At 65.9% G+C, this 113,686-nt stretch carries 108 protein-coding genes, 1 tRNA gene and 1 pseudogene (2 of these 110 only partly in view); 34 read left to right on the forward strand and 76 right to left on the reverse strand.

The features are described 5' to 3' along the window. Window positions 1–500, forward strand: partial view of a PfkB family carbohydrate kinase gene (locus ACVZTU_RS09540; protein WP_167196378.1) — the 3' portion only. 325 nt of this gene lie to the left of the window's left edge; the window shows 500 of its 825 coding nt (coding positions 326–825); its start codon lies off the left edge, out of view; its stop codon occupies window positions 498–500. A 118-nt stretch (window positions 501–618) separates the two neighbouring features. On the opposite strand, the gene ACVZTU_RS09545 is transcribed toward ACVZTU_RS09540, so the two are convergent. Further along, complete coding sequence (locus ACVZTU_RS09545; protein ID WP_009375892.1) at window positions 619–873, reverse strand: type B 50S ribosomal protein L31; 255 nt, start codon at window positions 871–873, stop codon at window positions 619–621. Window positions 874–1,050: 177 nt separating this feature from the next. Between ACVZTU_RS09545 and ACVZTU_RS09550 the strand changes: the two genes are divergently transcribed. Beyond that, window positions 1,051–1,602 (forward strand): YbaK/EbsC family protein, encoded by a 552-nt coding sequence (locus tag ACVZTU_RS09550; RefSeq protein ID WP_482400272.1) that lies wholly within the window; start codon window positions 1,051–1,053, stop codon window positions 1,600–1,602. 63 nt (window positions 1,603–1,665) lie between these two features. On the opposite strand, the gene ACVZTU_RS09555 is transcribed toward ACVZTU_RS09550, so the two are convergent. From ACVZTU_RS09555 to ACVZTU_RS09570, 4 genes and pseudogenes are all read right to left on the reverse strand, one after another. Continuing rightward, window positions 1,666–2,436, reverse strand: coding sequence for a phosphatase (locus tag ACVZTU_RS09555; RefSeq protein WP_482400273.1), 771 nt, complete (start codon window positions 2,434–2,436; stop codon window positions 1,666–1,668). Between the two features lie 209 nt (window positions 2,437–2,645). Next, window positions 2,646–3,221 carry a RhuM family protein gene (gene rhuM, locus ACVZTU_RS09560; RefSeq protein ID WP_482400274.1) on the reverse strand — a complete coding sequence of 192 codons (576 nt, stop codon included), beginning with the start codon at window positions 3,219–3,221 and terminating at the stop codon, window positions 2,646–2,648. A 33-nt stretch (window positions 3,222–3,254) separates the two neighbouring features. After that, window positions 3,255–3,671 (reverse strand): annotated as a pseudogene (locus ACVZTU_RS09565) (TrmH family RNA methyltransferase); the annotation flags it as partial. A gap of 53 nt (window positions 3,672–3,724) precedes the next feature. Further along, window positions 3,725–4,180: a GNAT family N-acetyltransferase gene (locus ACVZTU_RS09570; protein ID WP_482400275.1), complete on the reverse strand. Its 456-nt coding sequence runs from the start codon at window positions 4,178–4,180 to the stop codon at window positions 3,725–3,727. Window positions 4,181–4,451: 271 nt separating this feature from the next. Here ACVZTU_RS09570 and ACVZTU_RS09575 point away from each other — a divergent pair, with 271 nt between their 5' ends. Both ACVZTU_RS09575 and ACVZTU_RS09580 read left to right on the forward strand, forming a co-directional pair. Further along, a complete protein-coding gene (locus ACVZTU_RS09575) occupies window positions 4,452–4,853 on the forward strand; it encodes an excisionase family DNA-binding protein (protein ID WP_482400276.1) in 402 nt (133 codons plus the stop codon). Continuing rightward, window positions 4,850–5,869, forward strand: a complete 1,020-nt coding sequence (locus tag ACVZTU_RS09580; protein WP_482400277.1) for a PIN domain-containing protein — start codon at window positions 4,850–4,852, stop codon at window positions 5,867–5,869. Before ACVZTU_RS09575 ends, ACVZTU_RS09580 begins: the two co-directional genes overlap by 4 nt. Window positions 5,870–6,409: 540 nt before the next feature. Here the strand turns inward: ACVZTU_RS09580 and ACVZTU_RS09585 are convergent. The 3 genes from ACVZTU_RS09585 to ACVZTU_RS09595 form a co-directional block, all read right to left on the reverse strand. Further along, window positions 6,410–8,290, reverse strand: coding sequence for a heavy metal translocating P-type ATPase (locus tag ACVZTU_RS09585; protein WP_482400278.1), 1,881 nt, complete (start codon window positions 8,288–8,290; stop codon window positions 6,410–6,412). Then, window positions 8,287–8,682, reverse strand: coding sequence for an ArsR/SmtB family transcription factor (locus tag ACVZTU_RS09590; protein ID WP_482400279.1), 396 nt, complete (start codon window positions 8,680–8,682; stop codon window positions 8,287–8,289). The genes ACVZTU_RS09585 and ACVZTU_RS09590 overlap by 4 nt, the downstream gene beginning before the upstream one ends. A 202-nt stretch (window positions 8,683–8,884) precedes the next feature. Beyond that, window positions 8,885–9,517: a TetR/AcrR family transcriptional regulator gene (locus ACVZTU_RS09595; protein WP_482400280.1), complete on the reverse strand. Its 633-nt coding sequence runs from the start codon at window positions 9,515–9,517 to the stop codon at window positions 8,885–8,887. A 165-nt stretch (window positions 9,518–9,682) separates the two neighbouring features. On the opposite strand from ACVZTU_RS09595, the gene ACVZTU_RS09600 reads away from it, so the two are divergent. Next, a complete protein-coding gene (locus tag ACVZTU_RS09600) occupies window positions 9,683–11,248 on the forward strand; it encodes an MFS transporter (protein WP_482400281.1) in 1,566 nt (521 codons plus the stop codon). Between the two features lie 323 nt (window positions 11,249–11,571). On the opposite strand, the gene ACVZTU_RS09605 is transcribed toward ACVZTU_RS09600, so the two are convergent. Further along, entirely contained in the window at window positions 11,572–13,095 is a 1,524-nt protein-coding gene (locus ACVZTU_RS09605; protein WP_482400282.1) for a multicopper oxidase family protein, read from the reverse strand. A 202-nt stretch (window positions 13,096–13,297) separates the two neighbouring features. Continuing rightward, window positions 13,298–13,726, reverse strand: coding sequence for a DUF6153 family protein (locus ACVZTU_RS09610; RefSeq protein ID WP_482400283.1), 429 nt, complete (start codon window positions 13,724–13,726; stop codon window positions 13,298–13,300). A gap of 148 nt (window positions 13,727–13,874) precedes the next feature. Here ACVZTU_RS09610 and ACVZTU_RS09615 point away from each other — a divergent pair, with 148 nt between their 5' ends. The 12 genes from ACVZTU_RS09615 to ACVZTU_RS09670 all read left to right on the forward strand — a co-directional run bounded on the left by ACVZTU_RS09615 (window position 13,875) and on the right by ACVZTU_RS09670 (window position 25,606). Beyond that, on the forward strand, window positions 13,875–14,084 hold the full coding sequence (locus ACVZTU_RS09615; RefSeq protein ID WP_482400284.1) for a heavy-metal-associated domain-containing protein: 210 nt from the start codon (window positions 13,875–13,877) through the stop codon (window positions 14,082–14,084). A 70-nt stretch (window positions 14,085–14,154) separates the two neighbouring features. Further along, window positions 14,155–16,425: a heavy metal translocating P-type ATPase gene (locus ACVZTU_RS09620; RefSeq protein WP_482400285.1), complete on the forward strand. Its 2,271-nt coding sequence runs from the start codon at window positions 14,155–14,157 to the stop codon at window positions 16,423–16,425. Between the two features lie 60 nt (window positions 16,426–16,485). Then, the gene (locus ACVZTU_RS09625) at window positions 16,486–16,827 is read left to right on the forward strand and encodes a hypothetical protein (RefSeq protein WP_349678118.1); all 342 of its coding nucleotides are present in this window, start codon (window positions 16,486–16,488) and stop codon (window positions 16,825–16,827) included. A 151-nt stretch (window positions 16,828–16,978) separates the two neighbouring features. Then, on the forward strand, window positions 16,979–17,572 hold the full coding sequence (locus ACVZTU_RS09630; RefSeq protein WP_290499756.1) for a YdhK family protein: 594 nt from the start codon (window positions 16,979–16,981) through the stop codon (window positions 17,570–17,572). Window positions 17,573–17,598: 26 nt separating this feature from the next. Next, window positions 17,599–19,764, forward strand: coding sequence for a heavy metal translocating P-type ATPase (locus ACVZTU_RS09635; RefSeq protein ID WP_482400286.1), 2,166 nt, complete (start codon window positions 17,599–17,601; stop codon window positions 19,762–19,764). An 11-nt stretch (window positions 19,765–19,775) separates the two neighbouring features. After that, a complete protein-coding gene (locus ACVZTU_RS09640; protein ID WP_230744252.1) occupies window positions 19,776–20,099 on the forward strand; it encodes a metal-sensitive transcriptional regulator in 324 nt (107 codons plus the stop codon). Between the two features lie 183 nt (window positions 20,100–20,282). Beyond that, entirely contained in the window at window positions 20,283–20,906 is a 624-nt protein-coding gene (locus ACVZTU_RS09645) for a CueP family metal-binding protein (protein ID WP_482400287.1), read from the forward strand. Window positions 20,907–21,022: 116 nt separating this feature from the next. After that, the gene (gene arsB, locus ACVZTU_RS09650; RefSeq protein ID WP_482400288.1) at window positions 21,023–22,120 is read left to right on the forward strand and encodes an ACR3 family arsenite efflux transporter; all 1,098 of its coding nucleotides are present in this window, start codon (window positions 21,023–21,025) and stop codon (window positions 22,118–22,120) included. Next, the gene (locus ACVZTU_RS09655) at window positions 22,117–23,133 is read left to right on the forward strand and encodes a metalloregulator ArsR/SmtB family transcription factor (RefSeq protein ID WP_482400289.1); all 1,017 of its coding nucleotides are present in this window, start codon (window positions 22,117–22,119) and stop codon (window positions 23,131–23,133) included. Before arsB ends, ACVZTU_RS09655 begins: the two co-directional genes overlap by 4 nt. A 17-nt stretch (window positions 23,134–23,150) precedes the next feature. Further along, window positions 23,151–23,573: an arsenate reductase ArsC gene (locus ACVZTU_RS09660; protein WP_482400290.1), complete on the forward strand. Its 423-nt coding sequence runs from the start codon at window positions 23,151–23,153 to the stop codon at window positions 23,571–23,573. Further along, entirely contained in the window at window positions 23,570–24,625 is a 1,056-nt protein-coding gene (locus ACVZTU_RS09665; RefSeq protein ID WP_482400291.1) for an ArsO family NAD(P)H-dependent flavin-containing monooxygenase, read from the forward strand. The genes ACVZTU_RS09660 and ACVZTU_RS09665 overlap by 4 nt, the downstream gene beginning before the upstream one ends. 549 nt (window positions 24,626–25,174) lie before the next feature. Further along, window positions 25,175–25,606, forward strand: a complete 432-nt coding sequence (locus ACVZTU_RS09670; protein ID WP_482400292.1) for an arsenate-mycothiol transferase ArsC — start codon at window positions 25,175–25,177, stop codon at window positions 25,604–25,606. On the opposite strand, the gene ACVZTU_RS09675 is transcribed toward ACVZTU_RS09670, so the two are convergent. The 7 genes from ACVZTU_RS09675 to ACVZTU_RS09705 all read right to left on the reverse strand — a co-directional run bounded on the left by ACVZTU_RS09675 (window position 25,595) and on the right by ACVZTU_RS09705 (window position 32,258). Continuing rightward, window positions 25,595–25,750 (reverse strand): hypothetical protein, encoded by a 156-nt coding sequence (locus tag ACVZTU_RS09675; RefSeq protein WP_482400293.1) that lies wholly within the window; start codon window positions 25,748–25,750, stop codon window positions 25,595–25,597. The two genes, ACVZTU_RS09670 and ACVZTU_RS09675, sit on opposite strands and share 12 nt — an antisense overlap. A gap of 206 nt (window positions 25,751–25,956) precedes the next feature. Next, complete coding sequence (locus ACVZTU_RS09680; protein WP_482400294.1) at window positions 25,957–26,265, reverse strand: hypothetical protein; 309 nt, start codon at window positions 26,263–26,265, stop codon at window positions 25,957–25,959. Further along, complete coding sequence (locus ACVZTU_RS09685) at window positions 26,262–28,172, reverse strand: heavy metal translocating P-type ATPase (RefSeq protein ID WP_482400295.1); 1,911 nt, start codon at window positions 28,170–28,172, stop codon at window positions 26,262–26,264. Before ACVZTU_RS09685 ends, ACVZTU_RS09680 begins: the two co-directional genes overlap by 4 nt. Next, window positions 28,169–28,528, reverse strand: a complete 360-nt coding sequence (cmtR, locus tag ACVZTU_RS09690) for a Cd(II)/Pb(II)-sensing metalloregulatory transcriptional regulator CmtR (RefSeq protein ID WP_482400296.1) — start codon at window positions 28,526–28,528, stop codon at window positions 28,169–28,171. Before cmtR ends, ACVZTU_RS09685 begins: the two co-directional genes overlap by 4 nt. An 88-nt stretch (window positions 28,529–28,616) precedes the next feature. Beyond that, window positions 28,617–29,876 (reverse strand): MFS transporter, encoded by a 1,260-nt coding sequence (locus ACVZTU_RS09695; protein WP_482400297.1) that lies wholly within the window; start codon window positions 29,874–29,876, stop codon window positions 28,617–28,619. After that, window positions 29,869–30,933 (reverse strand): flavin-containing monooxygenase, encoded by a 1,065-nt coding sequence (locus ACVZTU_RS09700; RefSeq protein ID WP_482400298.1) that lies wholly within the window; start codon window positions 30,931–30,933, stop codon window positions 29,869–29,871. The genes ACVZTU_RS09695 and ACVZTU_RS09700 overlap by 8 nt, the downstream gene beginning before the upstream one ends. After that, entirely contained in the window at window positions 30,930–32,258 is a 1,329-nt protein-coding gene (locus tag ACVZTU_RS09705; protein ID WP_482400299.1) for an NAD(P)-binding domain-containing protein, read from the reverse strand. Before ACVZTU_RS09705 ends, ACVZTU_RS09700 begins: the two co-directional genes overlap by 4 nt. A 74-nt stretch (window positions 32,259–32,332) precedes the next feature. On the opposite strand from ACVZTU_RS09705, the gene ACVZTU_RS09710 reads away from it, so the two are divergent. Continuing rightward, entirely contained in the window at window positions 32,333–32,677 is a 345-nt protein-coding gene (locus tag ACVZTU_RS09710) for an ArsR/SmtB family transcription factor (RefSeq protein ID WP_482400300.1), read from the forward strand. A gap of 307 nt (window positions 32,678–32,984) precedes the next feature. Here the strand turns inward: ACVZTU_RS09710 and ACVZTU_RS09715 are convergent, their stop codons facing one another. From ACVZTU_RS09715 to ACVZTU_RS09725, 3 genes are read right to left on the reverse strand one after another with little or no spacing between them, the layout of a single operon-like run. Continuing rightward, window positions 32,985–33,929 (reverse strand): TrmH family RNA methyltransferase, encoded by a 945-nt coding sequence (locus tag ACVZTU_RS09715; protein ID WP_482400301.1) that lies wholly within the window; start codon window positions 33,927–33,929, stop codon window positions 32,985–32,987. Between the two features lie 13 nt (window positions 33,930–33,942). Continuing rightward, on the reverse strand, window positions 33,943–34,779 hold the full coding sequence (locus ACVZTU_RS09720) for a sulfite exporter TauE/SafE family protein (RefSeq protein WP_482400302.1): 837 nt from the start codon (window positions 34,777–34,779) through the stop codon (window positions 33,943–33,945). A gap of 2 nt (window positions 34,780–34,781) precedes the next feature. Beyond that, window positions 34,782–35,567, reverse strand: a complete 786-nt coding sequence (locus ACVZTU_RS09725) for an ABC transporter ATP-binding protein (protein WP_482400303.1) — start codon at window positions 35,565–35,567, stop codon at window positions 34,782–34,784. 44 nt (window positions 35,568–35,611) lie between these two features. Here ACVZTU_RS09725 and ACVZTU_RS09730 point away from each other — a divergent pair, with 44 nt between their 5' ends. Together ACVZTU_RS09730 and serB are read left to right on the forward strand one after the other, a co-directional pair. Beyond that, window positions 35,612–36,346, forward strand: coding sequence for a hypothetical protein (locus tag ACVZTU_RS09730; RefSeq protein WP_482400304.1), 735 nt, complete (start codon window positions 35,612–35,614; stop codon window positions 36,344–36,346). After that, the gene (serB, locus tag ACVZTU_RS09735; protein ID WP_482400305.1) at window positions 36,343–37,026 is read left to right on the forward strand and encodes a phosphoserine phosphatase SerB; all 684 of its coding nucleotides are present in this window, start codon (window positions 36,343–36,345) and stop codon (window positions 37,024–37,026) included. Before ACVZTU_RS09730 ends, serB begins: the two co-directional genes overlap by 4 nt. Window positions 37,027–37,102: 76 nt before the next feature. Here the strand turns inward: serB and ACVZTU_RS09740 are convergent, their stop codons facing one another. From ACVZTU_RS09740 to ACVZTU_RS09750, 3 genes are all read right to left on the reverse strand, one after another. Beyond that, window positions 37,103–37,609 carry a SixA phosphatase family protein gene (locus ACVZTU_RS09740; RefSeq protein ID WP_482400306.1) on the reverse strand — a complete coding sequence of 169 codons (507 nt, stop codon included), beginning with the start codon at window positions 37,607–37,609 and terminating at the stop codon, window positions 37,103–37,105. An 8-nt stretch (window positions 37,610–37,617) separates the two neighbouring features. Further along, the gene (fabI, locus tag ACVZTU_RS09745) at window positions 37,618–38,376 is read right to left on the reverse strand and encodes an enoyl-ACP reductase FabI (RefSeq protein WP_039207537.1); all 759 of its coding nucleotides are present in this window, start codon (window positions 38,374–38,376) and stop codon (window positions 37,618–37,620) included. A 117-nt stretch (window positions 38,377–38,493) separates the two neighbouring features. Beyond that, window positions 38,494–39,204 carry a beta-ketoacyl-ACP reductase gene (locus ACVZTU_RS09750; RefSeq protein ID WP_482400307.1) on the reverse strand — a complete coding sequence of 237 codons (711 nt, stop codon included), beginning with the start codon at window positions 39,202–39,204 and terminating at the stop codon, window positions 38,494–38,496. 130 nt (window positions 39,205–39,334) lie between these two features. On the opposite strand from ACVZTU_RS09750, the gene ACVZTU_RS09755 reads away from it, so the two are divergent. From ACVZTU_RS09755 to ACVZTU_RS09765, 3 genes are read left to right on the forward strand one after another with little or no spacing between them, the layout of a single operon-like run. Then, complete coding sequence (locus tag ACVZTU_RS09755; protein ID WP_482400308.1) at window positions 39,335–39,829, forward strand: DUF3099 domain-containing protein; 495 nt, start codon at window positions 39,335–39,337, stop codon at window positions 39,827–39,829. Next, window positions 39,826–40,038 (forward strand): hypothetical protein, encoded by a 213-nt coding sequence (locus ACVZTU_RS09760; protein WP_482400309.1) that lies wholly within the window; start codon window positions 39,826–39,828, stop codon window positions 40,036–40,038. The genes ACVZTU_RS09755 and ACVZTU_RS09760 overlap by 4 nt, the downstream gene beginning before the upstream one ends. Next, a complete protein-coding gene (locus ACVZTU_RS09765; RefSeq protein WP_482400310.1) occupies window positions 40,035–40,937 on the forward strand; it encodes an SURF1 family cytochrome oxidase biogenesis protein in 903 nt (300 codons plus the stop codon). Before ACVZTU_RS09760 ends, ACVZTU_RS09765 begins: the two co-directional genes overlap by 4 nt. Before the next feature lie 30 nt (window positions 40,938–40,967). On the opposite strand, the gene ACVZTU_RS09770 is transcribed toward ACVZTU_RS09765, so the two are convergent. The 10 genes from ACVZTU_RS09770 to ACVZTU_RS09815 all read right to left on the reverse strand — a co-directional run bounded on the left by ACVZTU_RS09770 (window position 40,968) and on the right by ACVZTU_RS09815 (window position 49,984). Next, window positions 40,968–42,566 carry an ABC-F family ATP-binding cassette domain-containing protein gene (locus ACVZTU_RS09770; RefSeq protein WP_092013696.1) on the reverse strand — a complete coding sequence of 533 codons (1,599 nt, stop codon included), beginning with the start codon at window positions 42,564–42,566 and terminating at the stop codon, window positions 40,968–40,970. Then, a complete protein-coding gene (locus ACVZTU_RS09775; RefSeq protein WP_482400311.1) occupies window positions 42,563–43,264 on the reverse strand; it encodes a ribonuclease H family protein in 702 nt (233 codons plus the stop codon). Before ACVZTU_RS09775 ends, ACVZTU_RS09770 begins: the two co-directional genes overlap by 4 nt. A gap of 177 nt (window positions 43,265–43,441) precedes the next feature. Beyond that, entirely contained in the window at window positions 43,442–43,777 is a 336-nt protein-coding gene (locus tag ACVZTU_RS09780; protein ID WP_025778421.1) for a metal-sulfur cluster assembly factor, read from the reverse strand. Next, the gene (sufU, locus tag ACVZTU_RS09785) at window positions 43,770–44,249 is read right to left on the reverse strand and encodes a Fe-S cluster assembly sulfur transfer protein SufU (protein WP_167196408.1); all 480 of its coding nucleotides are present in this window, start codon (window positions 44,247–44,249) and stop codon (window positions 43,770–43,772) included. The genes ACVZTU_RS09780 and sufU overlap by 8 nt, the downstream gene beginning before the upstream one ends. Before the next feature lie 16 nt (window positions 44,250–44,265). After that, window positions 44,266–45,516: a SufS family cysteine desulfurase gene (locus tag ACVZTU_RS09790; RefSeq protein WP_482400312.1), complete on the reverse strand. Its 1,251-nt coding sequence runs from the start codon at window positions 45,514–45,516 to the stop codon at window positions 44,266–44,268. Continuing rightward, window positions 45,516–46,274 carry a Fe-S cluster assembly ATPase SufC gene (gene sufC / locus ACVZTU_RS09795; RefSeq protein ID WP_482400313.1) on the reverse strand — a complete coding sequence of 253 codons (759 nt, stop codon included), beginning with the start codon at window positions 46,272–46,274 and terminating at the stop codon, window positions 45,516–45,518. Before sufC ends, ACVZTU_RS09790 begins: the two co-directional genes overlap by 1 nt. 27 nt (window positions 46,275–46,301) lie before the next feature. Further along, window positions 46,302–46,625, reverse strand: a complete 324-nt coding sequence (locus ACVZTU_RS09800) for a non-heme iron oxygenase ferredoxin subunit (protein ID WP_407645271.1) — start codon at window positions 46,623–46,625, stop codon at window positions 46,302–46,304. Then, window positions 46,622–47,797, reverse strand: coding sequence for a Fe-S cluster assembly protein SufD (sufD, locus tag ACVZTU_RS09805; protein WP_181270520.1), 1,176 nt, complete (start codon window positions 47,795–47,797; stop codon window positions 46,622–46,624). The genes ACVZTU_RS09800 and sufD overlap by 4 nt, the downstream gene beginning before the upstream one ends. 40 nt (window positions 47,798–47,837) lie before the next feature. Next, on the reverse strand, window positions 47,838–49,268 hold the full coding sequence (sufB, locus tag ACVZTU_RS09810) for a Fe-S cluster assembly protein SufB (protein ID WP_039207512.1): 1,431 nt from the start codon (window positions 49,266–49,268) through the stop codon (window positions 47,838–47,840). Further along, a complete protein-coding gene (locus ACVZTU_RS09815; protein WP_139467280.1) occupies window positions 49,265–49,984 on the reverse strand; it encodes a helix-turn-helix transcriptional regulator in 720 nt (239 codons plus the stop codon). The genes sufB and ACVZTU_RS09815 overlap by 4 nt, the downstream gene beginning before the upstream one ends. 137 nt (window positions 49,985–50,121) lie before the next feature. Here ACVZTU_RS09815 and ACVZTU_RS09820 point away from each other — a divergent pair, with 137 nt between their 5' ends. From ACVZTU_RS09820 to ACVZTU_RS09835, 4 genes are read left to right on the forward strand one after another with little or no spacing between them, the layout of a single operon-like run. Further along, entirely contained in the window at window positions 50,122–51,039 is a 918-nt protein-coding gene (locus ACVZTU_RS09820; protein WP_434589570.1) for an ABC transporter ATP-binding protein, read from the forward strand. Beyond that, entirely contained in the window at window positions 51,036–51,767 is a 732-nt protein-coding gene (locus tag ACVZTU_RS09825) for an ABC transporter permease (RefSeq protein ID WP_181270522.1), read from the forward strand. The genes ACVZTU_RS09820 and ACVZTU_RS09825 overlap by 4 nt, the downstream gene beginning before the upstream one ends. 8 nt (window positions 51,768–51,775) lie before the next feature. Further along, window positions 51,776–52,678, forward strand: a complete 903-nt coding sequence (locus ACVZTU_RS09830; RefSeq protein WP_229663932.1) for a COX15/CtaA family protein — start codon at window positions 51,776–51,778, stop codon at window positions 52,676–52,678. Then, window positions 52,641–53,105: a VOC family protein gene (locus tag ACVZTU_RS09835; RefSeq protein ID WP_181270523.1), complete on the forward strand. Its 465-nt coding sequence runs from the start codon at window positions 52,641–52,643 to the stop codon at window positions 53,103–53,105. Before ACVZTU_RS09830 ends, ACVZTU_RS09835 begins: the two co-directional genes overlap by 38 nt. 130 nt (window positions 53,106–53,235) lie before the next feature. Here the strand turns inward: ACVZTU_RS09835 and ACVZTU_RS09840 are convergent, their stop codons facing one another. Beyond that, window positions 53,236–54,222 (reverse strand): heme o synthase, encoded by a 987-nt coding sequence (locus ACVZTU_RS09840; protein ID WP_101544292.1) that lies wholly within the window; start codon window positions 54,220–54,222, stop codon window positions 53,236–53,238. A 10-nt stretch (window positions 54,223–54,232) separates the two neighbouring features. Beyond that, a complete protein-coding gene (locus tag ACVZTU_RS09845; protein ID WP_376905646.1) occupies window positions 54,233–54,790 on the reverse strand; it encodes a hypothetical protein in 558 nt (185 codons plus the stop codon). A 226-nt stretch (window positions 54,791–55,016) separates the two neighbouring features. On the opposite strand from ACVZTU_RS09845, the gene tkt reads away from it, so the two are divergent. Genes tkt through ACVZTU_RS09860 form a run of 3 tightly spaced genes read left to right on the forward strand, consistent with a single transcriptional unit; the run spans window position 55,017 to window position 59,826 of the window. Next, window positions 55,017–57,098 (forward strand): transketolase, encoded by a 2,082-nt coding sequence (gene tkt, locus ACVZTU_RS09850; protein WP_139467286.1) that lies wholly within the window; start codon window positions 55,017–55,019, stop codon window positions 57,096–57,098. Then, window positions 57,095–58,198 (forward strand): transaldolase, encoded by a 1,104-nt coding sequence (gene tal, locus ACVZTU_RS09855; RefSeq protein ID WP_482400314.1) that lies wholly within the window; start codon window positions 57,095–57,097, stop codon window positions 58,196–58,198. Before tkt ends, tal begins: the two co-directional genes overlap by 4 nt. After that, a complete protein-coding gene (locus ACVZTU_RS09860) occupies window positions 58,195–59,826 on the forward strand; it encodes a glucose-6-phosphate isomerase (protein WP_181270524.1) in 1,632 nt (543 codons plus the stop codon). The genes tal and ACVZTU_RS09860 overlap by 4 nt, the downstream gene beginning before the upstream one ends. A gap of 155 nt (window positions 59,827–59,981) precedes the next feature. On the opposite strand, the gene secG is transcribed toward ACVZTU_RS09860, so the two are convergent. From secG to ACVZTU_RS09910, 10 genes are all read right to left on the reverse strand, one after another. Then, window positions 59,982–60,227, reverse strand: coding sequence for a preprotein translocase subunit SecG (gene secG, locus ACVZTU_RS09865; RefSeq protein ID WP_101544300.1), 246 nt, complete (start codon window positions 60,225–60,227; stop codon window positions 59,982–59,984). Between the two features lie 55 nt (window positions 60,228–60,282). Next, on the reverse strand, window positions 60,283–61,068 hold the full coding sequence (gene tpiA, locus ACVZTU_RS09870; RefSeq protein WP_139467289.1) for a triose-phosphate isomerase: 786 nt from the start codon (window positions 61,066–61,068) through the stop codon (window positions 60,283–60,285). A gap of 14 nt (window positions 61,069–61,082) precedes the next feature. Beyond that, window positions 61,083–62,300: a phosphoglycerate kinase gene (locus tag ACVZTU_RS09875; RefSeq protein ID WP_482400315.1), complete on the reverse strand. Its 1,218-nt coding sequence runs from the start codon at window positions 62,298–62,300 to the stop codon at window positions 61,083–61,085. Continuing rightward, window positions 62,297–63,298, reverse strand: coding sequence for a type I glyceraldehyde-3-phosphate dehydrogenase (gene gap, locus ACVZTU_RS09880; RefSeq protein ID WP_139467291.1), 1,002 nt, complete (start codon window positions 63,296–63,298; stop codon window positions 62,297–62,299). Before gap ends, ACVZTU_RS09875 begins: the two co-directional genes overlap by 4 nt. 9 nt (window positions 63,299–63,307) lie before the next feature. Continuing rightward, entirely contained in the window at window positions 63,308–64,291 is a 984-nt protein-coding gene (whiA, locus tag ACVZTU_RS09885) for a DNA-binding protein WhiA (protein WP_139467292.1), read from the reverse strand. Between the two features lie 25 nt (window positions 64,292–64,316). After that, window positions 64,317–65,312 carry a gluconeogenesis factor YvcK family protein gene (locus ACVZTU_RS09890; protein WP_482400316.1) on the reverse strand — a complete coding sequence of 332 codons (996 nt, stop codon included), beginning with the start codon at window positions 65,310–65,312 and terminating at the stop codon, window positions 64,317–64,319. A gap of 1 nt (window position 65,313) precedes the next feature. Further along, a complete protein-coding gene (gene rapZ, locus ACVZTU_RS09895; protein WP_420096181.1) occupies window positions 65,314–66,204 on the reverse strand; it encodes an RNase adapter RapZ in 891 nt (296 codons plus the stop codon). A gap of 84 nt (window positions 66,205–66,288) precedes the next feature. Then, the gene (uvrC, locus tag ACVZTU_RS09900; protein WP_482400317.1) at window positions 66,289–68,148 is read right to left on the reverse strand and encodes an excinuclease ABC subunit UvrC; all 1,860 of its coding nucleotides are present in this window, start codon (window positions 68,146–68,148) and stop codon (window positions 66,289–66,291) included. Window positions 68,149–68,153: 5 nt separating this feature from the next. Next, window positions 68,154–71,024: an excinuclease ABC subunit UvrA gene (uvrA, locus tag ACVZTU_RS09905; RefSeq protein WP_139909772.1), complete on the reverse strand. Its 2,871-nt coding sequence runs from the start codon at window positions 71,022–71,024 to the stop codon at window positions 68,154–68,156. Window positions 71,025–71,081: 57 nt separating this feature from the next. Next, window positions 71,082–73,577 carry a DEAD/DEAH box helicase gene (locus ACVZTU_RS09910; protein ID WP_482400318.1) on the reverse strand — a complete coding sequence of 832 codons (2,496 nt, stop codon included), beginning with the start codon at window positions 73,575–73,577 and terminating at the stop codon, window positions 71,082–71,084. Between the two features lie 65 nt (window positions 73,578–73,642). On the opposite strand from ACVZTU_RS09910, the gene ACVZTU_RS09915 reads away from it, so the two are divergent. Next, complete coding sequence (locus ACVZTU_RS09915; protein ID WP_482400319.1) at window positions 73,643–73,933, forward strand: YciI family protein; 291 nt, start codon at window positions 73,643–73,645, stop codon at window positions 73,931–73,933. Between the two features lie 132 nt (window positions 73,934–74,065). Here ACVZTU_RS09915 and ACVZTU_RS09920 read toward each other — a convergent pair whose 3' ends face one another. From ACVZTU_RS09920 to rpsA, 5 genes are all read right to left on the reverse strand, one after another. After that, entirely contained in the window at window positions 74,066–75,124 is a 1,059-nt protein-coding gene (locus tag ACVZTU_RS09920; protein WP_139908084.1) for a TerC/Alx family metal homeostasis membrane protein, read from the reverse strand. Between the two features lie 186 nt (window positions 75,125–75,310). Further along, window positions 75,311–77,443: an excinuclease ABC subunit UvrB gene (gene uvrB, locus ACVZTU_RS09925; RefSeq protein ID WP_229663933.1), complete on the reverse strand. Its 2,133-nt coding sequence runs from the start codon at window positions 77,441–77,443 to the stop codon at window positions 75,311–75,313. Between the two features lie 90 nt (window positions 77,444–77,533). Beyond that, a complete protein-coding gene (gene coaE / locus ACVZTU_RS09930; RefSeq protein ID WP_482400320.1) occupies window positions 77,534–78,709 on the reverse strand; it encodes a dephospho-CoA kinase in 1,176 nt (391 codons plus the stop codon). Between the two features lie 9 nt (window positions 78,710–78,718). Then, window positions 78,719–80,614, reverse strand: a complete 1,896-nt coding sequence (locus tag ACVZTU_RS09935) for a hypothetical protein (RefSeq protein ID WP_482400321.1) — start codon at window positions 80,612–80,614, stop codon at window positions 78,719–78,721. Further along, window positions 80,592–82,076 carry a 30S ribosomal protein S1 gene (rpsA, locus tag ACVZTU_RS09940; protein ID WP_139467300.1) on the reverse strand — a complete coding sequence of 495 codons (1,485 nt, stop codon included), beginning with the start codon at window positions 82,074–82,076 and terminating at the stop codon, window positions 80,592–80,594. Before rpsA ends, ACVZTU_RS09935 begins: the two co-directional genes overlap by 23 nt. A gap of 206 nt (window positions 82,077–82,282) precedes the next feature. Here rpsA and ACVZTU_RS09945 point away from each other — a divergent pair, with 206 nt between their 5' ends. After that, complete coding sequence (locus tag ACVZTU_RS09945) at window positions 82,283–83,122, forward strand: class I SAM-dependent methyltransferase (protein ID WP_139467301.1); 840 nt, start codon at window positions 82,283–82,285, stop codon at window positions 83,120–83,122. A 23-nt stretch (window positions 83,123–83,145) separates the two neighbouring features. Here the strand turns inward: ACVZTU_RS09945 and ACVZTU_RS09950 are convergent, their stop codons facing one another. Together ACVZTU_RS09950 and polA are read right to left on the reverse strand one after the other, a co-directional pair. Next, a complete protein-coding gene (locus ACVZTU_RS09950; protein ID WP_218973598.1) occupies window positions 83,146–83,385 on the reverse strand; it encodes a DinB family protein in 240 nt (79 codons plus the stop codon). A gap of 178 nt (window positions 83,386–83,563) precedes the next feature. Continuing rightward, complete coding sequence (gene polA, locus ACVZTU_RS09955) at window positions 83,564–86,227, reverse strand: DNA polymerase I (RefSeq protein ID WP_434589614.1); 2,664 nt, start codon at window positions 86,225–86,227, stop codon at window positions 83,564–83,566. Between the two features lie 42 nt (window positions 86,228–86,269). Between polA and ACVZTU_RS09960 the strand changes: the two genes are divergently transcribed. Next, the gene (locus ACVZTU_RS09960; RefSeq protein WP_139467304.1) at window positions 86,270–86,731 is read left to right on the forward strand and encodes a PaaI family thioesterase; all 462 of its coding nucleotides are present in this window, start codon (window positions 86,270–86,272) and stop codon (window positions 86,729–86,731) included. 137 nt (window positions 86,732–86,868) lie between these two features. On the opposite strand, the gene ACVZTU_RS09965 is transcribed toward ACVZTU_RS09960, so the two are convergent. Beyond that, a complete protein-coding gene (locus ACVZTU_RS09965; protein ID WP_373284070.1) occupies window positions 86,869–87,489 on the reverse strand; it encodes an ANTAR domain-containing response regulator in 621 nt (206 codons plus the stop codon). A 192-nt stretch (window positions 87,490–87,681) separates the two neighbouring features. Between ACVZTU_RS09965 and ACVZTU_RS09970 the strand changes: the two genes are divergently transcribed. Continuing rightward, window positions 87,682–87,763, forward strand: a tRNA-Leu gene (locus tag ACVZTU_RS09970). Window positions 87,764–87,837: 74 nt separating this feature from the next. Here the strand turns inward: ACVZTU_RS09970 and ACVZTU_RS09975 are convergent. The 23 genes from ACVZTU_RS09975 to ACVZTU_RS10085 form a co-directional block, all read right to left on the reverse strand. Further along, the gene (locus ACVZTU_RS09975) at window positions 87,838–88,398 is read right to left on the reverse strand and encodes a GNAT family N-acetyltransferase (protein WP_482400322.1); all 561 of its coding nucleotides are present in this window, start codon (window positions 88,396–88,398) and stop codon (window positions 87,838–87,840) included. Next, window positions 88,355–89,728: a dicarboxylate/amino acid:cation symporter gene (locus tag ACVZTU_RS09980; RefSeq protein ID WP_259356794.1), complete on the reverse strand. Its 1,374-nt coding sequence runs from the start codon at window positions 89,726–89,728 to the stop codon at window positions 88,355–88,357. Before ACVZTU_RS09980 ends, ACVZTU_RS09975 begins: the two co-directional genes overlap by 44 nt. Before the next feature lie 218 nt (window positions 89,729–89,946). Further along, window positions 89,947–91,494 (reverse strand): pyruvate kinase, encoded by a 1,548-nt coding sequence (gene pyk / locus ACVZTU_RS09985; protein WP_434589623.1) that lies wholly within the window; start codon window positions 91,492–91,494, stop codon window positions 89,947–89,949. A gap of 126 nt (window positions 91,495–91,620) precedes the next feature. After that, window positions 91,621–93,078, reverse strand: a complete 1,458-nt coding sequence (locus ACVZTU_RS09990) for a glutamate synthase subunit beta (protein ID WP_482400323.1) — start codon at window positions 93,076–93,078, stop codon at window positions 91,621–91,623. After that, window positions 93,071–97,765 carry a glutamate synthase large subunit gene (gltB, locus tag ACVZTU_RS09995; protein ID WP_482400324.1) on the reverse strand — a complete coding sequence of 1,565 codons (4,695 nt, stop codon included), beginning with the start codon at window positions 97,763–97,765 and terminating at the stop codon, window positions 93,071–93,073. Before gltB ends, ACVZTU_RS09990 begins: the two co-directional genes overlap by 8 nt. A gap of 175 nt (window positions 97,766–97,940) precedes the next feature. Beyond that, window positions 97,941–99,116 carry a prolipoprotein diacylglyceryl transferase gene (locus tag ACVZTU_RS10000; RefSeq protein ID WP_172169668.1) on the reverse strand — a complete coding sequence of 392 codons (1,176 nt, stop codon included), beginning with the start codon at window positions 99,114–99,116 and terminating at the stop codon, window positions 97,941–97,943. Then, window positions 99,113–99,904 (reverse strand): tryptophan synthase subunit alpha, encoded by a 792-nt coding sequence (gene trpA, locus ACVZTU_RS10005; protein WP_172169670.1) that lies wholly within the window; start codon window positions 99,902–99,904, stop codon window positions 99,113–99,115. Before trpA ends, ACVZTU_RS10000 begins: the two co-directional genes overlap by 4 nt. Further along, window positions 99,901–101,115 carry a tryptophan synthase subunit beta gene (trpB, locus tag ACVZTU_RS10010; RefSeq protein WP_172169672.1) on the reverse strand — a complete coding sequence of 405 codons (1,215 nt, stop codon included), beginning with the start codon at window positions 101,113–101,115 and terminating at the stop codon, window positions 99,901–99,903. Before trpB ends, trpA begins: the two co-directional genes overlap by 4 nt. 127 nt (window positions 101,116–101,242) lie before the next feature. Then, window positions 101,243–102,040: an indole-3-glycerol phosphate synthase TrpC gene (gene trpC, locus ACVZTU_RS10015; RefSeq protein WP_172169674.1), complete on the reverse strand. Its 798-nt coding sequence runs from the start codon at window positions 102,038–102,040 to the stop codon at window positions 101,243–101,245. Beyond that, window positions 102,037–102,306 (reverse strand): HGxxPAAW family protein, encoded by a 270-nt coding sequence (locus tag ACVZTU_RS10020; RefSeq protein ID WP_139467314.1) that lies wholly within the window; start codon window positions 102,304–102,306, stop codon window positions 102,037–102,039. Before ACVZTU_RS10020 ends, trpC begins: the two co-directional genes overlap by 4 nt. 96 nt (window positions 102,307–102,402) lie before the next feature. Beyond that, window positions 102,403–102,951 (reverse strand): Trp biosynthesis-associated membrane protein, encoded by a 549-nt coding sequence (locus ACVZTU_RS10025; RefSeq protein WP_139467315.1) that lies wholly within the window; start codon window positions 102,949–102,951, stop codon window positions 102,403–102,405. 4 nt (window positions 102,952–102,955) lie between these two features. After that, window positions 102,956–104,596: an anthranilate synthase component I gene (gene trpE, locus ACVZTU_RS10030; RefSeq protein WP_482400325.1), complete on the reverse strand. Its 1,641-nt coding sequence runs from the start codon at window positions 104,594–104,596 to the stop codon at window positions 102,956–102,958. Beyond that, entirely contained in the window at window positions 104,499–104,855 is a 357-nt protein-coding gene (gene hisI / locus ACVZTU_RS10035) for a phosphoribosyl-AMP cyclohydrolase (RefSeq protein ID WP_139467317.1), read from the reverse strand. The genes trpE and hisI overlap by 98 nt, the downstream gene beginning before the upstream one ends. Then, entirely contained in the window at window positions 104,852–105,616 is a 765-nt protein-coding gene (gene hisF / locus ACVZTU_RS10040) for an imidazole glycerol phosphate synthase subunit HisF (RefSeq protein ID WP_139467318.1), read from the reverse strand. The genes hisI and hisF overlap by 4 nt, the downstream gene beginning before the upstream one ends. Window positions 105,617–105,625: 9 nt before the next feature. Continuing rightward, on the reverse strand, window positions 105,626–107,128 hold the full coding sequence (locus tag ACVZTU_RS10045) for a carboxyl transferase domain-containing protein (RefSeq protein ID WP_139467319.1): 1,503 nt from the start codon (window positions 107,126–107,128) through the stop codon (window positions 105,626–105,628). 11 nt (window positions 107,129–107,139) lie between these two features. After that, entirely contained in the window at window positions 107,140–108,339 is a 1,200-nt protein-coding gene (locus tag ACVZTU_RS10050) for a CaiB/BaiF CoA transferase family protein (RefSeq protein ID WP_172169680.1), read from the reverse strand. A gap of 2 nt (window positions 108,340–108,341) precedes the next feature. After that, window positions 108,342–108,776, reverse strand: a complete 435-nt coding sequence (locus ACVZTU_RS10055) for a PH domain-containing protein (protein ID WP_229663936.1) — start codon at window positions 108,774–108,776, stop codon at window positions 108,342–108,344. Window positions 108,777–108,783: 7 nt separating this feature from the next. Next, complete coding sequence (gene hisG, locus ACVZTU_RS10060; protein ID WP_139467322.1) at window positions 108,784–109,623, reverse strand: ATP phosphoribosyltransferase; 840 nt, start codon at window positions 109,621–109,623, stop codon at window positions 108,784–108,786. Window positions 109,624–109,676: 53 nt separating this feature from the next. Beyond that, complete coding sequence (locus ACVZTU_RS10065) at window positions 109,677–109,940, reverse strand: phosphoribosyl-ATP diphosphatase (protein WP_101544371.1); 264 nt, start codon at window positions 109,938–109,940, stop codon at window positions 109,677–109,679. Between the two features lie 98 nt (window positions 109,941–110,038). Next, window positions 110,039–110,704, reverse strand: a complete 666-nt coding sequence (locus ACVZTU_RS10070; protein ID WP_139908102.1) for a nicotinamide mononucleotide transporter family protein — start codon at window positions 110,702–110,704, stop codon at window positions 110,039–110,041. A gap of 50 nt (window positions 110,705–110,754) precedes the next feature. Continuing rightward, window positions 110,755–111,417, reverse strand: a complete 663-nt coding sequence (gene rpe, locus ACVZTU_RS10075) for a ribulose-phosphate 3-epimerase (protein ID WP_482400326.1) — start codon at window positions 111,415–111,417, stop codon at window positions 110,755–110,757. 3 nt (window positions 111,418–111,420) lie between these two features. Beyond that, window positions 111,421–112,974: an RsmB/NOP family class I SAM-dependent RNA methyltransferase gene (locus tag ACVZTU_RS10080; protein WP_482400327.1), complete on the reverse strand. Its 1,554-nt coding sequence runs from the start codon at window positions 112,972–112,974 to the stop codon at window positions 111,421–111,423. 5 nt (window positions 112,975–112,979) lie between these two features. Then, a protein-coding gene (locus tag ACVZTU_RS10085) for a methionyl-tRNA formyltransferase (RefSeq protein ID WP_482400328.1) crosses the window boundary here: on the reverse strand, window positions 112,980–113,686 show its 3' portion. Its footprint extends 226 nt past the window's final position; only the last 707 of its 933 coding nucleotides appear in the window; the start codon falls outside the window, past its right edge; it ends in the stop codon at window positions 112,980–112,982.

Below are 113,686 nucleotides of genomic sequence, written 5' to 3' on the forward strand. Positions count from 1 at the left end.
TGTGCAAGGGCGCAGGCACCATGGTCGACCTCAAGGATCTCTTCGTCGAGAACCTCGTACCTCTGGCCACCGTCGTCACCCCGAACCTCGAAGAGGCCGCGACCCTGGCCGGGGTCGGCCCCATCGACTCCGTCGAAGGCATGGTCGAGGCCGCGAAGATCATCCACGGGCAGGGTGCGAAGAACGTCGTCGTCAAGGGCGGAGCCCGTCTCGCCGGAGACGATGCCATCGACATCCTCTTCGATGGTGAGAACGTGACGACTCTGCGTTCGCGCAAGGTCAACAACAAGCTCGTCAACGGCGCAGGCTGCTCCTTCGCTTCCTCGATCGCGGCGGGCATCGCCACCGGTCTGGACATCAAGGACGCGGTCGTCTCCGCGAAGGAGAAGGTCGCTCACGGAATCGCGAACTGCCTCGACAACGCCACCGGCGTCGCCTCGCTCTACCATCCGGCGGCTCGGGTGAGTCCCTCCCCCGAGGTCTCGGTCACCGTCGACTGATCACTGCTGCCGTAGCTGCGTCCCCGCGGGGACGCAGCCAGTCCGCAGACAGCAGATTGCCCCGCACACCATTCGGTGTACGGGGCAATCTGTATGAAGCTGTTGGGAACGCCAGAGATCAGCGCTTGCCGAAGCCCTTGTAGCGGTCCTTGAACTTCTCCACGCGGCCGGCGGAGTCGAGGATGCGCTGCTTGCCCGTGTAGAACGGGTGCGAAGCGGACGAGATCTCGACGTCGATCACGGGGTAGGTGTTGCCGTCTTCCCACTCGATGGTCTTGTCGCTCTTAGCGGTGGAGCGGGTGAGGAACTTGGTGCCGGAAGCCAGATCGTTGAACACGATCGGCGCGTATTCCGGGTGGATGTCCTTCTTCATTTTCTTACCTCTGCTGAATTCTTTCAGGCGCCTGATATGGGTCCGACCCATCTGCCAGTGCCCGAATTCGTCTGCTGGACACGCTCCGAACCGTAGGAACCGGACACGGAGCGACAGTCAATTCTAACTGATGGTCGTCAGCAAAGCGATTCGACACGGATATCCTACACTGTGGCCATGACCACGAAGGAACGCCTGTCCACTCAGTTCACTCTCCAACCCGCCGCCACCGCTCCGGAGCTCATGGCCGAATCGACGGCCGCCGCTCTGCCGACGGTCACCGGCGATGTCGACGTCTTCGCCATCGATCCGCAGATCGCCGACACCGCTGCTCTCCTCGGGGCCACGGATCTGCCGCCGGCCACCTCGGCGAACTGCGTCCTCGTCGCCGGTTCGCGAGGCGGTGAAGAACGCATCGCCGCATGCATGGTGCTCGCGAACACGCGCGCCGATGTCAACAAACGAGTCAAGAAGCTCCTCGACGTCCGCAAGGCGTCGTTCCTCCCGCTCGAGCGCGCCGTCAGCGAGTCCGGGATGGAGTACGGCGGGATCGGTCCGATCGGTCTGCCGGAGAACTATCGGGTGCTCATCGATTCCCGCGTCGCCGCTGCCGACGAGCTCATCATCGGTTCCGGTATCCGCGGCTCCAAGCTGCTTCTCTCCGGTTCAACGCTGGCGTCCCTGCCCGGCGCCGAGGTGTTCGAGGACCTGGCCAACGACATCGAGTGACCGTGTCGCTCAGTCAAACACCAGCTGTCCGTCCAGCCCCACCGGCCTGCCAGTTGCCCACCGTCAGTTCAGTCCCGCTCGTTCGATGACGAAGTCGATGAGCGGGGCGTAGAGGTTGGGCACGACGTCGTCATCGAGTGGGATGGTCGCCTCGATCTGTCCCTGCGCCTCGGCGACGAAGAGGGCCGGATCGTTGCAGTCGGCGTAGCCGATGGTCCGCAGTCCCCTGCTCGCGGCGGCTCCGGCCCACCCGTGGTCGGCCACGACGAGGTCGGGAGCCGATCCGCCGCGGGCGGCGACATCGTCGAGCAGAGCGTGCATGGGCTCGGCCAGGTGGGTGTGCGGACTGCCGCCGTGGAGATGCCAGGTCCATACGTTGTCGATCTGCCGGACGTCGCCCCCGATCTCCGGGACCGGGATGAAGTGATCGCGGACGTCGATGACCGCGCCGGCGGACTTCGCGGCCCGGGCGATGGCCATGTGCATGGGCAGCAGTCCGGCGGGGTGACCGGTGGCGAAGAGGATCCGGCCACCTGCCCGGGTGACTTCACCGACTGCCTCGGCGAGTCTCTCCAGTGCGTCGATGCAGGCGTCGGTGGAGATCGTGTCCACCCCTTCGACGAAGTCGGGATCCGGTCGCAGTCCGCAGCGTTCGACCATGAGCGCGAACACCGAGTCATAGTCCCAGCCGCGGGTGAGTTCGACGCCGAAGTCGAACTGGCGTTCCTGGTCGAGGAAGCGGTGGATGTGGGAGAGGTTGTTCTCCCTGGGAGTGGCGACCTCCCCGGTGATCCGTCCGGCTTCAAGGGCATGGGCTAGAGTGCTGCGGTTCATCGGCATTCGCTCGCTCTCGACAGTGGTTCTGGTCAATATGTCTCCGGGACGATCATACGAATGATGAGAGCAATCATCAGATCCTTCTCGGTGGGATCGCTCATAGCGACCAGCAGAGTGATGGCTGCCAGAGCATTGTTAGCGATGCGCTGATGTCCGTCGCGGCCGTCACCGTGCTCATTTCCGAAGAGTTGATCGTTGGGAAACCTCTATGCCACACGTCGGATGATGTCGCGCGCACCTTCCAACGTCAGCGACCAGTCCAGCGCAGTATTCGGAGACGCAATGATGCTGCCCTCATCGAAGTCGCGCAGAAGTGAAAAGCTCGGCACATAGGTCGAAAGCACATCGGCCACTCCCGACACCAGTTCGTCATTCGCCCGGGCCAGTACGGACACGATCGTGCCGTTCTCAGACAGCCTCCGTTCATTGAGCGCGGCGCCATCGATCGCATATCGCCGGAGAACGTCGTTAGCCCATTTCCGCAAGCGAACTCCCTCGGCCGATTTCACCCAGTATCCGACTGAGAGCACCAGCTCGAGGTCGTAGTGTTCGACCTGGTAGGTCTTGCCGTCCGAGGCAGTTGTCGCAAATTTTGCGACAACTGGAAGGCCCGCCAGCTCTTCGCGTTGGGCATTCGCGATGTGCTTGCCGATAGTCTTGATATCCCGCCCGAACAGCTCAGCCAGCTGTTTTCGTGTCAGCCACACAGAACCCCGTGCAGTGCGGACATCCAAGCGGACTCCGCCATCTTCAGTTCGAAAGACTTCCACTGACTCGTTCATGATGACACCGTAGCCTGAGGCACTGACTCAGCCTCACCCCTCCTGCAGGGCGAAGCAGGTGACCGCTGAGGCGGCTGCGACGTTGAGGGAGTCCACTCCCCCGCTCATGGGGATCATCACGGTCGAATCGCAGGCGGCGATCGTCGATCTCTTCAGCCCGTCTCCTTCGGTGCCGAAGACGACCGCGGTGCGGTCGGGTGCGGTAGCGGCGAACTCGCGCAGGCTCACCGAATCATCGTCGAGTGCCAGAGCCGCGACATGGAATCCGACCTCCTGGAGCTCGGCGATCCCGCCGGGCCAGGTCTCGATGCGCGTCCACGGCACTTGGAAGACCGTGCCCATCGACACACGGATCGAGCGGCGATAGAGCGGATCGGCGCAGCGCGGGGTCACGAGCACGGCATCGGCGCCGAACGCAGCGGCGGAGCGGAAGATCGCACCGACGTTGGTCGGGTGTTTTAAACTATGCACTCTACCGATGGAGGCACCTGGGGCATTCACCGCTACTCGCTGAGTTCCAGATGGAGGGTCGGATACGGTCGCCCATCCCCATCGAGCTCATCGCGCCCCACCTGCGCGAATCCTCGACTGAGGTAAAATCCGCAGGCTCCGGGATTCTGTTCATTCACGTCGACTCTGGTCACATCGAATTCGGCGATAGCCTGATTGAGCAGCTTTGTCCCGATACCCTCTCCTCGGGCCTCGTCCGTCACGAAAAGCATTTCAAGATTTCCTTCAGCGATTCCGGCGAAGCCGATCGGCTCTCCGGCTCGTTCGGCGACGATCAGACTCACGGCAGGAAAATATGCCGATGCAAGATTGCTCTCGATCCGATCGAAGTCAGACTCTTCGAGGAAGTCGTGCGACGCGCGCACGGCGCTGCGCCAAATTTCAACGAGCGCCGGATACTCGCCGGGACCATATGACGCGCGGATTTCAATAGCTTGTTCCTCCTGCATACCACTATCCTCGCAGGCTGGTGGTTCGCGAACCACCGATGAAGCGCACTCCCCGAATATTCTCTGCCCAAGCCAGGATGAGCAGCGATGACCTGCTCCGCGTGTTCCACCCGCTGCGACCATGCGGAACACTGCGCTAAGACAAGTCGCCCATGCCGCTGCACGCGCTGATGGACCGCCTCGCCGACTGCGGGCTCGATGCTCGCAACCGAGATCGCGCGGGAACATTGTCCCTGTGCGTTTTGAGCGTTTGATGGCGTAGAATGGGGACATGGCTGGAGCAATCACGCATGACAAGGCATCGCAGTTGCGCGATGCGGTGGACGAGGCGCTACGCGCCGCGCCGGAGATCACGGACAGCGCCCGTGCGGCGTTCGCTCGGCTGGTCGACGTGCTCGAGGCCAGCGACGACGCGGTCGTGTTTCCGGCCGAGGCGACGATCTCCACGAGCCAGGCGGCCGCGTTGCTCGGCGTCAGTCGAATGACCGTGGTGCGGTTGGTCGACCGTGGCGAGATGCGAGCGGAGACCAGCGCCGTGCACCGGCGGATCCCGGTGGCAGAGCTGGCCCGTTACCAGGCAGAGACTCGGACACGGAGGCGCTCGGCGATGGCCGAGCTCGCTGGTGACGTCACCGAGGACACGCCCGCCGACCGGGTGATCGAGACCCGGTGAGCGACGCTGCAGCGGGGAGCATCCGAGTCGCCGTCCTTGACGCGTGCGCGTTGGTGCCGATCAGACTGGCGACAACATTGCTGTGGCTATCCGAAGCAGGAATCTTTGAGTTGCTCTGGTCGGACCGTATCCTTGATGAGGTGCAGCGCAACCTCCCGAAGCTCGGCATCAGCGAGGAGAAGGCTGCCCACCGCGTGCGCACGATGCGTGAGGCTTTCGGGGGATCCGCGCTCATCGACGATTTCGATCACCTGATCGCGGACATGACCTGTGACCCGAAGGACTGCCACGTGCTCGCGGCCGCCGTGCGTGCTGAAGCCGACACGCTCGTGACGTTCAACCTCAAGGACTTCCCGCCGGATTCGACGAGCGGCTGGCAGGTTGATGCCCTCCATCCGGACATGTTCCTGACCGGCCTGCTCGCCGACGACCCCATCGGGGTCGTCGAGGCCCTGAGCCGGGGCAGCGCCGACCTGAGAAATCCGGCGCAGACTGCCACTGAGTTCCTCGCCTCGCTGACCGCGACGGTGCCGATCTTCGCCAACCTGGCCGCCGACCAGGTCCGCTCCCGCGCCGAGAGTCCCGACGAGCCAACCTCGCCGATCACCGCGCTCGTGAGCGCCGACCAGGAGGTGGCTGTGGCCGCGTTCGGCGAGACCGGAGACCTGACCGACCCCGCGCAGGTCGCGCTCCGGTGGTGGACCGTGCTCGCTGCAGAACCCGATGTGGCGCGCGGGCTCACGTTCGCACCCCGCGCGTGGGGCGACCACCAGTGGGCCATCGACATGCTCGCCGACAAGTCGCTCGCGTCGAGAGTGATCCACGCCGTCGATGAACCGGACCGGATCGCGTTCATGCGCTTCATCCCCGAGGTTGCCGCCACAGCGCAGGCGTTCGCCGCCTACGCGACGACAGTCACATTCCTCACGCTGGTCAGGCTCGACGACGGTACGTGGCGGGTGTGGGGTCTCGGCCCGGCGCTCATGGCCGCCAAGGACATCGTCGGCGACGCATAGATCAGGGGATGGCGCTGTCGTCGGGCTCGTGCACGAAACGCTAAACGTCGCCGACCGACGATTGTCGGTCTTTCGCAGTTCTGGGATGACCTTCGGCCCGTCCGAGCCCACTTTCGCCGTCAATGGGCAGCCGTCGAGAGCCAGATTCTCCTCGTTTACGACGTCAGCGTCACATTCACACTTAAGGGCGGTGACACGGTGCACGGTGAAGGACCTGGTAATGCATGAGGCTGTGATGTTACCTCCAGCGACAAGGGGAAACGCTGCGGTCGCCACAAGTGCATGAGACCCAGGCTTGGGGGTCGGAGCCAGCGGAATCGAGAAGGTTCAGGAGCAGGAAAGACTCTGCTCGACTACCCTTCGGCATCATCAAGTGTTTCGTCATGTCGTTCCCAGACGACGCAACTCGGGGGACACTGTTTCAAACTTCGATCTCCAGCCAAGAGCCGGGACCAAGTTCCGTCTCGTTCAGAAGATGTTCACGAGACGCACCGCTGCAGGCCGCATGGGGCGGTGGAGAAGGCCCCTGACCGCGCGGTCTTATCGACGTCGCGCCCGTCCCGGAATCAGCCTGGCGGAGTTGAGGATGAACGCGGTCTCGCTGCCGACGTGGATGAACGCCGCCAGCACCGGCGAGAGCAGCCCGACGGCGGCCAGGGTCATGCCGACGAGGTCGACGGCGACGGTGCCGGCGAAGTTGAACATCACGATCCGGCGGGCACGGCGGGCGACGTGCACAGTGTTGACGAGGTCGTCGAGGTCGGAGCTGATGAGCACGACGTCGGAGGACTCCCGGGCGATGTCGGTGCCCGAGCCCATGGCGACGCCAACCTGGGCGCGGGCCAGTGCCGGGGCGTCGTTGACGCCGTCGCCGACCATCGCGAGCCTGCGGCCGGCGGCTCGCTCGGCGTCGATCGCGGCGAGCTTCTCGTCCGGCAGCAGCCCGGCCCGCACGTCGTCGATACCCAGCTCAGCGGCGACGGCCTGGGCGGTCGCCTCCTGGTCGCCGGTGATCATCATCGTCCGCAGGCCACGGTGGCGCAGCTCGGCCACGGCGGCCTGCGCGCTCTCGCGGAGGGTGTCGGCCAGCAGTACCGTGCCCGCATAGCTGCCGTCGATGCCGACGTGGACGGCGGTGGCGGTGCCCTGACCGTCGACCGCCTCCGGGGCGTCGGGGACCAGGGCGCGGTTGCCAGCGGCGACGGCCTTGCCGGCGACCTTGGCGGTGACTCCCCGGCCGGGCAGGTAGACGAAATCGTCGCACGGGCCGACCGGGAGGCCCTGTGCGCGAGCGTGGTCGACGACGGCCTGGCCGAGCGGGTGTTCGGAGTACGCCTCTGCCGCGGCGGCCAGGACCAGCAGGCCGGCCGGGTCGATGCCGTCGGCGGTCCTGACGTCGACGACGGCGGGCTCTCCGGTGGTCAGCGTCCCGGTCTTGTCAAAGACCACCGTGTCCACCGTCGAGAGCGCCTCGAGGTGCGCGCCGGACTTGACGAAGGCCCCGGACCGGGCGATCCGCGCGATCGCAGCCAGCACGGCCAGCGGCGTGCCGGCGGCGATGCCGCAGGCACCAGCGACGACGACCGAGATCGTCGAGGTGAGGTCACGGGTGACCAGGAAGGTGATCGCCGCGCCGGCGAGAGCGATGTAGACCAGCCAGGCGGCCAGCCGGTCGGCCAGGCGCTGCACCGGCGGCTCGCTCGACTCCGCCTCCTTGACCGCGGCAATGATCCGGCCGTAGGAGGAATCGGTGCCGACACGCTCGGCCCGCACCTCGACCGCGCCGACCTGGTTGATCGACCCGGCGAAGACCTCGTCGCCGACCGTGACGTCGACCGGCAGCGGCTCGCCGGTGATCCGCGACTGGTCCGCCGTCGACTGCCCCGCGATCACGGTGCCGTCGACCGGGATCCGGCCGCCCGGGACGACCACGACGGTGTCCCCCTCGGCCACCTCGGCCAGGGACACCTCGACGGTGCCATCGTTCCGGCGGACCTGCACGGTCTCGGGCAGGAACGACATCAGATCGGTCAGGGCATCTCGTCCGCGGTCCATGGAGAGGTCCTCGAGGATCTCCGCGGCGAGGACGAACGCGGTGATCACCAGAGAGGTGGTCCACTCCCCGATCGCGGCCGCCGCGACAATGGCGATGAGCATGGAGGCCTCCATGCTCATCCGCCGGTGCCGGACGTCCTCGAACGCCTCCCGGGCGATCGGCCAGCAGCCCACCACGATCCCGACCACCGCCACGATCGGGACCGCCGGCCATGGCCAGGTCAACCCGAGGGCGACCGCGACAGCGCAGGCGGCCACGAACAGCGTCCGGGCCAGGTCGGCCCGGTCGATGCGCCGCCACAAGCTCGCACCCGACGGTCCCGCGGCTGGCGCGTCGACCGCCTCGAGTTCGGTCTTGCCGATCAACGCCCGGCCTCCTGCGAATCAGTGTCGGCGGTCATGGTCCCGTCGGTCGCCATGTGATGGGCCGGGGCGGAGTTGACGACGTGCTGGGCCTGGAACACCGCGTGCGCGACGAGCTCGCGGGCATGCTCGTCGATCAGGCTGTAGAACGCGCGATTGGCCTCTTGGCGGGCGGCGACGATCTTGCCCCACCGCAGCTTCGCCAGGTGCTGGGAGACCACCGTCGGCGACTTGCCCACCTCTTCGGCCAGCTCGCTCACCGACTTCTCCGACTCGCGCAGCGCCAGGACAATCCGCACCCGAGTCGCGTCGGAGAGCAGTGTAAACACCTCGGCGGCGAAGTCGGCGTACTGGCTGTCCGGGTTGAACGTGCAGTTCTTCGCATCTTCACTCATACTAAGATTCTAAGGTTGCTCTTTCCAGTCAGCAACTCCGCAGCAACCCAGGTGGCCGCAAGGTCAATTCAGGAGGACGTGGGCTGCTGGCGGGGCGGACACCCCGGGGCCAGGCAGGCTTGTCTACGACGACGGCCACGACACCGGCCCCGAACATCACTTTGCGAGGACGACGAGTCGCCCTAACCGTCGCTCCGGCGAGTCAGACGCGATCGTTGGCAGCGAAGGCAGAGTGCAGAGTGGCGACGATGACGCGAGCCGCGTCATCACGGTCGAGTCGACCGGCTGTGACCTCCTCGGCTGCGGCGTTCATCGTGAGGTGGGTGACCGCGAGCAGCCAGCCGACCGGCAGGTCCGCACGGAAGTCCCCTTCGCGCTGGCCGCGCTCGAGAAGGCTCCTCAACCGGGCTTCGGCCTTCTCATGCATCTCGCGGATGCGGGCCGGCTGCAGTTCGCGCTGAGCCACCACGAGCACGGCGCGGATGCGCTCCAAGAGCATCCAGCTCGAGGTGATCAGGGCTTCGAACGCCTCGCCTGGATCACCGTCGAGGGGCACGTCGGCCAGGACGGCCTCCGCCCCTTCCAGGCCGTCGACGAGGGTTGCATCGATGAGCTCGGCCCGGGTTTTGAAGTGCCCGTAGAGGGTCATCCGGCCGACGCCCGCCTCGGCGGCGATGTCTGCGACGGAGGCATCGGGATCCTTCCGGAGCGCGTCCGGCGTCGCCGCGAGGATCTTCGCCCGGTTGCGCTGGGCGTCGGCCCGCTGGTTGGCCGTCTTTCCTCGACGCACCGGCTGCTGTCCACCAGCGCCGGTCGCACCCTTACCGTTCGGCATGCTCCACCTCTAACTCGTACGGGAATATACGAGCTAGTATAGCGGTTGGATGTCGTACACCGATGATTGACTTCGGTTAAGGGCACCTCGCCCGTGACACCCCTGTCGAGAACGAAAGGACCAATGCAGCCATGAGAACGACGATGCAGAACAAGGGGGTGCGCCATGTCTGAGACGAATGCACCCGCACCCAGGACCGGGCCGAAGCAGTGGTGGGGGCTCGCGGTCCTCGTGATTCCGTCGACCCTGCTGTTCATGATGCTGACGATCCTGTTCCTGGCGGCCCCGAACATGGCTGCCGACCTGAACCCGACGAGCGCACAACTGCTGTGGATCCTCGACATCTACGGGTTCGTCATGGCCGGATTCTTGGTCGCTATGGGCGTTCTCGGCGATCGGATAGGCAAGCGGCTGCTCATGGTGATCGGCGCGGTTCTCTTCGGGATCGTGTCCATCGCTGCAGCGTTGACGACCAGTCCCGAGCTGATGATCGCCTGGCGCGCCGTCCTCGGCGTGGGAGGAGCCATGATGCTTCCGTCCACGCTGGGACTGATCTTCGTGCTCTTCGCCGACCCGAAGGCTCGGGGTGTCGCGATCGGTGTGTGGGCCGGCGGGATCTCCGCCGGCGTCGCCCTTGGACCTCTTCTGTCCGGGCTGCTGCTCGAAGCCTTCGGCTGGCAGGCGACGTTCCTCGTCGCGGTGCCCGTGATGGCACTGGTGGCCATCGGCGCGCCGCTTCTGCTGCCCGAGCACAAGGATCCGAGTGCGAAGATCGATCTGTTCAGCGCACTGCTCCTGGTCGCGTCGCTGCTGGCCATCATCTACGGTGTCAAACGCCTCGCGGCCCAGGAGCCGGCCGGTCCGTCAATCGGCCTGTTGATCGCCGGAGCACTGGTCGGGATGTGGTTCGTGATTCGGCAGCTGCGTGCGCAGCAGCCACTACTGGACGTGCGCCTGTTCGCCAATCGCACCGTCAGCGGGGCACTTGCGGTGTTCCTGCTCTCGGCCGCGGCGCTGGGCGGGGTGTACTCGCTGTTCACCCAGTACCTGCAGCAGGTCCAGGGGCTTTCGCCCATGCAGGCTGGGCTGTCGATTCTGCCCGCCGCGGCGGTCCTCATCGTGGTCTCGACCCTCTCGCCCATGCTCGCCCGCAGATTCCGGCCAGGGAACGTGATCGCCGTCGGGTTGCTCACCCAGGTCGTCGGCTACGTCCTGTTCGCTCAGCTCGATGCCGGTACCGGTCTTGCGCTGGTGATCGCGAGCTTCGTCGTCACCTACCCCGGGGTCGCGCCGTCCATGGCGCTGACCACGGACCTGGTGGTGAGTTCGGTCCCGCCGGAGAAGACCGGCGGTGCGTCCGGGCTCGCGACGACCGTCAACGATCTGGGCATCTCCCTGGGTGTCGCGGTCATCGGCAGCGTCGGGATCGCAGCCTACCGCAGCCAGCTCAGCGACTCCTTGCCGAATGGACTGCCACCGGAGGCGGCGGCCGCGGCCGAGACTGGTATCGACGGTGCCATCGCTGCCGCCGGACAACTGCCCGGCGACCTCGGCGAGGCACTGACGACTGCGGCCGAGCAGGCGTTCACCGGCGGACTCAACGCCGCCGGGATCACCTCCGCGGCCATCGCCGCCGTCGCCGCTGTCATCGCCGCCGTCAGGCTGCGCCACATCCGCCCCACCGGGCAGGCCCACGACGACGCCGAGAAGGAGCCCGCTCAGGAGCCCTGATGCACCCCTGCGCTTCGTGTCCGGTGGGGCGAACGTCTCTGCCGGACACGAAGCGCCTACAACCGCCACCCGTACACCGAGGATACGGCAGGTCCGTCCCGCGAAATGGGGTGCCTGAACCACGCCGAAGGAGTGTGATGACGATGATCAATACTTCTATCGACACCGTCGGACACTCACCGACGATCCGGCGTGTGCTGCACTTTCTGCTCCCATGCGCCGCGCCGGAGGCATCGGATCGTTTCTCCCGAGCAGCGCAGACGCCATGTCCGCACAACTGAGTCGCCGGCCACGCACCCGAAGAGGTGCGCGGCCCGGATGTCTCAGTTCACCTGGTAGGCGATCGTCGTCATCATCCCGGCTTCCCCGTGGTAGACGTTGTGGCAATGCGAGAGCCACCGTCCGGGATTGTCAGCATCGAATTCGACCCGCAACGTTGTACCGGGTACAACGATCGAGGTGTCCTTGCGCGGCCCTCCCCCGGAATGCTGGTAGGTGTGTCCGTGCAGGTGCATCGGATGCCACATCTCAGTCGAGTTCTTGAACTCGAGGGCAACCCGCTCCCCTTCGACGATACCGAGGGCATCGCGCATGGGCTTGTCCATGTTCATGCGCTTGCCATTGATCGCCCAGTCGTACTTCTCCATGCCACCGGTCAACTCGAGGCTGAGAGTGCGGTCGACGGCGCGCTTCGGCAGAGCGACAGAACTCGCGGCTTTGAGGCTGTCCGCGGTCGCCGGGCTCTTCTGCTGGGGCAGCTTCACGTCCTTCGCAGGCGCGCTTCCCGAACCCGTGCGCAGAACAGCAAGGGCCTGGTTCTGCTTTCCTAGGGCTTCGGCGATGACTGCGAATGCGCCGTCGCCGGCAGTGACGACTGCGTCGTATCGCTCCCCCATCCCGAGGACGGCGCTTTCTGCCGTGAAGGGTTTGACGGGGAATCCGTCGGAGTGTGTGATCGTCATCTCGTGCTCGGTGACGCCGAAGCGGAAAGCGGTGTCGCCGGCGGCATTGATGATCCTCAGCCTGATCCGCTCTCCGGGCTTGGCGGCGAAGGTCTGTGGGTCGTTGGCGGGTTTGCCGTTGATCAGGTAGAGGGGGTAGTAGACGTCGCCTGCGTCGCCGCCGAGAAGAGGTGAGGTCGCGCCCATGAGGGTGTTGCCCATTCGCATCGGGCCCATGTCCATGTCCCCGTGTCCCCCGCTGTCGTGGTCCATCATTCCCTGGCCGAGCTCCGTCATCACTTCGTCTGGTGTCGCGGTGATGCCGTCGAGCCAGTCGTCGAGGACGATGACCCATTCTTTGTCGTAGTCGCCTTTCTCGTTCGGGTCATCGATGATCAGCGGCGCGTACAGGCCACGGTCTTGCTGCGTGCCGACGTGGGGATGGAACCAGAACGTGCCTGATTCGGGCAGTGTGAACTCGTAGTCAAACGACCCGCCGGGCTTCACGGCATCCTGGGTGAGGCTCGGTACGCCGTCCATGTCGTTGCGCAGCGCCAGTCCGTGCCAGTGGACGCTGGTCGGCTCAGGGAGATCGTTGGTGAAGGCGACTTTCAGGGTGTCGCCGACGTTGCCGCGCAGCGGTTTGGTCGCCGAGGCTCCCCTGTAGGCCCAGGTCTTCGCGGTCTTCCCGCCGAGGTCGAGGGTGACCGGCTCGGCGGTCAGCGCGCGCTGCACGACGGTACCGGTGCTGCGGCGCTTCGCCTCGGCACCGCTGACCGCGGTGCTGCTGGGTCTCACGAATGAAGGGGTCTTGTTGCCAGCGGTGCTGCATCCGGCGAGGCCGGCGGCGGTGAGAGTCATTGCGCTGACGGACAGGAACTGTCGACGGTTCAGGGTGGAATGCATGGGTGATGTCCTTGTGTGTCGGGGTGAGCGGAGCCACGGCATCGCGCTTGTGCGCTCGACGATCACGGATGATCGGAGGCGCAGGGCAACGTGGGCCCAGAAGCGGGCCATCGTTGTGAAGCCCGGCGTCGTGGCAGGCACGGCAGGGTCGTGGACCCGCCAAGGTGGCTGACTGAGGAGCGCACAGTCGGCGCTCTTCTGCTCACGTTCGGTGGATCGACAGCTCCAAATGCGTCAGCGCGAATCTGCGAGGCGTCTCGGACGGCGGCGTCGGCAGGGGTGCAGAGACGGGCGTGAGGACATCCGAGACGGACGGAACGGGAAGGGCTGGAATGCTCTCGGCCGTGGGCGCGGAGACACAGGTAGAGTCGCCGCTGTTCATGGCGTCTGCGCAGCCGCCGGAACCGTGCAGCGCCCCATGCGTTCCGGACATGCTCGACATTGAGGCGGTGGTAATCGTTCCGGTCGGCTGCGAGGACGCGTGAGCCGACGACGCCATGGAGGTCGTCACCGCTGCCGGCCCGCCGACAAGCGCGTGCATGCCGAGGAGACCCACGATCAGCAGTGCCGTGAGGACGACGAGCTGCAGCCAACGCCGACCGCGGCAGGGTTCACAGTTCGCGCTCTTCACAGCCACAGCATACCCCGGTGGTGTATCAGATTGAAGCGCTGGACACATTCTGAAGCGAGCCCGGCCGACCTTGCGGGAATACCCTGTGTGGGTATACGGTTCCTAAAAGGGTACCCACTGGGGGTACCCGATTAGAGAGGGTTATCCGATGACTGCCAACGAGTACCAAGTGACGGGCATGACCTGCGGGCACTGCGAGGCGTCGGTCCGCGAGGAGGTCGGCGAGATCGCCGGTGTCACCGGCATCGAGGTCAGCGCCGAGACGGGCAGGCTCGTGGTCACCACCTCCGGCGAGATCGACGATGCAGAGGTCCTGGCTGCCGTCGACGAGGCCGGCTATTCGGCCGTGCGCGTCTGATGAAGGCCCCAGCCAGCCTCGCGGCCCACGGCGCTGAGCGGCCGCGGCAGAGCAGAGAGAAGGCAACAGCATGAGCGCACCAGCGCCGCTGAGCGCGGATACCGGCATCGAGCTGGAGGTCGGTGGGATGACGTGCGCCTCCTGTGCGAACAGGATCGAGCGCAGGCTCAACAAGCTCGACGGCGTCACCGCGAGCGTCAACTACGCCACCGAAAAGGCCAAGGTCACCCTGCCCGCCGGCTACGACCCGGCCCTGCTGGTCGCCGAGGTCGAGAAGACCGGCTACACCGCGACACTGCCCCGGCCCGAAGCCGCGACGACAGACTCCAAAGGCAACGATCAGGACCAAGCCGATGATCCCGAACTGACCTCGCTCAAGCAGAGGCTGATCGGGTCGATCGTGCTCACGGTCCCGGTGATCGCGATGGCCATGATCCCGGTCTTGCAGTTCACCTACTGGCAGTGGGCTTCGCTGGCTCTGGCCGCGCCGGTGATCGTCTGGGCGGGGTGGCCGTTCCACAAGGCCGCATGGACCAACCTCAAGCACGGCACAGCCACGATGGACACCCTCGTCTCGATGGGCACGAGCGCGGCGTTCCTGTGGTCGCTCTATGCATTGTTCCTCGGCCACGCCGGCATGCCGGGGATGACGCATCCCTTCGAGTTCACCATCGCGCCGTCCGACGGCGCGGGCAACATCTACCTCGAGGCCGCCGCGGGTGTGACGATGTTCATCCTCGCCGGCCGCTACTTCGAGAAGCGCTCCAAGCGACAGGCCGGTGCCGCACTGCGCGCCCTGCTCGACCTCGGGGCGAAAGAGGTCTCCGTCCTGCGCGACGGCGTCGAGACCAAGATCCCGACCGGAGAGTTGGCCGTCGGTGACGAGTTCGTCGTCCGCCCCGGCGAGAAGATCGCCACCGACGGCACTGTCATGACCGGCACCTCGGCCGTGGACGCATCCATGCTCACCGGCGAGTCCGTTCCCGTCGAGGTCGTCGCCGGCGACGCGGTGACTGGGGCCACGGTCAACGCTGGCGGGCGTCTTGTCGTGCGGGCGACCCGGGTCGGTTCGGATACGCAGCTGGCACAGATGGCCAAGCTGGTGGAGGATGCCCAGTCCGGCAAGGCCGCCGCCCAGCGCCTGGCCGACCGGATCTCCGGCATCTTCGTACCGATCGTCATCGCCATCGCCCTCGTCACGCTCGGCGCATGGCTGATCTTCGGACCCGGCATCTCCGCCGCCTTCACCGCAGCCGTGGCAGTCCTCGTCATCGCCTGCCCCTGCGCCCTCGGCCTGGCCACCCCGACAGCACTGCTGGTCGGGACCGGCCGCGGCGCACAGATGGGCGTCCTCATCAAGGGCCCCGAAGTCCTCGAATCCACGCGCAAGGTCGACACCGTCGTCCTCGACAAGACCGGCACCGTCACCACCGGCAAGATGACCCTGGTCGACGCAATCACCGAGCCGGACACTGACCGCACCGAGCTGCTTCGCCTCGCCGGCGCTTTGGAAGACGCCTCCGAGCACCCGATCGCCCAGGCCATCGCCAAGGGCGCGGCGGTGGAGGTCGGGCAGCTGCCGACACCGGAGGACTTCGCCAACATCGAGGGCAAAGGCGTCCAGGGCGTCGTCGACGGCCGCGGCGCGCTCGTCGGCCGAGAGTCCCTGCTGGCCGAATGGTCACAGCACCTCTCCTCCGATGTCGCAGCCGCCAAGGCCGCGGCCGAGGACGAAGGTAAGACCGTCGTCGCCGTCGGCTGGGACGGACAGGCCCGCGGGATCCTCGTCGTCGCCGACACTGTCAAGCCCACCAGCGCCGAGGCGATCCAAGGCCTGAAGGACCTGGGTCTCACTCCGGTCCTGCTCACCGGCGACAACGAGGCCGTGGCCCGTCGGATCGCCGCCGAGGTCGGCATCGAGAAGGTCATCGCCGAGGTCCTGCCCAAGGACAAGGTCGACGTCGTCACCGGACTCCAGGGCGAGGGCAAGGTCGTCGCGATGGTCGGCGACGGCGTCAACGACGCCCCAGCACTGTCCCAGGCCGACCTGGGCCTGGCGATGGGCACCGGCACCGACGTCGCCATCGAGGCCTCCGACATCACCCTCGTGCGCGGGGACCTGCGGGCCGCGGTGGACGCGATCCGGCTCTCCCGCAAAACACTGGGCACAATCAAGTCCAACCTGTTCTGGGCCTTCGCCTACAACGTCGCGGCCATCCCTGTCGCAGCGCTGGGCATGCTCAATCCCATGCTCGCAGGCGCGGCGATGGCGTTCTCATCCGTCTTCGTCGTTGGCAACAGCCTCCGCCTGCGCGGGTTCCGCAGTGTCGCCAAACAGTGACGCCGCAGAACCCATCTCAGCCACACGAACACACGAACACACGAAAGGCATTGACCGAGAATGAGCAACGAACACCAGACACCCACCAGCTGCTGCAGCACCTCCCCTGCACCCGCAGCATCCGCCGACGAGGCAGCTGTCAGCACCGACTCCAGCTGCTGCGGCACGGCCAGCCAGGGAAGCCCCGAGGTCGAGGCCGGCCATCGCGAGAACCTAATCGTCGAAGGCGGCGACGACATGACCACCTGCCCCGTCATGGTCGGCAACCCTGTCAGTAAAAAAGCAGCAGAAGAAAAGGGCCTCTTCCGCGACTACGACGGGCAGCGCTACTGGCTCTGCTGCCCCGGCTGCGGACCGACCTTCGACTCCGACCCCGCCAAGTACGCCGCCAACATGGCTTGATCCACAGGCGCACCGGGACTGCAGCATCACCACTGCCGCCCTGGGTCTCGAGATCGAAGCTAATCGGTTCCACGCCCGTCGATCGACCTCTTGACTTATACCCCTTAGGGGTATGTTCTCGATGGGGTCAGACTAATGAATTGGAGATTTTATGCGTAAACGCCTCATGACCACCGTCGCCGCAGGAGTCCTCGGCGGAGCACTCGTGCTCACCGGCTGCAGCACTGGCGGAGACCAGGAACAGGCGACGCCCTCGTCGACCAGTCAGCACGAGGGCCACGGAAGCAGTGGCAGCAGCGACGGCGGCGGGATGGAGCACCCGATGGACGGTGGTCCCGCCCCCGCCGGCATCGAGAAGGCCGCGTCGCCGAAGTACCCGGTCGGCACCGAGGTCACGCTCACCGCCGACCACATGGAGGGCATGGGCGGCGCAAACGCCACGATCGTCGGCGCGTTCGACACCTACACCTACGCGGTGAACTTCACGCCCACCACTGGCGGGGATCCGATCAAGGACCACAAGTGGGTCGTGCAGGAGGAGATCAAGGACGCTGGTGATCAGCGTCTGGCCGACGGCACTGAGGCCACCTTGGAGGCCGAGCACATGGAAGGCATGAAGGGCGCGAAGGCGACCATCGCCTCCTCCACCGACGAGACCGTCTACATGGTCGACTACGAGTCCGACGGCATGACCATGACGAACCACAAGTGGGTCGTCGAGAGCGAGATCCAGCCGGCCTCCTGAGCCGGCCGCACGAGGGGAGCAAGACGATGACAGATCCGAACGAACATCAGCACCACCGCGTCGACACTGCCGAGAAGGCGCATGGCGACCACCACGCCGCCGCGACGCCGGACCATGCCCACGCGGCCGGTGCACACGCAGAGCATGAGGGACACGGCATGGACCACCGCGATCACGGTGAACATGCTGGTCACGGTGGTCATGCCGGGCATGGGGACCATGTGGGCCAGTTCCGGCGGCTGTTCTGGATCAACCTCGTCATCGCAGTGCCCGTGGTCGCTTTCTCACCGATGTTCGCCATGCTGCTCGGTTACTCGGTGCCCAACTGGGCGGGCTGGGTCGCCGCCGTGCTCGGCACCGTCATGTACGCCTGGGGCGGCACACCGTTCCTCACCGGTGCCGTCAGCGAGCTGAAAACCCGCAAACCCGGGATGATGCTGCTCATCGGACTCGGCATCACCGTCGCTTTCCTCGCCTCCTGGGCCGCCACTCTCGGGCTCGTCCACCACGAGCTCGAGTTCTGGTGGGAGCTGGCACTGCTGATCGTGATCATGCTGCTCGGTCACTGGATCGAGATGCGGTCCCTGGCCCAGACAACCTCGGCGCTGGACTCCCTGGCCGCGTTGCTGCCCGACGAAGCGGAGCGCGTCGAGGGTGACGAAACCGTCAAGGTCGACCCGGCCGAGCTGCGTGTCGACGACGTCGTCATCGTCCGCCCCGGCGGCAGTGTCCCCGCTGACGGTACGATCGTCGACGGCCGCGCCGACATGGACGAGTCGATGATCACCGGCGAGTCCCGCCCCGTCACTCGCGGCGAGGGCGATGCGGTCACCGCCGGCACTGTGGCCACTGACTCCGGATTGCGGGTGGAGATCACCGCCACCGGCGACGACACGGCACTGGCCGGCATCAACAGGCTCGTCGCCGAGGCCCAGGGGTCTTCGTCCCGCGCCCAGCGCATCGCCGACAAGGCGGCTGCCTTGCTGTTCTGGTTCGCCCTCGGGGCCGCTCTGATCACTGCCGTCGCCTGGACCCTCTTCGGGCTGCCCGACGATGCCGTCATCCGCACCATCACCGTGCTCGTCATCGCCTGCCCGCACGCGCTCGGTCTGGCGATCCCTCTGGTCGTGTCCATCGCCACCGAGCGCGCCGCCCGCGGCGGCGTCCTGATCAAGGACCGCCTCGCGCTGGAGTCCATGCGCCAGGTCGATGCGGTGCTCTTCGACAAGACCGGCACCCTGACCAAGGGCGACCCCACCGTCACCGGCGTCGAACCGACCGCAGGCCTGGACTCCGACGAGGTGCTCGCCCTGGCCGCCTCCGCCGAGGCCGACAGCGAGCACCCGCTCGCCCGGTCCATCTTCATCGCCGCCAAGGAGAAGAGCCTCGCCCTCGAACCGGCCAGTGGGTTCTCCTCCTCCCCGGCAGTCGGCGTCACCGCGACCGTGGCCGACCAGGAGATTCGCGTCGGCGGTCCACGGCTGCTCGAGGAGACCGGGCAGGACGAGGTCGACACGGCCCACGCGTGGCGAGCCGAGGGTGCGATCATCCTGCACGTCCTCCGCGACGGCCAAGTGATCGGCGGCCTCAAGCTCGCCGACGAGGTCCGGCCCGAGTCCCGCGACGCCGTCGACGCCCTCCATGAGCTCGGCGTCGAGGTCGTCATGATCACCGGCGACGCCGAGGCCGTGGCGAACGAGGTGGGCCGGGAACTCGGCATCGACCGTGTCTTCGCCGGCGTCCGCCCCGAGGACAAGTCCGCCAAGGTCGCTGCGCTCCAGGACGAGGGCAAGAGGGTCGCGATGGTCGGCGACGGCGTCAACGATGCCCCTGCGCTGGCGCAGTCCGACGTCGGTATCGCCATCGGGGCAGGCACAGACGTCGCCATCGCCTCTGCCGGCGTCATCCTCGCCAGCTCCGACCCGCGCAGCGTCCTGTCGGTCATCCAGCTCTCCCGTGCCGCATACCGTAAAATGAAGCAGAACCTGTGGTGGGCTGCCGGATACAACCTGCTCTCTGTACCGCTCGCGGCGGGCGTGCTCGCACCTGTCGGGTTCGTCCTGCCGATGTCGGTCGGCGCGATCCTGATGTCGATCTCCACTGTCGTCGTCGCGCTCAATGCCCAGCTGCTGCGTCGCATCGACCTCACCCCAGATGCCAGCACTCGCTCCGTCCTGGAGCGCCAGAAGTGAAGGACACACCCATGAACACCGACACTGCAACCGATGAGACCGGGGCGCACCAGCACGGTTACATCAGCGACAAGGACCGTTACCGCAACCGCATGAAGCGCATCGAAGGCCAGGCCCGCGGCATCACCAAGATGATCGACGACGAGAAGTACTGCATCGACATCCTCACCCAGGTCTCGGCGCTCACCCGGGCCCTGCAGGGGGTAGCGACCGGCCTGCTCGATGACCACCTCAAGCACTGCGTGCTCGACGCCGCCAAGCAAGGCGATGAGGACGCGGCCATCGCCAAGATCCAGGAAGCCACCGATGCCATCAATCGCCTCGTCCGCTCCTGATACCATCCGATTTCGCCAATACAGGATGCCTCGGACCGGTTGCGCCCCAGGTCAAGACAAGGCTCTCGATGTCTCCTGGCAGGCGTGCGCTGCGCTTCGTCTTGCCCTTGGCACCGGCGAAATCGGGCTGCTTTAGGTCTTACCTGACGACATGAACACTTTCACCTCAGAAAAGAGTTGGGCATGCCCCTTGCCATTGTTACTCCGATCCAGCCCTCCAGGAGCCGCCTGAGACTCTGCGCGACCATGACCGCGCTGGCGACCAGCGCCGTCCTCCTGCTCAGCGGCTGTGCTGATGCGGAACCGTCCGCTGACGCAGGATCCGATCACTCACTGGTGGTTGAGCATAATCTAGACGGACTGAATGCACGGGAAATCATCAAGCGCCTCGACACAACGAAGGTGGCAGATCGCTCGTCTGAACTCATCGCTTCGATTGAACCCGACCAACTCGTCCTGACCGACGATCAGAACAATCAAACCACTCTGCCGATGCCAAAAGACGAATTCTACGTCTCTATCGCCCCATATCGCGGCCAGACTCACGAATGCTACTTTCACAGCCTCACTACTTGCCGCGGCGAGCTCGCCAATACTGACGTCGACGTCACCGTGGTCGAGGCGACGTCCGGGAAGACCATCCTCGATGAAACACTCACGACTTACGACAACGGATTCGTCGGACTCTGGCTGCCCCGCGGCATTGACGCGACGCTCACGGTCAGAACCGAAGACCGCACCGCGAAACAAGACATCTCGACCCGCCTCGACGACCCCACCTGCTTGACTGGTCTTCAGCTGGCTTGACGCCCGGACGCTGAAAATGGCGAGGAGCTGCAGATCACCGCGATGGGCGAGCCGCGGCTTCGGAGGGTGAGCACGACTGACTTGCTGATTGCATCGATATCCTTCAATATAGAGGCATGTCTAATCAAGCATCTCTCACTGCACCCTCTGTGACGCGACGGCTCTCGACCCTGGACAGGTGGCTGCCGCTGTGGATCGGGCTGGCGATGGTCGCAGGCCTCCTCCTGGGACGATTCATCCCTGGAATCTCCAATCTGTTGTCGCATCTGGAGCTCGGCGGGATCTCCGTGCCGATCGCGCTCGGACTCCTCGTGATGATGTACCCGGTCCTGGCCAAGGTCCGCTACGACAAAGTCGCCGCTGTCACTGGCGACAAGAAACTCCTCATCTCCTCTCTGGTGCTCAATTGGCTCGCTGGCCCAGCGATCATGTTCGCCCTGGCCTGGATTTTCCTGCCCGACCTTCCCGAGTACCGCACCGGACTCATCATCGTCGGCCTTGCCCGTTGCATCGCCATGGTCGTGATCTGGAACGACCTGGCCTGCGGCGACCGAGAGGCGACCGCAGTGCTGGTGGCGATCAACTCGGTCTTCCAAGTCGTCATGTTCTCCGTCCTCGGCTGGTTCTACCTCAGCGTCCTACCGAGCTGGCTCGGTCTGGACACACATGGGCTCGAGGTCTCGATGGGTCAGATCGCTCTCAATGTCCTCGTCTTCCTCGGAGTGCCCCTGATCGCTGGGTTCGCCTCGCGGTGGATCGGTGAGAAGCGCAAGGGGCGAGACTGGTACGAGGAGAAATTCGTCCCAAAGGTCGGACCATGGGCCCTGTACGGGCTGCTGTTCACCGTCGTATTGCTCTTCGCCCTCCAAGGTGAGCAGATCACGAGCCAGCCTCTGGATGTCGTCCGGATCGCGCTGCCGCTGCTGGTGTACTTCACCGTCATGTGGTTCGCAGGTCTGTTGCTGGGCAAGGGCATCGGACTCGGCTATGCACGGTCGACCACTCTGGCATTCACCGCTGCGGGCAACAACTTCGAGCTGGCGATCGCCGTCGCGATCGGCACCTTCGGCGCGGCCTCCGGTCAAGCGCTGGCCGGCGTCGTCGGACCGCTCATCGAGGTGCCTGTCCTCGTCGGCCTCGTCTACGTCTCCCTCTGGGCCGCCAAGGCGTGGTTCCGCACCGATCCCTATAACCAGGAGGTACGAGCATCATGACCGACGAAGTACTGACGCCGTCATCCCCCGGCGGGGATTGCCTGCCCCAGGTACCGCCGGCTTCGGCTGGTCTCGGCCAGGAGATTGCCGCGACCCTTGCTGGCACTCTCAAGGCCCTCGCCGAACCGTTGCGTCTGCGGATGCTCTCGGCAATCGCTGTCGATCCTCGTGGAGAGTCGTGCGTGTGCGATCTCGCCGAGCTCGCCGACGTCTCTCAGCCGACCGTGTCCCACCATCTCAAGGTCCTCCGGACAGTGGGGCTGCTCGATTCCGAGCGCCGTGGGACCTGGGTCTGGTACCGCGTCGCTCCAGAGAAGGAGGCCGCCGTCGCCGCCTTGCTCGAGGGGTTCGCGCCCGCGGTTGTCGCTCCCACGGTGGAAGCGGAGACGACGACCGCCGCAGAGCTGGAGGGCATGGCCCTGCATATCGAACGCCTGGCCGCCGACCTCGCGAATGCGACGCCGCAGGTGCCGCAGGAGACCATCACCAGCATTGTCCGGGACTCGCACACTGCACTGGCTCGGTCGGCGAAGATCACACGCTACCTGGTGCCCCTGACCGAGCGCTTTGCCCGGCAGCGGCTGGCTGACCTCACCCGCGACCCAGCGACCGCCCCGCCACAAGTTCTATTCGTCTGCGTCGCCAACGCAGGTCGATCCCAGCTGGCAGCGGCGCTGACCCACAGTTTGTCCGGGGGCAGGGTTATCGCTCGGTCCGCCGGCTCGACCCCGGCGGTAGGCGTCCACCCGCACGTGCGCGACCTCGTCGCCGAGATCTACCGCGAGGCCGCCGACGAGGCGTTCCCCAAGCCGCTCACCGACGACGCTATTCGCGCAGCCGATGTGGTGGTGACCATGGGGTGCGGCGACGCCTGCCCCATCGTCCCCGGAGTCCGATACGAGGACTGGGCCGTCGGCGACCCGGCCTTGGCCTCGCCGGAGGGACTCGCCGCAATTCGTGACGACATCGCCGCACACGTCAGCCGACTCCTCAACACGCTCACCACCGAATGACTGAGAGAAGCACAGACATGAACGATCAAACACCCTCCGTCCTGTTCGTCTGCGTCCACAACGCCGGCCGCTCCCAGATGGCCGCCGGCTGGCTGCGCCACCTCGCTGGCGACCGCATCGAGGTCCGCTCGGCAGGATCCATGCCCGCCGAGCAGATCAACCCGGTCGCTGTAGAGGCCATGGCCGAGGCGGGGATCGACATCACCGCCGAGGAGCCCAAGGTCCTCACCACCGAGGCCGTGCAGGACTCCGACGTCGTGATCACGATGGGCTGCGGTGACGCTTGCCCGTTCTTCCCCGGCAAGCGCTACGAGGACTGGAAGCTCGACGATCCCGCTGGCCAGGGCATCGAGGCGGTGCGCCCGATCCGCGACGAAATCAGGTCTCGGATCGAGACGCTCATCTCAGAGTTGCTCGGCCAGGACCCGGCGCGGGCGTGAGTGACGTCGTCGTCATCGGAGGAGGCCAGGCCGGTCTCTCCGCCGGATACTTCCTCAGCCGCGCCGGCCTGGACTTCGTCATCCTCGACGAACAGGAACGACCGGGCGGGGCCTGGCAGCACGGCTGGCAATCGCTCAGGATGTTCTCCCCAGCCCAGTACAGTCCTCTGCCCGGATGGCCGATGCCTGCCCAGACCGGCGAGGAGTTCCCCACCGCGAGCCACGTTGTGGACTACCTCGCACGATACGAGGAGCGCTACGAGTTGCCTGTGCGCCGATCGGTCGGTGTCACCAGCGTCCGCCGGGAGAATGATCGTTGGATCGTGGAGACGGACGCAGGCTCTCTGAAAGCCGCTGCGGTGATCAGTGCCACCGGCACGTGGCAGAGCCCCTACCTGCCGTACGTCCCCGGTCAGGGCACGTTCTCCGGCAGGCAGCTGCACACCGTCGACTACGACTCGCCCGGCATGTTCGCCGGCCAACGGGTCGTGGTCGTCGGAGGAGGGAACTCGGCCGCGCAGATTCTCGCCGAGGTCTCCATGGTGGCCGAGACGCTGTGGGTCACCCGGCACCCGCCGCGATTCATGCCAGACGATGTCGACGGCAGAGTGCTCTTTGACGTCGCTACCGCCCGCGAGGCAGCCCGTCGCTCTGGCCGGAACCACGACGGTGTGGCCGGACTTGGAGACATCGTCATGGTGCCTCCCGTACAGGCAGCACGAGATCGCGGTGTCCTGGACCGTTCGCCCATGTTCGACCGCCTCAGCCCGACGGGAGTCTCCTGGAATGACGGCCGCGAGCACGAGTGCGATGCGATCATCTGGTGCACCGGCTTCCGCCCACACCTCAGCCACCTGAGCGGGCTCGGACTGACGCGCGAGAACGGCCATCCCGCCACCGACGGAACTCGAAGCATCGACCACCGTGGGCTGCACTTGCTCGGCTACGGCGACTGGACCGGATTCGCCTCCGCCACCATCATCGGCGCGGCTCGCACCGCCAAGCCCGCCGTCGCCGAGATCGGCGCTCGGATGGCTAGGGCCCAACGCTGATGTCGAGCGTATCGATGGCGCAGATGATATTGACGTCTATCGATGCGTCGCGTAGATTCTATATAGATCATCATCGAATCAAGGAGTTGCAGATGGACTGCTGGGAACACGAAGCGGCCGGGCAGGGTTCTGTCCCCGCCGTCGCCTTCTGCCAGCACTGCGGCGCGGCGCTGTGCCGGGAGCATGCGACAGTCTGCGCGGACGAGCGCGTGCGCCAGAACGCCGTGGGATCGCCCACGCGCCTGCTGCCCGATGGCCGGAAGATCTGCTGCGCGACTTGCCGCGAAGCTTTCGTCGAGTCCGTCTCCGTGCACCGAGCGGAGCAACGTCGGCGCGAACTGGCAGCCACTGGGCCAGAGTCCGCTGCCAAGTCGTGCTGATGCCGCTGGCGCGCCCCTGTTGATGAGTGGTGGACATGAACGCCATCCACTGGTCCCTCGACAATGACGAGCCGCTGGCATGCGGGGACTGCTCGGCCGCGATGACATCGCGGCCCGTGTCCGCGAGCTCCTGGTGGCTCTTCGCGTCGACTGAACAAAGGTAGATATCGTGATCGAGAAGAAGCCGACCGTCCTGTTCGTCTGCGTCAAGAACGCAGGCAAGTCGCAGATGGCCGCCGCACTCATGCGCCAGGTCGCCGGCAACTCCGTCCGGGTGCACTCGGCGGGCACCTCCCCTGGGACAGCGCTCAACGCCCTGTCCGCTGTCTCTGTCGCCGAGGTCGGGGCGAGCATAGACGGCGAGCACCCGAAACCGATTAGTCCCGACCTGCTGCGGACTGTGGACCGCGTCGTCGTGATCGGCGACGAGGCTGTCGTCGAGCCTGTGCCGGGGATGGCCGGGACTATCGAGACATGGACGATCGACGAGCCCTCGGCGCGAGGGATCGAGGGCGAGGAACGAATGCGCCTGGTCCGCGACGAGCTCGCCGAAAAGGTCCGTTGCCTGGCCGCGGAGCTTGTCAAGATGTCAGAGCCCTGAGCCGGTCACGCACCCATCGCCGTCGTCGCCTTCGCCCGCCTGGATGTTCTCTGGCGCGTTGGCGATCCTGAACACCGCCTCAAGGTCAGCGAGGACGGCGAAGCCGCTGACGACGGGGGCGGTCGCTTCGGCCGTCGGATTCACCAGGAGAGACTTGTCACCAGCAGCACTCACGTCACCACACATATGGATGCCAAAGGTCGACTGCGTCCACGATCGCCTCCCACCCGCTCGACTTTCACTCCATCATCAGCCGGTGCGCCGGCGCGCCCATCCGGCTACGGGTTATCCGCGTGTCCCCGTTGAGCTCAGTACCGAATTGAGCAGCTCATGGCACTCACCGCTGGTCGTCAATCCAGTCTTGCGCGCAGCGCCGCTTCGATCTGCTTCTGACCGGGTGCGCCAGCGAGTCCGCTCCCCGAGGCATAGACCCGGCACGCCAGCGAACGAACTCGTGTCGTTGGGAACAGGTCGACGCCGTCGACGAGGATCGTGGGCGAGCCTGCGAACTGCGTGTTCGTTGCATCGACCTCCGTATGAATCGTGACGATTTGGATGGGCACGGCCGTGAGTTCGAGAGCATCCAGCGCTGCGCGTGCGTTGGCTTCGGCGCTGACCGTGTTCGGGCAGTCGACGATGTGGAGCAGTTCGACCTTCACGAGATCCGCTCCTTCCGCGTCCGCGCTGCGCGCAGGCCGTTGAGGATCACGACCACCTCGGCGATCTCGTGCACCAGCACCACGGCGGCGAGTCCCAGGACGCCGAAGAGCGCGAGCGGCAGAAGCGCGGCGATGATCAGCAGCGACAGGATGATGTTCTGGTTGATGATGTGCCGCCCGCGCCGCGCGTGGTCGAACGCGCGCGGGAGTAGGCGCAGGTCGTGGCCGGTGAACGCGACGTCGGCGGACTCGATCGCCGCGTCGGAGCCGGTCGCGCCCATCGCGATCCCGATGTCCGCGGCTGCCAGCGCCGGGGCGTCGTTGATGCCGTCGCCGATCATCGCCACCGACCCGTGCTGGCCGAGTTCGTCGATCGCAGCGGCCTTGTCTTCGGGGCGCAGCTCCGCGCCGACGTCGTCGATCCCGGCCTGCGCAGCGAGGGCACGTGCGGTGCGGGCGTTGTCGCCGGTGAGCATGGTCACGCCGACGCCCTGGGACGCGAGCGTGCCGACGACCTCAGGGACCTCCGGTCGCAGCTCGTCACGGACGCCGATCGCGGCGACCGGCTCGCCGTCGCGGTGGACGATCACGACCGTCATGCCCTGCTCCTCCAGGCCCGCTACCCGGTCGTCGAGCGTCCCGGCGTTCAGCCAGCGGGGACTGCCGACGGTGATCCGCGCGCCGTCGAGCTCGCCTCCGATCCCGTGCCCGGCCTGCTCGGCCACGCCGTCGGCCGCAGGAGCGCCGGGAGAGGCAGCGGTGATCGCGGCCGCGAGGGGGTGGGTGCTGTGCTGCTCCAGTGCGGCCGCCCACGCCAGCGCCTCCGCCTCGCTCACACCGTCAGCGGTGAGGACGGTGGTGACGGTGGGCTCGCCCAGGGTGAGAGTGCCGGTCTTGTCGACGGCGACGTGACGGATCACGCCGAAGCGCTCGAACACGGCACCCGACTTGATGATCACCCCGAACTTGCTCGCCGACCCGATCGCGGCGACCACGGTCAACGGGACCGAGATCGCCAGCGCGCACGGCGACGCCGCCACGAGGACGACGAGGGCGCGAGTGATCCACAGCTCCGGGTCTCCGATCAGCGACCCGATCAGCGCCACCAGTGCAGCGAGGATCAGCACGCCGGGCACTAAAGGCCGGGCGATCCGGTCGGCGAGGCGGGCGCGGTCGCCCTTCTCGGCCTGCGCCTGCTCCACCAGCTCAACGATCGTGGTCAGCGAGTTGTCGGTGCCCGCCGCAGTCGTCTCGACCTCAAGCGCACCCGCGGTGTTGATCGCTCCCGCCGACACGGCGTCGCCGGGATCGACCTCGACCGGGATCGACTCGCCGGTGATCGCGGAGGTGTCCAGGCTGGAGCGTCCCGTGCGGACGATTCCGTCGGTCGCGATCCGCTCGCCCGGCCGCACCAGCATGAGCTGGCCGACGGCGAGGTCTTTCGCGGCGACCTCGACCGATGCGCCGTCGCGCCGGATGGCGGCGGTCTCCGGGACGAACTTGAGCAGCGCCCGGAGCCCGCCGCGGGCGCGGTCCATCGCCTTGTCCTCCAGTGCTTCCGCGATCGAGTAGAGGAACGCAAGGGCGGCGGCTTCCTCGACATAGCCGAGGATCACCGCACCTACCGCGCTGATCGTCATCAGCAAGCCGATCCCCAGCTTGCCCTTGAACAGCTTCCGGATCGCACCCGGCGTGAACGTCGACGCTCCCAGCAGCAGGCCGATCCAGAACAACACCAGCGCCAGGATCTCCGTCCCGGACCACTCCAACGCCAGACCGGTCAGGAAGGCGACGCCGGAGAAGACCGGGACCACGATCCCGCGATCGCGCCACCAGGGGCGCTCCGTCTCCTCGGGTTCTTCGTCGGTCGTGGTCTCGGGCTCGTCGCAGCCGCACGCCGCGCTCACTCGCCCGCCCCCGTCCCGCAGCAGCCGGGCACGGTGCACCGAGAGTCCACACAGGGCGCGTGCTCATCGACGGCCAGCGTCACGTCCACGAGCGCCGTGAGCGCCGCCGCGAGATGAGGGTCGGCGATCTCGTAGCGCGCCTGCCGCCCCTCGGGCTCGGCGACCACGATCCCGCAGTCGCGCAGGCATGTCAGGTGGTTCGACACGTTCGAGCGCGTCAGCTCCAGCTCGCGCGAGAGCACGGCCGGGTAGCTCGGGCCGTCGAGCAGGGTCATCAAGATACGGGATCGCGTCGGGTCCGCCATGGCCCGGCCGAGCCGGTTCATGACGCCGAGGCGTGAAGCAATGGTCAGCATATACTGAATTATACAGTGTACGCTGAACTATTGTCGATCCCTGTGTTGGCTCGACGCTGACCCCACCGCAGGGATCCCCTCGATGACTTCACGATCGGCGGCGAAGATTGCCGACCTGCATGTCCAGCGGGCGCATTTGACCGGCGGTTGCCTCTCTCCCGTGTGTGCTGGCGACCATGAGCACGGTGCCCGTGGCGGCCACCGCGGCCAGGATCGCGAACCCGGTTGCGTAGTTGCCGGTGACCTCGGCGAGGACCGCACCGGCCCCGGGAGCCAAGGCGGTGGCCAGCAGGACCGGGAGGCCGAGGACGCCAGAGAGGCGGCCGTATCCGCGTGCGCCCCACCGGTCGGTGACCGCGGTCGCCTGGAGCAGCGTCGCGATGCCGCGTCCGACTCCGGCGGTCATCGACGCCGCGACGAGCAGACCAACCGGCCCGGGGACCACAGCGAGCACCGCGGTGCTGACGGTGACGAGGCCGAACACGGTCGCAGTGCGCACGGTCAGCGAGGCATGTCGGGCAAGAGCGGTGTAGACGAGCCGACCGGCGACCTGGCCGAGACCGCCGAGGCCGAGCACCCAGGCGGCGGCCTGAGGACTCAGGCCGCGCTCGAGCATGAGCGGTACCAGAGCCAGCAGCGCAGCGTACATGGCCAGGGCGACCAAGGTCAGTCCGGCGGCAAGCAGCCGGAACCGTGCGTCCCGGACGACGCCAGAGGCATAGGCCTTCTCGGCCTCTGGTTCCTCCGCGTCGACGTGCACCGGGTGGGGCCAGGGGCGTCGCAGCACGAGCGAGTGGATCGGGAGCGTGAGGACCGCCAGCACGACCGCCGCCCAGAGGTAGGTGCCTCGCCATCCCACCTGTTCATACGCGGCTGCGGTCAACGGCGCGAAGACCGTGCTCGCCAGTCCTGCCACCAGCGTCAAGGTGGTCAGCGCGCCGAGGCGGCCGGCTGCGAACCAGCCGGTGATCGCGGCGAAGGCCGGCGGGTAGAGCACTCCGGCCATGGCGACTCCGGCCAGCGCCCAGCCGACGATGAACACCAGCAGGTTCGGCGACGCGGCGATCACCACCAGCGTCACGACGCCGAGACCCGAGCCAGCCGTCATGACGAGACGGGGTCCGTGCCGATCGATAAAGCGCCCGACCGGCACCCCGGCCAACGCCGACACAGCCAGGGCCACAGAGAACGCCGAGGTGACGGCCACCGGCGACCACCCGGTGTCCGCGCTGATCCGCGGAGCGAGCACCGGGAAGGCGTAGTAGAGCAGTCCCCAGGAGACGATCTCGGTCACGCACAGCGCCGCCAGCACCGCGCCCAGCGACGGGCGATGGGCGCGCTCAGGCAACGGCCACGCCCCGCGGCTGCCTGATCAGGGCGTCGACCACGTACCGGGCGTCGCGGTGGACCCCGCGCAGCGTGTTCGAGGAGAACGAGCGCTGGAACTCCAGGCCGAGGAATCCCAGCCCCGGCAGCGAAGTCGCCACGCCGCGGTCGTGCCTCGGCGCGCCGGCCCGGTCGAGGACGCCGAGCGAGGCGAGGTAGGGCAGGTGCGGCCGGTAGCCGGTCGCGAAGACCACCGAGTCGACCTCCTCGCAGGATCCGTCGGGCCACACGACCCCGTCCGGGGAGAACGCGGCGAACATCGGCCGCTGGTCGGGCCGGGCAGCCTCCAGCGCCCTCCTGTACTTTCCGGCGTCGATGACCGGTGTGCCTGTGATAATCCTGTTCAGGACCGACGGCGGCAGGAGGTCGGCGCGGGTGAGTTGCAACCACCAGTGCAGGTCACGCCCGGCGATCACCTGCGGCGCGAACCGCAGCCGGTCCCGCACCGCCAGCGACGTCCGGGCGTGCTCAGCCAGTTCGTGGGCGACCTGGACGGCGGAGTTGCCCGCCCCGACGACCACGACCCGCTGACCGGCGAACTCCTCCGGCGATCGGTAGTCGGCCACGTGCAGGACCCGGCCCTGGAATGCCTCCCTGCCGGGGATCGTCGGCACGTAGGGGCTGGCAAACGACCCCGAGGCAGCGACGAGCGCGTCCCCAACCAGGCGGCTCCCGTCGGCCAGCTCCACGGCAAAGCCCGGGCCGTCGGCGGCGACCTCGGTGACGCGGGCACCGGTGCGGACCTCGACGCCCAGCCACGCTGCGTAGCTGCGCAAGTAGTCGGCGACCTCGTCGCGGCCCGGGTACCCGTCGGGGTCGCCGGGGAACGGGTGACCCGGGAAGGCGCTGTACCGGCGAGGGGAGAATAGCCGCAGGCTGTCGTAGTAGCGCGGCCACGACCCGACTGGCTCGTCACCAGCCTCGATCACCACCGGCTCCCAGCCTCGGTCGCGGCCGGCACGGGCCGCGGCGAGGCCGGACTGCCCGCCGCCCACGATCAGCAGGCGACCGCGGCTCATCCGTCGGTCCTCGTGCCGATCTGGACCAGCTGGGGCGCGGGTGTGCAGCATCCGCCCGACGTCGCCTGCTCCGGGGGGTCGAACAGGCCGGACCCGCCGCACACGCCGGTGTCGGGCAGCTCCAGCTCGACTCGGTCAGCCGCCTCGTGATCGCCGGCGAGCTCGGCGGCGACGCTGCGGACCTGCTCGTATCCGGTCATCGCCAGGAACGTCGGCGCGCGGCCGTAGGACTTCGCGCCGACGATGTAGAAGCCCGGCTCCGGGTGGGCGAGGTCGGCTGCTCCCGTGGCGCGCACTGAGCCGCAGGAGTGAAGGTTTGGGTCGACTTCAGTGGCGACCTTCGTCGGAGCCTGCAGGCGCACGTCGAGGTCGAGGCGGACCTCGGAGAGGAACGACAGGTCCGGTCGGAAGCCCGTCGCGACGACCACTCGGTCCGCGGGCTCGAGCCGCCGCCCGTCTTCGCCCACCAAGACTGCCCGACCATCCTCGACGAGGACCCGCTCGACACGGAACCCGGTGACGAGGTCGACGTGGCCGTCTTCGACGGCCTTCTTTGCCCGCAAGCCCAGGGCACCGCGCTCGGGCAACTCGTCAGCCGACCCGCCACCGAAGGCGTTGCCGACGGTACCGCGGCGCAGCGCCCAGGTCACCCGGGTGCCCGGCTCGCGGCGGACCACTGCCGCGAGGTCGCCGATTGCTGTCGCGGCCGAGTGGCCGCTGCCGACCACGACGACGTGCTTGCCAGCCAGTTCGGCGGCCTCGTCGCGGCTCGGCGTGCGGTGATCAAGCAATCCGGCTTCGACGGCGGCGTGCTCGCCGAGAGCAGTCAGTCCCTCCGCGCCCGCCGGGCTCGGGGCCCGCCAGGTGCCTGACGCGTCGACGACGGCCTGGGCTTCGAGCCTCTCTTCTTCGCCGTCGGCGCGGCGGATGTGCACGACGAACGGCTGCTCCGCGCGGCCGGCGTCGACGGAGAGGTCGCGGCCCTTACGGCCCACCCCCACGACGCGCGAGCCGTAACGAACACGGTCGCCCAGCGCCTCGGCCAGCGGGGCCAGGTACTCCTCGACCCACTGAGAGCCGCTCGGGTAGCCGGTCTCGGGCGCGCTCCAGCCGGTCGGCTCGAGCAGCCGGCGCGACGCTGGGTCAATGAGTTCGGACCACGGCGAGAACAGGCGGACGTGGCCCCACTCGACCACGGCCGACGCCGGGCCGTCGCCCGACTCCAGGACCAGAGGCTCCAGGCCTCGCTCGAGCAGATGAGCAGCAGCGGCCAGGCCCTGCGGACCGGCCCCAATAACGACGACAGGATTCACTTCAACCTCCATGTATTGACGTTCTTCGATGGATTGAGCTTGCCTCACGTATCGACAGATGTCAATGCGTCAGGCAGAATGGAAGCATGAGCACTCCCCCAGCCATCGAATCCGCGGCCGACGTCGCGCCCTGCTGCGTCCTCGGTGAGACGATCGACGACACTGTCGCCCAGGATCTCGCCAAGGTGTTCAAGGCCCTCGGCGACCCCACCCGGGTCAAGCTGATGGCGCTTATCGCCGGCAGCACCGAGGGCGAGATGTGCGTCTGCGACCTCACAGAACCGGTGGGCCTGTCACAGCCGACGGTCTCCCACCACATGAAGCTGCTAGTCGATGCCGGCCTCGTCGAACGCGAGCAGCGCGGACGCTGGGCCTACTACCGGCCCACCATCGACACCCTCGCCGCCGCAGCAAAGGCGCTCATCGCCTGATGGGAGGCGCGTCGTCCGGGCCTATGACGCCGACCGACTGGCCCGCCGTCGACACGAACAACAACGCGATCGTCTTCGCCAGGTATGAGGTCGAGTCGCCGGCTCTGCCTCGACCCATGCCATGGTCCGAGGCGTCGTCGAGCACCCGGTGAACGTCGGTCTAGCAGCGGTCGCGATGGCAGCGTCGATCCGCTCGAGAACCTCGACAGCGCGCTTGACCACTGCGACAACATCGTCGACACTGCAGACTTCTACTTATGGGCCCGTCGGCGAGGTCATCTGGTAAGCGCTCCAATGCCCCTGAACTCTAGTGCAACCTCGTCGCATAGAGCGCGAGTGCCGAGGCCGCCGCGACGTTTAACGAGTCAACTCCGCCCATCATCGGGATCGTGACTCTTCTGTCGAGCCGCTGCTCAGTCGCTTGAGTCAGCCCAGGACCCTCGGAGCCGAAGACGAGAGCGAGCTTCTCATAATCTTCAGCGACCAGCTCGTCCAAAGTGATCGCGCCCTCGCCTAGAGTCATGCCCGCAACGACGAACCCTGCATCCTGGAGGGTGTCGATGCTCTCTGGCCAAGGATCGATTCTTGTCCACGGCACTTGGAAGACCGTACCCATCGACACTCGGATCGCTCGCCGGTACAAGGGGTCAGCGCAACGAGGGGTCACGAGGACCGCATCGACGCCCATCGCTGCGGCAGAACGAATTAGAGCACCAACGTTCGTATGGTCGACGATATCTTCGATGATGACGATGCGCCTGGCGTCCTCGACCAGGGAAGCGACCGGGGCCAGGGCGGGTCGGGCCATCGCTGCCAGGGCACCTCGGTGCAGGTGGAATCCGGTCAGTGTTTCGACGGCGGCATCCGTGCCGATGAAGATCGGCACATCGCTCTCAGAAATGATGTCGGCTAAGTCGAACAGCCACTTCGGGCTGGTCAGGAACGACCGAGGAGACAGACCGGCGGCATGAGCGCGGCGGATGATCTTCGAGGACTCGGCGATGAACAGCCCCTCGGCGGGTTCGCGGACGCTGCGCAGGGCGACATCGGTCAACTGCGTGTAGTCGCGCATGCCCTCGAGGCACCCGTGCAGGCCATCACCCGAGCCGACCCCTGTCTTCCCGACCCCCGCGCTGCCGGCTGCCAGGTCCGCTTCGTCGAAGAAGCGCAGACGCTCGACGGCGATCCCAAGTTCAGCGGACCTGGCGATGACCTGCTGACGGGTCAGGGGCGCCTTGGCCGGAGTGTTCACAGCGCAATTCCGTTCACAGTGTGAGGATCCTCCAGATCGCAACGAGACCGAGCGCGACGATGACGGCGCGCAGCAGCACCGGCGAGAACTTCCGACCGATGCGGGCACCGAAGTACCCTCCGATGAGGGAGCCGATGGCAATGCAGACCACGGCGATCCAGTTGATCCGGTCGTGGCCGACGATGATGTACGTGCTCGCCGAGACCGTGTTGACGACGAGGACGAGCACATTCTTCAGACCGTTGAGACGCTGCAGATCGTCGGGCAGCAGCAGACCGAGCAGGGCGATGAGGATGATGCCCTGGGCGGCGGCGAAGTAGCCGCCGTAGATCGCGGTGAGGAAGACGACGAGGAGCACGGCGATGTAGCGGCCCGTGGACAGCCGGTCCCCCGCCTTGGCGGCTCGATGTTCGACGCCGGCAGCCTCGACCCGGCGTAGGGACCGATGCTTCAGATACCGCGAGAGATACGGCTGCCCCACGACCATGATCAAGGCCACGACAAGGAGGACGGGAACAATCGTCTCGAAGGCGTCTTCCGGCAGATGCAGCAGCAGATAGGCCCCGGTCAGCGACCCGAGCAATGAGGCGGGAACGAACCCGAGAATCCGTTTCCACTGCCCGCGCAGCTCTTCGCGGTACCCGAACGAGGAGGCGATGTTGCCGGGGATGAGACCGACCGCATTGCTCATCGTCGAGACCACCGGCGGAACTCCGAAGGCGACAAGTGCCGGGAAGGTGATGAGAGTTCCGGAGCCGACGACGGCATTGATGCCGCCCGCCGCGATTCCGGCGACGATGACGAGGCCGATCTGCCACGGCTCGAGGCTCAGGTGCGCCAGGAACTCCATGCTCAGTTCGCGGAGCGAGCGTGGTAGCGCTGACCGTCCCGGGTGAGCTTGACGTCGATGCCGAAGGTCGCAGCGAGATTCTCCGCAGTCAGGGTCTCCTCGATCGGACCTGCGGCAAGATCGGTGCCCTCGGAGAGCAGCAGCACATGCGTGATGCCCTCAGGGATCTCCTCGACATGATGGGTGACCATGATCGTGGCCGGAGCCCACTTCGACGACAGGATCTCCGAGAGCGCACCGAGCAGCTCCTCACGCCCTCCGAAGTCGAGTCCGGAAGCCGGCTCGTCGAGCAGCAGCAGCTCCGGGTCGGTCATGAGTGCACGCGCGATCTGCACGCGCTTGCGCTCGCCTTCGGACAGCGTGCCGAAGGTGCGATCAGCCAGATGCGTGATGTGGAACGCGGCCAGAAGATCGCGGGCGCGTTCGATGTCGTCCTGCTCGTATTCCTCGACCCAGCGTCCGGTGACGCCGTAGGCGGCGGTGAGGACGGTGTCGAGGACCGCTTCGGAACTCGGAATGCGGTTGGCCAGAATCGTCGAGGCATAGCCGATGCGCGGACGCAGTTCGAACACATCGACGCGCCCGAGCTGCTCCTCGAGGATGGTGGCTGTACCCTTCGTCGGATGCATGCGACCGGCCGCGATTTCGAGCAGGGTCGTCTTGCCCGCACCATTGGGTCCGAGCACCGCCCAGTGCTCGCCTTCGGCGACGGTCAGCGAGAAATCGTCGAGGAGGAAATTGGTCCCCCGGCGCACGGACACAGAATCCAGATTCAGGACTTCACTCATATCCTCAGACTCTATCGCAGACGAGCCGTCTATCCTGGTTCGACATGGACCTCACGACCGACTCACTGCTGCTGACCCTGGCGCTCAATCACCGTCTGCGCTCGACCCTCGCCCCTGACGAGGTCTCCTCTGCCTTCCTCGACGATGATCGTGATGTTCCTCTCATCGTCTCCGATGAGGTCTTCGACTCGGCCGTGCCCACCGGTCTGCTGCTGTTCATCGCCGAGGCGGCAGCCGCCGGAATCACGCATGCGCGCTTGGCGCTGCACCACCCGTCCCTGCCGCATACGACTCCCCCGGTCGATCGCACGGCCCGGACGAAGGTCGGCCGCCACTCGGCCCCCGTCGTCCTTCATCGCGGTGACGAACAGGCAGCGATCGCCCTCATCGGCGCCGAAGCGAACGTCGAGATCCTGGCCTGCCGGCCCACCGTCTTCCGCCCCGTCACGGTCGGAACCGCTGCAGAGGCGCTGCGGCGTCTGCGCCTGCTGGTGATGGAGGGCCTGGGGCTCATCGAGACCATCGACGTCCCCGAGGAATGGCGACAGGGGCCGTGGCGCGACTGGCAGGAGGAGCTGTCGACACTGCACCCGATCTCCCGGCTCATCCCCACCGAGGCGGATTCCCGGGCCATCTACGCCGCACTCGACATCCATCACCGGATGCGCACGGTCTTGGCCCCGGCCACCATCGCCCCACCCCGGTTCGGTGCGCTGCTGTCTCAGCTGCACCCCGCCGCCGCGGACTACATCATGGCTGTGGCTACGATGAAGGGGTGAATGAGACGCCCCAGGCCCATGCCTCCCAGATCCCCGTCCAGCTGCTCGTCATGGACGTCGATTCGACGTTCATCAACGAGGAGGTCATCGACCTCATCGCCGCCCACGCCGGAGTCGGAGACAAGGTCGCCGACATCACCGAACGGGCCATGGCCGGCGAACTCGACTTCGCCGCCTCCCTGGCCGAACGGGTCGCCCTGCTGACCGGACTGCCGGAGACCGTACTCGATGAGGTCCGCGAGCAGATCACCCTCACCGAGGGGGCTGCCGACCTGGTCGCGGCCGTGCACTCCTCCGGTGGCCAGGTGGCGTTGGTCTCAGGTGGCTTCACCGCCATCATCGCTCCCGTGGCCGCAGAATTGGGGATCACCGATGTCTTCGCCAACGGACTCGATGTCGAGGACGGCAAGCTGACCGGGCGGACGAACGGACGCGTCATCGATCCGAGTGCCAAGGCCGAGATCTTCGAGGATCTGCTGGCCGCCGGCGGATACGACCGTGCCGCCTCGGTGGCGGTCGGCGACGGCGCCAATGACATCGGCATGATCGAAGCCGCCGGACTCGGAGTCGCCTTCTGCGCGAAACCGGCCCTCGTCGCCGCCGCGGATGCGTCGGTGGAGACGCGGGATCTGCGTGCCGTGATCGACCTCGTGGCTGCCCGCGCGGACGGGTCTCACTGACTGATGACGACTGTGGCCCTGACGATGCATTCGTCAGGGCCACAGTCGTTCGGCTCGGGCGGAGCTCTACGGGGTCTCAGACCCCGTGGAAGACCCGGATCTGCGGTGCCGGGTACCGGCCCGGTTCCACGTCCCAGCTCTCGAGGTCGAAGACCGCGATCGAGGAGGGACGGAACGTATCGGGAACCCCGCCTTCCGGGTTGAGGTGGCCGACCACCTCGGCGACGGTCGGCTGATGGCCCACGATGTACGCACACTGCGCATCCGAGGGGATCGAGTTGATCGCATCCAGCCAGTCGTCGACGGACCCCGAGTACAGTGAGGGGTCCTCACGCAGGGTCAGGTCACCCGGTTCGTCGAGGGTTCCTCCGTGAGCACGGTTGACGGCTTCGACGACGGCCTGCCCGGTCTGCACGGTGCGCCGGGCCGCCGAGGCGATTGCCACATCGGGTGACCAGCGCTCGGCGATCTCAGCACCGGCTTCGACCGCTTGAGCCAGCCCCTTCGAGTCCAGGGACCGTTCGAAGTCGGTCGGACCGTGGGCTTCCGCCTTCGCATGGCGGGCGAGGATGAGCACAGGCATGAGCTGTCTCAGGCTCCGGTGGAGTGGAATCCGCCGTCGACGTGGATCATCTCGCCGGTGGTGGCGGGGAACCAGTCGGAGAGCAGCGCGACGATGGCCTTTCCGGCAGGGGTGGTGTCCTTCTGATCCCAGCCCAGGGGTGCGCGGTCGCCCCACATGTCTTCGAGGGTCTCGAAGCCGGGGATGGAGGTTGCGGCGGTGGTCTTCAGCGGTCCTGCCGAGACGAGGTTGACGCGCACACCGTCTTCGCCGACGTACTTGGCGAGGTAGCGGGCGGTCGATTCGAACGCGGCCTTGGCCACGCCCATCCAGTCGTAGACCGGCCAGGAGATGGTCGCGTCGAAGGTCAGACCGACGATGCCTGCGCCCTTGTTGAGCACGGGCTTTGCGGCCACGGCAATGGCCTTGAGCGAGTAGGCGGAGACGTGGATGGCAGCGGACACCGAGTCCCACGGGGTGTCGAGGAAGACTCCGCCGAGTGCGTCCTTCGGAGCGAAGGCGATGGCGTGGACGATTCCGTCGATGTTGCCGCCGAGGCGCTCGGGCAGGGCCGCGAGGTCCTCTTCGTTCGTGGCGTCGAGTTCGATGACCTGCGGGGTCTGGGGCAGGCGTTCGGCGATCACCTGAGTGATCTTCATCTGGCGGCCGAAGCTCGAGAGGATGACCTCGGCTCCCTGCTCCTGTGCGATGCGGGCAGCGGCGAAGGCGATCGAGGCCTCGGTGAGCACGCCGGTGACGAGGATGCGCTTTCCGTCAAGAATTCCCATGGTGGTCCTTTCGAAAGGAGGGTGGTTGCGTGTGCATGACGCCGCTTCAGGCGGTGTCTCTGAATCGAAGTCTACGGGCTGTGGCCCGGCGAGGCCGCATCGTCTGCGGCCGCCGGCTCAGTGGCCCATGCCCAGTCCGCCGTCGACGGGGATGACTGCGCCGGAGATGTAGGCGGCTTCGTCCGAAGCCATCCAGCGCACGACCTTGGCGACCTCTGCGGGTTCGGCGAAGCGCTTGGCCGGGATCGTCGACAGGTATTCCTTCTGCTGCTTCTCGCTGAGCTCGTCGGTCATGTCCGTGCGGATGAACCCGGGGGCGACGACATTGGCCGTGATTCCGCGGGAGCCGACCTCACGGGTGATGGAGCGGGCGAAGCCGACGAGTCCGGCCTTCGAGGCCGAATAGTTCGCCTGGCCGGGCACTCCGTAGAGACCCGACACCGAGGAGATGAGGACGATGCGGCCCTTCTTCGCTCGGATCATGCCGGTGATGCCGCGCTTGACGGTGCGGAAGGCGCCGGTGAGATTCGTGTTGATGACGGATTCGAACTCATCATCGTTCATCCGCATGAGCAGGTTGTCGGCGGTGATTCCGGCATTGGCCACGACGACCTCGACGGGGCCGAGCTTCTCCTCGATCTCGGTGAATGCCCGATCGATCGATTCGCTGTCGGTGACATCGGCGGCCACTGCCAGCGCCCCTTCCGGGGCCTGACCGTTGCGGGAGGTGACTGCCACCTTGTCCCCCTGGGCGAGGAATTCCTCGGCGATGGTGCGACCGATTCCGCGGTTGCCGCCGGTGACGAGGACTGTGCGTGGATCTGACACGTTGGTCTCCTGTTGATCGACTGTGTTCTTCAAATCTATCGTGGACAAACCTATCCTGTCCTTTGGTCGATGGATACGACTCTCACAAAGGACGAGTATCATGTTTGGCAGTCATCGATCGAAGAAGGATATGGTCAGGCACTCTCAGCAGATCACAACGGCAGACACCGCCCTTGATGATGATATGAAGTCTCGGATCATCAAGTATTCGATCACCATGGGCATCAGGACGGCCTGCTTCGTGGGCGCCTATTTCGCTTTCGTCGCCGATCTGCACATCCTCATGTGGATCTGCGTGGCCGGAGCTGTCGTCCTCCCCTATCCGGCGGTGATCTTCGCCAATGCGGGTCGCGAACGCACCCGGGATGATCAGTCCGCGCTGCTCGATCAGGCCCCGCTGGCGGAGCTGCCGCCCGCACGGGGTGAGACGATCTCCGGCGACACCCTCGCCGGGGAGACCGTTGATGATGAGCCGGTCGACGACGCAGACTTCACTGCTGCCGCGCCCGGCACAGCGGAATCCGACCAGGACGACCACAGCCCAGACGACGAGAGCGAGACGATTCCGAGTGAGACCGTCCCGGCTGAGACCATAGAAGACGACGACAGGAGTGACCAGGCTTGAGCGAGCAGCTGCAGTGTTCCGCGAAGGAATGCCGGGAGTTCGCGACTCGCGCCCTGCTGTGGAACAACCCTCGCGTCCACAGTCCCGAGCGGAAGAAGACGTGGTTGGCCTGTGATGAGCACCTGGACTATCTGCGTGACTTCCTGACGCTGCGCGACTTCTTCATCACCGACGTCTCCGTCGACGAGATTCCAGAGGACGCAGGTTGAGCCGCTATTCCTTCCTCTTCTCCGCACGTTGGCTCAAATACATCGCCATGGCGATCATCGTCATCATCGCCTGCGTGTTCCTCGCCCTGTGGCAGAAGGACCGCCGCGATCAGCGGGAACAGGAGATCGCCACGATCACCGCGAACTACTCCGCCGACCCCGTCGACATCTCCTCGGTGCTCTCGACACCGAATTCCACGCTGGAGACCACCGACGAGTGGACACAGGTGGAGCTGACCGGTCAGTTCTCCGATGAGAACACCGTCCTCGCACGCAATCGCACCGTCGATGACCAGCCCGGCTTCTATGTGGTGACTCCGTTCGAAGTCGCCGGCGGGTCGACGATCGCCGTCGTCCGCGGCTTCACCGCCGAAGAGGACTCCGTGCCACCGGCACCGCAGGGTGAGCAGACCGTCGTCGCTCACCTGCGTCCCGCTCAGGACGGATCCGAGGACGACAATCCGAAGGGCCTCATCAGAGCCATCGATCCCGCGCGCATCCCCGGAATGGATGACGGCTATGCGCACGTCTACGTCGAGGCCTCACCGGCGGAGACCGGTGGTGCCCCGGAAGAGGGACTGACCCCGCTGCCGATGCCCGAGCTCGATCCGGGCAACCATCTGTCCTATATGCTCCAGTGGTTCGCCTTCGGAATCATGATCATCATCGCCGTGGTCATCTCGGCCCGTCGTGAGCGCAAAGCCGCCGCCGAGGCGGTCGAGCACGGCATTGCCGACGGCGAAATGGTCGTCATCGACAAGGCCGCACTCGATGCAGGCGCGAAGATCAGCCAGCCGGGCAGCCGGTACGGCCGCAATCGCTGGGCCTCACCGACCGTGCGCGGGCAGGCCGAAGCTGATGAGGATGCCCTGTTCGAGGAGCGCTTCCGCTCTCAGTGAGCCGCCTCGGGCGAGTCTCGGCGAGCCTGCTCAGGCGAGCGTGACGAGGTCGAGGTACGTGTCGTTCCACAGATCCTCGTCACCGTCGGGCAGAAGCAGCACTCGGTCGGGATCGAGCGCGGACACCGCACCCTCATCGTGTGTGACGAGCACGATCGCACCCTCGTAGCGGCGGATCGCCGAGAGGATCTCCTCACGCGAGGCCGGATCGAGGTTGTTCGTCGGCTCGTCGAGCAGCAGCACGTTCGCGCTCGAGACCACGAGGGTGGCCAGAGCCAGACGTGTCTTCTCACCGCCGGAGAGCACTCCTGCGGGCTTGTGCACATCGTCACCGCTGAACAGGAACGATCCGAGCACATTGCGCACCGCCGTGTCATCGAGGTGCGGGGAGTTCCGCGACATGTTCTCCAGCACGGTGCGCTCGAGGTCGAGGGTCTCGTGCTCCTGCGCATAGTAGCCGAGCTTGAGACCGTGTCCGGGCACGACTTCACCGGAATCCGGTTCGTCGAGTCCGGCGAGCAGACGCAGCAGAGTCGTCTTGCCCGCGCCGTTGTAGCCGAGCACGACGACGCGTGTGCCCTTGTCGATCGCGAGGTCGACACCCGTGAACACCTCGGTCGAACCGAAGCTGCGTGAGAGTCCTTCGGCCGTCAGCGGTACGCGACCGCAGTCGGCCGGGGCCGGGAAGCGCAGATTCGCGACCTTCTCTGTGGCACGTTCGTCCTCGAGGCCGGCGAGCAGCCGGTCGGCACGTTTGGCCATCTGCTGTGCGGCTACGGTCTTCGTCGCCTTCGCCATCATCTTGTTCGCCTGAGCGTTGAGGGCCGCGGCCTTCTTCTCCGCGTTGGCACGTTCGCGGCGACGACGCCGCTCATCATCCTCACGCTGTTTGAGGTACAGCCGGTAGCCCATCGAATAGATGTCGATGGTCTGACGGGTGGCGTCGAGGAAGAAGACCTTGTTGACCACTTCGTCGATGAGGTCGAGGTCGTGGCTGATGATGATCAGGCCACCGGAATAGGCCTTGAGGTGGTCACGCAGCCACAGCACGGATTCGGCGTCGAGGTGGTTCGTCGGCTCGTCGAGGATCATCGTGTCCGGAGCCGAGAACAGGATCCGGGCGAGCTCGACGCGGCGGCGCTGACCGCCGGAGAGCGTGCCGATCTCCTGACTGATGAGGGCTTCGTCGAGGCCGAGATTCGCAGCGATGGCGAAGGCTTCGGATTCGGCGGCATAACCGCCGGCGGCGATGAATTCGGCTTCGATGCGCGGGTACCGATCGATGGCCTTCGTCGCCACCTTCTCATCCGGCGAAGCCATCTGACGTTCGGCCTTCCGCAGACGTTTGACGAGGACGTCGAGGTCGCGCACCGAGAGAATGCGCTCCATGCCGGTGGCGGTGAGGTCGCCGCTGCGCGGGTCCTGCGGCAGGTAGCCGACGGTGCCGGAGATCGACACGGATCCCGATTGAGCGGGGTGTCCGCCCATGATCACCTTGGTCAGGGTCGTCTTGCCGGCGCCATTGCGCCCGACGAGACCGACACGGTCGCCCTTATCGACGCGGAAGGACACCTCGGACATGAGGGTGCGGGCGCCGACGGCGACTTCGAGGCCGGAGGCCTGAATCATTCTGTCTCCAAACTGCGGCCGATGAGTTCGGCCAGGAATTCTTGGGGGTGGATGCCGCGAGCCTGTGCCCGGGCGACGAGTTCATCTGCGACTGCGGACGGCACCCGACACGACACGACGGTGGTGGCCGGCTCAGCCTCTGCGGTGGCGGGCTCGGTGAGGACATCCTCGTGCAGGGACGTAACTGACGGTTCCTCTGCCGGTGCGTCCTCAGCTGCCGCAGTCGACGTCCCCGCGGGGACGAAGCCGGGGCCCTCCGGCACAGCCGTGCCCTTCTGGAATGCGGTGGCTGCGGCGCGGGCTCGATCATCGGCGGCCTCATTGAGTTCGTGGTTGTTGTGGCCTTTGACCCACTCGAACTCGACCGTCCGCCCGCTCAGCGCCTCATCGAGGGACGCTAAGAGGTCCTTGTTGAGGACTTCTTTTCCATCGGCCTTCTTCCACCCTTTGCGTTTCCACCCCGGCATCCATTTGGTCAGGGCGTTGATCACGTACTGCGAATCACAGTATATCTTCAGACTGTCGTCGCACTCGGCGGTCGACCAGAGCAGGTCGAGGACGGCCATGAGCTCACCGCGGTTGTTCGTCGCATTCTTCCACCCGCCGGCGTGCCAGGAGGTGTCGTCGATGTACCAGGCCCACCCGGCGGGTCCGGGGTTGCCGAGCGCGGATCCGTCGGCGGCAGCGATGATCGTCAATGGTTCTCCTTGGAAAGTCGGATTCCATTCTTTCACGCCGCATGCGAGTTCTCGGTCCGCGGGGCGGTGATCTCCGCGACCCCGGCACCGGTCACGGACACCCCACCCAACGACGATCGCCGAGGCGGGGTGACCTTCTCAGGTCGCCCCGCCTCGGCGATGGTGTTGGGTATCGGATCAGATATTGAAGCCCAGCGCCCGCATCTGTTCGCGGCCGTCCTCGGTGATCTTCTCCGGGCCCCATGGCGGCATCCAGACCCAGTTGATCCGGTAGGCCGGCACGATTCCTTCGAGCGACTGTGCGGTCTGATCTTCGATGACGTCGGTCAGCGGGCAGGCCGCCGAGGTCAGGGTCATCTCGATCACGGCGGTGCCGTCGTCTTCGACCGAGAGTCCGTACACGAGTCCGAGATCGACGATGTTGACACCGAGCTCGGGATCGACGACGTCCATCATCGCTTCGCGCACTTCGTCGACGCTCGCATTCTGCGGTGCGTCAATGACTTCAGGCATTGTGTTTCTCCTCACGAGCTGCTTGTGATTGGTTGAGTGCGTCCTTGAACGCCACCCACGCCAGGAGAGCGCATTTGATCCTGGCCGGGAACTTCGACACTCCGGTGAACGCCGCCGCGTCGCCGAGTATCGACTCATCCGCTTCCATTGTCCCACGAGAATGCATGAGTTCGTGGAACGCTCCTTCGATCTCGAGCATCTGTGCGACGGAGGAATCGGCGGCCAGTTCGGAGAGCACCGAGGCCGAGGCCATCGAGATCGAACAGCCGTCACCGGCCCACCGCACCGCGATCGTGCCGTCCTCACGCAGTTCGGTCTCGAGCTCGATCTCATCGCCGCAGGTGGGGTTCACCTGATGCGAATAACCGTGCGGTGACTCTGCGGCGTCGCGGAGCAGTTCGGTGTTGCCGATACGTGCCCGCGACTGGTCGAGGATGACCTGCTGGTAGAGCTGCTGCATCTGTGTGCTCATCGGTTCGCTCCCCCTCTCATGCGACTCCGAAGAAGGGCCGCACTTCCGCCAGAGCAGAAATGAAGCGGGTGCAGTCTTCGGCATTGTTGTACAGGTACGTGCTCGCCCTCGTCGAGGCGGTGACCCCGAAACGGCGGTGCAGAGGCTGGGCGCAGTGGTGGCCCACTCGCACGGCGATCCCCTGCGAGTCGAGATACTGTCCGACATCGTGGGCGTGCACGCCGTCGACGTCGAAAGCCACGGTCCCGATCCGGTCTTTCGCCTCGCCGAGGATGCGGATCCCGGGGATCTCAGCGATCCCGTCGAGGAGGACTCGGGCGAGCTCCCTCTCATGCTCGAGCACATTGTCCAGCCCCACCTCGGAGAGGTAGCCGATCGCGGTCGCGAAGGCCGCCACCTCGGCGACCGGCTGAGTGCCGGCCTCGAACCGCTGCGGAGCGGGCATGAACTCGGTCTCCTCCATGGTCACCGTGGTGATCATGGATCCGCCGGTGAGCACCGGCGGCAGAGCGTCGAGCAGCTCGGACTTGCCCCACAGCGCACCCAGACCAGTGGGTCCGAGCGCCTTGTGCGCGGAGAACGCAGCGAAGTCGATGTCGAGGTCGACGAAGTCCACGGGCATATGCGGGACGGACTGGCAGGCGTCGAGGACGACGTACGCACCGACGGCGCGAGCCCGATCCACGAGGCGGTCGACCGGGTTGATCGTGCCGAGGACATTGGAGACTTGCGTGAACGCGAGCACCTTCGTCGATTCGTCGACGATCGTGTCGAGATCGGCAAGATCGAGCTCTCCCGAGTCGGTCACGGGCAGCCACCGCAGCTGCGCTCCCGTGGAAGCAGCCAGCTGCTGCCACGGCACGAGATTCGCATGGTGCTCCATCTCGGTGACGACGATCGAATCGCCGGGAACGAGGGCGAAGCGCGCCGCGTCCTCTCCCCCGAAGCCGTGGCTGGCCCGATCCATGCCGAGTGCCACGACGTTGAGCGCCTCGGTGGCGTTCTTCGTCCAGCACACCTGCTCCGGGGACCCGCCGACGAGTCCGGCAGCGGCGATCCGCCCGTTCTCGAACGCGTCCGTGGCCTCGACGGCCAGGGAGTGCGCGCCCCGGTGGACGGCGGCATTGCGCTGGCCGAAGTACTCGACGAAGGTATCGATGACGCACTGCGGCTTCTGGGATGTCGCGCCCGAGTCGAGATACGACAGCGGCGACTCCCCGACCCTCGCATCGAGAATCGGGAAGTCGCCCCTCAGACGTGAGAACATCAGACGCCGGCGGTGAAGAAGCGGTCGTAGCCTTCGTTCTCGAGGCGTTCGGCCAGCTCCGGTCCGCCTTCCTCGGCCACCTTGCCATTGATGATCACGTGGACGTGATCGGGCTTGATGTAGTTGAGGATGCGCGTGTAGTGGGTGATGAGCATGATGCCGACGTCGGTGGCGTCCTTGACGCGGTTGACGCCTTCGGACACGATGCGCAGCGCGTCGACGTCGAGGCCGGAGTCGGTCTCGTCGAGGACGGCGAACTTCGGCTTGAGCATCTCGAGCTGCAGGATCTCGTGACGCTTCTTCTCGCCGCCGGAGAAGCCTTCGTTGACGTTGCGCGAGGCGAACGCGGGATCCACACGCAGGTTCTCCATGGCCTGCTTGAGGTCCTTGGTCCAGTTGCGCAGCTTCGGAGCTTCGCCGTCGATGGCGGTCTTGGCCGAACGGAGGAAGTTCGTCACGGTCACGCCGGGAACCTCGACGGGGTACTGCATGGCCAGGAACAGGCCGGCCTTGGCACGCTCGTCGACGGACATCTCGAGGACGTCCTCACCGTCGAGGGTGACCGAACCGGAGGTCACCTCATACTTGGGGTGGCCGGCCAGGGCGTAGGCCAGGGTCGACTTGCCGGAGCCGTTGGGGCCCATGATGGCGTGGGTCTCGTTCGTGTTGATGACGAGGTTGATGCCGTTGAGGATGGGCTTGAGACCGGTTTCGGTGTTGACACCGACATGCAGGTCTTCGATCTTGAGAGTGGACATAATGATCCTTCTTCTTCGGTCTTGAGGTCAGTTCAGGGTGGTGTTCGGGTCGACGAGGATGCGACCTGCGATCTCTTTGCAGTCATAGACCGCGACGGGTTCGAACGCCGGAGGATTCACCGGCTTGCCCGTCGTCAGGTCGAACTGCGAGCCGTGCAGCCAGCATTCGATGGTGCAGTCCTCGACGTCTCCTTCAGCCAAGGACACCTCACCATGGGTGCACAGGTCGTCGATGGCATGGATCGTTCCGTCGGAGTCGCGAGCGATGCAGATCTCGAACTCGCCGACCTCGATGCGCATGGTGCCGCCGGGGGCCACCTCGTCGGTGGCCGCCACGTCGATCATGGTCACAGCACACTCCGGGACAGTTCGTCTTCGATGCGTTCGTTGAGCACGTCTTCGATCTCGGGCACCTGGATCTTCTGGATCACTTCGTTGAAGAATCCACGGACCACGAGCTGACGAGCGACGTCCTCGGGGATGCCGCGGCTCATGAGGTAGAACAGGTGCTCCTCATCGAAGCGACCCACCGAGGAGGCGTGGCCGGCACCGGCGATGTCGCCGGTCTCGATCTCGAGGTTCGGCACCGAGTCGGCGCGGGCGCCATCGGTGAGGATGAGGTTCCGGTTGAGCTCGTAGGTGTCGATGTCGAGGGCCTCGGGACGGATGAGCACATCGCCGATCCACACGCTGCGCGCGTCCTTGCCCTGCAGTGCGCCCTTGTAATGGACGTTCGACTGGGCCTTCGGCGTGTTGTGGTCGATGTAGGTGCGGTGCTCGAGGTGCTGACCGGCATCGGCGAAGTAGAGTCCGAGCAGTTCGGCCTCTCCCCCGGCTGCCGAGTAGCGCACGTTCGTGTTCAGGCGCACGACGTCACCGCCGAGGGTGATGTGGATGTGCTTGAACTTCGCGTCCTTGCCCACGATCGCGTCGTGCTGACCGAGGTGCAGGGAGCCGTCGTCCCACAGCTGCAGCGATACGAAGGTCACGTCCGCACCATCGCCGATGACGAGGGAGACGAGCTCGGAGTACCGGGCCAGTCCCTCGTGTTCGACGACGATGGTCGCCTTCGAATTCGCACCGACCGTGACGACGACATGGCCGTGGCCGAGCGCCTCACCGGTGCCGTCCGCGTGGATGATCGCGGCCCGCTCGAGTTCGGTGTCCGCGGGGACCGAGTAGTGCGTCACCGCAGAGGCGCGGTTGGCGGCGACGGCCGCGGCGCGGTCCTCGGGCTCGAGGATGCCCAGTTCCTGGGCTGACTCGAGCGAGATCTCCTCGACGGACAGGCCCTCGGGCAGATCCGACTCGAACTTCAGCTTCGCCTCGGTGGCGGTGTCCTCGAAGAATTCGCTGAACTTGCGGACGGGAGAGAAGCGCCATTCCTCCTCCCGGCCGGTGGGCACGGGGAAGTCGGCGACAGCGAAGCTGCGCGTGCGCGCATCGCGCTTCGAATCGGGCACCTGGACCTCGGAACCGTGCGAATGCTCCGAGAGGCCAAGCGGGTTGGTGGTATCAGTCACAGATTTACTCCTTTGAGTGCAGTGGGCGCCGGGTCGGGTCTCAGCCGACCGCGCCTTCCATCTGCAGTTCGATGAGGCGGTTGAGTTCGAGGGCGTACTCCATCGGGAGTTCGCGTGCGATCGGCTCGACGAAGCCGCGCACGATCATCGCCATCGCCTCGGTCTCCTCCATGCCGCGGGACATGAGGTAGAAGAGCTGATCCTCACTGACCTTCGACACGGTGGCCTCATGGCCGAGTGTGACGTCGTCTTCGCGGATGTCGATGTAGGGGTACGTGTCCGAACGGGAGACGTTGTCGACGAGCAGGGCGTCGCAGAGGACGTTGTTCGACGAGCCTTCGGCGCCCGGGTGGACGTGGACGAGTCCGCGGTAGCCGGCGCGGCCGCCGCCGCGGGCCACGGACTTCGACACGATCGACGAATGGGTGTGCGGAGCGGCGTGGACCATCTTCGCACCGGTGTCCTGGTGCTGTCCCTCGCCGGCGAAGGCCACGGACAGCGTCTCGCCGCGGGCGTGCTCACCGGTCAGCCAGATGGCCGGGTACTTCATGGTCACCTTCGAGCCGATGTTGCCGTCGACCCATTCCATGGAGGCGCCCTCTTCGGCGATGGCGCGCTTGGTGACGAGGTTGTACACGTTGTTCGACCAGTTCTGGATCGTCGTGTAGCGGACCTTCGCATCCTTCTTCGCGATGATCTCGACGACGGCCGAGTGCAGGGAGTCGGTCTTGTAGATCGGAGCGGTGCAGCCCTCGACGTAGTGGACCGAGGAACCCTCGTCGGCGATGATGAGCGTGCGCTCGAACTGGCCCATGTTCTCCGTGTTGATGCGGAAGTAGGCCTGCAGCGGGATCTCGACGTGGACGCCCTTGGGGACGTAGACGAAGGAGCCGCCGGACCAGACAGCGGTGTTCAGAGCGGCGAACTTGTTGTCACCGGACGGAATGATCGACCCGAAGTACTCTTCGAAGATCTCCGGGTGCTCGCGCAGGCCGGTGTCGGTGTCCATGAAGATGACACCCTGAGCCTCGAGCTCCTCGTTGATCTGGTGGTAGACGACCTCGGACTCGTACTGAGCGGCGACACCGGCGACGAGGCGCTGCTTCTCGGCCTCTGGGATGCCGAGCTTGTCATAGGTGTTGCGGATGTCCTCGGGCAGGTCCTCCCAGGACGTCGCCTGTCCCTCGGTGGAGCGAACGAAGTACTTGATGTCCGCGAAGTCGATTCCGGTGAGGTCGGCGCCCCAGTTCGGCATCGGCTTCTTGTCGAACAGACGCAGAGCCTTGAGTCGACGCTTGAGCATCCACTCCGGTTCGTCCTTGAGCTTCGAGATGTTGCGGACGACTTCCTCGCTGAGGCCGCGGGTCGCGGTCGCGCCGGCATCGTTCTCGTCGTGCCAACCGTATGCGTACTGCCCGAGGTCTTTGAGCTCGGGATTCGCATCGATGATCCGATTTCCTGTGTCAGTCATCGTGAACCTCCTTGAGGTCGATCATTGCTGTGGATGAGTGGTCTGGTCAGTTCCGAAGTCGGAATGTGGGTGGTGCACACATGGTCGCCCTGGGCCAGCGACGACAGCCGCCGCACGTCGACACCGAGGTAGTCGGAGAACATCGCGAGCTCTGCTTCGCAGATCTCCGGGTACTCCGCCGCCACGGCCTGGATCGGGCAGTGTCCCTGGCACAGCTGCATCGCCTCCAACGGGGTTCCGGCCGCGACCGGGGTCGCCGAGGCGGCGTACCCTTCCCGTGTGAGTGCGGCGGCAAGTGCACGTGAGCGAGACGCCACTGTGGTGCCGCCGCGCTTTTCGAGTTCCGGTCCGAGTCGCTCCCGCAGTCGGCTCACGAGGTCTTCCGTGAAGCCCTCCACTGCCGATCTGCCGTGCTTGTCCTCCATGAAGCGCAGGATGTTCACGGCCAACTCGTCGTAGGAATGACTGACCGAATCGTGTCCGGCCGTCGTGACCACATAGTGCCGGGCCGGTCGGCCCCTGCCCGCCTGTTTGCCGGCGAGTTCACGGACCTCGAGAAGGCCCTCACTCTCCAGCGCGTCCAGGTGACGACGGATCGCCGCGGGAGTCAGCTCGAGGGCTTTGGCCAAAGACGAAGCAGTGATCGGCCCTTCGTCGAGCACCGACTGGAAAACCTTCTGCCGGGTTCGGCGATCTTCCGTGTCGTTTGCAGCCATAATCCACCTCCTTGACTAACACAACAATATTGTTGCGTAATTTGTTTCGTAAAACTAGGTGAGCCTAACCACCGCCCGCGTCGCGCGTGGACACCGGCGGTTTCGACACCCGTTTCGACGCGTCGTAGAATAGCCTGGTGTCATCTCCGGCCCTGACCATTCGCGGTCTCCAGTACTCCTACGGCACCCACCGTGTCGTCGACGGAATCGACCTCACGGCCGAGTCCGGATCCGTCCTCGGCGTTCTCGGACCCAACGGCGCAGGAAAATCCACGACCATCTCCCTGGCTGTGGGCACCCGCCGTCCCGAATCGGGCACGGTCGAGATCTTCGGGCACGACCCCGTCACCGAACACGCGACGACGTCGCAGCTGGCCGGGGTCATGCTCCAGGACGGCGGACTGCCGATGAGCTCGAAGCCCCTGCAGGTGCTGCGGCACCTCTCCACCCTCTATGAGAATCCCGTGCCGGTCGACGAACTCGCCGAACCGCTGGGTCTCCACGACTTCGCCGGACGCACGATGCGCAGGCTCTCCGGAGGACAGAAGCAGCGAGTGGCGCTGGCCGCGGCCCTCATCGGACGGCCCCGCCTCGTCTTCCTCGACGAGCCCTGCGCCGGTCTCGACCCGCAGGCTCGCGAGGTCGTCCACAGCTTCATCCGCGATCTCGCCGACCGCGGAGTCGCCGTCGTCCTCACCACCCACGACCTCGCCGAGGCCGAGGAGCTCTCCGACGAGGTCGTCGTCATCGATCGCGGACGGATCATCGCTCAGGGAGCGCCCGAGGAGCTGCGCAGCGCCTCCGCCGGGTCCCGGTCGCTGACGATACGCCTCGCCTCCCCTGTCCCCGCCGCCCTCGTCGATCGGCTCACCGAGCTCGGTCCCGCCTCGGCGCAGGGTTCGATGATCTCTCTCGACGGAGCACCGACGGCGAGTCAGATCGCGGCCGCGTGCACTGCCGTCGCCGAGGCGGGACTGCAGATCACGGACATCGGCATGCAGAGGCAGTCCCTGTCCGACGTCTTCTTCGAACTGACCGGGAGGCCGCTGCGATGACCTCGACACGCATCGTCTCGCAGGCGAAGTTCGAGACCCTGTCCGTTCTGCGCAACGGCGAACAACTGCTGCTCTCAATCATCTTCCCGCTGGGACTTCTCGTCTTCCTCGCGAAGACTCCCCTGCTCACCGGGCTCGGGGTCATCGAGGCCGGTACCGATCCGCTGTCGATCGCCGTCCCCGGGGCGCTGAGCCTGAGCCTGGCCTCCAGCGCATTCACCGGGCAGGCGATCGCAACCGCCTTCGACCGCCGCTACGGGGTGCTGCGGCAGCTGGCGACGACTCCGCTGGGGACGAACGGACTCATCCTCGGCAAACTCGGCGCCGTCATCGTCGTCGTTCTCATCCAGTACGCACTCGTCTTCGCCGCGGCGGCGATTCTCGGCTTCCGAGGTCCCGTCGACATCCTCGGACTCTTCCTGGCCACGCTGTTCGGCACCGCCGCGCTGCTCTCGCTCGGTCTGCTCATGGCCGGCACAGTCCGCGCCGAGGCGACTCTGGCGGCGACGAACCTCATCTGGGTGCTCATGGCGGGCGTCGGTGGCCTCGTCATCGCACATCCGGGAGAATGGGGAACGGTTGTGGGCTACCTGCCCTCCGGTGCGCTCGGCGACGCCATGCGGTCGGCCATCGGACACGGCGGCACAGACATCAAAGCAATCATCGTGCTCCTGGTATGGGGGCTTGTGGGAACGCTTGCGGCACGCAGGTGGTTCCGTTTCGAATGAGGAGTGAAGTGGTCACGAAGAAGATCCGCATCGCCGCTTGGGCCATGCTCATCGCCCAGGCAGGGATCATCCTGACCGGGGGAATCGTCCGGCTCACCGGCTCTGGGCTCGGCTGTTCGGACTGGCCGAAGTGCACCCCTGATTCGCTCGTGGCCACCAGCGAGATGGGCATCCACGGCGCCATCGAGTTCGGCAACCGCCTGCTGGCTGTGGCGCTGGCGATCCTCGGCGTGTGCATTGCGCTCATGCTGTGGAGGCACCGGAAGCAGCGCCCGGATCTCTTCTGGCTCAATATCGGCCTGCTGGCCATCGTGCCCGTCCAGGCCGTCGTCGGCGGAATCACCGTGTGGACGAAGCTCAATCCCTGGGTCGTCGCCGGGCACTTCGTGCCCTCGGCCGTCGCTGTCGGCGTCGCCGCCTACTTCGTCCGCCGCACCTATGACACCGGCGTGCGGCTGGGCACCAAGGCCCCGGCTCCGCTGCCGACTCTGGGGTGGATCATCCTCGGTCTCACCGCGATCATCGTCGTCTTCGGCGTGCTCACCACGGGGGCCGGGCCCCATTCGGGTTCGACGATCTCGACCCGCAACAACCTCGACAACATCTGGGTCACCCGCTTGCACGCCGCGCCGGTGTGGCTGCTCGTCATCACCACGATCTCCGCTCTCGTCGTCGCCCGGAAGAAGACGCAGACGGCGATGGTCGCCCCGCTGACCGTGCTTCTCGTCGTCGAGGTGGCCCAGGGAATCATCGGCTACGTCCAGTACTTCCTCGGTGTTCCCGAACTGCTCGTGGCCTTACACATGGTCGGCCTGTCGGCTACGATTGCGGCAAGCGTTGCCGTCCTCGACAGCGCATACCCGAGGAGCACCGATGTCAGTCCCGATCGTTCCGTGTCTGTGGTTTCCTGACTGCGCCGAGGAGGCCATGGAGTTCTACTGCTCCGTCTTCCCCGATTCGCGAGTCCTGTCCATCGAACGCTATCCCGACGAATCCCTCGACGAACACTTCAAGGGGATGAGCGGGAAGGTCCTGACCGGCCGGTTCGTCCTCGACGGCACAGAGTTCATCTGCCTCGACGGCGGACCGGTGTTCACATTCAACGAGGCGATCTCGCTGACCGTCGAATGTGCGGACCAGGCCGAGATCGACCACTATTGGTCGAATCTGTCGGCGTCACCCGAGCATGAACAGTGCGGTTGGCTCAAGGACCGCTTCGGAGTCAGCTGGCAGATCGTTCCCGCGAATCTCGGCGAGCTGATGACCGGTCCGGCACAGACTCATGCGCTCATGCAGATGAAGAAGATCGTCATCGACGACCTCGTCAACGCCGGCTGAGAATTTGCGTTCCGACCCGAAGCGCAAGGCACAGACGCACAACGGCCCAGTTTGAGTTGGATAGCACTGTTTCAAATCTGTGCTATCCAGCTCAAACTGGGCCGAATGGATCAGCGGGTTCTTCGGCGAGTCACCAGATACCGGGGATCAGGGTGGGCACGAACGGGTCGATGGCCACTGCCAGGAAGAGCAGTGACAGGTAGGTGATCGAACCGTGGAAGACCTTCATCGCCTTGAGCGAGGTGCCGTCCTTACCCTGCTTGGCACGGGAGACCAGCGAGTAGCACGACCACAGGAACCAGACTCCGGCGCCGACGGCCACGATCGTGTAGACAGGACCCATCGGAGCGACGGGAATGAGCGCGAGTGAGCAGGCGATCATCGCCCAGGTGTAGAGGATCATCTGACGGCCGACGGATGTCGGCGGAACCTTCGACGGCAGCATGGGCACGTCGGCGGCGTCGTAGTCGGCCTTGTACTTGATCGCCAGCGGCCAGTAGTGCGGCGGGGTCCAGAAGAAGACGACGAGGAAGAGCAGCACGGGCTCCCACGCGATTCCTCCGGTCACGGCCGACCAGCCGATGAGCACGGGCATGCAGCCTGCAGCGCCGCCCCAGACGATGTTCTGTGAGGTGCGGCGCTTGAGGACGAGGGTGTAGAAGACTGCGTAGAGCAGAATCGCCGAGGCGGTGAGTCCCGCCGTGACCCAGTTCGTGAATCCGCCGAGCCAGAAGATCGAACCGATGCCGAGCACGAAAGCGAAGATGAGTGCAGAACGGGGGCTGATCTCACCGGTGACGAGGGGACGGTCCTTCGTCCGTTCCATCTTCGCGTCGATGTCACGGTCGACGTAGCAGTTGAAGACCGAGGCCGACGCCGCAGCAGCGGCTCCGCCGATGAGGGTGTTGATGACCAGCCAGATGTTCGGCAGTCCCTGAGCGGCCAGGAACATCACGGGCGCGGTCGTGACGAGGAGCAGCTCGATGACGCGCGGCTTGGTCAGCGCGATATAGGCGCTGATGATCGAACGCGGTCGGGTAGCGAGGCTCTGCTCGTCGATGGCCCTCTGCAGAGGTCGTTCACTCTGCTCTTCCCGGTTCTGACGAAGTTTGCTCACGCCCTAGATTCTACCTGTTGTCGAAGTTTTTGCCAGTCGCGCGCAGGCGAGTCGAGTCACTGACGATGCGGACGAGGAAGGCCACCGCCGCACACACCGGAGCAAGCACGACGACCTGCACGATGAGCACTGAGATGAAGCTCAGCGAGGCCGACTGCGGATCCGTCCGGAGGAGATTCGCATCGACGCACAGACCGATGAATCCGGTGATGACGGAGTAGACGAGGGCGGTCGTCCACACCAGTCCGCCGCGCCGTGCATTGAGCATCACGGCCAGCGCTGCCGCGAAGGGGATGAGCAGAAGGAGTGTGCCCAACGTCCACAGGCCGAGCTCCCCGATGTCGACGGTGCCGCGGAGCGGCTGGGCGATCGCCGACGACACGGCGACGGTAGCCACGGCGAAGAACACCGGGCACGCCGTGCCGATCCGGGAGATCAGCCGACGGAGCCCCCTCGTCTGTTCGGCCACCTCGGCGAAGTCGGGGCGCCTGCCCGCCGGCCGATCGGATCGCTGGTCCCCGCTGTCTGCGACGGCGGCATCGATCACGGGATCAGCACCTTTGCTCACCCTGTCATCCCTCCAGTCAGGCACAGTCCATTTTCGGTCTCCGCAGCACACAGCAGCTATTGGATGTCGAACCCGCAGCTGTGCGCGAGACCACACTTTACCCGTCGGTAGCCTAAATGTCTCGCTCCCTCTCAGCACGGCGGGTGAACAGGGGCGGCGCTTCAGGCATCCGACGGGTAGAGTTTGAATGCACGCTCTTAAGACGAACGAAGGATCGCTCGACGACATGACAACTCTGTCCTGGACTGAACTCGACAATCGCGCAGTCGACACTGCCCGCCTCCTCGCCGCGGATGCGGTGCAGAAGACAGGGAACGGGCACCCGGGCACCGCAATGAGCCTGGCTCCCATCGCACACTACCTGTATCAGCACGGACTCACTCACGACCCGGCCGACCCGACTTGGGTCGGCCGTGATCGTTTCGTCCTCTCCTGCGGTCACAGTTCGCTCACGCAGTACGTCCAGCTCTACCTGGCAGGGTTCGGGCTCGAGCTCGACGACCTCAAGGCGCTGCGCACATGGGGTTCGCTCACCCCGGGGCACCCGGAAGTCGGCCACACCGCCGGCGTCGAGATCACCACGGGGCCCCTGGGCTCCGGACTGGCCTCGGCCGTGGGCATGGCCATGGCCGCTCGCCGTGAACGCGGACTCTTCGACCCCGAGGCGGCTCCCGGCAGCTCACCGTTCGACCACAACATCGTCGTGCTCGCCTCGGACGGCGACCTCGAAGAGGGAGTGTCCGGTGAGGCGTCATCGCTGGCAGGGACGCAGGAGCTGTCGAACCTGCTGGTGATCTGGGACGACAACAAGATCTCCATCGAAGACGACACCGCGATCGCCTTCGGCGAGGACACGGCCGCCCGGTACGCCGCCTACGGCTGGCACGTCCAGCACGTCGACTTCACTGCCGGCGGTGACTACCACGAGGACATCGAGGCCTTCCACGCCGCCGTCGAGGCTGCTCGCGCGGATTCCCGCCCCTCGTTCATCCGCCTGTCCACTATCATCGCCTGGCCGGCCCCGAACGCGCAGAACACCGGCGGGTCTCACGGTGCGGCCCTCGGCGAGGACGAGATCCGGGCGACCAAGGAGGTCCTCGGCTTCGACCCGGAGTCGACCTTCGCCGTCGACGACGAGGTTCTCGCTCACACTCGTCAGGCCCTGGACCGCGGTCGTGCCGCCCACCTCGAATGGGACAAGTCCTTCGCCGAATGGCGCACCGCCAACCCGGACAACGCCGCCCTCTTCGACCGTCTGTCCAAGCGCGAGCTGCCCGCCGGCCTCGATGCGGCTTTCCCGGTCTTCGAAGCCAGCGAGAAGGGCATCGCCACTCGCGCGGCGTCCGGTCAGGTTCTCAATGCGATCGCCGAGACCATGCCCGAACTCTGGGGCGGTTCCGCCGACCTCGCGGGCTCGAACAACACGCTGATCAAGGGTGAGCCGAGCTTCCTGCCCGCTCACCGCTCCACGGGTGCATTCTCCGGCCACGAGTACGGACGCAATATCCACTTCGGCGTCCGCGAGTTCTCCGCCGGTCTCATCGGCAACGGCATCGCCCTGCACGGCGGAACCCGCCCGTACAACGGCACGTTCCTCGTCTTCAGCGACTACCAGCGGCCGGCCGTGCGCCTGGCTGCCCTCCAGCAGCTGCCGAACCTGTTCGTGTGGACCCACGATTCGATCGGCCTCGGTGAGGACGGACCGACCCACCAGCCGATCGAGCACCTCTCCGCGCTGCGGGCGATCCCCGGCCTCGACCTCGTCCGACCGGCCGATGCGAACGAGACCGCGGTCGCATGGCGGAAGATCCTCGAACGCACCGACGGCCCCAGCGGACTCGTCCTGACCCGACAGGCCGTGCCGGTCCTCGACCGTGAGAAGTACGCCCCCGCCTCCGAGGCCGCACGCGGCGGCTATGTGCTCACCGATACCGGTGACCAGCCCGAGGTGGCCATCATCGCCAGCGGTTCCGAGGTCGCCATCGCTCTCGAGGCCGCCGAAGCTCTGCAGGCATCGGGCACAGCCGCTCGCGTCATCTCCATGCCGTGCCAGGAATGGTTCGACGCTCAGCCGGAGGACTACCGGGCCACTGTGCTGCCGCGAACGCTGAAGGCACGGGTGAGCATCGAAGCCGCCTCGGCGATGAGCTGGCACAAGTACCTCGGCGATGCCGGTCGTGCCGTGTCCATCGAACATTTCGGTGCATCCGCGGACTACCAGACCCTGTACGAGAAGTTCGGCATCACGGCCTCGGCCGTCGTCGACGCAGCCAAGGAATCCATCAACGCAGCAAAGGCGGAAGCATGAGTGAACGTCTCCAGCAGCTCAGCGCGGCCGGAGTCTCGATCTGGCTCGACGACCTCTCGCGCACCCGACTCGAATCCGGGGATCTCGCCCGCCTCATCGAGAGATCCTCCGTCACGGGTGTGACGACGAACCCGACGATCTTCGCGAACGCGATCTCGGCAGCCGACGACTACGACGCTGCGGTCGCCGAGCTCGGTGCCTCCGGTGCCGATGTGGATGAGGCCATCGAGGCACTGACCACAGCGGATGTCGCCGAGGCGGCCCGCCTGTTCCGTCCGGTCTTCGAGTCCACGAACGGCGAAGACGGTCGCGTGTCGATCGAGGTCGCTCCCCCGCTGGCTCATGATGCGCAAGCGACCGTCGCCTCGGCGAAGGCCCTGTGGGAACGGGTCGGCGAACCGAATGCGATGATCAAGATCCCGGCCACCGAGGAGGGACTCCGCGCGATCTCCGAAACGATCGCGGCCGGGATCAGCGTCAACGTCACGCTCGTGTTCTCCCTGACCCGCTACCGCCACGTCGTCGAAGCCTTCCTCCAGGGGCTGGAGAAGGCCCGCGCCGCCGGCCATGACCTCTCGACGATCCGGTCGGTGGCCTCGGTGTTCGTCTCCCGGGTGGACTCCGAGATCGATTCCCGTCTCGACTCCATCGACGACCCGAAGGCCGTGGAGCTCAAGGGCAAGGCGGGCATCGCGAACTGCGTGCTCGCCCATGAGATCCACTCGCAGCTGTTCACCTCCGAACGCTTCCGAGTCCTCGAACTCGCCGGGGCCCGTCCGCAGCGTCTGCTGTGGGCCTCGACCGGAGTGAAGAATCCCGACTACGCCGACACGATGTACGTGACCGGGCTCATCGCACCGAACACCGTGAACACGATGCCCGAGCCCACCCTGGAGGCGTTCGCCGACCACGGTGAGGTCACCGGCCAGATCACGTCCGAGCACTACCGTGCCGCCGACGAGGTCTTCGATGCTCTGGCACGACTGGGCATCGACTACGCCGAGGTCATGACCGTGCTCGAAGAGCAGGGGCTGGAGAAGTTCGACGTCAGTTGGACCGAACTCCAGGAAACGATCCGTACGGCTCTGGACCGCTCATGAAGCTCTCACTCTCTGTCCCCGTCGATGAGGAGTTCGAGGCAGAGGCCGCGCGTCTCATCGACGCCGGCCTGGCTTCCCGGCTGAGCGCCAAGGATGCGGAACTGTTCGACGGGGCCGCCGATGCAGCGGACCGGATGGGCTGGGTGGATCTTCCGCAGAACGCCGCAGATCTGCTCGATGAGATCGAATCCCTGCGGGCGCGCCTGCAGGAGCAGGGTCTGCGCACGATCAGCTTGGCCGGAATGGGCGGGTCATCGCTCGCTCCCGAGGTGATGGCGCAGACGGCCGGTGTCCGACTCGAGATCGTCGATTCGACGGATCCCAATCAGGTCGCCGAGGCGATCGGCACCGATCTCGAACACACGGTCCTCATCATCGCGTCGAAGTCCGGAACCACGGTGGAGACGGATTCGATCCGCCGCAGCTTCGCCGCGGCCTTCGAATCGATCGGCGTCGATCCGGCGTCCCGGATGATCGCGATCACCGATCCGGGAACCGAACTCGAGACGCTGGCCGCCGATCAGGGCTTCCTTGCGACCTTCCTCGTCGACCCCACGGTCGGCGGACGCTTCAGTGCTCTCTCGGCCTTCGGACTCGTCCCCGCGGGTCTGGCCGGTGTCGATGTGCGCGGGATCGTCGCAGAGTCCGCCGCGGCCGCCGCCGACCTGTCTGCCGACGGTCTGGACAATCCTGCACTGCGGTTCGGCGCTTGGCTGAGCATCGCCCACGCCCGGACGACGGAGAAGCTCGTCCTCGCCGAGACCGCCGAGCAGCTGAACGGGCTCGGGGCCTGGGTCGAGCAGCTCATCGCCGAATCCCTCGGCAAGGACGGTCAGGGCATCCTTCCCGTCGTCGTCGATTCACCTGCCGACATCGGGTTCTCCGATGCACGCGCAGACGCACTCCTGTGCCTGCTCGGGCCGGCAGCCGATGACTCGGAGCTGGGTGCGCCGTCCGGATTCGAAGCGACTATCACCGGTGGGTTGGGCGAGCTGTTCCTGTTCTGGGAATACGCCACGGCCATCGCCGGATACAGCATCGGGGTCAATCCCTTCGACCAGCCTGATGTGGAGGCCGCGAAGGCACAGGCCAGGCATCTGCTCGACGGACCGGACTCGGGTTCGACGGAGCAGCCGCGGTTCCGTGAGGGAGACATCGACGTTCTCGAGGTCGTCGACGAGGCCACTGATCTCGTCGGAGCTCTGGAGGAGCTGTTCTCGCAGGTCGACGAGTACGGATATGTCGGCATTCAGGCCTACCTCGATCGGATCGCCGATGCCGAGGCTGCGGATCTGCGTCCGCTCGTGTCCACGCATGCCGGAGTGCAGACGACCTTCGGCTTCGGCCCCCGCTACCTGCATTCGACCGGTCAGTACCACAAGGGCGGTCATCCGAACGGAGTGTTCCTCCAGATCACCGGTGAGGCTCGCACTGACCTGCTGGTGCCGGGACGCGACTTCGGCTTCGCTCAGCTGCAGCGCGCCCAGGCCGCCGGCGATGCGGCGGTGCTGAGTGAGAAGGGCCGACCCGTGGTGCGTCTGCACCTGCTTGATCGTTCTCGTGGGCTCGAACAGCTGCGGGAGGCGATCGGGTCGATCAGCCCGCGCCACCACTTCGGCCACGACTGATCTGCCTGAAACGGCACTGATCCGCCGGAGCGAGGGACAGGGCACGAACAGAGAAGGACCCCGACCGATTCGGTCGGGGTCCTTCTCATTCGTCCACCGGGGCGTCGCCTCGGTGTCGGTGTCTCACGGTCTCGGCATCAGCGGGCCACGATGGCTCAGGAGTTGAACCGAGTGAGGACGCCCAGCAGGATGATGCAGGCCGCCCAGATGATCGCCATGAGCGTCGTGAACCTATTGAGGTTGCGCTCCGCGACGCCCGAGGATCCCAGCGACGAGGACATTCCGCCGCCGAACATGTCGGACATGCCACCGCCCTTGCCCTTGTGCATGAGGATCAGCAGGGTGAGGAAGATGCTCGTGAGCACGAGCAGCGCGATGAGAATGATGTTTAGGATTTCCACGTCGGATTCAACCTATGTTTCGTCGAGTGTTTCGTCGAATGATGCGTCTGTCAGTCTACTTCGCGACCGCGGCCTTGCACAAAGCGGCGAAGTCCGGACCGCTGAGGCTCGCACCTCCGACCAGTGCGCCGTCGACGTCCGCGGAGGCGACGATTTCGGCGACGTTGTCGGCCTTGACCGACCCGCCGTAGAGAATGCGGGTGGTCTGGGCAAGAGCGTCGCCATACTTCTCACCGATGCGTGCGCGGATCGCCGATGCCATCTCGGCGGCATCGGCGGCAGTGGCTGTCTCTCCGGTGCCGATCGCCCAGACGGGTTCGTAGGCGATGACGAGGCCGGAGAGGTCGCCTGCGTCGAATCCGGCCAGCGACTCCTCGAGCTGTCCGAGGGTGAACTCGACGTGGCTCTTCTCCTGCCGCTGTTCCAGCGACTCCCCCACGCAGAGGATCGGTGTGAGTTCGGCCGAAAGTGCGGCCTTGATCTTCGCGGCCACGACCTCGTTGGTCTCGTGGTTGTCGGCACGGCGTTCACTGTGGCCGATGACCACGTAGCTGCAGCCGAGGCGGGAGAGGAACGATGCGGCGATCTCTCCGGTATGCGCTCCGGGAGCGTGCTGGGAGACGTCCTGGGCACCGTACTTCAGCCACAGCTTGTCCCCCTGGACGAGTGTCTGCACCGAACGGATGTCGGTGAACGGCGGAATGACGACGACTTCGCAGTCGCTGTCGTCGAGTTTGGCGTCCTCGAGTGCCCAGGCGAGCTTCTGGACAGCGGAGATCGCCTCCAGATGATCGTGGTTCATCTTCCAGTTGCCTGCCAGCAGCAGGGTGCGGTCGCTCATGGTGTCTGTCTTCCTCATCCGAGTGCGTCGAGTCCGGGCAGGGTCTTGCCTTCGAGATATTCGAGGCTGGCACCTCCGCCGGTGGAGATGTGGCCGAAGGCGTCATCGGCGAAGCCGAGGCTGCGCACGGCGGCTGCGGAATCGCCGCCGCCGACCACGGTCAGCCTCTGTCCCCCGCTGCTGCCTTCGTCGGCCAGAGCTTGGGCTACGGCTTTGGTGCCGGCGGCGAAGGCCGGGAACTCGAAGACGCCCATCGGCCCGTTCCAGAACACAGTGGTCGAGCCTGCGATGATCTCGGCATAGGCGCGCGCCGATTCGGGGCCGATGTCGAGGCCGAGGCCGTCGCCTCCGGCCGGAGTGTCTTCGAGTTCGGCGACGGGCCGGACCCAATGCTCGGCGTCGGCGGCGAAGGAGGCGGCCATGACGATGTCCGTGGGCAGGACGATGCGTGCACCACCGGACCGGGAGCGTTCGAGGTAGCCCTTGACGTCGTCGATGCGGTCCTTCTCGACCAGGCTCGATCCGATGTCGTGGCCGAGTGCGGCGAGGAAGGTGAAGACCATTCCCCCGCCGATGAGCAGATTGTCGGCGCGGTCGATGAGGTTGTCGATGACGCCGAGTTTGTCCGAGACCTTGGATCCGCCGAGGACGACGGTGAACGGGAATTCGGGGTTGTTGAGCAGCCTGTCGCTGACCTCGACTTCCGCACGCACGAGTGAGCCGGCATAGTGCGGGAGGAGGCCGGCGATGTCGTAGACCGAAGCCTGCTTGCGGTGGACGACGCCGAATCCGTCGGAGACGAAATCGTCGGCCAGCGCTGCCAGCTGGGTGGCGAATTCCTGGCGCTCAGCATCGGACTTCGCCGTCTCGCCGGGATTGAAGCGCAGGTTCTCCAGCAGCAGCACGTCACCGTCGGACAGGGCTGCGGCCTTCGTCTGCGCATCGTCACCGACGGTGTCGGCGGCGAAGGCGACCGGACGGCCGAGGGCTTCGGCGAGTTCGGGGACGATCGGGGCCAGTGAGAACTGCGGATCCGGTTCTCCCTTCGGCCGGCCCAGATGCGACATCACGATGACCCTGGCTCCCGCCTCGGCGAGGGACCTGATCGTTCCGGCCGAGGCCAGGATGCGACCGCGGTCGGTGATCGTGCCGTCGTCCATCGGCACGTTGAGATCGCTGCGGACGAGCACCGTGTGGCCGGCGAAGATGCCCGCATCGTCGAATGTCCTCATGAGTCCCTTTCGCTGAGAATGTAGCTGACCATGTCTTTGAGTCGGTTCGTGTACCCCCACTCGTTGTCGTACCAGGCCACGACCTTGATCTGGTCGCCCAGCACCATCGTGAGCTTGGAATCGACGATCGCCGAGGCGGTGGTGCCGACGATGTCGCTGGAGACGAGTTCGTCGGTGGAGAAGTCGAGGTAGGGCGATCCGTCCGCTGCGGAGGCGAGGATCGCGTTGACCTCGTCGCGGTCGGCGCTCGTGGAGGTGGTGAAGGTGAAGTCGATGATCGATCCGGCGGGCACGGGTACACGCACGGCGAGTCCGTCGAGCTTGCCCTCGAGGTGGGGCATGACGCGGCCGACGGTGCGTGCGGCTCCGGTCGTGGTCGGCACGATGTTGACGGCGGCGGCTCGGGCGCGACGCAGGTCCCGGTGGGGTCCGTCGACGAGCATCTGGTCGCCGGTGTAGGCGTGAACGGTGTTGAGCAGACCGGATTCGACGCCGAGGGCGTCGTCGAGCGCCTTGACGACGGTGGCCATGCAGTTCGTCGTGCACGAGGCGTTCGAGACGACGGAGTGCGCGGACGGATCGAAGGTGTCTTCGTTCACGCCCATGACGAGGGTCGCGTCGACGTCCTTTCCGGGGGCGGAGAGTACGACGGTCTGCACGGTGCCGCCGAGGTGGGCCTCGGCCTGGTCCTGCCGGGTGAAGCGTCCGGTGGATTCGACGACGAGTTCGACCTTGTGCGAACTCCAGTCGATGGCGGACGGGTCGGCTTGGCTCGTCACCGCGATCTCTCGTCCGTCGACGATGATCGCCTCGTCGGCGGCGTCGACATCATGGTCGAAGCGAGGCCACACGGAGTCGTGGGAGAGCAGATGAGCCAGCGTCGTCGTATCGGTGAGATCGTTGATGGCCACGACCTCGAAATCAGCATCGGGTTCGAGGGACAGACGGAACAGGGCACGGCCGATGCGGCCGAAGCCGTTGATGGCGATTCGTCTCATGCCTCGATCTTAGCGATCCTCGAGCATTTCCGGGGTCAGACTGGCTTCGGTGCCGGGAATTCCCAGTTCTTCCGCATGCTTGTCCGCAGTGGACAGCAGCCTGCGGATCCGGCCGGCCACCGCGTCCTTCGTCATCGGCGGGTCGGCGAGCTGACCGAGCTCTTCGAGGGACGCCTGTTTGTGGGTCACGCGAAGCTGACCGGCGTAGCGGAGGTGTTCGGGGACGTCGTCGCCGAGGATCTCCAGGGCGCGTTCGACCCGGGCGCCGGCGGCCACGGCGGCCCGTGCCGAGCGACGCAGGTTCGCATCGTCGAAGTTCGCCAGGCGGTTCGCGGTCGCGCGGACCTCCCTGCGCATCCGCCGTTCCTCCCAGACCAGCACGGCGCTGTGGGAGCCCATGCGGGTGAGCAGCGCGGCGATATCGTCGCCGTCGCGGATGACGACGCGGTCGACTCCCCGGACCTCGCGGGCTTTCGCACTCAGTCCGAGTCGGCGGGCTGCGCCGACGAGGGCAAGAGCCGCCTCGGGGCCGGGGCAGGTGACTTCCAACGCCGAGGAGCGCCCCGGCTCGGTCAGTGATCCGTGGGCGAGGAAGGCTCCGCGCCAGGCGGCTTCGGCATCGGCGACGGAGCCGTTGACGATGGCCGAGGGCAGTCCGCGCACGGGACGGCCGCGGTTGTCGACGAGTCCGGTCTGGCGGGCCAGTGCTCCCCCGTCACGGGTGACGCGCAGCAGGTAGCGGTTGGAGCGGCGGATTCCGGCGGCATTGATGACGACGATGTCGGCATGCTGACCGTAGAGATCCTTGATCTCTGCTCGCAGCCGTTTGGCGGCCTGGGCAGTGTCGAGTTCGGCTTCGAGAACGATCGAGCCGTTGACGAGGTGGAGGGCGGAGGAGAAGCGGAAGATCGAGGACACCTCGGCCTTGCGGGCGGAGGTGCGAGTGATCTTCACTCGCGCCAACTCGTCCTTGACCTGAGCGGTCAGTGCCATAGCTCGTCCTCCTGCACCTGAAGTTCTACCACTGCTCGGCGACGCCGATCCCGGCGTCCAACAACATGTCACGGTAGCATGCCGCCAGCTTGAGGCTGTCATGCTGTCCCTGCCTCCGTGAGCGCAGGGGACGTTCCCAGAGTTTCGCTCCGAACATGTCCTCGGCCCGCTGCGGCAGGTCGGGTTCGAGTTCGGTGGCCGCCTCGTCGACGAGAACATAGTCCAAGGTCAGTGAGCGGGCATGACGGTGGAGGGAGACGAGGTGTTCGCCGAGGCTCAGGTCCTTCGTCTCACCGTCGGTGGAATTGAGGTTGAGCGTGAGGGATTTCACCGCTGTCGAGGCCACGATCGCCTCGGCGAGCGAAGGCACGAGCAGGTGCGGCATCACCGAGGTGTACCAGGAGCCGGGGCCGAGGTTGAGAACCTCGGCCTCCTCCACGGCTTCGATCGTCTCGTAGCGGGCCGGTGGAGCCGCCGGGTCGAGGCGCACGGTCTCGACGTGGCCGACCGTGGAGGCGAGCACGGACTGTCCGCGCACGACCTGGAAGGAGCCGGGGAACTTCACATCGGCTTCGATCGTCAGCGGGACCGAGGACATCGGCAGCACTCGACCGTGAGCGCGCAGCAGACGGGCCATCCAGTCCAGGCCGGCCACATGGTCGCCGTGGATCTGCCACAGTGCTGCGATGAGCAGATTGCCCACCGCGTGGCCGTGCAGCTCACCTGTCGACTCGAAGCGGTGCTGGATGACATCACGCCAGGTCTGGCCCCACGTGCCGTCGTCGCAGAGTGCGGCCAGAGCCATCCGCAGATCGCCGGGAGGCAGTCCGCCGAGTTCGTCGCGCAGTCGTCCGGATGAGCCGCCGTCGTCGGCGACTGTGACGACCGCGGTGAGGTCTTCGGTGAGCAGACGGAACGCCCTCAGCGCCGCGTAGAGTCCGTGGCCTCCGCCGAACGAGACGATATTGGGACCGTCCTTCTGTGCGCCCGTGGAGATGACGGGCAGATCTTCGGTCTCCATGTCATTCTCTTCCCAGATCGCGATGACGCACAGCCACTGGGATCCCGGTCTGGGCCGACAGCAGTCGTCCGACCCTTTCGCTGATCGCCACGGAACGGTGTTTGCCGCCTGTGCAGCCGATTCCGATCATCGCGTAGCCGCGGCCCTCGTGCAGATATCCCTCGGCGACGGTGGACAGGGTTGCGGCATAGCGTTCGATGAATTCCTCGGCGCCGTTCTGCTCGAGGACGTAGGCTGCGACATCGGAGTCGAGTCCGTTGTGTCCGCGCAGATGGGGAATCCAGTACGGATTCGGCAGGAAGCGGACGTCGGCGACGTGGTCGGCGTCCTTGGGCAGGCCGTATTTGAAGCCGAAGCTCATCACCGTCAGACGCAGCGGCGGGGTGTCGTCGTCGCTGAAGCGTTTGCGCACCTCCGCGGAGAGCTGGTGCACGTTGAGGTCGGAGGTGTCGACGATGATATCGGCGCGGTGTTTGAGGGACTCGAGTTCGGCACGTTCGGCTTCGATGCCGTCGAGCAGGGTCCCCTCCCCCTGCAGAGGGTGGGGCCGCCTGGTCGATTCGAAGCGTCGGACGAGGACTTCGTCGGAGGCGTCGAGGAAGACGATGCGCAGGGACAGACCCTGATCGACGAAATCGCTGATCGTCTCCTGCAGTTCGGCGTATTTGGTGCGCCCTTTGGCGTCGATGACGATGGCGATCTTCGGCAGGGCGCCGTCGGCACGGGCGACGAGTTCGACGAGCGGACGCATCATCTGCGGCGGCAGATTGTCGACGACATACCAGTCCATGTCTTCGAGCACATTGGCCACGGTGGTGCGGCCTGCTCCGGACATGCCGGTGACGAGCACAACCTCGATGGGGTGGTCGGATCCGTTCGATTCGGCCTGCACGCTCACTCGTCCTCCTCTGTCCGTGCCCGATCGTTAGGTGGGCACTGTACCTCTCGGCACTACTCTAGGGCAGAATCGCAGAGCTCAGTCGGCCAGAGCCGTGACGATCTTCGCGGCGAGGGAGGGACCGATTCCCTTGACCTCGCAGATCTCCTCGGCGGTGGCAGCACGGACCTTCTTCACAGATCCGAAATGGCGCAGCAGAGCGGTGCGCTTCGACTCTCCGAGACCCGGAATGTCGTCGAGCACGGAGCTCGTCATCGCCTTCGCACGTTTCGACCGGTGATAGGTGATGGCGAAGCGGTGGGCCTCATCACGCAAGCGCTGCATGAGGAAGAGCCCCTCGGAGTTGCGTGGGAGGATGACCGGGAACGGATCGTCCGGTATCCAGATCTCTTCGAGCCGTTTGGCCAGACCGACGACGGAGATGTCGACGATGCCGAGATCCGTCAGTGCCCGCGTCGCTGCCGCAACCTGCGGGCCGGCACCGTCGACGACGAGGAGGCTGGGTCGATAGCCGAAGCGCTCATCGGGCTCCTCGGAGGTCATCTGTTCGAGGTAGCGGCTGAAGCGACGGGAGACGACGTCGTACATCGAAGCCGTGTCGTCGGCCGCGGCTTCACCGTGGATGGCGAAGTGTCGGTAGTCGCGCTTCTTCGCCATTCCGTCTTCGAACACGACGAGGGAGGCGACGACGTTCGAGCCCTGGGTATGGGAGATGTCGATGCATTCGATGCGCAGCGGTGCTTCCGGCAGGTCGAGGTGCTCCTGGATCTCCTTGAGAGCCTGGCTGCGGGTCGTCAGGTCGGACGAGCGTTTGAGCTTGTGCTGGATGAGCGCTTCCTTCGCGTTCTTCCCCACGGTCTCCAGGGCCGCCTTCTTCTCCCCGCGCTCGGGTACCCGCACGGTCACCCGCGAACCGCGCTGCTCGCTCAGCCAGGCCTCCAGGGACTCCAGATCCGCCGGCAGTGTGTCGACGAGGATCTCGTTCGGAATGGCATCGGCATCGAGTCCGGAGTAGGCCTGTCGCAGGTAGTCGGTGGTCAGTTCCGCGGGCGTGTGATCATCGGAGCGTTCGATGATCCAGCCGCGTTGGCCGCGGATACGACCCTGGCGCACATGGAAGACCTGGACGGAGGCTTCGAGCTCCTCGGTGACGAGGGCGAAGATATCGCAGTCGGCGCTCACCGACAGGACGACGGCGGATTTGTCGAGGACCTTCTGCAGGGCGGAGATCTCGTCGCGCAGACCGGCCGCGCGTTCGTAGTCGAGTTCGGCCGCGGCTGTGGCCATCTCCTTCTGCCGGTGGCTGATGAACCGGCCGGTGTTTCCGGACATGAAGTCGGAGATGCTGCGGGCCAAGTCCTTGTGATCGTCCTTGCTGATCTGACCGACGCAGGGAGCAGCGCATTTGTCGATATAGCCGAGCAGGCAGGGCCTGCCGCTGCGTTCGGCCCGCCGGTAGACCCCTGCTGTGCAGGTGCGCATCGGGAAGGCCTTGAGCAGCAGGTCGAGGGTGTCCTTGATCGCCCACACCTGAGCGAAGGGACCGAAGTACTTCACGCCCTTGCGGCGTTTTCCCCGGGTGATGAAGGCCCGAGGCACCTCGTCATTCATCGTGATCGCGAGGTAGGGGTAGGACTTGTCGTCGCGGAACATGACGTTGAACCGCGGGTTGAACTCATTGATCCACGTCCATTCGAGCTGCAGAGCTTCGACCTCGGTGTCGACGACGGTCCACTCCACCGAGTTCGCGGTGTGGACCATCGTCGAGGTGCGCGGGTGCAGCTGGGCAGGGTTGGCGAAGTACGAGTTGAGTCGGTTGCGGAGGTTCTTCGCCTTTCCGACATAGATCACCCGCCGGTCGGGGTCACGGAATTTGTAGACCCCGGCCGACGTGGGGATCGACCCGGTGGCCGGACGGTAGGTGGATGGATCAGGCATTCGGATCAGGACTTGAGCATCGGCTTGAGGAACCTTCCGGTATGTGATTCGGCCACCTCGGCGACCTCTTCGGGAGTGCCCTGGGCGATGATCTGCCCACCGCCGCGGCCGCCCTCGGGTCCGAGGTCGATGATGTGATCGGCATTGCCGATGACGTCAAGGTTGTGTTCGATGACGATGACCGTATTGCCTTTGTCGACGAGTCCCTGGAGGACCATGAGCAGCTTCGAGATGTCCTCGAAGTGCAGACCGGTCGTCGGTTCGTCGAGCACGTAGACGGTGCGACCGCGGGAGCGCTTCTGCAGTTCGGCGGCGAGCTTGACACGCTGTGCCTCACCGCCGGAGAGAGTCGTGGCCGGTTGGCCGAGTCGGACATAGCCGAGCCCCACCTCGACGAGGGTCTTGAGGTGTCGAGAGATCGCGGGAATCGCGGCGAAGAAGTCGTTGGCCTCCTCGATCGGCATGTCGAGGACCTCGGCGATGTTCTTGCCCTTGAACGTGACTTCCAGGGTCTCCCGGTTGTACCGGGCGCCCTGGCAGACCTCACAGGGGACGTAGACGTCGGGCAGGAAGTTCATCTCGATCTTGATCGTGCCGTCGCCGCTGCAGTTCTCGCAGCGTCCGCCCTTGACGTTGAAGGAGAATCGACCGGGCAGATAGCCGCGGACCTTCGCCGATTCGGTTTCGGCGAACAGTCGGCGCACATGGTCGAAGACGCCGGTGTAGGTCGCGGGGTTCGATCGCGGGGTGCGACCGATCGGCGACTGATCGACGTGGACGACCTTGTCGAGATTGTCCAGGCCGGTCACGCGCTTGTGCCGTCCGGGCACCCGCGAGGCGCCGTTGAGGACGTTGGCCATCTGTGTGTAGAGGATCTCGTTGACCAGAGTCGATTTGCCCGAACCGGACACGCCGGTGACTGCGGTGAGCACACCGAGAGGGAAGGACACCGTGACGTCGCGCAGGTTGTTCTCCACGGCCTTCTCGACGGTGACCATCCGGTCCTTGTCGACGGGGCGGCGGGTCGGCGGGATCTGGATCGCCCGTCGGCCGGAGAGGTAGTCGCCGGTGATCGATCCTTCGGCATCCTTGAGGCCGGTGACGGGACCGGAGTAGACGACCTCTCCCCCGTGCTCGCCGGCGCCGGGTCCGATATCGACGATCCAGTCGGCGGATTCGATGGTGTCCTCATCGTGTTCGACGACGATGAGGGTGTTGCCGAGATCCTTGAGCTTGTTGAGTGTTTCGATGAGTCGGCGGTTGTCTCGCTGATGCAGTCCGATCGACGGCTCGTCGAGGACGTAGAGGACGCCGACGAGGCCGGAGCCGATCTGCGTGGCCAGGCGGATGCGCTGGGCCTCACCGCCGGAGAGCGTACCGGCTGCCCGGTTGAGGCTGAGGTAGTCGAGGCCGACGTCGAGGAGGAACCCGAGTCGGGCGTTGATCTCCTTCATCACCTGCGCCGCCACGGCGGCATCGCGGGAGCTCAGCTCGAGGGAACCGAGGAAGGAAGCTGCTTCGTCGAGGGCGAGTTCGGAGACCTCGGCGATGGACCTGTCTCCGACCTTGACGGCAAGGATCTCCGGTTTGAGGCGCGTACCGTCACAGCTGGCACACGGGATCTCGCGCATATAGGACTCGTAGCGTTCCCGCGACCACTCGGATTCTGTTTCCTCGTGCTTGCGCTGAATGTATTGGTAGACGCCTTCGAAGCCCGTCGAGTACGTGCGTTCACGCCCGAAGCGGTTCTTGTACTTGACATGGACCTTGTAGTCCTTGCCCGTCAGAATCGCGGTCTTCGCGGACTTCGGCAGCTTCTTCCACGGCGTCTTCATATCGAAGCCGAGTTCGTCGCCGAGGCCCTTGAGCAGACGGTTGAAGTACTTCGAGACCTGTTTGCCTCCCGACCAGGGGGCGATGGCCCCGGAGCCGAGGCTGAGGTCCTCGTCGGGGACGACGAGATCTTCGTCGACCTGCAGGCGGGTGCCGATGCCGTCGCAGGTGGGGCAGGCGCCGAAGGGCGAGTTGAAGGAGAACGAGCGGGGTTCGATCTCGTCGATCGTCAGCGGGTGCTCGTTCGGGCACGACATGTGCTCGGAGAAAGTGCGGGTCGTGCCTTCGTCGACGAGTTCGATGTCGATGCGTCCGTCGGCGAGCCCCAGGGCGGTCTCGACGGAGTCGGTCAGCCGCGGGCGCATTCCCGATTTGGCGACGAGGCGGTCGACGACCACGGAGATCGTGTGCTTGTACTGCTTCTCCAAGGTCGGCGGTTCGCTCAGGCTGATCTGCTCGCCGTCGACGATGGCCCTGGAGAAGCCCTTGGACTGCAGGTCGGTGAAGAGGTCGACGAATTCGCCCTTGCGGGACCGGACGACGGGAGCGAGGACGAGGAACTTCGTCCGCTCCTCGAGTTCGAGCAGCTGGTCGACGATCTGCTGCGGGGTCTGCTTCGTGATGACCTCACCGCAGACGGGACAGTGCGGGATGCCGATCCGCGCCCACAGCAGGCGGAGGAAGTCATAGACCTCGGTGATCGTGCCGACGGTCGAACGCGGATTGCGCGATGTCGACTTCTGGTCGATCGACACCGCTGGAGACAGCCCTTCGATGAAGTCGACGTCGGGTTTGTCCATCTGCCCGAGGAACATCCGGGCATAGGAGGACAGGGATTCGACGTAGCGTCGCTGTCCCTCGGCGAAGATCGTGTCGAAGGCCAGCGAGGACTTGCCGGAACCGGACAAGCCGGTGAACACGACCATCGAATCGCGCGGCAGCGCGATCTCGACGTTCTTGAGATTGTGTGCTCGAGCTCCCTTGACCCACAGGGTGTCGAGATGGGAGACGCCTGTCACTTGCTCACCGTTATTGGTTTTCATCACCTGACCACTGTATTACTCGGCACTGACATTGCTGTATTCGCAGCGGTTTCCGGCTCATCTGCCGATCTCTCCGACGGAGAGGATGCGGAGCACGATATCTCCGGATTCGTCGCTGGCGGCCACGTCCACCTCGGCGTCGATGGCCCAGTCCCTGTTGTCGTCGGGATCGGCGAGGATCTGTCGGACGCTCCATGTGTCTGAACCGGGGCTGATGTCGATATATTCCCGACCGCGGGCTTTCTGGTCGACGATGAGCTCCCCGTATTCGTCGTAGAAGTCCTCGATCGCGTCTTCCCAGGCCCGGGAGTCGAATCCGGATTCGGCGTCGAGGCGGCCGAGCTCCGTGTAGTTCGCACGTTCGGCCAGCAGCACTCGGTGGAACAGGGCATTGCGGACCTCTGCGGTGAACACCCTCGTATTCTCGGAGAAGCGGCGGTCGAGTGCCGGCAGATCGTCGGGAGCTTCGGTGGGGTCGAGTCCCTGCAGGGTGCGCCATTCGTCGAGCAGCGACGAATCCGTCCGGGCGATGGTCTCACCACACCATTCGATGATGGTCTCGAGTTCCTCGGTCCGGTTCTCCGCGGGGACGTTGTGGAGCAGTGCGCGGTAGACGTCGGTGAGGTAGCGCAGCAGGCTGCCCTCGGCCCGGGCGAGACTGTAGTAGCCGACGAACTGGGTGAAGCCCATGGCCTGCTCGAGCATGTCGCGGACGACGGATTTGGGTTCGAAGCCGCCTCGGTGCAGCCAGGGATGAGTCTCGACGAAGTGGTCGAAGGCCGGGTCGAGCATCTCGGCCAGGGGTGCGGGACTTTCGATCTCGTCGAGGATCGCCATTCGTTCGGCGTATTCGACGCCCTCGGCCTTGAGTTCGGCCAGGGTCTCTCCCTTGATCCGGTCGAGTTGGCCCTTCAGTATCTGGAACGGCACCGAGGTGGTCGCCTCGACGATGGATACGACGTCGAGGGCGTAGGTGTCGTCGTTATCGTCGAGAAGCTCCAGTGCGGCAAGCACGAAGGGAGCCAGGGGCTGGTTGAGCGCGAACTGGGGGCCGAGGTCCTGGGTGGCGATGAGTTCGCTGCCGCGGACCTCGATGAGTCCGGCGTCGATGAGGGAGCGTCCGATGCTGATCGCGGTGAGTTTGAGGTCGAGCCGGCGTTCCCGTGTCTCATGCGTCTTGTCGATGAAGTCGCTGATGGTCGACACATCGGAGCCGGGGCGGGCGACGAGGTTGAGGATCGTCGAATGGTCGATCTTCATCCGCGGACGCAGGGTCTCGGATTCGCCTTCGATGAGTTTTGCGAAGGTCTCTTCGGACCAGCCGACGAAGCCGACCGGGGCAGCCTTCTTCTTGACCTTCTTCTTTTTCTTCTTGTCATCATTGGCCGCTTTGGCTTCTGCCTTGAGGTTGTCGATGACGTGTTCGGGGGCTTGGGCGATGACGTAGCCGCGGGTGTCGAATCCGGCGCGGCCGGCGCGGCCTGCGAGCTGTTGGAACTCGCGGACGCTGAGTCGGCGCATCTTCCGCCCGTCGAACTTCGTCAGTCCGGTCAACAGCACGGAGCGGATGGGCACATTGATGCCCACACCGAGGGTGTCGGTGCCGGAGATGACGAGCAGCAGTCCCTTCAGCGCGAGCTGTTCGATGAGGCGGCGGTACTTCGGCAGCATTCCGGCGTGGTGGACGCCGACGCCGTGCAGCAGCAGTTTGCGCAGACTGGTCCCGAATCCCTTGCCGAAGGTGAAGCCCTTGATGGCTGCGGCGATGGCGGCCTTCTGTTCCTTGGAGGCAAGGTCGACCGAGAGCAGGTTGGTGGCGAGGTCGATGGCACCGTTCTGAGAGTAGGAGACGACGTAGACCGGGGCCTTGTCGTTGCGGACGAGTCCGCGGAGAGTGTCCGAGAGCGTCTCCGTCGAATATTCGTAGTCGAGCGGGACCGGCCTGGTCGCCGAGGTGACCACGGAGGAGTCGCGTCCGGTCGTCTCCGTCATCGTCCGTCGGATGTCGGTGGTGTCGCCCAAGGTGGCGGACATGAGGACGAACTGGGTCTGCGGCATCTCGAGGAGGGGCACCTGCCAGGCCCAACCGCGGGAGGGGTCGGCGACGTAGTGGAATTCGTCCATGACGACCATTCCGGCGTCGAGCATTCCGCCTTCGCGCAGCGCCTGGTTGGCCAGGATCTCCGCCGTGGCGCAGATGACGGGCGCCTCCGGGTTGACGGTGGAGTCGCCGGTGATCATCCCGACGTTCTCGGCGCCGAAGGCGTCGATGAGGGAGAAGAACTTCTCGCTCACCAGGGCCTTGAGCGGGGCCGTGTAGTACGACCGGATCCCGCGGGTGAAGGACTGGTAGAGAGCGAACAGAGCGACGAGTGACTTCCCCGAGCCGGTCGGGGTCGCCATGATCGTATTGTCTCCGGCGAGGATCGTGAGGAACGCCTCGTCCTGAGCCGGGTAAGGCTCGACACCGATCTCTTGGCAGTATTCGCCGAAGGACTCGTAGATCGTGTCGTCGTCAGCGAATTCCGCTGGGATCTCCTGCAATCTGGCCACGCTGATGCACAGACCTTTCCGATTAGACTGATTCCATCCTATTGCTCGACACCGAGGAGTCACATATGCCGGTCTTCGCCGTCACCTACCACTATGGTCCCGATACTGATACGCGGATGGAACACCGCCCCGCGCATCGCCGCTGGCAGGCGGAGCTGAATGAGACCGGTACGATCCTCGCCTCCGGTCCCCTGGACAACGATCCGCAGCCGGGAGGGCTGCTGATCCTCCGCGCCGCCGACCGGGCGGAGGTCGAAGGCCACCTCGCCGCCGATCCCTATGCCTCGCTCGGTGTCATCGAGGCGACGGACATCCGCGAGTGGACTCCCGTGTTCGGCCCCTTCGCCCAGGGCTGAGGGCCGCACTGCCGGTCCGGGTCTGCCGGGACCGGGAAGACACGAGCGGGGTCCGTCTCGAGAGATCGAGACGGACCCCGCTCGTTCTGTGCCGACACCGAGGCGGTGTCAGCGCGACCGGGTCCGATCGGCTCAGGCCTCTTCGGATTCGTTCGAGCTGACGTCCTTGAAGGAGATGCCGTCCTTCTTCATCTTCACGAGTGAGGCGACCGTGGCCACCACCATGGCGAGGACGATGACGGTCAGGGACAGCCACGTCGGCACCTCGGGGATCGAGTGACCCCACGAGAGGAACTCCCAATCGCTCGAATGCAGAGCATGGATGATGAGCTTGACCCCGATGAAGCCGAGGATCGCGGCGATTCCGTAGTGGAGGTAGACGAGCTTGTCGACGAGTCCCCCGAGCAGGAAGTACAGCTGACGCAGTCCCATGAGGGCGAACACGTTCGCGGTGAACACGAGGAACGCATTCTGAGTGACGCCGAAGATCGCGGGAATCGAGTCGAGCGCGAACATCACATCGGTCGAGCCGATGGCGATGAACACGATGAACATCGGAGTCCAGTACTTCTTGTTGTCGTCGAGGGTCACCCGCAGCTTGTTGCCGTGGTATTCGTCGACGACGTTGATCCGCTTGCGCAGGAACCGGATGAGACCGTTTTCGCCGTCGCCGTCGTCTTCGGAGCTGAAGGCCTGCCGGTAGGCGACGATGAGGAGGAAGATGCCGAAGATGAAGAAGACTTCGACGAAGGCGCTGATGATCGCCGCACCCGCGAGGATGAAGATGCCGCGGAAGATGATGGCGATGATGATGCCGACCATGAGCACTTCCTGCTGGTACTTCCGCGGTACCGAGAAGCTGCCCATGATGATGATGAAGACGAACAGGTTGTCGATGCTCAACGAGTACTCGAGCAGCCAGCCGGTGAGGAACTCGCTGCCGTGCTGGGCATCGCCGATGGCGAAGAGCGCGCCGGCGAAGACCAGAGCCAGGGCGACGTAGAAGGCGACCCAGATGCTCGCTTCCCGCATCGACGGGGTGTGTGGTCGCTTGACGACCAGCAGGAGGTCGAAGACGAGGATCGCAACGACGATGATTCCCGAGGTGATCATGAACCAGACGGGAATCGGAGATTCGCTCGCAGCAGCGGCGTTGCCGCCGGCCGCGAGCGTGGAGGACAGAATATCCATGGATGCCTTTCGTGGTGAACAGGATGTATCCAGGTCGAAAGTCTCTCCCACGCGGTGATGCTGCGTGCGCTCCGCGGCCGGACCCCTTGTGGGGTCGTGGTGACGACCGCGGATGGACGGGATACTCCCTTTCGCCAGCACACCAGTATAAACACGCGAGCATCACTCGCGCGTCACCGGTGCGGATCAGGCGTGCCCGGCCTCCTTCATCTGGCGCAGCTCCTGCTTGAGGTCGGCGAGCTCGTCGCGCAGTCGTGCGGCGAGTTCGAACTGCAGCTCCGCGGCGGCCGAATGCATCTGCGAGGTCAGCGATTCGATGAGTTCGGTGAGGTCGGCCGCCGGCGGGCGCAGCGAACCGGGTTTGCCGGCGGCTTCCCTCTGTTCGTCGGTCAGGGTCGAGTTGTAGCCGCGCTTGCCCTTGCCGTAGTCGAATTCGGTGAGCAGCTCTCGAGTGTCCTCGTCCTCACGCTGCAGTCGTTCGGTGATGTCGGCGATCCGCTTGACCAGCGGGGCAGGATCGATTCCGTGCTCTTCGTTGTAGGCGATCTGGATGGCGCGCCTGCGGTCGGTCTCGTCGATGGCGGTGCGCATCGAATCCGTGATCGTATCGGCGTACATGTGCACCTGGCCGTTGAGGTTACGTGCGGCACGACCGATCGTCTGGATGAGCGATGTCGACGACCGGAGGAAGCCTTCCTTGTCGGCATCGAGGATCGCCACCAGCGAGACCTCGGGAAGGTCGAGACCCTCACGCAGGAGGTTGATGCCGACCAGCACATCGAATTCGCCCGCACGCAGCTCTGTGAGCAGCTCCACACGTCGCAGAGTGTCGACATCGGAATGGAGGTACTGGACCCGGATATCGTGTTCGAGCAGGTAGTCGGTGAGATCTTCGGCCATCTTCTTCGTCAGCGTCGTCACGAGCACACGTTCGTTCGCGTCGACTCGGGTCTTGATCTCGTCGAGGAGATCATCGATCTGCCCCTTCGTCGGCTTGACCTTGATCTCGGGGTCGACGAGTCCGGTGGGGCGGATGATCTGCTGGACGTACCCGTTGGCGTTGCCGAGTTCGAAGTTGCCGGGTGTGGCCGACAGATACACGCTCTGTCCCACGCGCTCCCGGAACTCGTCGAACTTCAGCGGCCGGTTGTCCATGGCACTGGGCAGGCGGAATCCGTGTTCGACGAGGGTGCGCTTGCGCGACATATCGCCTTCGTACATTCCGCCGATCTGCGGGACCGTGACATGGGACTCGTCGATGACGAGCAGGAAGTCCTCGGGGAAGTAGTCGAGCAGGCAGTTCGGTGCCGAACCGGGATCGCGGCCGTCGATGTGCCGGGAGTAGTTCTCGATGCCGGAGGTGAAACCCATCGACTCCATCATCTCGAGGTCATAGGTCGTGCGCATCTTCAGCCGTTGGGCTTCCAGCAGCTTGTTCTGCGATTCGAACTCGCTCAGCCGCTTCTGCAGTTCGTCCTCGATGCCGCTGATCGCGGTGGCCATCCGGTTCTCACCGGCGACGTAGTGGCTGGCCGGGAACACGTGGATGGTGTCCTCGTCGCGCACGATCTCGCCCGTCAGCGGGTGGAGGGTCTGCAGCGATTCGATCTCGTCGCCGAAGAATTCGATCCGCAGCGCGAGCTCCTCGTACTGCGGGATGATCTCGACGGTGTCTCCTCGCACGCGAAAGGTCCCGCGGGTGAAAGCCATATCGTTGCGGGCGTACTGCATCGACACGAAGCGTTTGAGCAGTTCGTCCCGATCGCATTCGTCGCCCTTGTGAAGGGTGACCATCCGATCGACGTATTCCTCAGGAGTGCCGAGACCGTAGATGCACGACACCGTCGAGACCACGACGACGTCGCGTCTGGTGAGCAGCGAGTTCGTGGCCGAGTGCCGGAGACGTTCGACTTCGTCATTGATCGAGGAGTCCTTCTCGATAAACGTGTCAGTCTGCGGCACATAGGCTTCCGGCTGGTAGTAGTCGTAGTAGGAGACGAAGTACTCGACCGCGTTGTTGGGCAGCAGCTGTCGGAACTCGTTCGCCAGCTGCGCGGCGAGAGTCTTGTTCGGCGCCATGATCAGGGTCGGTCTCTGCACCTGCTCGATGAGCCATGCCGTCGTCGCCGACTTGCCTGTGCCGGTGGCACCGAGGAGGACGATGTCCCGCTCACCCGCGTCGAGCCGGTCGGAGATCTCTCGGATCGCCGTCGGCTGGTCACCGGAGGGAGAGTACTCGGAGACGACCTCGAACGGCGCCACCTCGCGGGTGACGTCGGGGCGGTGGCCGATCGCTGGCAGGGGGCGTTCTGAGCTCATAGTCCAACCCTAGCCCCCGCCCCTGACATTGGGCAGACCGGAGTCGGAACGGCAGCCTCGGCGAAATGCCTGCCGACATGTGTCAGCGTGTCAGTCGAAGCTGTCGGGCACCAGTCGGCGGCGCATCTGCAGGAAGTACGGTTCCTTCGATTCCGCATATGTTCGTATCATCTGCCCGTTCGTCCCGCCCGCAGCCTTGGCTTCGGCCAAACGGTCTCTCTTCAACTCGAGGTAACGGTCCCGCTCCCCCGTGTCCGCGATCAGCAGGTCACGGAACGCGCGCGCGAAGCGCACACCGACCGAGTCCGCGGTGCGCACATGCAGATTGACGGCGCGGCCCGGGTCCGTGTTCGCGTGGAACCATTTCCCTTCGGTCGACTCTTCGCCGAGGTGGTCGCTCATCTCGGCTCCCGGGTAACCGAGTTCGGCCAGTCGGGGTGCCAGCTCCCTGGCGGCGGTGAGATCGGGGACGAGGAGCTGCAGATCGATGACGTCCTTGGCGGGCAGTCCCGGCACAGAGGTGGAGCCGATATGTTCGATGGCGAACTCCTCGCCCGTGCCGTGTCGCAGCTTCCTGATCGCTCTCTGCGCGTCACCGATCCAGTCGGCATGCGCGGGATCGACGAGTTCGAGGGCTGCCTTCGGTGCCCGCTGCCCGGACGCGAGATTGGCGGAGAAGGGCCGGATCCGCGATTCGATGAGCCGGGCGACCGCGGCCTTCGTCTCTTCGACGGGACCGGAGTTGTCGATGATGACATCGCAGGCTGCTCGGCGGGTGTCGTCATCGGCTTGGCGGGAGATCCGTGCGGCGGCATCGTCGCGGTCCATTCCACGGGAGTCCATGAGCCGCTGCAGGCGCACTTCGGCGGGCACGTCGACGAGGAGATTGAGGTGGTAGGCCGGTGTCATGTCGTTCTCGACGAGCAGCGGGACGTCGTGGACGACGATCTCGGCGTCGGCGTGTCTGGCGAAGTGTTCGGCGGTGCGGTCCCGGATCGCCGGATGCATGAGGCCGTTGAGCCGTGCTGTGTGCTCGGAATCGACGAAGGCTGCCGCGGCCAGTGCCGGCCGGTCGAGCGAACCGTCGGAGTGCAGCACCTGCGGCCCGAAGGCCTCGGCTAGTTTCTCGAGCAGCGGCTGTCCGGGTTCGACGACTTCGCGGGCGATCCTGTCGGCGTCGACGAGCACCGCCCCGTGTTCGACGAGCATTGCGGACACCGTTGACTTTCCGGCGCCGATTCCGCCGGTGAGACCGATTCTCAGCATGGGATCATCCTACTGATCCAGTCGGTAGACCCGCACTCCCTCATCGGCGAAGATCGGATCTCCGACGGCGGCATCGAGGAATGCTGCATAGTCTCCCTCACCTCCCGGCAGAAGCGGAGCCTCGGGAGCGAGGACGATGAAGTCGACCCCGGTCTCCCTCAGTTCGGCGATCGCCGAGGCGACTTCCGAGCTTTCCGCGCCCGGCATTGGCTCGCCGTCGAAGACGGAGCCGTGCAGGAGTTCGTCGAGGGCATCTTCGGGGGCGGAATAGGTCACCGCTGATTCCGGGCTCGAGCCGATGAAGTAGCCGCCGGTCTCGCGGTAGCCGAATCCGCTGACCGACTGCCACACCATGGCTTCGTCGGCGTGAGGCTCGGCCCATGCGAGGGGGCGGGGGAAGGTCTTGACGACGGATCCGGCGGGGATCACCTCGGCGATGGAGTGCTCGTAGAAGTCTGGAACTGTCACCTCATGTGCGGTCTGCGGAGCGGGAAGGATGGCCACGGCAGCGAGGACGAGCAGGATGAGGAGGGCGCGGGCGCGAAGCAGCTTCCGGTGGTTCAGCGCCCACTGAAGGCCGATTCCGAGCACGGCGAAGAGCGCGATCGTCGAGTGGAGGACGAGCCGCATGGGCAGGATGTTGTTGAGTACGGGGATGGCTTCGATGAGCGCGAACGGACCGGTCGCGAGGGCGATTCGGCCGCCGAGGAGGATCGGTGAGCCGAGTGCCAGCAGGCCGACGAGGATGCCGGTTGCGGCGGCGATGCGCACCGGCACCGCGTGTGCGGACCGGTGGGCGAGGCCGAGAACGATGAGCACAGCCGCCGCCAGAGCTGGTGCGCCGACGTAGGCGCCGAGTTCGGCGGGGTCGATCTCCATGATTCGGGGCAGAGGAGACACTCCGGAACTCAGCCAGGCCGGGGCTGCGGGCAGGATCGGGTCGAGCAGGTCGGTGTTCCATACTCCGTGTGGGCGGATGGCGCCCTGTGGGGCGTTCGGTCCGGACATGGTCACCAGCAGCGGGATCGCACACAGCATGGCGATACAGCCGGCGACTGCGGAACCGAGACCGAGGGCGACCCATGACCGGGCGCGGTAGAGGCGGCGTCCGAAGACGGCGAGGCTGGCCAGGAAGCAGAGTGCGGCGAGGAAGGTTCCGGCCAGAACTTCGGTGGAGACGTAGAACTGGAAGCCGAGGAGGAGCCCGAACCCTCCTCCGAGCAGCCACAGGCGACGGCTGCGCAGCAGAGAACGGCCGGGATCCACCTGTGTCGCGCGGCCGAGGTCGAGGAGAGCGAGGATCGCCCAGGCGGTCAGGGGCGGGGTGACGATATAGGCGAGGTTCGGGTGGCCGCCGAGCTGGGCGATGACATAGCTGGAGAAGCCGACTCCGGCAGCGGCGATGAAAGCGGGCAGGCGGTCGAGGAAGCGGCGGAAGAGCACAGCTGTGGCCAGGCTGCCGAGCACCGGGAAGGCGAGGATGAGGAGGTTGTAGCTCACGATGGGGCCGGCCACCCACGTCACGGGAGCGAGCAGGATCGCAAACCCTGCGAGCGAGGTGTTCCAGGCTCCGTTGACTCCCCCGCCGAGGGCGTTCATCGATTCCGTGTACAGCAGGCCGCCGGTTTCTCCTGGTCCGAATCCGAGGATGTCTGCGAGAACCTGCGCGCCGTGCCCGAGCCACCAGATGAACAGTGAGGTGTCGTCGTTGGAGGCGACGACGCTGCCGCCGGGGTCCGCGGCGACGGAGCCGAAGACGGTCAGGCTGCCGACACAGAGGATGAGGGTGTACCACAGCCACGGGCGCAGGCGTGCCCGAGCCGTGGGGGCATACAGAAAGGGCTCCCGGCCTTCCGACCGGGAGCCCTTCTGGTGGCTGCTATCAGCTGCCTGCAAGCTTCTCACGCAGGGCTGCAAGAGCTTCGTCGCTGGCCAGGGTGCCCTCATCGCTCGCCTCTTCGGAGGAGAACGATCCGGTGGCCGGAGCGGCTTCGGCAGATCCGACGGCATCGGCTGCGGAGGCCTCGGCATCCGCTGCGATGGCCTTGGCGACCTGCTTCTTGTGCTCTTCCCAGCGTTCCTGAGCGGCGGCGTACTGCTGCTCCCAGGTCTCGCGCTGAGCTTCGTAGCCCTCGACCCATTCGTTGGTCTCGGGGTCGAAGCCCTCGGGGTACTTGTAGTTGCCGTCCTCGTCGTACTCCTGCGGCATGCCGTACAGAGCGGGGTCGAGGAACTCTTCGGCCTCGGGGTCGACGCCTTCGTTCGCCTGCTTCAGCGACAGCGAGATGCGGCGGCGTTCGAGGTCGATGTCGATGACCTTGACGTAGATGGTCTCGTCGACCGAGACGACCTGCTCGGGCAGATCCACGTGCCGCACGGCCAGCTCGGAGATGTGGACGAGGCCTTCGATGCCGTCTTCGACGCGCACGAATGCACCGAACGGAACGAGCTTGGTGACCTTGCCCGGCACGATCTGTCCGATGACGTGCGTGCGAGCGAAGTGCTGCCAAGGATCTTCCTGGGTGGCCTTGAGCGACAGCGAAACGCGCTCACGGTCCATGTCGACGTCGAGAACCTCGACGGTGACTTCGTCGCCCACGGTGACGACCTCACCCGGGTGATCGATGTGCTTCCAGGACAGTTCGGAGACGTGGACGAGTCCGTCGACACCACCGAGGTCGACGAACGCACCGAAGTTGACGATGGAGGACACGACACCAGGACGGACCTGGCCCTTCTGCAGGGTCTGCAGGAAGTCGTGACGGACGGCCGACTGGGTCTGCTCGAGCCAGGCACGGCGCGACAGGACCACGTTGTTGCGGTTCTTGTCGAGCTCGATGATCTTGGCTTCGACCTGCTGGCCGATGTAGGGGGCGAGGTCGCGGACGCGGCGCATCTCGACGAGGGACGCGGGCAGGAAGCCGCGCAGTCCGATGTCGACGATCAGGCCGCCCTTGACGACCTCGATGACGGTGCCGGTGACAACGCCGTCGTCTTCCTTGATCTTCTCGATGTCGCCCCAGGCACGCTCGTACTGAGCGCGCTTCTTCGACAGCATGAGACGACCCTCTTTGTCTTCCTTCTGAAGAACGAGGGCTTCGATTTCGTCCCCGACCTCGACGACTTCGCCGGGATCGACATCGTGCTTGATGGAAAGCTCACGTGCGAGGATGACGCCTTCCGTCTTGTATCCGATGTCGACGAGGACTTCGTCACGGTCGACCTTGACGACTTCGCCCTCAACGATGTCGCCATCGTTGAAGTACTTGATGGTCTCATCGACGGCGGCGAGGAAATCCTCAGCGGTTCCGATGTCGTTGACAGCGACCTGCTTCGGCTGCACCGATTCCGGCGTGGTGGTGGTCATATAGGTAGGGACTCCGATGGAATATTGGTCCAGATCCGGTACCCTGGCGACAGGTCGTGTAAGTTGCCGCAAGAACCGAATCCGGTCTCGATTGCGAATTTGGACTTGTATGCACAGGCGCATACGGTTGTCAATGCTAGCACCTTTTCGGGTGTGAATGCACGCCGAAGAGACGAATCATCACCACCTGGGGCCACGGAGGAACCATGAGCGAAGGAACTGACGGAGCCGAGGTCATCAGCGGTGGCTATCTCCCGATCGACGAAGAGGCTTCCGTCCGGGCCAATCGCAGCTATTGGGACAACTCGGCCGAGGAGTATCTCGCCGAACACGGCACGTTCCTCGGGGCTTCGGATTTCATCTGGTGTCCGGAGGGAATTCACGAATCCGATGTGCGCCTCCTCGGCGATGTCGCCCGGAAGCAGGTTCTCGAGGTCGGCTGCGGTGCCGGTCAGTGCTCCCGGTGGCTGGCCGAGCAGGGCGCGATCACCACAGGTGTCGACGTCTCCGCCGGAATGCTCGAGCAGGCCTCGCGTCTGCAGCGCGAACATCCCCTGAGCGCCGAGGCGACTCCCCCGACGTTCCTCCTCGCCGATGCCCGACAGCTGCCGTTCGCATCGAACAGCTTCGATCGCGCGTTCTCCTCCTACGGCGCCCTGCCCTTCGTCAAGGACGCCGAGGTCGTCTTCGCCGAGGTGGCGCGAGTGCTGCGCAACGGCGGACAGTGGGTCTTCTCAACGACTCACCCGATGCGGTGGATGTTCCCCGATGTTCCGGGTGAGGCCGGCCTGACGGTTGAGTACTCGTACTTCGATCGCACTCCGTACGTCGAGCTGTCCTCGGACGGTCAGCCGGTCTACGCCGAGCATCACCGGACGATGAGCGATTGGGTCCGTCTCCTCGTCGAAGCCGGCTTCACGCTCGATTCGGTGACCGAACCCGAATGGCCCGAGGAGAATCGGACCGCTTGGGGCGGCTGGTCACCGCTGCGCGGTGCGCTCATGCCCGGCACCGCGATCTTCTCCACCACCCTGACCAAGGACTGACGGGGCCGGAACGGGGACGATCCTCAGCCGAGGACTGTGAAGTCCTCGGCCAGTCCCCCGCGCCCGGTCAGCCCGGCGAGCACTGAACTGCCCTTTCCGCTCTGCATCGCCAGCCCCGCTGCGATCGCCAATGATTCCCGAAGCGCGGCCTCCGGAACAAGTGGTTCGGCACCGAGTGTCGTGGCGATGTCGATGCCGTGGACGACGAGCTCGAAGGTCCGTGTGCGCCTCCCCCGAGGCGACGCAGCGTTCGCGGACGACATCATCGACTCCCGGCTGGGGCAGGACCGCGCAACTCACCCGTCGCGCTCTCGTTCAAGCGCTAGCGCGGACGTCGTGTGGTACACGGCGCGCAAACTGCGGGGACGCTTGAACGAGCGTGGGCGAGATCGTTCTCTGCGCTTGCGCTTGAACGAGTTCGACGGGACAGCGGGCAGCAGCTCAGTGGGCGGCGGCGTGCCAGGAGCGTCCGGTGCCGACGTTGACGTCCAGAGGCACATCGAGTTCGAACGCCGACCCCATCTCCTCCGTGACGATCGTCTTCACCTCATCGATCTCTTCCGGACGGACGTCGACGATGATCTCGTCATGGACCTGCAGCAGCATCGGCGAGCGGAGGCCGTCCAGACGGGCGGCCACCTTGAGCATGGCGATCTTCATGATGTCGGCTGCCGAACCCTGGATCGGAGCGTTGAGTGCGGCGCGTTCGGCCATGTCCCGCAGCTGCCGACGGTCGCTGTGCAGCGCCGGCAGATAACGACGACGGCCCATGATGGTCTCCGTGAACCCCTTGGCGCGAGCCTGCTCGACGATGTCGTCGAGGTAGTCCTTGACTGCACCGAAGCGTTCGAAGTACTGGTCCATCAGCCCCTTGGCTTCATCGACGCCGATCGCAAGCTGCCGGGAGAGGCCGTAGGCGGAGAGCCCGTACACCAGCCCGTAGGACATGGCCTTGACCTTCGAGCGCATCTCGGAGTCAACCTCGTCGATGCCGACTCCGAAGACCTTCGAGCCGACATAGGAGTGGAGATCCTCGCCGTCCTTGAACGCCTGGATGAGCGCGGCATCGCCGGACAGATGAGCCATGATCCGCATTTCGATCTGCGAGTAGTCGGCGGTGAGCAGAGTCCCCTCAGCCACCTCGGGGTCGGCGATGAAGATGTCTCGGATGCGGCGGCCTGATTCGGTCCGCACTGGAATATTCTGCAGGTTCGGGTCCAGGGACGAAAGCCGTCCGGTGGCGGCCACGGTCTGCTGGTAGGTGGTGTGGATGCGGCCGTCGTCGGCAACAGTCTTGAGCAGTCCGACGACGGTCTGCTTGAGCTTCGTCGAATCCCGGTAGGCCAGCAGGTGTTGGAGGAAGGGGTGTTCGGTCTTGACGAACAGTTCGGCCAGGGCGTCGGCATCGGTCGTATAGCCGGTCTTCGTCCGCTTGGTCTTGGGCATATCGAGTTCGTCGAAGAGCACGGTCTGCAGCTGTTTGGGAGAACCGAGGTTCACCTCGTGGCCGATCGCCTCATAGGCCTCGCCCGCGCTGGCTTCGGCCTGTTTCGTGAATTCGTCGATGAGGTTCGACAGTCCGGTCTCGTCGACCGCGATCCCGGTCGCTTCCATGCGCGCGAGCACGGGCACGAGCGGCAGTTCGATCTCGCGATAGACCTGCGTCATGTTCGCGTCCTCGACGGCCTTCGCGAGCACCTCGTGGACCTCGAGCAGGGCGGCGGCGCGTTGGCCGTGCGTGGTCACCGCGGCATCGGAGTCGAGGTCGAGGGCGAGCTGTCCGGAATCAGCCTCGGGTTCGCTGAGATCGATTCCGGCACGGTCGGCGGCGATCTGACCGAGTTCGTAGGACCGGGCATCGGGAACGAGGAGGTAGGCAGCCAGGGCCGTGTCCCCGGCGATATCCGTCACGGACAGTCCCATCGACTCCCACGCTTTGATCTGCAGCTTCGAGCTGTGGAGGATGAGCGAATGCCCGCCCAGGGCGGAACCGAGCGCGCCGACGGCCTTCTGCCCCGCCTCGGCGAGGTCGACGACCCAGGCCCGGCCGGGTTCGGCGGAGACCGCCAGGGTCCGTGCCTGACCGTGGCCGAGCTCGAAGGAGGCGTCGGAATCGAGCGCCAGCACATCGTGGTCGGCGATCTTCGTCAGCAGAGTGTCGACGTCGACGGTCTCGATGTTCGTCTCGCGTGCCGGTGCCGGCTCGGACTCGGCTCCGGCCTCGGGGAAGATCGCGGCCAAACGCTTGCCGAGGGCCTGGAACTCGAGTTGGTCGAACAGGCTCGACAGCTCGGCCGGGTCGCCTTCGCCCCAGGCCAGGTCGTCGAACTCCAGTCCCAAGTCGACGTCGTCGAGGAGGCGGTTGAGTCGGTAGTTCCGCTCCACCTCGCTGATATGGTCGCGCAGCTTCTCACCGACCTTGCCGCCGATCTTGTCGGCGTTGTCCAACACCCCGGGCAGATCGCCGTGTGCGGTGAGCCATTTCGCGGCGGTCTTGTCACCGACTCCGGGCACACCGGGCAGATTGTCGGCCTTCTCACCGACGAGCGCGGCCAGCCCCCGGTAGTTCGCGGGGCTCACCCCGTACTTCTCCTCGACCGCGGCCGGCGTCATCCGGTTGAGATCGCTGACTCCACGTTTCGGGTAGAGGATCGTCACCCGGTCGGAGGCGAGCTGGAACGAATCTTTGTCTCCGCTCATCACCTCGACGAACGAGCCGGCATCCGTGCCCATCTTCGCCATCGTGGCCAGAGCGTCATCGGCCTCGAAGCCCTCCTTCGTCACCACCCGGATGCCCATCGCCGTGACGATGTCCTTGATGAGGTCGATCTGCGGGTGGAACTCGGGTGGAGTCTTCGCCCGTCCGGCCTTGTAGTCGGGGTATTCCTCGAGGCGGAAGGTCTGGCGTCCGAGGTCGAAGGCCACGGCCACATGGCTGGGCTCTTCGTCGCGGAGGACGTTGATGAGCATGGAGATGAAGCCGTAGATGGCGTTCGTCGTCTGGCCGGTGCTGGTGGAGAAGTTCTCGACCGGCAGGGCGTGGAATGCCCGGTAGGCCAGGGAGTGTCCGTCGATGAGCAGGAGGGATTCGTTTGAGTGACTCACATGGCATAGCCTAGCGTTCGAAGCTGACTTGAAGGAGAACCGATGCTGCGTCCCGACGTGTCCCTGACCGCTCACACCTCCCCTGAGGAGATCGACACGCTGCTCGGGCAGCTGCGCACGCCGGGGTCCGGGGGTGAGCTGGCCGAGAGGATGGGAATCGAGTTCGTCGAGCTCGCTCACGATCATGTCGTGGCCACCGCTCCGGTCGTCGGCAATCGGCAGCCGATGGGTCTCTTCCACGGAGGCGGCCACGTCGTTCTCGCCGAATCCCTGGCGTCGATGCATTCGTATCTGCTCTCCGGCGGTAAGAACGTCGTCGGGGTCGATCTCAACGCCACTCACCTGCGTGCCGCGCGAGAGGGCGTGGTGACCGGTCGCGCCGAGGTGCTCCACCAGGGACGCACGATCGTCTCCCATGAGGTCAAGATGACCGACGAGGCGGGGCGCCTGCTCTCGATCGTGCGGATCACGAATATGATCCTGAAGACCGAGCCGAAGGGCTGAGGCACAGCGCCGCCTCGGCGAAAGTCCACAGCGAAAGCCGAAAGTCCACAGCGAAAGCAGAGGGCCGGCGAATCCATCTCGGGATTCGCCGGCCCTCTCGGGTTCCGGGTCCGGACCGTGACCGGTCCGGGAGGTGATTACTTCTTCGTGCCGATCTGCTTGAGCACGGTCTCAGCGACCTCGCGCATCGTCAGGCGACGGTCCATCGAGGTCTTCTGGATCCAGCGGAAGGCTTCGGGCTCGCTCAGACCCATGGAGGTCTGCAGCAGGCTCTTGGCGCGCTCGACGAGCTTGCGGGTCTCGAAGCGTTCGGTGAGATCGGAGATCTCGGACTCGAGCGAGCTGATCTCGGCATGACGCGAGAGCGCGATCTCCAGGGCCGGGATGAGGTCGGCCGAGGTGAACGGCTTGACGACATAGGCCATGGCACCCGCATCGCGGGCCCGCTCGACGAGCTCCTTCTGCGAGAAGGCGGTGAGCAGCACGACCGGCGCGATGCGAGCCCTGGCGATGCGCTCGGCGGCGGAGATTCCGTCGAGGATGGGCATCTTGATGTCCATGACGACGAGGTCCGGGCGCAGCTCCTCAGCCAGGCGGATGGCGGATTCGCCGTCCGCCGCCTCACCGACGACGTCATAGCCGACCTCGCGGAGCATTTCTACGATATCGAGACGAATCACGGCCTCGTCTTCGGCCACGACTACGCGGCGGACCGGCACGGACTCATCTGAAGTTGATTCTTCGCTGTTTGAAAGCACGGCACCAGTCTAGACCAGGCGCTCAGCGTCATGGCCAGCGGACCCGGAAGTTTATTCTGTGAGGGTGGCCACGGGCGGTGACGGTGGCCACCGGAGGGCATCCTCGGCGGGTGGCGATTGTGCAATCGGTCCGCGCGCGCAGTAGAATCGTCCCCGTTGCACAGGCGGTCCTGACAGGACAGCTCGCAACGCGCCGGATTGGCGGAATCGGTAGACGCGGTGCACTCAAAATGCATTGTCGAAAGACGTGCGGGTTCGAGTCCCGCATCCGGTACGGACGAAGGCACTGTCGAACGTGATGTCGACAGTGCCTTCTGTGTTTCCCGGGAAGCGATGGACGACCGAAATTCAGCGGGCCGCGCGCAGGTCGAGGGAGTACAGCAGCGTGTCGTAACGCTTCTCCCCCACCGCCACGAAGTCCGGGAGTCGTCCGTATCGGGTGAAGCCGAGGGATTCATAGAGGCCGATGGCGGCCGCATTGTCTCCGCGCAGGTCGAGAGTGACCACTTCCGTGCCGTGACGACTCGCCGCCCGAATGAGCGCCTCCATCAGCTTCCTGCCCGCGCCCTGACCTTGGGCGTCCGGGGCGACGGCCACCTTTTCGATGTCGACATGCGGGCGGAACGTCGGGCGAGTGTACCGATTCCAGTACGCGAAGCCGGTGACATCGGTTCCGGTGCGAGCGATTGCCGCAGCGGAGTCCCCGGCGTCAGTCCCGGCGGCCAGGCGGCCGACGAGATCCGCGATCTCCTCGACAGACGGAGCTGAGACCCAGCCGAGAGCGGCACCTGCATCGACGAGGTGGCCGAGCAGCGATGTCACCTGCAGGACATCGTGCTCGGCCACCCCCTCGGCGGGGAGGAGATCAACTCTGACTGCGGGCGTCCTCGGTGCGGGTCTCGTCGACATCTGCGTCCTCCTCGGTCGGAACGTAGCCGTTGATGCGCGGGGCATCGTAGCGTTCGACGTCCAGGATCTCATGCCGCTTGGCCACGATGGCCGGGACGAGTGCCTGACCGGAGACGTTGAGCGCGGTGCGGCCCATGTCCACGATCGGCTCGATGGCCAGCAGCAGTCCGACGCCCTCGAGGGGCAGACCCAGGGTCGACAGGGTCAGGGTGAGCATCACGGTCGCACCTGTCGTGCCGGCAGTTGCGGCCGAGCCGATGACGGCGACGAAGATGATGAGCAGGTACTGGATGAGGGAGAGATCGATGCCGAAGAACTGGGCGACGAACACGGCAGCGATGGCCGGATAGATCGCAGCGCAGCCGTCCATCTTCGTCGTCGCACCGAAGGGCACGGCGAAGGCGGCGTAGGAGTGGGGCACCCCGAAGTTGTCGGTGGCGACCTTCTGCGTCACGGGCATGGTGCCGATCGACGACCGGGAGACGAAGCCCATCTGAGTGGCCGGCCAGACTCCGGAGAAGTACTGGCGCACCGACAGTCCATTGGCGCGAGCCAGGGCCGGATAGACGATGAAGAAGACGATCGCGAGGCCGATGTAGACGGCGACGACGAACCACAGCAGCGAGCCCATCGTCGACCAGCCGTAGGAGTTCACTGCGTTGCCGATGAGGCCGAGCGTGCCGATCGGGGCGATGCGCACGATCCACCAGACGACCTTCTGGACCACGGCCAGGGCCGCCTCGGTGAACTGGAGGAACGGCTCTGCGGCCTTGCCGACCTTGACCGCGGCGATGCCGATGGCGCCGGAGACGATGATGAGCTGGAGGATGTTGAAGTTGACCTCGGAGGTCATGACTCCGGCGTCATCGGGTGCGGTGGCCACCTCGAGCCCGAGGAAGTTCACCGGGATCAGTCCGGTGAGGAAGCCCAGCCAGCTGCCCTGGGAGTCTGGCGCACCGGCGTTGAGCGAAGCGGCATCGGCGTGGGCGCCGGGCTGCATGACGATGCCGATGATGAGTCCGAGGACGACGGCGATGAGAGCGGTGAGGGCGAACCACAGCAGGGTCGACATCGCCAGCCTGGCGGCGTTGGTGACCTTGCGCAGGTTGCCGATGCTCGCGATGATCGCGGTGATGACCAGTGGGACGACGGCGGCCTTGAGCAGTGTGACATACGACGAGCCGATGGTGTCCAGGGTCTGGCCGAGCCAGTTGTCAGCGGTGTCGCTGACCGGTCCCCATGAGCGGGCGATGAGCCCGAGGATGACACCGGCGACGAGTGCGATGGTCACCTGCACTCCGAAGGACTTGCTCCACGCGGGCAGTCTCATTGAATTCCTCTCCTAGCGGGTCCTCCCCTGGCAGATCCGCAGGGAGGATTAGGCAACAGAGAGCACAACTGTTGAGCAATCCGCAAAATTCCCCGGCCACCTGTGATCTGTCTCGCAGTTTGGAATCGGTCCACGCTCGGCCCCGGACACAGAGACGCCGGCGGCGCCCGCCCCGTGATCATGGGGCAGGCGCCGCCGGCGTTTGAGCCTCGTAGCGGTCAGTGGCGGGGAGAGTGGCCCTCGCGCACGATCGGCACTTCACGGGTGATCGGCGCTTCAGCCACGACTCCGTATCCGGCCAGCGGGTCCTCCTCGGAATCCGAGGCATCCTGATAAGCGGCCGTCACACCCTTGGCGGCATCACCGATGGTATGGATGCGCAGGGCGTTCGTCGAACCGGGGATCCCGGGAGGCGAACCGGCCACGAGGATGCTCTGATCGCCTTCGCGGGCGGTGCCGTCCGCGAGCAGAACTGCGTCGACCTGACGCGCCATCTGGTCGGTGTGGCGCACGGTCTTCACGAGGTACGGGCGCACTCCCCAGGTCAGCGCCAGCTGGTGGCGGACCTGCGGGTCGGGCGTGAAGCCGAGGATGGGCCAAGCAGGGCGCAGCCGCGACATGCGCCGCACGGAGTCGCCGGTCTGTGAGAAGGTGCACAGGAGGTCGATATCGAGCTGCTCAGCAATCTGCACAGCAGCGGCGGTGACGGCTCCGCCCTTCGTGTGCGGGACGGTGCCCAGTGCCGGGATCCGCTCGAGACCGTGCTCTTCGGTGGAGCCGATGATCCGGCTCATCGTCCGGATCGCCTCGACCCAGTGCGCACCGACCGAGGTCTCACCGGAGAGCATGAGCGCATCGGCGCCGTCGAGGACGGCGTTCGCGCAGTCGCTGGCCTCGGCGCGGGTGGGCCGCGGCGCATCGATCATCGTCTCGAGCATCTGCGTGGCCACGATGACGGGCTTGGCCTGCTGGCGGGCGATCTCAACGGCCCGCTTCTGCACGATCGGCACCTGTTCGAGCGGCAGTTCGACGCCGAGGTCGCCGCGGGCGACCATGATTCCGTCGAAGGCATCGATGACCTCGTCGAGCTGGTCGACGGCCTGCGGCTTCTCGAGCTTGGCGATGACCGGAGCCGTGATGCCGACCTCGTCCATGACCGCGCGCACATCGTTCATGTCCTCGGGGCTGCGGACGAAGGACAGGGCCACCCAGTCGAAGCCGAGCTGAAGTCCCCATTTGAGATCGTCGACGTCCTTCTCCGACAGGGCGGGGACGGAGACCGGGACCCCGGGGAGGTTGATGCCCTTGTGGTTGGAGATGGTTCCGCCGATCTCGATCTCGGTGACCACGTCGGTGTCGGTCACCTCGGTGGCGCGCAGGCGCAGGCGCCCGTCGTCGATGAGCAGCGGATCACCCACGGACACGTCTTCCGCCAGGGTCGGCAGGGTCGTGGATACGAGCTCTGCGGTGCCGGGGACGTCGCGGCTGGTGATGGTGAAGGTAGCCCCTTCGACGAGCTCTTCCTTCCCGTTGGCGAAGGTGCCCACGCGGATCTTCGGACCCTGCAGGTCCAACAGGACGGCGACAGGGCGTCCGGTGTCGAGGGCGGCCTGGCGGACCCAGGCGAACTTCTCTTCGTGCTCTTCTCGCTTTCCGTGGCTCAGATTGAATCGGGCGACATCGACGCCCTCATCGACGAGCTCGCGGATCTCTTCATAGGAGTTCTGGTTCGGACCTAAAGTTGCGACTATCTTTGCACGCCTCATACGCTCCACCCTACCTAAAGTCTCAGCGGGCGGTTTCCACCGCTCTACGCTGGTCACGGGCGGTGAGAGTGCGGCACTTCGCTGTGCCGCCCCACCGCCCTTTCTCAATTCCTGACATGCATTATCTTAGCATTTGAACCCTTCGTCGGTGGGCCGCACGGGTGCCGGAAGTCGCGTCGACCCGGTCAGGAACCGGTCGACTTCCGCGGCCGCGGCACGGCCTTCCGCAATGGCCCAGACGATGAGCGACTGTCCGCGTCCGGCATCGCCGGCGACGAAGACTCCCGGCTGCGCCGCATAGTCCTCGGCCCGACCGAATGCCCCACCTGCACCGGCTTCGAGATCGATCTGCGCGGTCTCCGGTCCGCTGAATCCCAGTGCCAGCAGCACGAGATCGGCGGGGATGACGTGCTCGGTGCCCGGTGTCGGGATGCGGCGGCCGTCGGCGAACTGCGTCTGTGCGACCTCGATTCCGCACACCTTGCCCGAGTCGTCTCCGACGAACCGCGTCGTCGAGGCCAGATACCGCCTGGTTCCGCCCTCCTCGTGTGAGGATTGGACCTCGAAGATCCGCGGCACCGTCGGCCACGGCGAGTCGGCACCGCGGTCGACCGGCGGCTGGGCGCCGATGGCCAGGGTCGTCACCGAGGCGGCTCCCTGGCGCAGAGCCGTGCCCAGGCAGTCCGCTCCGGTGTCGCCGCCGCCGATGATGACGACGTGCTTGCCGGCCGCATCGATGAACGGTGCCGAGTCTGCCGCCGAGGCCGCGTCGGACGCCTGTGCCCGGTTGGACGGTACGAGGTAGTCCATCGCGAATTCGATTCCGTCCAGTCCGCGCCCGGAAAGCTCCATATCGCGCGGCACGGTGGCTCCGGTCGCCACCAGCACCGCGTCGAAGCGAGTCTGCAGTGCGGCGAAGTCGATGTCGCGGCCGATCTCGACTCCGGTTTCGAACCGAGTGCCTTCGGCACGCATCTGGGTCAGGCGGCGGTCGATATGGTGCTTCTCGAGTTTGAAGTCCGGGATGCCGTAGCGCAGCAGTCCGCCGAGGCGGTCCTCGCGTTCGAAGACGACGACCGTGTGCCCGGCTCGGGTCAGCTGCTGAGCGGCGGCGAGTCCGGCCGGTCCGGAGCCGATGACGGCGACGGTGTGCCCGGTGATCCGGTCGGGGACGACGGGGGTGATGAGTCCGGCGGCGAATCCGTCGTCGACGATGGAGACTTCGACCTGTTTGATCGTCACGGCGGGTTGGTTGATGCCGAGCACGCAGGCGTTCTCACACGGTGCCGGGCAGGCCCGGCCGGTGAATTCGGGGAAGTTGTTCGTCGCGTGGAGCAGTTCCACGGCGCGGGAGAGCTCCCCGCGATACATGGCGTCGTTGAACTCCGGAATGAGGTTGCCCAGCGGACATCCTTGGTGGCAGAAAGGCACTCCGCAGTCCATGCAGCGAGAAGCCTGTCGGCGCAGCTGTGCCGGATCACCCTTTTCGTAGACCTCGGAGTAGTCCATGAGCCGGATCGGCACGGGCCTGCGGGCAGGGAGTTCGCGTTCGGTGGTGGTGAGGAATCCTCGCGGATCAGCCATGTGCGGCCTCCAGAATGGTCTGCCAGGTGTTCTCGGAATCGGCGGTTTCGCCGCTGTTCTCGAGCTCTTCCTGGATGTCTTTGATTCGCGCATAGGCGACGGGAATGATCTTGGTGAAACGGGACAGGATGTCCTGCCCGCGGTCGAGTCCGGCCAGCAGTTCGCCGGCCAGCGGAGAACCGGTCGCCGCGACATGGTCGCTGAGCAGTCTCTGCAGGATCGGCACATCAGAGTCGCCGATGCCGCCGAATCTGAAGACGCCCGCGGCTCGTTCCTTCGGGTTGAGTCGACTGGGGTTGAAGTCGAGGACGAAGGCCGTGCCTCCGGACATTCCGGCCGCGAAGTTGCGTCCGGTGGGTCCGAGGATGACCGCCACTCCCCCGGTCATATATTCGAGTCCGTGATCTCCGATGCCTTCGACGACGGCTTCGACGCCCGAGTTGCGTACGAGGAATCTCTCGCCGACCGTTCCGGACAGGAATATCGACCCGGACGTCGCACCGTAGCCGATGACGTTGCCGGCGATGACGTTGTGTTCCGGTCGGGTGGAGTTCTCCGGGCGCGGCGCGACGCTGATCGTGCCGCCCGACAGTCCCTTCCCGACGTAGTCATTGGCGTCGCCGCGCAGATCGATGCTCACACCGCGCGGCATGAAGGCGCCCAGGGACTGGCCGGCTGTGCCGTTCAGGGATACGCGCACGGTTCCCGAGGGCAGCCCGTCCGCGCCGTGGGCCTGAGTCACTCGGTGGCCCAACAGGGTGCCGACCGACCGGTCCGTATTCTCCACCTCGGCGTTCAGGTGCACCGGGGAGCCGGCAGCGACAGCCGCTCCTGCCTGCTCCAGCAGTCGAACGTCGAGTTCGCCCGCGAAGTCACGTGGTGTGCGCGCCTGGCTCACCCTCGCCGAGGCGGGAGCGCCGTCGAGATCGGTCGGAACCGTCAGGATCGGGGTCAGGTCGAGATCCAGTCCCGAGGCGGCCGCCCGATCTGCGTCGATGCGCAGACGTTCGACGGCGCCGATCGCCTCGTCGAGGCTGCGCAGTCCCAGCTGTGCGAGGTAGCCGCGGACCTCCTCCGCGATGAAAGTGAAGAAGTTCACGACATGGTCGGCCTGACCGTGGAACCGTTCGCGCAGCTTCGGGTTCTGCGTGGCCACGCCGACCGGGCAGGTGTCCTGGTGGCAGACCCGCATCATGATGCATCCGGAGACGACGAGGGCGGTGGTGGCGAAGCCGAATTCCTCGGCCCCGAGCAGTGCGGCGATGATGACGTCGCGACCGGTCTTCAGCTGCCCGTCGACCTGGACGCTGATCCGTTCGCGCAGACCGTTGAGCACAAGGGTCTGCTGGGCTTCTGCCAGTCCGAGCTCCCACGGGGTTCCGGCGTGTTTGAGCGAGTTGAGCGGGCTGGCACCCGTGCCCCCGTCATGGCCGGAGATGAGCACGACATCGGCTCCGGCCTTCGCCACTCCGGCGGCCACCGTGCCGACTCCGATTCCGGAGACGAGTTTGACGTGGACGCGGGCGGCCGCATTGGCCCGACCGAGGTCGTGGATGAGCTGAGCGAGGTCTTCGATGGAATAGATGTCGTGATGCGGAGGCGGCGAGATGAGACCGACTCCGGGAGTGGCGTGGCGGGTCTTCGCGATCCACGGGTACACCTTCTCCCCCGGCAGCTGACCGCCTTCGCCGGGCTTGGCACCTTGGGCCATCTTGATCTGCAGGTCGTCGGCGGCGGTGAGGTAGTGGCTGGTGACACCGAACCGACCGGAGGCGATCTGCTTGATCGCCGACCGACGCTCCGGGTCGAGCAGGCGCTCGGTGTCCTCGCCGCCCTCGCCCGTATTCGACTTTCCGCCGATCCGGTTCATCGCGATCGCCAGCGTCTCGTGCGCTTCGGCCGACAGCGAGCCGTAGCTCATGGCCCCGGTGGAGAACCGGCGCATGATGGCTTCGGCGGGTTCGACCTCGGAGATGTCGATCGGACCCGATTCGGTCGGGACCAGGTCGAAGAGCCCGCGCAGAGTCATCAGCTCGGCGGACTGTTCGTCGACGGCACGCGTGTACTGCCGGAAGATGTCGAAGCGACCGGTGGCCGTCGAATGCTGCAGTTTGAAGATCGTCTCCGGGTTGAACAGGTGCCCCGGGCCTTCCCTCCGCCACTGGAATTCTCCGCCGACGAGCAGGTTCCGGTGAGCCGGACGCGGATGGTCCTCACGATAGGCATCGGCGTGCCGCGCCGTCGTCTCGGCCGCGATGTCGTCCAGCGTCTTGCCGCCGAGCTGATGCGGGGTCGAGGTGAAGTGCTCATCGATGACCGAATCCGCCAGTCCGAGAGCCTCGAAGGTCTGCGCCCCGTGGTAGGACTGGACGGTCGAGATGCCCATCTTCGACATGATCTTCAGCAGGCCCTTATTCAGCGCCGTGAGCACATTGGCCACGGCCGCTTCGGCGCTGATGCCTCGGATCCGTTCGGACGTGACAAGATCCTCGGCCGATTCCATGAGCAGATACGGGTTGACCGCCGAGGCGCCGAAGGACACGAGCGTGGCTGCATGGTGGACCTCGCGAACATCTCCGGCCTCGACGATGATGCTCACCTGCGTGCGGCTGCGCTCGCGGACGAGGTGGTGGTGCAGGGCCGAGGTGAGAAGCAGCGACGGGATCGGCGCGTATTCCGAGTTCGACTCCCGGTCCGTGAGGATGAGGAACACTGCGCCCTCGGCGACCGCGGCGCTCGCCTCCGCGCAGAGGTCGGCGAGGCGAGAAGCCATCGCGTCCTCACCGGCGCCGACCGGGTACAGACCCGACAGCGTCACCGAGGGGCGGGTGATTCCCTCGCCGAGGTGGCTGCCGGACAGGTGCGCGATCGCCGTGAGCTCGTCGTTGTCGATCACCGGCCGCTCGAGCAGGATATGTGCGGAGTCCGGCCCGGTGGAGCACAGCAGGTTGCCTTCGCGGCCGATTCCGGCCGACATGCTCGTGACGATGTCCTCGCGGATGGAGTCCAGCGGCGGGTTCGTCACTTGGGCGAAGTTCTGGTGGAAGTGGTCGAAGAGCAGCCGGGGGCGGGTACTCAGCGCCGCGATCGCGGTGTCGCTGCCCATCGCGCCCAGCGGCTCGGCCCCGGTTTCGGCCATCGGGGCGATGAGCACACGCAGCTCTTCCTCCGTGTATCCGAAGGTCCGCTGTCGTCTCCGAACCGAGGCGCCGGGGTGGCTGACGTGGACGCGGGTGGGCAGTTCGGCCAGTCGGGTGGCCGAGGCGTCGACCCATTCCCGGTAGGGATGTTCGGTGGCGAGGCTGTTCTTGATCTCCGTGTCGGAGATGATGCGTCCGGCCTCCACATCGACGAGGAACATCCTGCCGGGGGTCAGTCGTCCGCGGGCGGTGACTTCGGCTTCGGGCAGGTCGACGACTCCGGCTTCGCTGGCGAGCACGACGGTGTCCTCGGTCATGATGTACCGGGCCGGGCGCAGGCCGTTGCGGTCGAGCACGGCTCCGGCGAGTCGGCCGTCGGTGAAGGCGACGCAGGCCGGCCCGTCCCAGGGCTCCATGAGCAGCGAGTGGTATTCGTAGAAGGCCCGCCGCTCCTCGGACATGGCCGGGTTGTTCTCCCAGGCTTCGGGAATCATCATCAGCATGGCCTGCGGCAGCGACCGGCCGGAGGCGACCATGAGTTCGAGGACCGAGTTGAAAGAGGCGGAGTCCGAGGCTCCGGCAGGAATGATCGGGAAGATCCGCTCGAGTCCCTTGGACGTCCCTGCGACCGGAGATTCGAGGAGGTCGCTGGCCAGGGCGGATTCGCGTGCCTGCATCCAGTTCCGGTTGCCGCGCACCGTGTTGATCTCGCCGTTGTGGGCGATCGTGCCGAACGGCTGTGCCAGCTGCCAGGAGGGAAAGGTGTTCGTGGAGAACCGGGAGTGGACGAGAGCGATCGCCGAGGTGAGGCGTTCGTCACCGAGTTCGGTGAAGAAGCGGTCGAGCTGGGCGGTGGAGAGCATTCCTTTGAACGTCAGCGTCGTCGGCGACAGCGACGGGAAGTAGAGGCCGGCGTTGTCGAGTCGCTTCCGCACGATGAACGCCCGGCGAGCGAGATCGTTCTCATCACGGGCGGGATGGTTCTCATCACAGCCGAAGAACACGTAGCGCATGGCCGGCATGGTCTCGGCGGCGATCCGACCGAGCACTCCGGGGTCGACAGCCGCGGATTCCACGTGGAGGACCTGCAGTCCTTCTTCCGCGGCGATCCTGGACACGAGCGCGTCCTGGTCGACGCCTGCGGCGTCGACGCCGAAATCGGGCTGCGTCTCCTTGGTCAGCGGAGCGGTGGCGGCGTTGAGATCGGCGGCGTAGTCCTGAGCGAAGAAGCCGATGCCCATGGCATAGCTGCCCGGCGCCGGAAGAGAGATTCCGGATTCGCCGAGAACGGCGGCGAAATAGTCGTGCGGGATCTGGATGGTCAGTCCGGCACCGTCTCCGGTCCCATCGTCGGAACCGATTCCGCCGCGGTGTTCGAGCCTGCGCAGAGCGTCGAGGGCCTGGGTGATGACCGTGTGGTCGGCTCCGCCTCTGTAACGGGCGATGAGGGCCAGACCGCAGTTGTCGTGTTCGAGCGCCGGATCGTAGAGCCCGATGCGGCCAGGTGGGGCCGTGGTCTTGGGGGTCGACTGAGCGCTGTGGTTCATATACTGCCTTCTCGGTGTTGAGTGCTTCCCGAAAAGACGGCGCTGTCCTCTGCGGTTTGGACGAGTCCGGAAAGGGTGTCCCCGGACCCGGCTGTGAGATGACTCTCACAGCCGGAGTATCAACTTACACCATGTGCAATTTGAGAAAAAGCAGAAAAAGGAACGAAGTGCGAACCTATTTGTCTTGAGTATCGGACGTTCGAGGGTCTGCGTCGTGCGCTGCGGGGGCTGACTTCCCGCGCACATCCGGCACGATCGAGATCGCCGAGGTGACCGCCCCGAAGAATCCGAAGCTGTGGCGACCGCTGAGATCGATTCCGGATTCGTCCTCGGGCTCCGAGTCGTCCGGGTCGGCGCCAGTCGTGGTGCTGTCCCCTGTCGCAGACGCCGCATCGTCGACGTCTGCACGGCTCGCAGAAGCATCGGCAGTCAAGTCGGAAGCCGAGGCGGGGGACGCTCTCACGGTCGAGCGCCGTGATGTCGGTGCCCCGCCTCCGTCGTGACCGTGCTGATCGTCCGGATCGGCCACCCGCGCTACCGAAGGCAACGGGGCTCCGGAGGCGGCGGCCGCCTCGGCGATATTGGGTGCATTGATCTCAAAGGTGTGCTTTCCGCGGCGATGGCGGCGCAGCAGGGTCCGGGACCCGTGCATGTAGACACCGGTCTCATAGGTGCGGTGACGCAGTCGGGAGACGATGAGCCAGCCGAGGCCGATGAGCAGGGCGAGGATGGCCGTCCACACGTTGAACGGCAGTCCGAACAGCAGGCGCGCGTCCTCGGCCGCGGGGGTGCCGATCCGCAGGGCCTCGAGCAGAATGCGGCCGAGGCCGAACAGGCACAGATACAGGGCGAAGACCTGTCCGTAGCCGAGCCGGAGGCGTTTGGACACGATGATGAGCACAACACAGGCGATGAGGTTCCACGCCGATTCGGTGAGCACCGTGACCAGTTCGAGGCGACCGTCGAACCAATCGCTGAAGGCTCCGGCGACGTGGCCGAGGATGAGCCCCGGTGCGACCGAGTCGAGCAGCGGTCGGAACCTGATGCCTTGGATGCGAGTGAGCACCCAGACGGAGAGGAAGCCGAGGATGGTGGCTCCCCAGAAGCTGAATCCGCCGTCCCAGACCGCCAGCGCCCGCAGCGGGCTGCCGTCGGGGCCGAAGTAGGTGTCCGGTGCCGAGAGCAGATGTCCGAGACGTCCGCCGATGATCGCCGCAGGCAGACCGACGACCGTGATGGCCCACAGGTCTCCCTTATGGCCGCCGCGGGCGCGCCATTGGATGCCTGTCATCCACAGCGCGAGTCCGATGCCGAGGACGGTGAAGACGACCCATGCCGGGCTGAAGCTCATGCACACCCTTCTGCGAGCTCGGCGGCGAGTCGACCGACTCCGGCCACTCCTTCGGAGTTCAGCGCCCGAACGAGGGCGGAGCCGACGATGACGCCATCGGCATATTCGGCGACCTCGGCCGCCTGTTCGCGGTTCGACACGCCGAGCCCGACGCAGGCGCGTTCGGCTCCGGCTTCCTTCAGCCGGGCGACGAGATCGCGCGCATGGTTGTCGACTTCGGAGCGGACGCCGGTGACACCCATGGTCGAGGCGGCGTAGACGAATCCGGAGCTGTGCTCGACGATGCGGGCCAGGCGCTCCGGCGTCGACGAGGGTGCGGCGAGGAAGATGCGGTCGAGGTGGTACTTCTCGGAAGCTGCCAGCCACGGTGCCGCCTCATCGGGGATGAGGTCGGGAGTGACGATTCCGCCGCCTCCGGCCGAGGCCAGGTCGCGGGCGAAGCTGTCGACGCCGTACTGGAGCACGAGGTTCCAGTAGCTCATGACGACGGCGGTGCCGCCGGCTTCGGCGATGGCTTCGACTGCGGTGAAGACATCGGAGGTGCGCACACCGTTGTCCAGTGCCGCCTCACCGGCGCGCTGGATGACGGGTCCGTCCATTCCGGGGTCGGAGTACGGCAGACCGACCTCGATGATGTCGACGCCGTTGCGGACGAGTTCGACCATCGCCTCTGTCGAACCGGCCACGGTCGGGAAGCCGACGGGCAGGTAAGCGATGAGTGCGGCCTTGCGGCCAGCCTCGGCGACGGCGTCGAGGGTGGTTCCTGTGCGTGGACCTGAGTGCGTCATACCTGCACCGCTCCTTCGTCGATGTAGTCGAACCATTTCGCGGCGGTCGTCATATCCTTGTCGCCACGGCCGGAGAGATTGACCAGCAGGACCGCGTCGGGTCCGAGCTCACGGCCGATGCGCATGGCTCCGGCCAGGGCGTGAGCGGATTCGATGGCGGGGATGATGCCCTCCGTGCGGGAGAGCAGTCGCATGGCCTCCATCGCCTCCTCATCGACGACGGGTTCGTACGTCACGCGCCCGGTGTCGTGGAGGTGGGAGTGCTCGGGGCCGACCGATGGGTAGTCGAGTCCGGCGGAGACCGAGTGGGAGGCCTGCGTCTGACCGTCGTCATCCTGGAGGATGTAGGTGGCGGAGCCGTGGAGGACACCGGGGCGTCCGCCGGAGAACCGGGCGGCGTGATGGCCGGAGTCGACTCCTTCGCCGCCGGCTTCGAAGCCGAAGATCTTCACGTCCGCATCGCCGAGGAAGGCGGCGAAGAGTCCCATCGCGTTCGATCCGCCGCCGACGCAGGCGCAGACGGCGTCGGGCAGGCGACCGGCCATGTCCTGGATCTGTTCGCGGGCTTCGACCCCGATGACGTTCTGGAAGGAGCGGACCATCGCCGGGAACGGGTGAGGACCGGCGACCGTGCCGATGACATAGTGGGTGTCATCGACGTTGGCCACCCAGTCGCGCATGGCTTCGTTCATCGCGTCCTTGAGAGTGCGGGTGCCGTTGGTCACGGCGTTGACCGTGGCTCCGAGCAGACGCATGCGTGCGACATTGAGGGCCTGGCGCTGAGTGTCCTCCTCGCCCATGTAGACCACGCAGGACATGTCGAGCAGGGCCGCGGCGGTCGCCGTGGCGACTCCGTGCTGTCCGGCTCCGGTCTCGGCGATGAGACGGGTCTTGCCCATCCGCTTGGCCAGCAGAGCCTGCGCCAGGGCGTTGTTGATCTTGTGGCTGCCCGTGTGGTTGAGGTCTTCGCGTTTGAGGAACACTCGAGCACCGCCGCAGTGCTCGGCGAAGCGAGTGGCCTCGGTGAGCAGAGAGGGCCGGCCGATGTAGCTGCGCTGCAGAGTGAGGAGTTCGTCGGTGAAGGCCGGATCCACCTGGGATTTGCGCCAGGTCTCTTCGATCTCGTCGAGTGCCGGGATCAGCGCTTCGGGGATGAACCTGCCTCCGAACTCGCCGAAGTACGGTCCGGTCTCCTCGCTCAAATCGGTCATTGCGGTCCTTCTCGATCTCCTCGTGGCGCCGGCCTGTGGGGCGGAGAGACTCCGCCTCACCGGACGCCGGAATGGGTGCAGTGTCAGCCCATCGTCGGCCACGTGGAGCGGCCGACGCGGGCAGGGTTCAGGATACGGACAGGGAGCGGCGTTCCCGGCCGAGTGCGGTGTACTCCTCGACTGCGGCCTGCGGACGGCCGCCGGTGACGAGGGCTTCGCCGACGAGCACGAGATCGGCTCCGGAGTCCGCGTACTTCGACACCTCGGCGGCTCCGGCGACGCCGGACTCGGCCACGAGGGTGCAGCCGGCGGGAGCGAGTTCGGCCAGGGGCGCGAACCGGTCGGTGTCGACGCTGAGATCCTTGAGGTTGCGCGTGTTGACGCCGATGAGTTCGGCACCGAGTTCCGTCGCGGTCTCCAGCTCTTCGCGATTGTGGGTCTCGACGAGCGCCGTCATCCCCAGTTCCGTGGCCAGGGCATGGAACTCGCCCAGCTGCACGGGATCGAGTGCTGCGACGATGAGCAGAACGATGTCCGCGCCATGAGCGCGGGCCTCGTGGAACTGATATTCGTCGACCATGAAGTCCTTGCGCAGGACCGGGATGTCCACGGCCGCGCGCACCGAGTCGAGGTCGGCGAGACTGCCGTTGAAGCGGCGGGATTCCGTGAGCACGCTGATGGCCCGGGCTCCCCCGGCGGCGTACAGACCGGCGAGCGTGCCCGGGTCGGGGATCTCGGCGAGGTCACCGCGGGAGGGTGACTTCCGCTTGACCTCGGCGATGACGCCGAAGTCGGCGGACAGGTCGAAGGGGCGGACCGGTTCGGCCGCAGCGGCCCGCGCGGTGATCTCGCTCAGCGGTACCTCGTTCCGGCGTGCCTGCAGATCTTCCCGCACGCCGGAGATGATGTCGATGAGGACTGTCATTTCTTCTTCGGCTTGTTGCCCAGTCCGATGGCGCGCAGGATCAGGCCGACGACGACGCCGAGGGCGACGATGCCGATGGAGATGTAGGTGATCGTGGGGTTGTGGATCGTGAATCCCACACAGCCGACCGTGACGCCGATGAGCATGATGACGACTCCGGTCCATCCCGCCACCGAGTTGCCGTGACCGGGATCGGCGATCGCTGCGTAGTCGATCGTGGATTTGTCGAGATCTGCGGCTCCGTTGCGGGCGAGGGACTGCGACATGGCGCTCCTTTGTGTGAGTGCGTGACACGCGTGTGGAAACTTTCCTCCATTGTGTCACGCTTCTTCGGCTGACCGGACACCGACCCGGTCACAAGGTCATTTCGAATCCGGGTCGGTGTCCGGGTCGGTCGACGTTTCGTCGTCGGGTGCGTCTTCGACGTCTTCTCCGCGGGACAGTGCGTCCCAGGTCGCGGCGGAATCGAATTCCCCGGAAGCGGATTCGGCGGTGCGGGCGTAGCGGTTGGAGTTCGTCCACCCGTTCGAGGCGACGGCGACCCAGACGATGCCGATGACGCCGATGCCTGCGGCCACTGCGGCGATGATCGCCCAGGAAGTGGCTCCCGGCGCCGAGGCGGCGCTCAGTGCAGTGATCCCGTAGCCGATTCCGGCGATGCCGGCCAGTCCCAGGACGACGAAGCGGCCGATCCGTCCGAGCATTGCGGCGAGCAGTCCCGAGACCGCGATGATCGCCACACACGCGGTGGCCACGGGTGAGGTCTGGGAGCTCGGATCCTCGGTGACCTTCGCCACTCCGCTGGGTCCGAGCGTGTCGCCTCCGGCACCGGCCTGCCAGGCGGAGATGGTCAGCGCCCACAGGGCAGCGGCGATGACGAGGATGATGAGGACTCCGCGTGATTTCGTCATGGCCTCACCTCTGACTTCCCTCCGCCGCATCCAATGCGTCGGCTGCGGCGGCGGCACGCAGCACCGCTGCGGCCTTGTTCTCGGATTCCTGGTACTCGGTCTCGGGCACGGAGTCGGCGACGAGTCCGCCTCCGGCGTAGACGCTCATCGTGCCGTTCCGGAGCACCCCGGTGCGGATGGCGATGGCGAGGTCGAGGTCGCCGGTGAAGGACATATAGCCGACCACTCCCCCGTAGATTCCGCGTCCGACGGGTTCGAGTTCGTCGATGATCTGCAGCGCCCGGGGTTTGGGCGCACCCGACAGCGTGCCGGCGGGGAACGTCGCCCGCAGCACATCGATGGCGGTGGTTCCGGGTCCGAGTTCGCCGCGCACGGTCGAGCTGATGTGCATGATGTGGCTGTAGCGGACGATGTCCATGAACTCGCTGACGTCGATGGTTCCGGCCGCGCAGACCTTCGCCAGGTCGTTGCGGGCGAGGTCGACGAGCATGAGGTGCTCGGCTCGTTCCTTCTCATCGGCCAGGAGCTCTCGGGCCAGGGAGTCATCGGCTTCCGGTGTGGTCCCGCGGGGGCGGGAACCCGCGATCGGGTGGGTGACCACCTCTCCCGACCGGACGGTCACGAGTGCTTCGGGTGAGGAGCCGATGATGCTCACCGGTTCCCCTCCGTCGTCATGGAGGTTGAGCAGGTACATGAAGGGGCTCGGGTTCGCATGCCGCAGCATCCGGTACACGCTCAGCGCATCGGCCTCGCACGGTGTGTCGAAACGCTGGCCGATGACGACCTGGAAGATCTCACCGTCGACGATCTTCTGCTTCGCCGTCTCCACACCGTCGAGGTACACCTGTGGCTGGGTGCGGGTGGACACCTCGGGGTCGGCCTTCCGGGGGCGCAGGACATCTGCCGGGCTGGGCTGCTGCAGACGCTCGCACATCGCGGCGATGCGGGCGACTCCCGAGGCGTGGGCGTCGTCGATGCCGGTATCGGCGCCGTTGACGTTGAATACGTTGGCCACGAGGGTGACCATTCCCGAATAGTGGTCGAAGACGGCGATGTCGCCGGGGATCATCAGCTGCACGGTCGGCAGGTGGTGTTCGTTGGGCCGCGGCGGCCCGAGCCTCTCGAAGCGACGGACGATGTCCCATCCGAAGTAGCCGACGAAGCTCGAGACCATGGGCGGCAGTTCCGATTCCGCTTCGGCCACGGCGAGGAGGTCGAGGGTGGCGGTGACCGCGTCGAGGACGTCGCCGTCGGTGGGGACGCCGACCGGAGGGGTGCCGGTCCAGTGGAATCCGTCTGCGGTCGAGATGAGGGTGGCCACGGGCGCCGAGCCGATGAAGGAGTACCTGGCCCAGGATCCGGCGACGGCGGATTCGAAGAGGAAGCTGCCCGGTCCGCCGTCGGTGAGTTTGCGGTAGAGGCTCAGCGGGGTCTCCGAGTCCGCGAGCACCTGGGTGTGGACCGGCACCAGGCGATGGTCGGCGCCGAGGGCGCGGAACTCGTCGAGGCTGGGTCGGATCGGCAGGTCGGTGGGGTTCGCCGCTGGGTCAGTCGACACTGATGGTCCTTCCGGTGAAGCAGGTCGGGGTGTTCGTATGGCAGGCGGGTCCGGTCTGGTCGACGAGCATGAGCAGGGCGTCGGCATCACAGTCGAGGCTGAGCGAGCGGACGTGCTGGACATGACCCGAGGTCTCCCCTTTCACCCAGTATTCCTGCCGGGATCGGGACCAGTAGGTGGCCCGCTTCGTCTCCAGTGTGCGGGAGACGGCTTCGACGTCCATCCACGCGAGCATGAGCACCTCTGCGCTCGTGGCCTCTTGGACGATGACAGGGATGAGCCCGTCGTCGTTCGTTCGGATGATCTCCCGCCAGTTCTCCGGAGTCGCGTCGATGTCGCTGCTCATCGGACGTCGATTCCCTCCGCGCGCAGGGCGTCCTTGACCTCGGCGATGCTCAGGGTGCCGAAGTGGAAGACGCTGGCAGCCAACAGGGCGTCGGCTCCGGCTTCCACTGCCGGAGCGAAGTGTTCGACCTTTCCGGCGCCGCCTGAGGCGATGAGCGGTACGTCGACGGCGGCGCGGGCGGCGCGGATGAGTTCGAGGTCGAACCCCTCACGTGTGCCATCGGCGTCGATGGAGTTGAGCAGGATCTCGCCGACCCCGCGGTCGGCGGCTTCCCGGATCCAGTCGATGGCGCAGCGGCCGGTGCCTTCGCGGCCGCCGCGAGTGGTGACCTCGAAGCCGGATTCCGTGCTCGCGCCCTGTGCGCGCCGTGCGTCGAGGGAGAGGACGAGGACCTGGTTGCCGAAGTGTCGGGAGATCTCGCTGATGAGTTCCGGGTTCTTCACCGCCGAGGTGTTGACCGAGACCTTGTCGGCTCCGTCGCGCAGCAGCCGGTCGACGTCGGCGACGCTGCGGATCCCTCCGCCGACGGTGAGCGGGATGAAGACCTCTTCGGCGCAGGCGCGGACGACGTCGTGGACGGTCTCCCGGTCACCGCTGCTGGCCGTGACGTCGAGGAAAGTGAGTTCGTCGGCTCCGGACTCGCCGTAGCGGCGGGCGAGCTCGACGGGGTCGCCGGCGTCCCTGAGGTCGGCGAACTTCACTCCCTTGACGACGCGTCCGCCGTCCACGTCCAGACAGGGGATGACTCTGACAGCTACCACGCAGTCCTCCTAGATTCCCAGGCCCCGGTAGCGATCCATTCGGCGGGCCAGCCGCCTGGCCGAAGGTTCGCGCATGAGCGAGATGAGTTCGTATTCGAGTGTCTCACCGACCCTGGCGACGAAGTCGAGCGGTTCGTCGCTGGCGTCGGAATGTTCGGCGATGATTCGGTCGACGACTCCGTTGGCCTGCAGCATGGGAGCGTGCACGCCCTGGCTCTGAGCCATCTCGGCGGCTCTCTCGGTCGTGCGGTGCACGATCGCCGAGGCGCCTTCGGGCGGCAGAGGCGAGAGCCAGCCGTGTTCGGCGCTGAGCACCCGATCGGTCGGGATGAGGGCCAGTGCTCCGCCCCCGGATCCTTCACCGAGGATGAGCGAGACGGACGGAGCGTCGAGGTTGGCGAGGTCGGCGAGGCTGCGGGCGATCTCGCCGGCGATGCCGCCTTCTTCGGCTTCCTTCGACAGAGCGGCGCCGGGGGTGTCGATGACGGTCACGAGCGGCAGGTGCAGCTCCGCGGCCAATCGCATTCCGCGTCTGGCCTCACGCAGGGCCGCCGGGCCCATCGGTTCGCGGGAGTCCTGCCGGAATCGGTCCTGGCCGAGGACGATGCACGGTGCGGAACCGAACTTCGCCAGGGCCAGCAGCAGTCCGGGGTCCTTCTCCCCTTCGCCGGTGCCGTTGAGCGGCAGCACGGTGTTCGCTGCGGTGCGCAGCAGATCACGGACCCCGGGACGTTCAGGGCGACGCGAGCTGGTGATCGCGGCCCAGGCATCGGAGTTCGGGTCGACGCTGTCCGGGGCCGTGTCCGGGTCCGGCACCGAGCTGGGAACCTCCTTGGCGCCCATGAGCACGTCGAGGACGCGGGAGACCGTACCGGCGATGCGTTCGGGTCCGATGACGGCGTCGACGATGCCCATCTTGTGCAGGTTCTCCCCGGTCTGCACGTTCTCCGGAAACTTCTCTCCGTAGATGGCCTCGAATACTCGAGGGCCCAGGAATCCGATGAGGGATCCGGGTTCGGCCACGGTGACGTGCCCCAGCGATCCCCAGGAGGCGAAGACTCCTCCGGTGGTGGGATGGCGCAGGTAGACGAGGTAGGGCAGTCCGGCCTTGCGATGGGCGATGACGGCGTTCGTGATCTTCACCATCGACAGGAAGGCGATGGTGCCCTCCTGCATGCGGGTGCCGCCCGAGGCGGGACCGGCCAGCAGGGGCAGCCCTTCGAGGGTCGCACGTTCGATGGCATCGACGAGGCGTTCGGCCGCGGCCACGCCGATCGACCCGGCGAGGAAGCGGAATTCGCCGGCGATCACGGCCACGCGACGGCCGGCGATGGTGCCTTCGCCGGTGATGATGGATTCGTCGACTCCGGACTTCTGCGCCGCGGCTTCGAGTTCAGCAGCGTAGGCGTCAGAGATCCCGCCGGCGGGCTGGACGGGAGTGGTGTCCCAGGACAGATAGGATCCTTCGTCGAGGACGATGTCGACGAGCTCGAGAGCGTTGAGACGCGTCATAGCGATTCCGTTCAGTTTCCGTCGGCGAGCCACGCCACGATGGATTCCGCGTCTTCGTCGAGCAGCGGCGGGGCATCGTGAGCGGTGCGGGTGGTTTCGACCTCACCGGAGGAATCGGCGTCGAAGAAGCGCAGCGGCGGTCCGGGCAGGTCGATGTCGCCGAGCACGGGGTGGTCGACGGAGACCTTGAGTCCCTGGCTGAGTGCCTGCTCCCACTGGTAGACCTCGGGCAGGGTGCGCACCGTGCCGGACGGGATTCCCGCCTCGGTGAGCCTGTTCAGCAGATCGGCTGCGTCGTAGGCAGAGAAGCGGTCTTCGATGAGTTCGATGACGGCGGCGCGGTTGTCCACGCGCTCGGAGTTGACGGCCATGCCCTCGGTGGCGGGATCGATGTCGAAGGCAGTGCAGAACTTCTGCCACAGGTTCTCGTTGCCCACGGAGATCTGCACGGCGCCGTCGCGGCAGTTGAAGAGTCCGTAGGGCGACAGCGAAGGGTGGTGGTTGCCGCCGGGCTGCGGTTCCTGACCGGCGACCGTGGCCCGGGTGCCCTGGAAGGCGTGGACGCCGACCATTCCCGCGATGAGCGAGGTGCGCACGACCTTGCCCTTGCCGGTGCGTTCGCGTTCGAGCAGGGCCGCCAGCACGCCGTATGAGCCGTAGATTCCGGCCAGCAGGTCAGCGATCGGCACGCCCACGCGCTGCATATCATCGGGTCCCGAGCCGGTCAGCGACATCAGCCCGGCTTCGCCCTGGGCGATCTGGTCATAGCCGGCGCGGGAGGCTTCCGGACCGTCGTGGCCGAATCCGGTGATGGACAGGATGACCAGGCGCGGGTTGATCTCCATGCAGCGGGCGGTGGAGAAGCCGAGTCGGTCGAGGACACCGGAGCGGAAGTTCTCGATGAGAACATCGGCGCGTGCGATGAGTCCGGTCAGGGTGTCCTTGCCCGTGTCGGATTTGAGGTCGAGGGCTATGGATTCCTTGTTGCGGTTGCACGAGAAGAAGTAGGTGGCCTGAGGATTGTCCGCAGGCCCGACGAAGGGAGGTCCCCACGACCGCGAATCATCGCCCTTGCCGGGGTTCTCGACCTTGATCACCCGCGCGCCGAGATCGCCGAACATCATTCCTGCATGAGGGCCGGCCAGGGCACGAGAGAGATCGACGACGGTGTATCCGGTCAGGGGGCCTGCCTCGGGTGTCTCGTTCGCCATTCCTAATCCTCCTTGAAGTGGGTGCGTCTCTTGATGAGCATGCGCAATCGTGCGACCTCCGCATGGGCGCGGCGACCGTCTGCGTGCTGGATCGCCATCACCGCGCAGGTGGTGCCGTCCGTGAGGTCCAACAGGGGCCACGGATCATCGCCCTCGGGTGAGAACGTCACACCGAGGATCTGTCCCCAGTCGAGCCGACGGGTGCGCACCATGTTCTTGACCACCAGACCGTCCTCGGTGGGCCGGGCCTGGATATCGGAGATGCGCAGCAGGGCGGCTCCGAAGAGAATGCCCAGCAGGTTCATCCATATCATGTCGAGCACTGTCCACGGTTCCCAGTCCACGACGAACAGCGCCACGGACAGGACCGCGAACCCAGCGGTCACGGCAACGGCACCGACGATGCTGACGACGCGCACCTGTCGGGGCCGGAACACGGCCAGATCAGATTCGGCAGGCGCCAATGTTCGTCACCAGAATCGCACGCGCCCCGACTCCGTAGAGCCGGTCCATGACGTTGTTGACTTCCTTCGCTTCGACCATGACGCGCACAGCGACCCACCCGGTCTCCTGCAGCGGGGACACGGTCGGGGATTCGAGCCCCGGGGTCAGCGAGATCGCCTCGGGAACCAGGCGCTGTTCGATGTTGTAGTCGACGAGCACATACTGGCGGGCGACCATGACCGATTCGAGGCGGCGTTTGAGCACGCCGATGCGGGATTCGGCTCCGGCGCGCTGGATGAGCACACCTTCTGATTCGAGCAGCGGCTCGCCGAAGGTTTCGAGTCCCGCGGCGCGCAGCGTGGAGCCGGTCTCGACGACATCGGCGATGGCGTCGGCGACTCCGAGCTGGATGGAGACCTCGATCGCCCCGTCGAGCTGCACCGTGGCTGCCGCGATTCCGCGTCGCTGCAGGTCGGCATCCACGAGGTTCGGGAAGCTCGTGGCGATGCGGGCACCGGCCAGCTGCTCGGCCGAGGTGAACGAGCCGGCGGTGCCGGCGTAGAAGAAGCGCGAGGCACCGAATCCGAGTCCGAGCACCTCTTCGGCTTCGGCCTGTGACTCCAGCAGCAGGTCACGGCCGGTGATTCCGGCGTCGAGGATTCCGGAGCCGACGTAGATGGCGATGTCGCGGGGACGCAGGTAGAAGAATTCGACTCCGTTGACCTCGTCCTGATGGACCAGGGTCTTGGTTCCGCGTCGAGTGGAGTATCCGGCCTCGCTGAGCATGTCGGAGGCGGCTTCGGACAGTGCGCCCTTGTTGGGCACGGCTACACGCAGCATGGGGTCCCTTTGGAGTTCGATGGCGTCGGGTCGGTCAGGTTCGTGGGAGGGTCTTACAGGTGGGTGTTGACGTCGTCGAGGGTCAGTCCCTTGGCGATCATCATCACCTGTACGTGGTAGAGCAGCTGCGAGATCTCCTCGGCGAGCTCTTCCTTGGTTTCGTATTCGGCGGCCATCCATACTTCGGCGGCCTCTTCCACGACCTTCTTGCCGATCGCATGGACTCCGGCGTCGAGTTCGGCCACGGTCTTCGAACCGGTGGGGCGATCGAGGGATTTCTGCTGGAGTTCGGCGTAGAGAGTCTCAAAGGTCTTCACTTCTCCAGCCTAATGCATCTGCATCGGCCGCAGCATTCGGGGTCTCATGTTCTAGAACGCGGCGGGCCGGGTCTCACTGGTGCTGCCGGCGGCTGACCTCAGTCCTCGGGGTCGCGGCCGATGTCGGTGGCCGGACGGTGAGGCGCAGAGATCGTCTGGCGTGACCGTTTCGACCAGTCGATGAGTCCGAGGATGACCATGACGAGGAAGAACAAGTACACGGCTCCGGAGAAGACGAGTCCGCCGGAGATCGCCAGCGGGATGCCGACGAGGTCGACGGCGAGCCAGACGAACCAGAATTCGACGATGGCTCGGCCCTGGGCGTACATGGCCACGATCGAACCGATGAAGATATAGGCGTCGGGGTAGGGGTTCCAGGACCATCCGCCCAGGGCGAGGACCCAGCCGAAGACTCCGGTGCCGATGACGAGAGCTCCGAGCAGGATCGCCCGTTCCTTCCAGCTCGCCCAGCGGACGAGGACTTCACCGGCGGCGGCCTTGGACTTCTTCCATTGCGTCCATCCCCAGACCGCGGCGACGATGATGACGACCTGCCGAGAGGCGTTGCCGCCGAGGCCGGCGGAGAGGCTGGCGGAGAAGAGGAGGATGGAGCCGAGGATCTGCACCGGCCAGGACAGGATGTTCCGGCGCAGCGCCAGGACGACCGTGGCCAGCGCACAGATGTTGCCGAACAGGTCGGAGTACGGCACAGGCTTGCCCAGCAGTTCGAATGCCGGGGTGTTCAACCAGTCGAACAGGTCCATCGCAGGCTCTCTTCAGGTGTGGGCCGTAAGCATAGTTCGGCCCGGTTCGGTCAGTGGGTGTGTGCGGCGGCGAGGGTGCGCAGTTCGCTGATGGCGGCTGCGACATCGTCGGCACCGTAGACGGCGGAGCCGGCGACGAGGACGTCGGCGCCGGCGCCGACGACACGGTCGATCGTCGCCGCGGAGACTCCCCCGTCGACCTGCAGCTTGATCTCGAGTCCGGAAGCAGAGATCGCTTCGCGGGTCCGCGTGATCTTCGGCAGGCACACGTCGAGGAACTTCTGACCGCCGAATCCGGGTTCGACGGTCATGATGAGGATCTGGTCGAATTCGCCGAGGAGGTCGATGAAGGGTTCGATCGGGGTGGCCGGTTTGAGGGCGAGGCTGGCCTTGGCCCCGAGACGGCGCAGTTCCCGGGCGAGACGGACGGGGGCGGCAGCCGCCTCGGCGTGGAAGGTCACCGAGGCGCAGCCGATCTCCGCGTACACGGGAGCGTTGCGGTCGGCGTCGGCGATCATGAGGTGGGCGTCGAGCGGGATCGGTGAGATCGCCTGGATGCGTTCGACGACGGGCGGGCCGAAGGTGAGGTTCGGCACGAAATGGTTGTCCATGACGTCGATATGGGCCATATCGGCGGTGCTGATCTTCGTAAGCTCACCGCGCAGATCGGAGAAGTCCGAGGACAGGATGGAGGGGTTGATGTCGATCGACATGGGTCATTTCGCCTTTCGCAGGAGAGCCAGGAACATTCCGTCGCTGTTGTGGACATGGGGCCAGAGCTGGGCGTATCGCCCGCCTTCCCGGGTCACCGACGCGAACGACTCCGCCTCGGTGCCGGTGATCGCCGACAGCGCGGCCGGGGTGTCGAGGACCTCGATGTCCGCGCTTCCCGACTTGGCTCGCAGGCGCAGAACCTCGTCGACGATGAGCACGGTTTCGGCGTAGTGCGGTGAGCACGTCGAGTAGGCGACCACTCCCCCGGGCGCGCAGGCATCGAGGGCAGCGGCGAGCAGTTCGCGCTGCAGTCCGGTCAGGGACGTGATGTCTTCGGGCCGTCTGCGGTAGCGGGCTTCGGGGCGGCGGCGCAGGGCACCGAGTCCGGAGCAGGGTACGTCGACGAGGATCTTCGAGTAGGGTCCGCGGGCGTCGCGTCCGTCGCGGACGGCGGCGATGACATTGGTCAGCGCCTTGGTGGAGTCGCGGACGAGGTCGACACGGTGCTCGCTGGAGTCGAAGGCCTCCAATGTCGTCGATTCGCCGGCGGCTCTGGCTGCGAGGACGGCGGCCTTGCCGCCGGGTCCGGCGCACAGGTCGGCCCAGGTTCCGATGGGTGCGTCGATATCGGCCAAAGCGAGGGCCACAAGCGCGGATCCTTCGTCCTGGACGCGGGCACGTCCGTCGGCCACAGCTGCCACGTCCCGGGGAACCGCGGTCTCCAGGGTGACGCCGATCGGTGACAGCGGGGTGGGTTCACCCGGCAGTTCGGCGCGGTCGATGAGTCCGGGCAGGGCGGTCACTCCGACCTTTGCGGGTGCGTTGTCGGCTTCGAGGAGAGCTTCGAGCTCGGCGGCATCGCGGCCATGTCCCTTGAGCGCCTGGTTCAATGCCCGGACGACCCATTCGGGATGGGAGTGTTCGATCGCCAGTCGGGTGGTCTCGTCAGCCTCGGCGGTGACGCGGTCGAGCCACTCGGTGGGTTCGGCTTCCGAGATACGGCGGAGCACGGCATTGACGAATCCGGCGGTCTTCGCCGCCGATCGTTTGACCACAGCCACGGTTTCGGACAGTGCAGCATGGTTGGGCACCCGCATCGACAGCAGCTGGTGGGCGCCGAGCCGCATTGCGGCCAGGGGTTCGGGATCGATCTTGTCGACGGCTCGGGACGAGGCGATTTCGATGACCGCATCGTAGAACTTCTGCCGACGCAGGGTTCCGTAGGTGAGCTCGGTGGTGAAGGCAGCGTCCTGAGCGCCCATATGGGTGCGCGAGAGTTTGGCCGGCAGCAGCAGGTTCGCGTAGGCGTCTTTCGTCGCCACGTCGAGGAGGACTTCCCAGGCGATGCGCCGCGGCAGGTTCTTACCCGCTCGTTCGCCTTGCGATGCTCCGCGGTCCTGACGTGGGCGGTCGCGACCCTGACGTCCGTGATCGCTGCGTCCGCGGCCGTGGCCGGCGCGTCGGTCGGTGTCTCGGCTGCCGCCTCGGCGCTGCCCGTGATTGCCGTCGTTTCCGCGGCTGCCGCCTCGGCGGTCTCTGCCTGCTGACTCAGCCATGGCTTTTATGCATCCTCTTCGGTATAGGGGTCGAAGGTCACGTCTCCGCGGCCTCGCAGGAAGTCGGCCGTGGCCATCCGGGCCTTGCCGAAGGGCTGGATCTGCTCGACCCGGACCCAGCCGTCACCGCAGCGCAGCACCGGTTGCTGCTGCCAGGTGGTCAATTCGCCGACGGCCCCGGGGGTTGTCACTTCGGATGCGGGTGAGAGTCCGAAGAGCTTCGTCCTCTTTCCGTCGAGTTCCACCCATGGTCCCGGTGCGGGACTGGTTCCGCGGGCCCTGTCGATGACCCGGGCGGCCGGAGCGGACAGGTCGAGGTGGGCGTCGGTGACGGTGATCTTCTCCGCATGGCTGGACTCGCCGGTCTGCGGGGTCGGGGCGGCGGTGCCGGCGGCGAGATCGTCGAAGGCGGCGACGAGTTCGGGTGCCCCGCGGCGTGCATAGTCCTCAAGTGCCTCGGCGACGTCCGCGTGGTCGAGCGGCAGTTCGAGTCGGCGCAGCACGGGGCCGGTGTCCATGCCCTCGTCGATGCGGAACACACTGATCCCACTCGTGGTCTCACCGCCGATGAGTGCGCGTTGGACGGGGGCGGCTCCGCGGTAGGCCGGCAGCAGTGAGAAATGGAGGTTGAACCAGCCGAGTCGGGCGGTGGCCAGTGCGGCGGGTCCGGCGATGGCGCCGAAGGCGACGACGGCGACGGCGTCGACATCGA

The sequence above is a fragment of the Brevibacterium sp. OS20 genome, assembly GCF_056837565.1.

Excerpts from the sequence above, each read along its gene's own strand:
- fabI (WP_039207537.1), bottom strand. The coding sequence starts at position 38,376 with ATGGGAATTCTTGACGGAAAGCGCATCCTCGTCACCGGCGTGCTCACC.
- ACVZTU_RS09730 (WP_482400304.1), top strand. The coding sequence starts at position 35,612 with ATGGACCTCACGACCGACTCACTGCTGCTGACCCTGGCGCTCAATCAC.
- ACVZTU_RS09825 (WP_181270522.1), top strand. The coding sequence starts at position 51,036 with ATGACCTCGACACGCATCGTCTCGCAGGCGAAGTTCGAGACCCTGTCC.
- ACVZTU_RS09615 (WP_482400284.1), top strand. The coding sequence starts at position 13,875 with ATGACTGCCAACGAGTACCAAGTGACGGGCATGACCTGCGGGCACTGC.
- ACVZTU_RS09700 (WP_482400298.1), bottom strand. The coding sequence starts at position 30,933 with ATGAGCCGCGGTCGCCTGCTGATCGTGGGCGGCGGGCAGTCCGGCCTC.
- sufC (WP_482400313.1), bottom strand. The coding sequence starts at position 46,274 with ATGTCCACTCTCAAGATCGAAGACCTGCATGTCGGTGTCAACACCGAA.
- rhuM (WP_482400274.1), bottom strand. The coding sequence starts at position 3,221 with ATGAACGAGTCAGTGGAAGTCTTTCGAACTGAAGATGGCGGAGTCCGC.
- tpiA (WP_139467289.1), bottom strand. The coding sequence starts at position 61,068 with ATGAGCGACCGCACCCTGCTGCTGGCAGGCAACTGGAAGATGAACCAC.
- trpB (WP_172169672.1), bottom strand. The coding sequence starts at position 101,115 with ATGACCGATTTGAGCGAGGAGACCGGACCGTACTTCGGCGAGTTCGGA.
- ACVZTU_RS09915 (WP_482400319.1), top strand. The coding sequence starts at position 73,643 with ATGCCGGTCTTCGCCGTCACCTACCACTATGGTCCCGATACTGATACG.
- ACVZTU_RS09875 (WP_482400315.1), bottom strand. The coding sequence starts at position 62,300 with ATGAGGACATTCGACGATGCGGGCATCTTCGCCGGCCACACGGTGCTC.
- ACVZTU_RS09550 (WP_482400272.1), top strand. The coding sequence starts at position 1,051 with ATGACCACGAAGGAACGCCTGTCCACTCAGTTCACTCTCCAACCCGCC.
- ACVZTU_RS09570 (WP_482400275.1), bottom strand. The coding sequence starts at position 4,180 with ATGCAGGAGGAACAAGCTATTGAAATCCGCGCGTCATATGGTCCCGGC.
- ACVZTU_RS09620 (WP_482400285.1), top strand. The coding sequence starts at position 14,155 with ATGAGCGCACCAGCGCCGCTGAGCGCGGATACCGGCATCGAGCTGGAG.
- ACVZTU_RS10050 (WP_172169680.1), bottom strand. The coding sequence starts at position 108,339 with ATGGCGAACGAGACACCCGAGGCAGGCCCCCTGACCGGATACACCGTC.
- ACVZTU_RS09720 (WP_482400302.1), bottom strand. The coding sequence starts at position 34,779 with ATGGAGTTCCTGGCGCACCTGAGCCTCGAGCCGTGGCAGATCGGCCTC.
- ACVZTU_RS09740 (WP_482400306.1), bottom strand. The coding sequence starts at position 37,609 with ATGCCTGTGCTCATCCTCGCCCGCCATGCGAAGGCGGAAGCCCACGGT.
- ACVZTU_RS09990 (WP_482400323.1), bottom strand. The coding sequence starts at position 93,078 with ATGGCTGATCCGCGAGGATTCCTCACCACCACCGAACGCGAACTCCCT.
- ACVZTU_RS10070 (WP_139908102.1), bottom strand. The coding sequence starts at position 110,704 with ATGGACCTGTTCGACTGGTTGAACACCCCGGCATTCGAACTGCTGGGC.
- ACVZTU_RS10025 (WP_139467315.1), bottom strand. The coding sequence starts at position 102,951 with ATGACGAAATCACGCGGAGTCCTCATCATCCTCGTCATCGCCGCTGCC.
- ACVZTU_RS09975 (WP_482400322.1), bottom strand. The coding sequence starts at position 88,398 with ATGTCGACGAGACCCGCACCGAGGACGCCCGCAGTCAGAGTTGATCTC.
- sufB (WP_039207512.1), bottom strand. The coding sequence starts at position 49,268 with ATGACTGACACAGGAAATCGGATCATCGATGCGAATCCCGAGCTCAAA.
- ACVZTU_RS09945 (WP_139467301.1), top strand. The coding sequence starts at position 82,283 with ATGAGCGAAGGAACTGACGGAGCCGAGGTCATCAGCGGTGGCTATCTC.
- ACVZTU_RS09705 (WP_482400299.1), bottom strand. The coding sequence starts at position 32,258 with ATGGAGGTTGAAGTGAATCCTGTCGTCGTTATTGGGGCCGGTCCGCAG.
- trpA (WP_172169670.1), bottom strand. The coding sequence starts at position 99,904 with ATGACGCACTCAGGTCCACGCACAGGAACCACCCTCGACGCCGTCGCC.
- rpe (WP_482400326.1), bottom strand. The coding sequence starts at position 111,417 with ATGTCGATCGACATCAACCCCTCCATCCTGTCCTCGGACTTCTCCGAT.
- ACVZTU_RS09660 (WP_482400290.1), top strand. The coding sequence starts at position 23,151 with ATGAACGATCAAACACCCTCCGTCCTGTTCGTCTGCGTCCACAACGCC.
- ACVZTU_RS09815 (WP_139467280.1), bottom strand. The coding sequence starts at position 49,984 with ATGGCTGCAAACGACACGGAAGATCGCCGAACCCGGCAGAAGGTTTTC.
- trpC (WP_172169674.1), bottom strand. The coding sequence starts at position 102,040 with ATGACAGTCCTCATCGACATCATCTCCGGCGTGCGGGAAGATCTGCAG.
- ACVZTU_RS09960 (WP_139467304.1), top strand. The coding sequence starts at position 86,270 with ATGCTGCGTCCCGACGTGTCCCTGACCGCTCACACCTCCCCTGAGGAG.
- tkt (WP_139467286.1), top strand. The coding sequence starts at position 55,017 with ATGACAACTCTGTCCTGGACTGAACTCGACAATCGCGCAGTCGACACT.
- ACVZTU_RS10045 (WP_139467319.1), bottom strand. The coding sequence starts at position 107,128 with ATGACGCGTCTCAACGCTCTCGAGCTCGTCGACATCGTCCTCGACGAA.
- ACVZTU_RS09790 (WP_482400312.1), bottom strand. The coding sequence starts at position 45,516 with ATGTTCTCACGTCTGAGGGGCGACTTCCCGATTCTCGATGCGAGGGTC.
- ACVZTU_RS09600 (WP_482400281.1), top strand. The coding sequence starts at position 9,683 with ATGTCTGAGACGAATGCACCCGCACCCAGGACCGGGCCGAAGCAGTGG.
- ACVZTU_RS09645 (WP_482400287.1), top strand. The coding sequence starts at position 20,283 with ATGCCCCTTGCCATTGTTACTCCGATCCAGCCCTCCAGGAGCCGCCTG.
- gap (WP_139467291.1), bottom strand. The coding sequence starts at position 63,298 with ATGAGACGAATCGCCATCAACGGCTTCGGCCGCATCGGCCGTGCCCTG.
- ACVZTU_RS09920 (WP_139908084.1), bottom strand. The coding sequence starts at position 75,124 with ATGGATATTCTGTCCTCCACGCTCGCGGCCGGCGGCAACGCCGCTGCT.
- ACVZTU_RS10000 (WP_172169668.1), bottom strand. The coding sequence starts at position 99,116 with ATGAGCTTCAGCCCGGCATGGGTCGTCTTCACCGTCCTCGGCATCGGA.
- ACVZTU_RS09545 (WP_009375892.1), bottom strand. The coding sequence starts at position 873 with ATGAAGAAGGACATCCACCCGGAATACGCGCCGATCGTGTTCAACGAT.
- cmtR (WP_482400296.1), bottom strand. The coding sequence starts at position 28,528 with ATGCTGACCATTGCTTCACGCCTCGGCGTCATGAACCGGCTCGGCCGG.
- tal (WP_482400314.1), top strand. The coding sequence starts at position 57,095 with ATGAGTGAACGTCTCCAGCAGCTCAGCGCGGCCGGAGTCTCGATCTGG.
- whiA (WP_139467292.1), bottom strand. The coding sequence starts at position 64,291 with ATGGCACTGACCGCTCAGGTCAAGGACGAGTTGGCGCGAGTGAAGATC.
- ACVZTU_RS09595 (WP_482400280.1), bottom strand. The coding sequence starts at position 9,517 with ATGCCGAACGGTAAGGGTGCGACCGGCGCTGGTGGACAGCAGCCGGTG.
- sufU (WP_167196408.1), bottom strand. The coding sequence starts at position 44,249 with ATGAGCACACAGATGCAGCAGCTCTACCAGCAGGTCATCCTCGACCAG.
- pyk (WP_434589623.1), bottom strand. The coding sequence starts at position 91,494 with ATGAGGCGTGCAAAGATAGTCGCAACTTTAGGTCCGAACCAGAACTCC.
- ACVZTU_RS09555 (WP_482400273.1), bottom strand. The coding sequence starts at position 2,436 with ATGAACCGCAGCACTCTAGCCCATGCCCTTGAAGCCGGACGGATCACC.
- ACVZTU_RS10020 (WP_139467314.1), bottom strand. The coding sequence starts at position 102,306 with ATGTCGCAGTCCCTCGCCCGCAACGGAGCCGCAGATCTCGACAAATCC.
- ACVZTU_RS09770 (WP_092013696.1), bottom strand. The coding sequence starts at position 42,566 with ATGATTCAGGCCTCCGGCCTCGAAGTCGCCGTCGGCGCCCGCACCCTC.
- ACVZTU_RS09835 (WP_181270523.1), top strand. The coding sequence starts at position 52,641 with ATGTCAGTCCCGATCGTTCCGTGTCTGTGGTTTCCTGACTGCGCCGAG.
- ACVZTU_RS09625 (WP_349678118.1), top strand. The coding sequence starts at position 16,486 with ATGAGCAACGAACACCAGACACCCACCAGCTGCTGCAGCACCTCCCCT.
- coaE (WP_482400320.1), bottom strand. The coding sequence starts at position 78,709 with ATGCTGAGAATCGGTCTCACCGGCGGAATCGGCGCCGGAAAGTCAACG.
- ACVZTU_RS09980 (WP_259356794.1), bottom strand. The coding sequence starts at position 89,728 with ATGAGACTGCCCGCGTGGAGCAAGTCCTTCGGAGTGCAGGTGACCATC.
- ACVZTU_RS09780 (WP_025778421.1), bottom strand. The coding sequence starts at position 43,777 with ATGCCTGAAGTCATTGACGCACCGCAGAATGCGAGCGTCGACGAAGTG.
- ACVZTU_RS09860 (WP_181270524.1), top strand. The coding sequence starts at position 58,195 with ATGAAGCTCTCACTCTCTGTCCCCGTCGATGAGGAGTTCGAGGCAGAG.
- ACVZTU_RS09640 (WP_230744252.1), top strand. The coding sequence starts at position 19,776 with ATGAACACCGACACTGCAACCGATGAGACCGGGGCGCACCAGCACGGT.
- rpsA (WP_139467300.1), bottom strand. The coding sequence starts at position 82,076 with ATGACCACCACCACGCCGGAATCGGTGCAGCCGAAGCAGGTCGCTGTC.
- ACVZTU_RS09755 (WP_482400308.1), top strand. The coding sequence starts at position 39,335 with ATGGTCAGGCACTCTCAGCAGATCACAACGGCAGACACCGCCCTTGAT.
- ACVZTU_RS09655 (WP_482400289.1), top strand. The coding sequence starts at position 22,117 with ATGACCGACGAAGTACTGACGCCGTCATCCCCCGGCGGGGATTGCCTG.
- ACVZTU_RS09710 (WP_482400300.1), top strand. The coding sequence starts at position 32,333 with ATGAGCACTCCCCCAGCCATCGAATCCGCGGCCGACGTCGCGCCCTGC.
- uvrC (WP_482400317.1), bottom strand. The coding sequence starts at position 68,148 with ATGCCTGATCCATCCACCTACCGTCCGGCCACCGGGTCGATCCCCACG.
- ACVZTU_RS09575 (WP_482400276.1), top strand. The coding sequence starts at position 4,452 with ATGGCTGGAGCAATCACGCATGACAAGGCATCGCAGTTGCGCGATGCG.
- ACVZTU_RS09630 (WP_290499756.1), top strand. The coding sequence starts at position 16,979 with ATGCGTAAACGCCTCATGACCACCGTCGCCGCAGGAGTCCTCGGCGGA.
- uvrB (WP_229663933.1), bottom strand. The coding sequence starts at position 77,443 with ATGAGCTCAGAACGCCCCCTGCCAGCGATCGGCCACCGCCCCGACGTC.
- trpE (WP_482400325.1), bottom strand. The coding sequence starts at position 104,596 with ATGCCGACGCCCTGCTCATGCTCGTCGACCAGACCGGACCCGCCTGCC.
- arsB (WP_482400288.1), top strand. The coding sequence starts at position 21,023 with ATGTCTAATCAAGCATCTCTCACTGCACCCTCTGTGACGCGACGGCTC.
- ACVZTU_RS10080 (WP_482400327.1), bottom strand. The coding sequence starts at position 112,974 with ATGGCTGAGTCAGCAGGCAGAGACCGCCGAGGCGGCAGCCGCGGAAAC.
- ACVZTU_RS09635 (WP_482400286.1), top strand. The coding sequence starts at position 17,599 with ATGACAGATCCGAACGAACATCAGCACCACCGCGTCGACACTGCCGAG.
- ACVZTU_RS09590 (WP_482400279.1), bottom strand. The coding sequence starts at position 8,682 with ATGAGTGAAGATGCGAAGAACTGCACGTTCAACCCGGACAGCCAGTAC.
- ACVZTU_RS09725 (WP_482400303.1), bottom strand. The coding sequence starts at position 35,567 with ATGAGTGAAGTCCTGAATCTGGATTCTGTGTCCGTGCGCCGGGGGACC.
- ACVZTU_RS09890 (WP_482400316.1), bottom strand. The coding sequence starts at position 65,312 with ATGGAGACCGAAGATCTGCCCGTCATCTCCACGGGCGCACAGAAGGAC.
- gltB (WP_482400324.1), bottom strand. The coding sequence starts at position 97,765 with ATGAACCACAGCGCTCAGTCGACCCCCAAGACCACGGCCCCACCTGGC.
- ACVZTU_RS09605 (WP_482400282.1), bottom strand. The coding sequence starts at position 13,095 with ATGCATTCCACCCTGAACCGTCGACAGTTCCTGTCCGTCAGCGCAATG.
- uvrA (WP_139909772.1), bottom strand. The coding sequence starts at position 71,024 with ATGAAAACCAATAACGGTGAGCAAGTGACAGGCGTCTCCCATCTCGAC.
- hisG (WP_139467322.1), bottom strand. The coding sequence starts at position 109,623 with ATGCTGCGTGTAGCCGTGCCCAACAAGGGCGCACTGTCCGAAGCCGCC.
- ACVZTU_RS09950 (WP_218973598.1), bottom strand. The coding sequence starts at position 83,385 with ATGTCGTCCGCGAACGCTGCGTCGCCTCGGGGGAGGCGCACACGGACC.
- hisI (WP_139467317.1), bottom strand. The coding sequence starts at position 104,855 with ATGAGCAGCGACATCGACGCGACTCCGGAGAACTGGCGGGAGATCATC.